Genomic DNA, 112,122 nt, shown 5'->3' with positions numbered 1-112,122 from the left:
AGGTAGGCGGTGAGTTCGGCGGGGTCGACGAGGCGCCACGAGATCAGTTCCTCCTCCTGCAGCCTGATCGAGGCCAACTGGGCCTCGTCGAGCACTCCCCCGTCGTAGAGGTACGCGACGAGCGGCGGGCGGCCGGGGCCGATCGTCCAGTCCACGGCGAGGAGGCGGCCGAGCGGAACGTCGATCCCGATCTCCTCGGCGCTCTCCCGGCGGGCTGCGGTGCGCGGCGACTCCCCCTCGTCCGACTCGATGGTGCCGCCCGGCAGGGCCCAGCCCTCACGGTAGTTGGGCTCGACGAGCAGGACCCGGCCCTCGGCGTCCCGGTAGAGGGCGGCCGCGCCGGCCAGCACCCGGGGCAGGCTCGCGATGTACGTGGCGAAGTCATCCGTGGTGGTCACCCGGCCACCCTACCCAGGGGGCCTGCGGCCGGCCGCCGGCCCCTGTTCGCCGACGGTGCCGCCGGCCATGGCGCGGACCGCGTCCCGGACACCGTGCAGGGGATGGTGGCGGGCGGGTCCCGCGCCGGGGTCCTCGCGGAGCTCCTTGAGCAGGGCCCAGCACAGGAGCAGCATGACGACGACGAAGGGCAGCGCGACCAGGATGGTGGCGGTCTGCAGGGACTTCAGGCCGCCCGCGAGGAGCAGCACGGCGGCCACGGCGGCCATCAGCACGCCCCAGGTGACGACGAGCCAGGTGGGCGGGTGGAGGGAGCCGCGGCTGGTGAGCGACCCCATGACGAGGGAGGCGGAGTCGGCGCTGGTGACGAAGTAGGTCATGACGAGGGCCATCGCGACCCACGAGGTGACCGCGGACAGCGGCAGGGCGTCCAGCATCGCGAAGAGGGAGGCCTCGGTGCCGTCCTTGAGCTCGGCGGCGAGGTCGACTGCGCCGGTCGAGTCGAGGCGGATGGCGGTGCCGCCCATCACGCAGAACCAGACGACGGTGGCCCCGCTGGGTACGAGCAGCACGCCGATGAGGAATTCACGGATGGTGCGGCCCCGTGAGATGCGGGCGATGAAGGTGCCGACGAACGGGGCCCAGGAGAGCCACCACGCCCAGTAGAAGATGGTCCACGCGCCGAGCCAGGCGCTGTCGGTGAAGGCGCCGGTGCGGCTGGCCATGGGCAGCAGCTCGCTCAGGTATCCGCCGACGCTGGAGGGGATCACGTCGAGGATGTGGACGGTGGGGCCGAGCAGGAACACGAAGGCCATCAGGGCGGTGGCGAGCACGATGTTGCCGGTGCTCAGCCACTTGACGCCCTTGTGCAGGCCGGAGAAGGCGGAGAACACGAACGTCGCCGAGAGCGAGCAGATGATGATCAGCTCGACGGTGGTGGAGTCCTCGATCCCGGTGGTGAGGCTGAGGCCCTTGGACACCTGGAGCGCGCCGAGGCCGAGGCTGGTGGCGGTGCCGAAGACGGTGGCGAAGACGGCGAGCAGGTCGATGGCCCGGCCGGGGCCGCCGTCGGCCCGTTCCCGGCCGATCAGGGGGACGAAGGCGGAGCTGAGGCGGTTGCCGCGGCCCTTGCGGAAGGTCGCGTAGGCGAGGGCGAGTCCCGCGATGCCGTAGATGGCCCATGGGGTGAGGGTCCAGTGGAAGAAGGAGTACTCCATGGCCGCGAGGGCGGCCGCGCCCGTGCGGGGGGCCGCTCCGGAGGCGGGCGGCGGCGCCAGGTAGTGGGTGAGCGGCTCGCCCACGCCGTAGAACATCAGGCCGATACCCATGCCGGCGCTGAACATCATCGCGATCCAGGACAGGTTGGTGAACTCGGGCACGGAGTCGTCCGCGCCGAGGCGGATCCGGCCGAAGCGGCTGACCGCGAGGACGACGCACAGGACGAGGAAGACGTCGGCGGCGATCACGAACAGCCAGGCGAAGTTGTTCAGGACCCAGGCCAGCGCCGCGGTGGAGGCGGTGTCGAAGGAGTCCCCGCCGAGTGCGGCCCAGGCGACGACGGCCAGCACGGCGATCACGCCGAGGGTGACGACGGTGTGGTCGGGCGCGCCGTCCACCGGGCTGCCTGGGCCCCCTACGGGGGTGTCCGGACGTGGCTGTTCCAGTGATTCGGCGCTCATGCGGCCACACTATGCGGGCGTATATCCCTATTTAGGGGCATGGCGCGCCGGGTGTGGCCCAGGCCACTCATGGGCATAGGAGGATCCTCCGGATAAGCTCATGGCGGCGCGACTGCACTGTTCGATAGCAAGGGAATAGCAAGGTGACGGACGGAGCAGTAACTGAGGCCGCGCGCGTGCTCATCGCCGCGGACAAATTCAAGGGCTCGCTCACGGCCGTGCAGGTCGCGGAGCGGGTGACGGCCGGCCTTCGCAGGGCCGTACCGGGCGTGGAGATCGAGACCCTCCCCGTCGCGGACGGCGGCGACGGCACGGTAGCCGCCGCCGTGGCGGCCGGTTTCGAGCGCCGGGAGGTACGGGTCACCGGCCCCCTGGGCGAGCAGGTCACGGCCGCCTTCGCGCTGCGCGGGAGCACCGCGGTGGTCGAGATGGCGGAGGCCTCCGGCCTCCAGCTGCTGCCGGCGGGCACCTTCGCCCCGCTGACGGCGACCACGTACGGCTCGGGCGAGGTCCTCAAGGCCGCGCTGGACGCGGGCGCCCGCTCGATCGTCTTCGGCGTCGGCGGCAGCGCCACCACGGACGGCGGCGCCGGCATGCTGGCGGCCCTCGGTGCGGTCTTCCTGGACGCGGACGGCGAGCCCGTCGGTCCGGGCGGCGGCGCGCTGGCCGATCTCGCCTCGGCCGACCTGTCGGGCGTGGACCCGCGCTTCGCGGAGGTCGACCTCGTCCTGGCCAGCGACGTGGACAACCCGCTGACCGGCCCGAAGGGCTGCGCGGCCGTCTACGGCCCGCAGAAGGGCGCCTCGCCCGAGGACGTGGCGACGCTCGACGCGGCGCTGGCGCACTACGCGCAGGTGCTGGAGAAGTCGATCGGTCCGAAGGCGACCGAGCTTGCCGCCTCCCCGGGCGCGGGCGGGGCGGGCGGTATCGGCTACGGCGCGCTGCTGCTGGGCGCGAGCTTCCGTCCCGGCATCGAGCTGATGCTGGAGGTACTGGGCTTCGCGCCGGCGCTGGAGCGGGCCACGCTCGTCATCACCGGCGAGGGCTCGCTGGACGAGCAGACCCTGCACGGCAAGGCCCCCGCGGGCGTCGCTGCGGCGGCGCGCGCCGCCGGCAAGCCGGTGGTGGCGGTCTGCGGCCGACTGCTGCTGGGCCAGGAGGCCCTGCAGGCGGCGGGCATCCGCAAGGCGTACCCGCTGACGGACCTGGAGCCCGACCCGGCCAGGTCCATCCCGAACGCGGGCCCCCTCCTGGAGCAGGTCGCGGCCAACATCGCCGCCGACGTCCTCTGACCCACCCGGCCCGGAGGCCCCGCCGGGAGGCCCGGCCCCCGCCCGGAGGCCGGGCCTTCGCCGCTCCAGGGGCCGGAGCGGACGGCTGCGCATCCATCCGGGTGCGCGCGCCGTGCCGGTCCGGTAACACCTACGGGCATGGACTCCTTGCTGACGCAACGCCTCGTGCTCGTGCCCCTCGACCGTGACCTCGCCCGGCGTATCGCGGCCGGCGAGCCCGGCCCGGCCGCGCGCTGGGCCCCCGGACGCGGCGGACCGTGCGGGCGCCGAACGCTTCCTGCGGACGCCGGCGGCCGGCGGTCCCGGGCCCTTCGGGGCAGTACGAGATGCGGACCGGGGCGGGCGGCGCGGCGATCGGCGGCGCCGGGTTCCACGGCCCGCCGGATGCCGGGGGCCGGCTGCGCGTCGGGTACGGGCTGGTCGAGACGGAGCGGGGCAGGGGCTACGCCACTGCCGGATCATGCCCGCGCACCCGGTGCGAGCGGCGCGGAGGGCGACGCCGACCGGGAGAAGGCGGCTTCGCAGCGGGTCATGGCCGCGGCCGGGATGCGGCTGGTGGGGCAGGACGGACGGCTGCGGTACTACGCGGTCGGCTGGGGGGCACGAGGTCATGACGGCGAGCGGCACCGGCCGGTCCCGCGGCCCGGCCACGCCCAAACTCCTGGACAGTGTTAGAAAGGGCTCATGACCGGACGTTTTGGTCGACACCCGACCGGGAGGGGTTCGCGCATGTCCGCGCGCCTGTCCCGGGGGGCTCACAGTGTGGCCGGTCAGGTCTTCGCCCTCCAGGCGGTCATCGTGGTGCTGCTGATCAGCGCCGCCGCGCTGGCCCTGGTGCTCCAGGCCCGTTACGACAGCCAGCGCGACGCCCGCAACCGCTCGCTCGCCGCAGCGGAGGCCTTCGCGCACGCCCCCGGCCTTCCGGAGGCGCTGATGTCCCGGGATCCGACGGCCGCGCTCCAGCCGCTGGCCGAGGCGGCCCGCAGGGCCTCGGGCCTGGACTTCATCGCGGTGATGGACGTCCGGGGGGTCCGCTACACCGACTCGCGGCCCGAGCTGATCGGCCAGCGGGCCTCGGACGTCTCCCGGGCCGTCGCAGGGGAGTCCTTCACGGAGGTCTTCGAGGGCCAGCCGAGCGACGCCGTACGGGCCGTGGTCCCCGTGCGGAACGCGGACGGTGCCGTCATCGGCCTGGTCGGCACCGGCATAGAGGTGAAGAACGTCTCCGACGCGGTGGAGGGGCAGCTCCCCCTCCTCGTCGGCGCAACGGCGAGCGGTCTGCTGCTCGGCACCGCCGGCGCCGCCCTGGTCAGCCGGCGGCTGCTGCACCAGACCCGGGGGCTGGGCGCGGCCGAGATGACCCGGATGAACGAACACCACGAGGCCGTTCTGCACGCCGTGCGCGAGGGCGTGCTCATCATCGGCAACGACCAGCGGCTCATCCTGGCCAACGACGAGGCCCGCAGGCTCCTCGACCTGCCGCAGGACGCCGAGGAGCGCGCTGTCGGCGACCTCGGTCTCGACCCCCGCACCACCGAGCTCCTCGCTTCGGGCCGTGTCGTGACCGACCACGTGCACCTGGCGGGCGACCGGCTGCTCGCGGTCAACGTACGGCCCACGATGGCGTACGCGGGGCGGCCGGCGGGCCGCGTGGTGACCCTGCGCGACACCACCGAGCTCGCCTCGCTCTCCGGCCGGGCCGAGGTCGCCCGCAGCCGCCTCCAGCTGCTCTACGACGCGGGCGTGCGGATCGGCACCACGCTGGACGTGGGGCGGACCGCCGAGGAGCTGTCGGAGGTGGCCGTACCGCGCTTCGCCGACTTCGTGACGGTGGAGCTGCTGGAGCCCGTGCTGCGCGGCGACGAGCCCTCCGTGGGCGGTGTGTACACCGAGATGCGCCGGGCTGCCATCTCGGGCGTGCGCACCGACTCGCCGCTCCAGCCGGTGGGCGACCTCATCCGGTTCGAAGTGCCGACCGCTCCGATGGCCGCGGCACTGGACGCCGGTCACGCGGTGCTCGCAGCCGACCTGAACGCGGCCATGGGCTGGCGGGCCCAGGACTCACAGGGCACCCGCGTGGCCCTCGAGTACGGCCTGCACTCGCTGATCTCGGTACCGCTCCAGGCCCGCGGGGTGGTCCTGGGCATGGCCAACTTCTGGCGCGCCGACACCCCGGAGCCCTTCGACGAGGAGGACCTGTCCTTCGCGGAGGAGCTGGGTGCGCGGGCGGCCGTCTCCATCGACAACGCCCGCCGGTTCACCCGGGAGCACGCGATGGCCGTGACCCTCCAGCGCAGCCTCCTGCCCCGGGTGCTGCCCGACCAGAGCGCCGTGGACGTGGCCTACCGCTACCTGCCCGCAACGGCCGGGGTGGGGGGCGACTGGTTCGACGTCATCCAGCTCCCGGGGGCCCGCGTGGCGCTGGTCGTGGGCGACGTCGTCGGGCACGGGGTGCACGCCGCGGCCACCATGGGGCGGCTGCGGACCGCGGTGCACAACTTCTCCACCCTGGATCTGCCGCCCGACGAGCTGCTCGGACACCTGGACGAGCTGATCAACCGGATCGACCAGGACGAGGCCGGGGGCGGGGACTCGGACGGCGGGAACGGCGGCGCAGACGCGGACGGGGAAGGCGGCGGGGCGGGCGGGGAGGAAGCGGGGCCCGACGGGCCGCCCGAGCGCCCCTCCGGCGTCACCGGCGCCACCTGTCTCTACGCGGTCTACGACCCGGTCTCCGGACGCTGCCGGATGGCGAGCGCCGGGCACCCCGGGCCCGCGCTGGTCCGCCCCGACGGCCGGGTGGAGTTCCCCGAGCTGCCCACCGGACTCCCGCTCGGCGTGGGCGGGATGCCCTTCGAGGCGGTCGAGTTCCAGCTGCCCGAGGGAAGCAGGCTCGCCCTGTTCACGGACGGCCTGGTGGAGGACCGCGACCGCGACTTCGACACCGGTCTGCAACTGCTCGCCGACGCGCTGTCGCGGCCCGGCCGCAGCCCCGACCAGGCCGCCTCGGACGTGCTCACGACGATGCTGTTCCCGGTGCCGAGCGACGACATCGCGCTGCTGATCGCGGACACCCGGCGGCTGGAGGCGGACCGGATCGCCGAATGGGAGGTGCCCGTCGAGCACTCGGCGGTGTCCCGGGTGCGCAACGCCGGCTCGGCGCAGCTCGTCGAGTGGGGCCTCGGGGACATCGCCTTCGCCGCCGAGTTGATCCTCAGCGAGCTGGTCACCAACGCGATCCGCTACGGGAGCGCACCCGTCGGGGTACGCCTGCTGCGCGACCGCAGCCTGATCTGCGAGGTCTCCGACGGCAGCAGCACCTCCCCGCACCTGCGGTACGCGGCCACCACCGACGAGGGCGGGCGCGGGCTGTTCCTCGTCGCGCAGTACGCCGAACGGTGGGGCACCCGCTACACGGACCGCGGGAAGGTCATCTGGGCCGAACTGCCGCTGACCGGCGGCGCGGAGCCGCAGCCGCCGGCGCCGCTGGACCTGGACGCGCTGGAGGACCTGGCCTGGTGACGCGGCGGGCCGCCGGGGGTCGGCCCGGGAGCCGTTGTCGGCGGGCGGGTCACAGCGGCCGGGAGCGGGCCAGCAGCATCGCCACGTCGTCCTGCTGGGCGCGCGGGAGCAGCCGCCGCAGGATCTGGTCGCACAGCGCCTCCAATGGCTGCTCCACCCCGTGCAGGGCCTGTCCCAGCTGTGCCATGCCCTGGTCGAGGTCGCGGTCCCGGGCCTCGATGAGTCCGTCGGTGTAGAGGACGAGCAGGCTGCCCGGGGGCAGGTGCACCTCCTCGGTGCGGAAGTCCCTTCCGCCGGCGCCGAGGGGGGTACCGGGCGGGCCGTGGAGGAAGGACACCGCCCCGTCGGGGGCGACGACGGCGGGCGGCGGATGGCCGGCGCGGGCGATCACGCAGGCGCCCGATGCCGCGTGGTGGACGGCGTACACGCAGGTCGCCATCTCGTCCTCGCCGAGGTCGGCGACCACGGCGTCGAGGGAGCGGAGCAGCTGTGCGGGGGGTACGCCGTGGCGCGCGAGGGTCCGTACGGCCGTGCGCAGCTGGCCCATGACGGCCGCCGCGTGGATTCCGTGGCCCATGACGTCCCCGATGACCAGCCCGGTCCGGCCGCCGGGGAGCGGGATGGCGTCGAACCAGTCCCCGCCGACGTCGTGGTCGCTGGCGGGGAGGTAGCGGCCGGTGAGTTCGAGGCCGGGGACCTCGGGCAGGACGCTGTTGGTGAGGCTGCGCTGGAGGGTCAGGGCGGCCTGGCGCTGGCGGGTGTACATGCGGGCGTTGTCGATGTTGAGGGCGGCCCGGGCGACGAGTTCGTCGACCAGTACGCAGTCCTGCTCGTCGAAGGGCTCACGCTCGCGCGTCCGGGTAACGGTGACGGCTCCCAGCACGGTGCCGCGGGCGACGAGCGGGACCAGGCGGGCCGAGCCCAGGGTGGCCAGGTAGGCCCGCAGGGCGTCGGCACGCGGGGAGGTGATCAGTGCCGGGATGTCGGAGACGTACAGGTTCATGGGCCGGCCCTCGGTGATGACCTGCTCGTAGACGGTGCCGGCGGGGATCTGGAAGGTCTGGCCGGCGGTGAGTTTCGCGGTGGGGGCGGTCGGGTCGGGGAAGTGGGCCGCCAGCCGGCGCAGGACCCCGCGGGCGGATGCCGCGGGCGCCGCGCCCTCGTCGGGGCCGAGGACGGATTCGAGGAGCTGTACGTCGGCGGAGTCCGAGAGCTGCGGTACCAGCAGCTCCACGATCTCCTGGGCGGTCTGGCGCAGGTCCAGGGTCGTGCCGATGCGGGTGCCCGCTTCCGCGAGCAGGGCGAAGCGGTTCTGGGCCAGCTCGGCCTCGGCCTGGGCCTGCTGGCTCTCGGTGATGTCGATGAGGGAGGCGATCAGGCCGAGGGGCCTTCCGGAGCCGTCCAGGAGCGGGGCGTAGGAGCAGGACCAGGTCCGGTCGTGCTCGGGGTCGGCGGGGGTTCGCCCGGTGCGGCGGACGTCGACGACGGCGGTGCCCCGGTCGAGGACCTGGCGCATCGTCGCCTCGAGGGCGGCCGCGTTGACGCCGGGGACCACTTCGGTGAGCCGTTTGCCGAGGTGCTCTGCGGCGGAGACGCCGTTCATCCGGGCGAGCGCGTCGTTGACCCGGAGGAAGCGCAGGTCAAGGCCGAGGGTGGCGAGGCCGATGGGGGACTGGGTGAACAGGCTCTGGAGGGCGGCGAGGGAGTCGCGCATGTGGAGGACCTCGGAGGTCTCCACGGCGATGAGCAGGGCGCCCGTCCGTCCGGAGGCGTCGACGGCGGGGACGATCCACATCTCCATCACGACGCGGTGCCCGTCGCGGTGGCGCACGGGGAGGGTGCCGACGACGGTCTCGCCCGCCTGGACGCGCCGGGTCAGCTGGTCGGCGAGCCCGTGGTTGGCCTCGGGGACCAATACGGAGGTTCCGGGGCGGCCGATGATGTCCTCGGGGCGGTGTCCGAGCAGGTCCTGGGCGGCCAGGGACCACTCCGCGATGCGCCCGTCGGCGTCCTCGCGCCACAGGGCGATCGGCAGCAGTTCGCGGAGCACGCCGGCGTAGCCGACAACCGCCGCCGGCGGGTCCGGCACCTCGCTCGTCGACTGGTAAGTGTCCACACCGACCTCACCCCGGGGGCCTGATTCCTACCGATTCACCCTATCCGAGGCATCGGCGCCGGGCCCTGTATCCGCCGGAAGGGCGAGTAGGACCAGTACCTCCGCCGGGGCGGCGCGAAACCCGTCGACCGGGCCGTCCGGTGGCCGACGCCGAAGCGCACCCCGGCTGCCCGGGCCGCCCCGCCCGCTCGGTACCGGACGGCCGGTCAGCCGTGCACCAGCAGATCCCGGGCACCGCCGCTGATGACCGCGGTCACCGGGATCCCCGCACGGTCGATCAGGCCCGCCGCGACGGCCGCCCGGCGTCCGCTGGCGCACACCACCCAGATCTCCCGGTCCCGGGGCAGCTCGCCGATCCTGCGGGGAAGTTCGGCCAGGGGCACGGCGAGGGAGCCGGGGATGCCGCCCTCGGGGCGGTCCGGTCGGACGTCGAGCACCCGTCTGCCGTCGAGGCGTCCGGCCAGCGCGGCCGCGTCCGCGGTACGGAAGGTGCGCAGCGGCCGGCCGGCGGCGGCCCAGGCGTCGACGCCTCCCTCCAGGTACCCGGCGACGTCGTCGTATCCGATCCGCAGGAGCTGGGTCACCGCCTCGCGGGCGGCGTCCCCGGCCGGTTCCGGCAGGACGAGGACCAGGCGCGTCCCGAAGGGCACGACCTCGCCGACCAGGCTCGCGAAGCGCTCGTCGAGCTCGTCGCAGATCGAGTCGGGCAGGTGGCCGGCGGCGAAGGCCGCCCGGTCCCGGCCGTCGACGATCTGCGCGCCGCCGCCGGCGAGCCCCTCCACCATGTGCGGGGTGAGCGGGCGGAGGGCCGGCGGGCCGCCGAGGACGCGCGGCCCGTGCCGGTTGAGGGGCGCCATGTGGCGGTAGTAGGCGGGGTACGGGGGCAGGCCCGACATCCGCCCCCTGACGAACTCCTCCTCGTCCTGGGCGGTCAGCACGGGGTTGGTGCGCCGCTCCGTGCCGACCGTGCTGGTCCGCTCCCCCGACACCGGTCCGGCCGCGCAGGAGCTGCCCGCGCCGTGCGTCGGCAGCACGCGGGTGCCGTCCGGGAGCAGGGCGAGCCGGCGCAGGGTCCGGTACTGGGCCCGGGCGAGTTCCTCGGTGCGGTCGCTGCCGGACAGGTCGGTGCGGCCGGCGTTGCCGACGAGGAGGCTGCCTCCGGTGAAGACGGCCGAGGGGGCGGGGCCTGCGTCGTCGAAGACGAGGTAGGAGGTGTGTTCGGCGGTGTGTCCGGGTGTTTCCACGGCCCGTACGGTGGCTTCGCCGACGGAGATCTCGTCGTCCTGCGCCATGGGCAGGTGGTCGAAGGCGTAGGGGGCGCGGGCCGGGCCGGCGATGGTGGCGCCGGTCGCCGCGCGGACCTCCAGCGCGCCGGAGACGTAGTCGTTGTGCACGTGCGTCTCCAGGACGTACCGGATCCGGACCCCCTTGGCTGCACAGGAGCCCATGAGCCCCCAGACGTCCCGCTGCGGGTCGACGAGGGCGGCCTCGTCGCCGCTGACGAGCAGGTAGCTGGTGTCCCCGAGCGACGGGGTGGCGATGACCTCGATCGTCGCCTCGGAACCGTTCATACGACCACCACCTCCACGGAGGCCACGGGGTTGCAGCCGTAGCCACGGGCGTTCCACGGGGCCTGCGGCGGCTGTGTGTCTCCGCGGGCGTCGGTCGCGCGGGACAGCAGCCGGTAGGGTCCCGGCTGCCCCGGGGTCCACCGGTAGGACCAGCCGGTCCAGGCGTACGGGCCGGCCGGTGGGTCGAGGACGGCCTCCTGCCAGCCCCGGAGGTGCTCCGGGTCGCGGCCGTCGTCCTCGGGTTCGGCCCGTACCTCGACCCTGCGCACCGGCACCCCGTCGCCCGACCAGGCGCGGCCGCGGACCAGGGTCTCGTGGCCCCGGCGCAGGTCCTCGTCCGGGGCGGGCTCGGTGATGAGCGACTTGACGCGCAGGGCCGTCACGGGTCCTTCGGGGGTGCCGCGCGGGGCGAGGTAGAGGTACTCCTCGGCCTGGAAGAAGCCGGTGAAGGGGGCGGTCACGGCCCGTGCGCCGACCAGCCACTTCACGTCCGCGACGGCGTACCGGCCGGGGACCACCAGGCGGACCGGCGCTCCGTGCTCGGGTGTGAGGGGCTCGTCGTTCATGCGGGTGGCGAGGAGGGTGTCGGGGTGGCGGGCCACGGCGAGGGGGAGGCTGCGTTCGAAGGGCGTCCGGTGGCCGCGCACAGAGCCGGCGTCGGCTCCGGTGAAGACGACCTCGACGGCCTCCGGGTCGATTCCCGCGCGGTCCGCGAGGACCCGGAAGGGCACGCCCGCGAAGTGCGCGCAGCCCACCGCCCTCTGGTCCCAGGGCAGGCCGGGCGGGGCCGGGCGCATCAGACCTCGGCCGTTCCCGGCGCATTCCACGACGGCGTCCAGCTCGCGGTGTTCCAGTGCGAGCAGCTCTTCGCGGCCGATGGAGAAGGCGGTGGCCACGGCGCCGCCCACCTGGAGCCGCCACCGGCCCGGGTCGGCCGGTGGAATGTCGAAGTGGTCGCGCACGAAGAAGGCCGCGGTGGGCGTGACGGGCTCGGCGAGCGCGGCCGAGGGGGTCTGTGCGTTGTACGGGTCGGCAGTGACCGTCTCGGGTGCCCAGACGGTGGCGCCGGGCCCGCGGGCGACCCGGAAATCCGGCGCTGCGGTCATGGCCACACCTCCCGTCGGCCTCGTACGGAGCGCGACGCGAATTTCTTCCAGCCTACGTCCCGAAAACTCTTGACTCAGGGCGAATTGGGAGGAAACTCACTAATACACCGGATCACCGGATAGAGCCGCACCTCCCTCAGGAGACGTCCTGGGGCCCGAGTGACTTCGATCCAGGCTCTGGCCAGGCCCCCGGCAGTACCTGTCGACCACGGGAGCCATCGGCGACGGCGGATGGCTCATGGCACCGAAGGACTGCCGGGGACTGTCATGTCGCCGGGCGGCCGGAATCGTCTTCCGGATCAGGCGAGCTCGCGCCGGCGGGTCACGTCGGCCGTGTCCAGGACCGCCGCGATCCCCTGGGCGAGGCACGGGATCCGGTGGGCCGGGATGCCGGCGATGTTGATGCGCCCGGAGGTCGTCCCGTAGATGGCGTACTGCCTGCGCAGCCGGAGCATCTGGTTCGGGCTCAGCGGCAGCATCGAGAACATGCCCTTCTGCCGGGCCAGCGAGCGGGCCTGTTCCGTGCGGCCGAGCGCCGCGAGGTGGGCGGTCAGGTCCGCCCGGTTGGCCTTGATCCGCCCGCGCATGACGTCCAGCTCCGCCCGCCAGGAGGCCCGCAGCCCCTCGTCCTGGAGAATCGCGGTCACGACGGCGGCGCCGTGCTCGGGCGGCATGGAGTACAGGGTCCGGGCGGCGTTCTGCAGGGCCGTCTCGGCGTGCCGCACGGCCCGCCCCGAGGCGCCGAGCACGATGGCGCAGCCGACGCGGTCGCTGTAGAGGCCGAAGTTCTTCGAGCAGCTCACGGCGACGAGCATCTCGGGCACCCGGGCCGCCAGCATCCGCGTGGCCAGCAGGTCGGCCTCCAGGCCGTCGCCGAGCCCGTGGTAGGCGAGGTCCACGAAGGGCACCCAACCGCCGCGCACGGCCGACTCGGCCAGCGCCTCCCAGTCGTCCAGCAGGGGGTCGACGCCCGTGGGGTTGTGGCAGCACCCCTGGAGCAGGACGACGTCGTCGCGCCCCGCGTCGGCCAGCTCCCGCATCACTGCGGCCGTGTCGAAGCCGCCCTCGGCGTCCCGCCACCCGTAGGTGCGGACCTTGAGTCCGGCGGCCTCCAGGATGGGGCGGTGGTTGACGTAGGCCGGGTCGCTGATCCACACCGTGGCACCCGGGCGGGTGCGGAAGACAAGGTCGGCGAGCAGCCGCAGCGCGCCGGAGCCCGCGACGGTCTGGACGGCGGCGGCCCGCTCCGCGGGCCCGTCCGGGCCCAGGACCAGGTCCAGCAGGGACTGGTTGAAGGCGGCGTTGCCGGAGAGCCCGCGGTACTCCTTGGACTCGGAGCGCTGCGCCAGCCGGATCTCGGCCTCGCGGACGGCTGCCATGACCGGGGTGGTGCCGGCCTGGTCCCGGTAGACGCCGAGGACCAGGTTGAGGCGTTCGGGCCGCTCGTCGCCACCGAACTCGTACGTCAGGTCCCACAGCGGGTCGGTGGGCAGCGTGGGGAGGAGCTCAAGCATCTGCGGGGACCTCGGGTCGGGGGCGGCGGTTGGCGAGGACGACGCCGACGGTGATCAGGGGGACGCCGACGAGGACGGCGGCGGTCGGTGATTCGCCGAGCAGGGGGATGGCGAGCAGGACCACGGCGACCGGGCTCAGGCTGCCGACGACGGAGCTGCGTTCGGCGCCGAGGCGGCGGATGGCGAAGGCGTACAGCAGGCCGGCGCACAACCCCACTCCGAGGCCCTGCACGACCAGGAAGAGGGCGATGTCGGCGCCCGCGGCGTGGGCGATCCCGGTGGGCAGGACGCCGGCCACGACGAGCAGTCCGATGATCGCGAACGAGGGCAGGCACAGCAGGCCGATCGATCCGATCGGATCGAGGTCCACCTCGCGCAGCCCCACGGTGTAGAGGGCCCACAGGCCGCTGGCCACGAGGAGGATGCCGGAGCCGGCCAGGACGTCGGTGTCCACGGGGACGACGTAGCGCCAGACGAGGGCGACCACGCCGGCCGCGATCAGGGCGAGGCCGGCCGCCTGCGTGCCCCGGGGTACGCCGTGACCTCGGCGGATCATGATCAGGGAGACGAAGAGCGGGACCATGCCGGGGACGATGGAGCCGACGAAGGCCGCGGAGGTCAGGGCTCCGCCGTGCATCGCGGCCAGGAAGAAGGGCACCCCGGCACCACAGACGATCTTCAGGGCGGGGCCCGGCCGCACCGCGGCGATGGCGCGGCGGCGCCGCCACAGGGCGGGGAGGAGGACGACGAGGGGAAGGCCGAACCGCAGCAGGGCCGCGTCCGCGGGCAGCAGCGTGGAACTGCTCAGGGCCCGGGCGCTGAGCGCGAACGCCGCCCAGATCGACACCGTCACCAGCAGCGCCGTCATGCCCCGGGCCTGGGGGGAGAGCCCGCGCGGGCCGGGGTGTCCGGCGCGCGGGCCCGCCGCATCGGGAGGCAGGGTCGCCCGGGTGGTGTGCGTCGCGACCAAGGAAATGACTCCAGCCTCTGGATCACGGGCCGGTCCGGCCTGTTCGAGGGCAACGGTAGGGCTTCGGCCGGGGCAGCCGATTGCCAGTTCTGCCGCTCGGACATACGTTTGGGGCAGAATCTGCCAAGGAGTGGCCATGGACGCAGTCGATCTGCAGATCATCCGGGAATTGCAGACGGACGGGCGCCTTTCCAACCAGGAACTGGCCGACCGCGTCCGGCTGTCCCCCTCGCCCTGCCTGCGCCGGGTGCGGCGGCTGGAGGAGGCGGGTTTGATCCGCGGCTACACGGCCATGGTCGACCAGGTCGCCTACGGGCTGCCCGTCACCGTCTTCGTCCGGATCCGCCTGGAGCGGCACACGGCGGAGGCCGTGCGGCTCTTCGAGGAGCACGTGGCGGTCATCGAGCACATCCAGGACTGCTACCTCATGGCGGGAAGCAGCGACTACCTGCTCCGGGTCGTCATCGAGGACCTCGAGGCGTACGAGGCCCTGGTGCGCCACCGGATCCATGCCATCCCCGGCATCGCCTCGATCGAGTCGAGCTTCGCCTACGGCAGCGTGAAGCAGTCCAGGACCTATCCGAAGCCCGCGCCGGGCGCCTCCCGGCGCCCGCGCTGACCCGACTCGCCCCGCAGGCCTACCGGGACGCTTCGACCGCGGCTTCGAAGGCGGCGAGGGCGGCTTCGTCGAAGAGGACGAACCGCACCTCCTGCACCTCGGTGCGGGCGGCCCGGACGGTCCGTACCGCGATCCTCGCCCCGTCGTCCATGGGCCAGCCGTAGACACCGGTGGAGATGGCCGGGAAGGCGACCGTGCGGGCGCCCAGCTCGTCGGCGACGCGCAGCGACTCGCGGTAGCAGGAGGCGAGCAGCTCCGACCGGTCCTCCTCGCGCGACCAGACGGGGCCCACCGTGTGGATGACGTGGTCGGCGGCCAGCCGGCCGGCGGTGGTGGCCACGGCCCGGCCCGTCGGGAGGCCCTTGCCGTAGTGCCCGCGGCGCAGGTCCTCGCAGGCCGCGAGGATCTCCGGGCCGCCCTTGCGGTGGATGGCGCCGTCGACTCCGCCGCCGCCGAGCAGCGAGGAGTTCGCGGCGTTGACGATGGCGTCGGCCTTCTCCGCGGTGATGTCACCGCGGACCAGGGTGATGCGGACCATCGGAAGTCCCTTCGCAGGTGAGCTGGGGCGGGCGGCTTCAGCCGGCCTTGCGCAGGTGGCGCCAGACCGCCTTGGCGGCGTTGTGGCCGGACATTCCGTGGACGCCCGGCCCCGGCGGGGTCGCGGAGGAGCAGATGAAGACGGCCGGGTGGGCCGTCGTGTAAGGGGAGAGGCTGAGCCTGGGGCGCAGCAGGAGCTGGAGGCCCGAGGCGGCTCCGCAGGCGATGTCGCCGCCGACGTAGTTGGGGTTTCGGGCGGCGAGCTGGGGCGGGCCGGCGGTGGCGCGGGCCAGGACCAGGTCGCGGAAGCCCGGTGCGAAGCGCTCCAGTTGGCGCTCGACGGCCTCGGTGAGGTCGCCGTCCCAGCCCGCGGGGACGTGCCCGTACGCCCAGAAGACGTGCTTGCCCTCGGGGGCCCTGCCGGGGTCGGCAAGGCTGGGCTGCGCCGTGATGAGGAACGGCGTGCGGGGGGCCCGGCCGCCCGAGGCGAGCTGCAGGGCGGCGTCGATGTCGCGCGTGCGCGGGCCGATCTGGACGGTCCCGGCCCGGCGCGGCTCCTCGGCCGTCCACGGGACCGGGCCGTCCAGGGCGTAGTCGATCTTGAATACGGAGGCGCCGTACCGGTAGCCGTCGTACGCGCGCCCCAGGCGGGCGATCCGGGCCAGCGCGGTCGGCGAGGTGTCGAAGACGTAGGCGCGGGCGGGCGGGAGGTCGTCGAGCCGCTTGACCTCGAAGCCTGTGTGGATGGACCCGCCGAGGTCGCGCAGGTAGGAGGCGAGGGCGTCGGAGACGGACTGGGAGCCGCCGCGGGCCATCGGCCATCCGCCCGCATGGGCGGCGAGGGCGAAGACCAGGCCGACGGCGCCGGTCCCGATCCCGCCGAGCGGTGCGATGACGTGGGCCACCAGCCCCGCGAACAGCGCCCGCGCCCGTTCGTCCTGGAAGCGGCGCAGCAGCCAGGTCGAGGGCGGCAGGCCGGCCAGCCCGAAGCGGGCGAGGGTCACCGGGTCGCGGGGCAGCGCGGTGTTCGGCAGGGACATGAAGTCCCGGGCCAGGGTGTCCCATCGACCGAGGAACGGCCCCACCAGGCGCCGGTAGGCACCTGCGTCCCGCGGCCCGAAGGACGCCGCCGTCTCCGCGACGGAGCGCGACAGGACGGCGGCCGTTCCGTCGTCGAAGGGGTGCGCCATGGGCAGCGGGGCGTGCAGCCATTCCAGCCCGTACCGCTTCAGCGGCATGGTGGCGAAGACCGGTGATCCGGCGCCGAGCGGGTGCACCGCCGAGCAGGGGTCGTGCCGGAAGCCGGGGAGGGTGAGCTCCTCGGTCCGGGCTCCGCCGCCGACCGTGTCGGCGGCTTCGAAGACGGCCACCGAGAAGCCGCGCCGGGCCAGTTCGACGGCGGCGGTGAGCCCGTTCGGCCCCGCCCCCACCACGACCACATCGAAAATCGACGGCACTTGCGACTCCTTCGTTTCCGGCGGCGGCGCCTGCGCCCCCAGGATATGGCGACGTGCACGCGGTACCGGACCCCTTATCGGCCCCGGAGCAGTTCCCGGATGCGTACGGTGGTGGCCTCGTCCCGGCCGACGGCGAACGGCAGGGCGTTGTCGCGGTCCACCCGGAAGGGGACCCCGTCGACGGTGCTCTGCGCGCCGCCGGCCTCGGCGACCAGCAGCAGCCCGGCCGCGTGGTCCCAGGCCGAGGGCCAGGTGAAGGCGAGGGCGTCCATCTCCCCGCGGGCCACCTTCAGGTACTCCAGGCCGGCCGAGCCGCAGGGCCTGGCGGCGACGCCGGGGACGTCCAGCCGCGCCAGGGTGCGCTTGTTCTCGTCGCTGGTGTAGAGCGGGTGGGCGATGGCGACGCGCAGGTCGGCGCCCGGATCGGGTGAACCGCTGCGGATCCGGTGGCCGTTGACGTACGCGCCCTGACCTCGTACAGCGGTCGCGAGCTCTTCCAGTGCCGGGGCGAAGGTCCAGGAGGCGAGGACCTCTCCGCGCTGTGCCAGTGCGACCAGGGTGCAGAAGGCCGGGTCCCCGTTCACGAACTGGCGGGTTCCGTCGACGGGGTCGACGATCCACACCGGGGCGTCGGCGCGCAGCGCCTCGTACACGGTGGGGTCGGCGTGGACGGCTTCCTCGCCGACCACGACCGAGCCGGGCAGCAGTCGCGTCAGTGAGGCCGTGAGGTGTTCCTCGGCCTTGCGGTCGGCGACGGTCACCAGGTCGTGGGGGCCGCTCTTCTCGAGGACCTCGTGCTCGGCGAGCTGCCTGAATCTCGGCATGATCTCGATCGCCGCCGCCTTGCGGACGGCTTCTTCCACATCGGGCAGGCCCTGGGCCAGGAACTCATCGATCATGCCTCCAGCAAAGCACGCCCGGCCGGCAAACCCCACCGCCGGTACCGGACACGGAGGTGGACGCCGGGCGCTCGATCTCCCTCGGCGCGTGGCGGAGCGTCGGAAGGGGGGTGCGCGGCGGTGGTCCGCCCCGGAGTCCGGTGGGCTGCCGGGTCGGGCGTTCGCCAGGTCGCCGTCACGATGCTCCGCGTCCCCCAAGGAGCCGGCCCGGGCCGTGCGGCCGGGCCGGCGGGCGGGTCAGGCGTTCACGGCGGGGATGATCCGCGTGCCGTAGGCGTCGATCGTGGACTCCTTCGCGTCGTGCATGTCGTAGACCGCGAACTGGTCGACGCCCAGGTCGCGCAGGGCCTGCAGCTTCTCGATGTGCGCCTCGGCCGGGCCCAGCAGGCAGAAGCGCTCCACGATGTCGTCGGGGACGAAGTCGGTGGACGGGTTGCCGGCGCGGCCGTGGTGGCTGTAGTCGTAGCCGTGGCGGGCCTTGACGTATTCGGTCAGCTCCTCCGGGACCATGCCGGAGTGCTCGCCGTAGCGGGAGACGAGGTCGGCCACGTGGTTGCCGACCATGCCGCCGAACCAGCGGCACTGGTCCCGGGCGTGGGCCAGGTCCTCGCCCACGTACGCGGGTGCCGCCACGCAGATCGTGATCGCGGACGGGTCCCGGCCCGCCTCCGCGGCGGCCTGCCGTACCGCCTTGATCATCCACTCGGTGAGGTAGGGGTCGGCGAGCTGGAGGATGAACCCGTCGGCCTTCTGCCCGGCCAGGGCCAGTGCCTTCGGGCCGTACGCGGCCATCCAGACGGGGAGTCTGCCGTCCTTGATCCAGGGGATGCGGATCGGATTTCCGTCGACGGACGCCTCGCGGCCCTCGGCGAGGTCGCGGATGACGTCGATGGCCTCGCCGAGCCGGGCCAGGGTGTTGGGCGCCCGGCCGGCGACGCGCATCGCCGAGTCGCCGCGGCCGATCCCGCAGACGGTGCGGTTGCCGTACATGTCGTTGAGGGTGGCGAAGGTGGAGGCGGTGACCTCCCAGGTGCGGGTGCCCGGATTGGTCACCATCGGGCCGACGTGCAGTTTCTGCGTGTTGGCCAGGATCTGGCTGTAGATGACGAACGGCTCCTGCCACAGCACGGCGGAGTCGAAGGTCCAGCCGTAGCGGAAGCCGTTGCGCTCGGCGCGCTTCATGAGGCTGATGACCTGGGAGGCGGGCGGGTCGGTCTGCAGGACGAGGCCGAAGTCCATCGGGCGGCTCCTTGACGCTCTTTACAGGTACTGGCAGGTGGAGCGGTGGACGAAGGCCCCGTGGCCGGCCCGGCCGGTGTACTCCCGCCGGTCGATGACGAGTTCGCCGCGCGAGAGCACGGTGTCGACGCGTCCGGTGATCCGCTTGCCCTCGTACGCCGAGTAGTCCACGTTCATGTGGTGTGTCTCGGCGGAGATGACCTGCTCGGCGTGCGGATCGTAGAGGACGATGTCGGCGTCGGCCCCGGGTGCGATGGTCCCCTTCTTCGGGTAGAGGCCGAACATCCGGGCGGGCGTGGCGCAGGCGATCTCGATCCACCGGCGGCGGCTGATGTGGCCGTCCACCACGGCCTGGTGCAGCAGGTCCATGCGGTTCTCCACGCCGGGCAGGCCGTTCGGGATCTTCGAGAAGTCTCCCCGGCCGAGCTCCTTCTGGCCCCGGAAGCAGAAGGGGCAGTGGTCGGTGGAGACCACCTGGAGGTCGTTCGTGCGCAGCCCCCGCCACAGCGCCGCCTGGTGCTCGCGGGGTCGCAGCGGCGTGGAACAGACGTACTTGGCGCCCTGGAAGTCCGGCTTCGCCAGGTTGTCGGTGGACAGGAACAGGTACTGCGGGCAGGTCTCCCCGAACACCGGGAGCCCCTTGTCACGGGCGGCCGCGAGCTCCGCCACCGCCTCCTCCGCCGAGACGTGCACCACGTACAGCGGGGATCCGGCGACCCGGGCGAGCTGGATGGCGCGATGGGTCGCCTCCGCCTCCAGGAGCACCTTGCGGACCTCGCCGTGGTGGCGGGGATCGGTCTCGCCGCGGGCCAGGGCCTGTTCGACGAGGACGTCGATGGCGATGCCGTTCTCGGCGTGCATCATGATCAGTCCGCCGTTGGAGGCGCCGCGCTGCATCGCGCGCAGGATCTGCCCGTCGTCGCTGTAGAAGACGCCGGGGTAGGCCATGAACAGCTTGAAGGAGGTGACGCCCTCCCCCACCAGGAGGTCCATCTCCTTCAGGGTGCCCTCGTTGACGTCCGAGAGGATCATGTGGAAGGCGTAGTCGACGGCGCAGTTGCCGTCGGCCTTGGCGTACCAGGTGTCGAGCCCTTCGCGCAGGGAGTGGCCCACGCTCTGCACGGCGAAGTCGACGATGGTCGTGGTGCCGCCCCAGGCGGCGGCTCTGGTGCCGGTCTCGAAGGTGTCCGAGGCGGAGGTCCCGCCGAAGGGGAGCTCCATGTGGGTGTGCGCGTCGACGCCGCCCGGGATGACGTACTTCCCGGTGGCGTCGATCGTGCGTTCGGCGGTCCAGGCCCCGGCGGCCGCGGAGCCGTGCGCGGCCAGCGCCGCGACACGGCCGTCCTCGATCAGCACGTCCGCGTGGAGTTCGTCGGCGGCGGTGACGACCAGGCCGCCGCTGATGAGAGTGCGGTTGCTCATGGGAGGTTCCCCCTACTCGACACGGTTCACTTGGTGGAGTGCCTGTTCGAGGATCTCGGCACCCTCTTCCGCCTCGGCGACGGTGAGGGACAGCGGCGGCGCGATGCGCAGCACGCTGGTGTTGTGGCCGCCGCCCTTGCCGAGCAGGAGGCCGCCTTCGCGGGCGGCCTCCAGGACGGCGGCGGCTGCGTCGGGATCGGCCTCGTCGGTGCCGGGCCTGGTCAGTTCGATGCCGGCCATCAGTCCCCGGCCGCGGACCTCCCGTACGGCGGGAACGGTGGCGGCGATGCCGCGCAGCCGTTCCAGGAGCAGGCCGCCGACGCGGCGGGCGTTGCCCTGGAGGTCGTGTTCCAGCAGGTAGCCGAGGTTGGCGACGCCGGCCGCCATCGTGACGGGCGAGCCGCCGAAGGTGGAGATGGAGTTGGAGTCCAGGCAGTTCATCACCTCGGGGCGGGCGACGACCCCGCCGATGGACATGCCGTTGCCGATGCCCTTGGCGAAGGTGAGGATGTCCGGCGGGCCGTTCCGGCCGTGGGCCTGCCAGCCCCAGAAGTGGTCTCCGGTACGGCCCCAGCCGGTCTGCACCTCGTCGCTGATCCACAGGATGCCGTGGCGGTCGAGCACCTCGCGGAAGGCGCCGTACAGGCCGTCGGGCGGGGAGGTGAAGCCGCCGACGCCCTGGACCGGTTCGGCGATGAGGGCGGCCACTCCCCCGCGGGCCTGCCCGAGTACGTCCTCGAGGTCGGCGACGGCCGCGGCGGTGAAGGCGGTGTCGTCGAGGTGGGCGAAGGGGCCGCGGGTGCGGACGGCGCCGTGGACGTAGTAGGTCTGCAGGGGCGAGAGGCTGGTCGGCGACCAGCCGCGGTTGCCGGTGACGGAGACGGTGGAGAAGGACCGGCCGTGGTAGCTGTTGCGCATCGCCAGGATCTGGTTCGAGCGGCGGTACGTCGTCGCGAGCAGCAGGGCGGTGTCGTTGGCCTCGGTGCCGGAGGTGGTGAAGAAGACGCGGGCGTCGGGGATGCCGGACAGGGCCGCGACCCGCTCGGCCAGCTCGATCATCGGCCGGTTGAGGTACAGGGTGGAGGAGTGGATGATCCGTCCGGCCTGTTCGGCGACGGCCTTGGTGACCTCGGGCAGGGCGTGGGCGGTCATCGTGGTGAGGATGCCGCCGAAGAAGTCGAGGTAGCGGTTGCCGTCGGCGTCCCAGACGTGGCGCCCCTCGCCGTGGGTGAGCTCGATGGGGTTCTTGTAGTAGAGCGCGAGCCAGTCGGGCAGGACGGTGCGGTGGCGGTTGTGGAGCGGGGTGGGGTTGGTCACGGCTGTACGAGCCCTCCGTAGGCGTCGGGGCGGCGGTCGCGGTAGAAGGCCCACTGGTCGCGGACCTCCTTGATCAGGTCGAAGTCGAGGTCGCGGACGAGGAGTTCCTCCTCCTTGTCGCTGGCGACGTCGCCGACGAACCGGCCGCGCGGGTCGACGAAGTAGCTCGTGCCGTAGAAGTCGTTGTCGCCGTACTCCTCCTGGCCGACGCGGTTGATCGCCGCGACGAAGTACTCGTTGGCGACGGCCGCGGCGGGCTGTTCCAGCTGCCAGAGGTAGGCGGAGAGGCCGCGGTGGGTGGCGGAGGGGTTGTAGACCAGCTGGGCGCCGGCCAGGCCGAGCTGGCGCCAGCCCTCGGGGAAGTGGCGGTCGTAGCAGATGTAGACGCCGACCCTGCCGACGGCGGTGTCGAAGACGGGCCAGCCGAGGTTGCCCGGGCGGAAGTAGTACTTCTCCCAGAAGCCCTTGACCTGCGGGATGTGGTGCTTGCGGTACTTGCCGAGGTAGGTGCCGTCGGCGTCGATGACGGCGGCGGTGTTGTAGTAGAAGCCCGCGCTCTCCAGCTCGAAGACCGGGACGACGACGACCATGCCGGTCTCGCGGGCGAGGCCCTGCATGCGGCGGACGGTCGGGCCGTCGGGGACGGCCTCGGCCCAGCGGTAGTGCTCGGGCTCCTGGACCTGGCAGAAGTAGGGGGCGTTGAACACTTCCTGGAAGCCGATGATCTTCGCGCCCTCGGCGGCGGCCCGCCGGGCGTACTCCTCGTGCTTGGCGATCATCGACTCGGTGTCTCCGGTCCAGGTGGCCTGGACCAGCGCGGCGCGGACGACTTGGGCCATGAGCTGCTCCTTGCGACGGGAACGCCGGTTCTACGCACGTAGACGGAGTGCGTAGGGAGTAGAACGTAGGCCTCGTCACAGCGTGGGGCAAGACCGCCGTGCACGGTTGGAGTAGTCGATCACGTTACGTCGCGCCGCGGTCGTTTGCGGTCAGCGGGCGGGACTTTGACGGCAAGAACCGGGGGGTGTCCGCAAGGCGGCACGGCACTCGGGCCGCCTTGCGGACGAGCTCCCGCCGCGGGCGGTTCGTCCTCCCCGGTGGATCGGCACGCGGCGCCGGATGCGGGGCGTCGCAGGGCGGAGGAGCGTCCCTCGTGCCGCGCGTGTCCGGGCGTTCCGACGACGCGGCGAGCGCCGCGTCCGGCGTCGCGCGCCCGGGGACGACGGGACAGCCCCTCAGGTTGCGACGATGCCGGCCACGCGGAGGGCGTGGAGGAGGTCGCGCCGGCGGGCGCCGGGGAGCAGACCGGCCGCCCGGAGCAGGCGCGGGGCGAGCCATCGCGGGTCGTGCCGGGCCAGGGCGGCGGCCTCTTCGGCGGTGCGGACCCGCACGAAGGCGCCGAGCAGGGCGTCGGCCTCGCGGTTGCGGCCGGCCGCGCCGAGGGCGAGGGCCGCGTCCGCGACCTCGGCACAGGGGCGGGCCACGCCCTGGCGCAGCAGGGTGTCGCGGTCGGCCTCCCGGCCGGCGTCGCCGAGGGCGGCGGCCGCCGCCGCGAGTCGTTCGGGCGGCAGCGAGGCCGCCTCCCACAGCAGGGTGGTCCAGTCGGCCGCGAGGCCCGCGCGGGCCAGTTCGGCGGCCAGCTCGGGCAGCTGCCCGGCGGGCCAGGCCGCGGCCTGGCACAGAAGGGCGTGCGCCTCGCCGGTACGGCCCTGCGCGCGCAGGGCGAGCAGCTCGGAGGCGACGGCCCGCGGCCTGCCGGTCGGCTGCGCGGGGGCGGGCGCGGCCTGCTGTACGGTCGCCCGCTCGGGCCGCGGCTCGGGCTCGGGCTTCGGCCTGCCGAACCGGGCGCCGCGCGGGACGGAAGGGCTTGGCGCGCTCCCCGGCCCTCCCGTGGTCTCGGCGTCCGGGTGGCCCGGCGGCGGGGTGAAGACCGGGGCCTGGGGAGCCGCCGCCCCGGCGTACCGGGCGCCCCCGGCCCGCCGCGCCCCGCGCAGCCACCGCCCCTCGGCCCGCCCGACGGGCGGCAGCACCGCCGCCTGCGCCGAGCGCTCGTCGCTCCCTCCCGCCGCGGTCGGAGCCCCGGAGCCGGCGCCCGTCCCGTCCGGGGCCTGCGGCCGAGCGCCCACCGGGGCAGCGGTCTGCCCTGGCGAAACGTCCCCGCCCGCTGCCGCACGCCGGTCCCCCGCGTGCGCCGCGGTCCCCGCACCCGGAACACCGGAGCCCGCGCCCACCCCCTCCGGGGCCTGCGGCCGAGCGCCCGCCGGGGCGCCGGTCCGGGCGGGTGAAACGGCCCGGGGCGGATGTGCGGCATCTGCGCCCGCCGCCGGCGTCGCGGGCAGAGGGTCCGTTCGGGTCCCGGGCCGGGGCGGGTGGGGGGATCCCCGGTGGGGGCCGGTCGGCGAGGGGGTGGCCTCCGCCTCCAGGCCGGCCAGGCGGGCCGCCAGGTCTTCGTGGCGGGCCGCGGCGCGGGCCATGTCGTCCTGGGCCCAGGACAGTTCGCGGGTCAGGACATCGGCCTCGGACCGGTCGGCGCTCCCGCCGAGGCGGGCGGTCAGGCCCCGCAGGGCGGCCTCCGAACCGGCCCGCTGGGCGGCGGCCGCCGCGAGCAGGGTCCGTAGTTCTTCCTCGCCCCCCGGCAGCCGGTCCCACACGGTGACGGCCGCCGCGCGCAGCCGCGCCGCGTACACGGTCTCCCGCGCCGCGAGCTCCGCGCCCCCCGCCCCCGCCAGGTCCCCCAGCAGCGACTCCATCACATCCCACGGGGGTATCGCCGCCCCGTCAAGACAGGCCCGCATGCCCTCCGGATCCCGGCGCAGGAACTCCCCGTACCAGCCTGCCCCGGCATCCAGCCTCTGTGTCAATCCCCGCAGATATCCGGAGAGTTGACTGATCGCCAGTGAAGTCGCGGTCTCCATGACCGCATTGGACCCCACCCGTGTTACGGGCGGGCTACGGGAGTCTCAAAGCTTGACGGCGATCGCGGTGTGCGGCCGCTTCCCCCGCCGCACCAGGGCGGCGGGCACGTCCACCGCCCAGAACTGCCAGGTGTACTTGCGTGACATGAGCCTGCGCACCCGGCGCAGGCCCTCCTCGTCGAGCAGCCGGGCCTGCCCCTCGACCACGGCCGCGCCTTCCTCCAGGCGGCCGCGCACGTCGCACGGGGCGACCGTGACCCGGCCGTCGTTGCGGATGCGCTTGACCTTCCACGAGTCGCTGCGCGTCCACACGTACAGCTCACCCCCGTCGGCGACCGCCCACACCGGCGTCGCCACGGGCGTGCCGTCCTTGCGGAAGGTGGTGAGGCTGACGTACCGCGCGCTGCCGAGCTCCTGGAGACCCATACCCGGACCCTAACGCGGCCGGCCGGCAGCCCGGCCCGCCGCCCGCTACTTCGGCATCAGGACGGTGTCGATGATGTAGACCGTGGCGTTGGCGGTCTCCACCTCGCCGCAGACCACGTTGGAGGTGCCGTTGACCTTGTACTCCTCCCCCAGGCCGTCCGTGGTCAGCTCACCCTTCTGCAGCGTCTCGAAGGTGCCGCTCTCCAGCTGCCTCGGGGTGAGCTTCTGGCCGACCACGTGGTAGGTGAGGATCTTGGTCAGCGCGGCCTTGTCGGCGAGGACCTTGTCGAGGTCGGCCTTCGGGATCTTCGCGAAGGCGTCGTCGGTCGGTGCGAAGACGGTGATGTCCTTGGCGTTGTTGAGGGTGTCGGCCAGGCCGGCCTTCTTGACCGCGGCGACCAGGGTGGACAGGGCCGGATTGTTGGAGGCCGCGGTGGCGACCGGATCCTTGGCCATGCCCTCGAAGGAGCCCGCTCCCTGCTTGGGCACGCCGGCACAGGCCGGGCCGAAGGGCCCGTCGGCCGTCACGGCGCCGTCGGCGGCCGCCGGGGCGCCGGCCGCCCGGTCCTGGGCCGAACCGGCGGCGGGGGCGGCCCCGGCGTCGCCACCGGAGTCGGAGCAGGCCGCGAGCGAGAACGGCAGGACGGCGGCCGCTGCCACGGCGATCGCGGTACGGCGGATGCGGGTGGCCCTGCGCGTGGCGGTGCGGGTGTGGTTCATGATCGGTTGCTCCTTGGACTTCGGTGATCGGATGGGGGGACGCCGGCGAAGCCGCTGTGCCCGCTGTCGAAGGCGGTCGGGGCCGCGAGGTCGCCGTGCGGCCTCGTTCGGGGCGCATGCGGGAGGTGCAGCCGCCATCCGGCGGCGTCCGCCCCGGGGGACGGCCGGCGCCGTGTCGAGGCGGCAGAGGTCGCGGTCCGGCGGGATGGGCCGGTCGGTCCCGGCCGCACCGGGGCGCAGCCCGACGGGACCGGGCGGTCCCGGCCGCACCCGGGCGGGCCGCGCCGGGGCGGGCCGGCGGGAGCGGAGGGCCGGCAGGCCACCGGCGGCGGGAGTGAAGGGCCGGCCCGCTCAGGGCGGCGGCGAAGAGCGGTGGCCGCGGGTCGGGCGAGGGTGGTGCGCAGGGTGCTCACACCTTGGCTTCGGCGTGGTCCGCCCGGCGGATGGGTGCTTCACCCCATCGGGTGAGAGCGGGACGTCACCCCTCAGCGGCCGTGCGGCCCGCCCGGCTCCACGGCTCCCGTACGGTCCCGCCCGTCCGCTCCCCGCACGGGACCCGGCCGGTCGCCCGGCAGTGTGCAGGCCGCCAGGAGCAGCCCTCCGGCGAGGAGGGCGCCGACGGCTGCGAATCCGAGTCGTTTGGCTGCGTTCGTGGCTGACACGCCTTCACGCCTGCCCCGCGTGCGGCAAGTCCCACCGCGGATTGGGCCGTTCGGCCTCGGCTCCCGCCCGAACGGCGCCGCGGGCGGGCCTCACGGCCGCCACTGCGGCCCGGGCCTCAGGCGGGTACGGCGGCGCAGCGCCTGAGCACCTCGTCGAGCGAGAGCCCGAGCGCTTCGGCCAGTGCGGCAACCGTGAAGAAGGCGGGGGTGGGCGCCCGGCCGGTCTCGATCTTTCGCAGGGTCTCGGCCGAGAGCCCGGCCCCGGCCGCGACCTCGACCATGCTGCGGGCGCCGCGGGCCTCGCGCAGCAGGGCGCCCAGACGCTCGCCGCGCTCACGCTCTTCGGGGGTGAGGGGGGTACGGACCATGCGTCCATCGTACCCGGACGGCCAATAGTTATCCCGTTATAGTTATACCGGTATAGTTATTGGCATGGTGAAACTGAAGACAGCACCCGAGATCGAGAAGATGCGCGCCGCGGGCCGGGTCGTCGCCCACGCCCTGGCCGCCGTACGGAAGGCCTCGCACGTGGGAGTGGCCCTGTCGGACCTGGACCGGGTGGCCCGCGAGGTGCTCCGCGGGGCCGGGGCGACCTCGCCCTTCCTCGGCTACCGGCCGAGCTTCGCGCCGGTGCCCTTCCCGGCGGTGGTGTGCGCCTCCGTGAACGACGCGATCGTGCACGGCATCCCCGACGACTACCGGTTGCGCGACGGCGACCTCGTCAGCATCGACTGCGGGGCGGAGCTCGGCGGCTGGGCCGGGGACGCGGCGGTCAGCTTCACCGTCGGCCGCGCCCGGCCCGAGGACCGGCGGCTGATCGAGACGTCCGAGGCGGCCCTCGCGGCCGGCATCGCCGCCGCCGCGCCCGGCAACAGGATCGGGGACATCGCCCACGCCGTCGGCACGGTCTGCCGCTCCGCCGGATACGGCGTCCCCGACGGCTTCGGCGGCCACGGCATCGGGCGCAGCATGCACGAGGACCCGGGCGTGCCCAACGAGGGCCCGCCGGGGCGCGGGATGAGGCTGCGCCCCGGCATGGTCCTCGCCATCGAGCCGATGCTGATCGCGGGTGGTACGGACGACTACCGGTGCGACGGCGACGGCTGGACCCTGCGTACCGTCGACGGCACCCGCGCCGCCCACTCGGAGCACACGGTCGCGATCACCGCACGCGGCCCGCGGATCCTCACCGCGCCCTGACCTCCCCCGGCCGGTCCTACGGCGCGCCGTGCGGGCGTACGACCATGGCCGAGCCGCCGCCGCGCCGGGAGGTCTCGGCCGCCGCCAGCCATCGGCCGTCGGGCAGCCGCTGGACCCCGGTGGCGGCGCCGATCTCCGGGTTCTGCCGGAAGCCGTGGCCCAGGGCCTCCAGCTCGGCCCGCAGCGGGCTGTTCCACAGGCTCGGTTCCAGCTCGGTGGTGGTCTGGTTGCGCTGGCTGGCCCGCGGTGCGGCGATCGCGTCGACCAGTGGCAGACCCCGGTCCAGGTGGCCGGTCAGGGTCTGCAGGACGGTGGTGATGATGGTGGCTCCGCCGGGCGAGCCGACCGCCAGCACCGGCCGGCCGTCGTCCAGCACGATCGTCGGCGACATGGACGAGCGCGGCCGCTTTCCGGGGCCGGGCAGGTTCGGGTCGGGGACCCCGGGCGCCGCCGGGGCGAAGGAGAAGTCGGTGAGCTCATTGTTGAGCAGGAAGCCGCGGCCGGGGACGGTGATCGCGCTGCCGCCGGTGGACTCGATGGTCAGGGTGTAGGAGACGACGTTGCCCCAGCGGTCGGCGACCGTCAGGTGGGTGGTGTTCTCTCCCTCGTACGTGGTCGGGGCGGCCTGTCCGGTGGTGGCGCAGGGCTCCGGGTGGCGCGGGTCTCCGGGGGCCAGCGGGCTGGTCAGGGCCCGGTCCGGCTCGATCAGACAGGCGCGGGAGTCGGCGAAGCGCTGCGAGAGCAGTTGGCGCGTCGGGACGTCCTCGGCGGCCGGGTCGCCGACCCAGCGGCCGCGGTCGGCGAAGGAGATCCGGGAGGCCTCGATGAAGCGGTGCAGGTACTGGGCCTCGGACAGCTTCGAGAGGTCGGTCCGTTCCAGGATGTTCAGCGCCTCGCCGACGGTGGTGCCGCCGGAGGACGAGGGCGCCATGCTGTAGACGTCCAGGCCCCGGTAGTTCACCCGGGTGGGGTCCTGCCGCTTGGTGCCGTACGCGCTCAGGTCCCGGGCGGTCAGGTCGCCGGGCCGGACCTTGCGGGGGGCCGCGGGGTCCACCGGGGGCCGGCGGACGGTGCGGACGATGTCGTCGGCGATGGGGCCCCGGTAGAGGGCGCCGGTTCCCTTGCGGGCGAGTTCGGCGTAGGTGTCGGCGAGGTCGGGATTCTTGAAGGTGGAGCCGACGACCGGCAGGGAGCCGCCGGGCAGGAAGAGCTTCGAGGTGTCCGGGAAGTCCCTGAACCGGGCCTCGTTGAGCTCGGTCTGGGCCCGGAAGGTGGCGTCGACGGTGAAGCCGTCGCGGGCCAGTTTCTCGGCGGGCTGCAGGAGTCGGCGCAGCGGGCGGCTGCCCCAGGCGTCGAGGGCGCTCTTCCAGGTGGCGGGGGTGCCGGGGACGCCGACGCCGAGGCCGCTGGTCTGGCCCTCGGCGAAGGGGATGGGCCGGCCGTTCTCCTGGAACAGGGTGGCGGTGGCCGTGGCCGGGGCGGTCTCCCGGCCGTCGATGGTGTGCACCCGTTGTGCGCGGGCGTCGTAGTAGACGAAGTAGCCGCCGCCTCCGATACCGGCCGAGTAGGGCTCGGTGACGCCGAGCGCGGCGGCGGTGGCGACGGCCGCGTCGACGGCGTTGCCGCCGGAGCGCAGCACGGCGATCCCGGCGGCCGACGCGTCGGCGTCGACGCTGGCGACGGCTCCGCCGTAGCCGGCGGCGACGGGTACCTTCGGCGGCGGGGCCGGGGTCGCGGCGGCGGAGGGCGGGGCGGCTCCGGTCGCCACGAGTGCGGCGACGACGGTCAGCATCGGTAACGTGCGGGCGACGGCGGGACGGTGCATCCGGACCTCCAGTGGCAGCGTGGGCCGAGCCTAGCGCCGGGCCCGCCGCCCCGTCAGGGCGCCGGTCCCGGGCGCGTCGCCGGAGGGCGGACCGGGCGGTGTTCTCACGCGCCGGATGGCCTAGCATCCCGCGCATGAACGACGACGTGCGCAACATCGTGCTCGGGGTGATAGCCACCGCCCTCAGCGGCGGGTTCGGCTGGTTCTCCCGGACCTACCTCTGGCGGCGCGCGCTCCGCCGCAAGCAGGCGTTCTTCGGTCTGCCGACCGGCGCCGACTGCCTGTTCGTGGTCAACCGGCAGATGGGGGGAAAGGATTCCTCCCTGCACCGCAACGATGCCTTCGCCCTGCTGGAGATCTCCGCTCTGATCAAGGACTGCGGGGCGAACGTGCAGATCGTCACGCACGACACGGCCCGTCAGGGCTTCGGCGACCGGGCCGAGTTCTGCGTCGGCGGGCCCTCCTCCAACGCCCGGACGACGGCGCACCTGGCGTCGATGCTGCCGGGCATCACCGTCAACACCGAGACGGAGCAGCACGAGGACCGGGGCGCGATCCAGGTGGACGGCGAGACCTACCGGTGGCGCAAGGGGCTGGAGGAGTACGTGCTGCTGGCCCGGCTGGCGGGCGGCGAGGGCGGCCGGCCGGTGTTCCTGCTGTCCGGGCAGACCGCGGTCAGCAACCAGGCCGCCGCCCGGTACCTGAACCGGCATCACACGCAGCTGGCGCGCAAGTACGGGGCGGACTCGTTCTGCCTGGTGCTGAAGGTCGTCAACTCCGACGCCTACGGGCCGGACGTGACGGAGCTGGTCGCGGACGTCACGCGGCCGGCCCGGACACCCGCAGCGGCAGCCGTGTGATCCCGTTGATGAAGTTCGACACCAGGCGCTTCGGCTGACCGGTGAGTTCGGGTGGGGGCATGGCCGCGCACCACTCCTGGTAGAGGGTGCGCAGCTGGAGGCGGGCGAAGTGCGCGCCCAGGCAGACGTGCGGGCCGTCCCCGAAGGACACGTGCGGGTTGGGTGTGCGGCCGAGGTCCAGGCGGCCGGGGTCGGTGAAGACACGCTCGTCGTGGTTGGCGGAGGCGTGGAAGACGACGACCTTGTCGCCGGCCCGGACCGGCTGCCCGGCCAGTTCGTGGTCGACGGCGGCGGTGCGGCGGAAGCTGAGGACCGGCGGGTGGACGCGCAGGAGTTCCTCGACAGCGCTTTCCGCAGGGGCCCTGCCCTGCGCGAGCCGGCGGTGTTCGTCGGGGGCGTGGGCGAGGGCGAGGAGGCCGCCGGGGGCGGCACTGCGCACGGTGTCGTTGCCCGCGACGGTGAGCAGGAAGAAGAACATCTCCAGTTCGGCGGGATCGAGCCCGGCCGTGGCGAGGGCGGTCATCACGTCGTCGCCGGGGTGCCGGCGTTTGTGGGCGGCGAGTGCGCGGGCGTAGGCGAACATCTCGCCGAGCAGGGCCGGCGAGCGCGGGTTGAGCGGCTTGCCGTCGGGGCCGAGGAGCGGTGCGGGGGCGTCCTCGGGGTCCTGGTAGCCGATGACCCGTACGGTCCATTCCAGCAGCAGCGCCCGGTCGGCGGGCGGGACGCCGAGCAGGTCGGTGAGGTTGAGCAGCGCGTACTCGTCGGTGACGGTGCGGACGATGTCTGCGGCGCCGTCCTCGGCGGCGTCCCGGGCGGCGGCCAGCAGCGTGCGGGCCCGCTCGCGCACCCGCCCGGCGAAGGCGTCGACGCGGGCGGGGGTGAAGGCGCGGGCGACGAGGCGGCGCAGCCTGCCGTGTTCGGGGGGATCCTGGTTGAGCATGGTGCGGCGCAGGAAGGGCAGGTCGGCCGGGTCGGGATCGCGGATCTGGGTGGCGCCCAGCCAGGAGGAGTACGTCCGGTGGTCGCGCAGGACCCGGACGACGTCGGCGTGCCGGGTGACGGCCCAGAACCCGGGGCCGGCCGGCCAGCCCGCGATCTCGGTCTCCGGCTGCCAGGCGACGGGATGCCGGTCGCGCAGCAGCCGGTAGCGCTCGTGGGGGACGCCTGCGGCGTAGATGCGGGGGTCGAAGACGTCGGGGACGTCCGCGGCGTGGTCCATGGGGCCACCGTGGCGGGTGGGCGGCCCCGCCCGCAAGGGCGCACCGCGGGCGGACGCCCGCCGCCGTCAGCGCCGCGGGTCGCAGTCGGCGGCGGGGAGGGCGGTGTCGGTGCCCTGGATCGCGACCGGGGTGACGGTGTCCGGCACGACGGAGATGCCGAAGGTGCACACCAGCTGCTTGCGGGCCAGGTCGGACAGGCCGGCCACGGGGAAGGGCACGCTGACCGTGATCCCCTCCTCCTGCGAGTACCTGCTCACCGCCATCCTCTCCGCGCCGGCGTCGGACGCGGGTACCTGGGGCAGGGCCGTGGTGAGTCCGGCCGCCGATGCCGGACCGGTGGGGCCGTCCAGCAGGATCCGCAGGAGCGGCACGGGCGCGAGCATGTAGTCGGTGCCGATCGAGAAGGGGACCGGGACGACCCGGTCGCCGTCCTTGGAGACGAAGTAGAGGGTGGCGGCGTTCTTGCTGCCGGGCACCTTCACGCTGGCGGCGTGCCCGCTCTCGATCACCCCGGTGCGTTTGATCCCGCAGCCGGCGAGCAGCAGGGCACAGCCCGCCAGTGCGGCGGTGGCCGCCATGGCGCGGCGTCCCGTCTTCCGCCCTGTCATACGTGGGCCTCCAGCGGCATGTCGAGGGTGAAGAGGGCGCCGCCGGCGGGTCGGTTGCCCGCCCGGAGGGTGCCGCCGTGCAGGCGGACGTTCTCCAGGGTGATGGCGAGTCCGAGGCCGCTGCCGGCGGAGCGGGTTCTGGCCGCGTCGGCCTTGAAGAAGCGGTCGAAGATGTGGGGCAGCACGTCGGGGGCGATGCCGGGGCCGCTGTCGGCGACGTCGACGAGGAGCCGTTCGCCGTCCTTGCCGGGTGCGGTGCGCACGGTGACGTGCACGGGGGCGCCGCCGTGCCGCAGGGCGTTGCCGACGAGGTTGGCGAGGACCACGTCGAAGCGGCGCGGGTCGAGGCGGGCGCGTACCCCGTGGGGCAGTGCGGTGACGACGCGGTCGTCGTCCCAGTGGCGGCGTTCGAGGGTCTTGCGCACGGCTTCGGCTATGTCCACGTCGTCGAGGTTGAGCTCGGCGGCCCGGGCGTCGAAGCGGGAGATCTCCATGAGGTCCTCGACGAGGACGGCGAGTTTGCCGGTCTCGGCGCTGACCAGGCGCAGGGCCTTGGCGGTGTCGGCGTCGAGGCGGGCCGCGTCCTCGTCGAGGACCTCGGTGACGGCGAGCATCCCGGCGAGCGGGGTGCGCAGTTCGTGGGAGACGTCGGAGGCGAAGCGGCGGGCCCGGACCTCGGCGTCCTGGAGTTCGCGCACGGACTGCTCCAGGGCGCGGGCGGTCTCGTTGAAGGTGCGGGCGAGTCCGGCGAGTTCGTCGGCGCCCCGGACCTCGATGCGGGTGTCGAGGCGGCCGCGTCCGAGCTTCTGGGCGGCGCGACGCATGTCACGGACCGGCCGCAGCACGCTGCGGGCGGCCAGCAGGGCAGGGACGACGGCAATGGCCAGGCCCGGGACGGCGCCCTGCTGAGCGGCCTCGACCATGGCTTCGACGGTCTGCTTCTCGGTGGAGAGCGGGACGCTGGCGTAGAAGACGACCCCGGTGGACTCGGTGTACCCGTTGTGCTCGAAGACGGCGGGGACGCCGATCGTGAGCCAGGGGTTGCCGCGCTGGTCCTCGACGCGCTGGAAGGCGGCGTACTGGTTGTTGCGGACGCGGTCGCGCAGGCTGTCGGTGATCACGGTGGACGTGGGCGTGCCCGGGTTGGTGGAGACGCGTAGGCCGCCGTACTCGCCGAAGACGATCCACGGGTGGGGTTTGCCGCGCTTGCCCAGTTCGATGACGATGCGCTGGAGTTCCTGCTGCTCCAGGGGCAGTCGGAGCTCCTGCTGCTCGACCTGGTCGCGCAGGGTGCTCACGGCGGTGTCCTGGGTCTGTTTGAGGATGGCGTTGCGGGCCTGCTGGTAGGTCAGGGCCGCGGTGGTTCCCGCGCTGATCGCGGCGACCAGGAGGAAGGCGGCTATCAGCCGGGTGCGCAGCCCCAGGGGTGCTATGCGTCGCACCGCGGCCTACAGGGGGCCGAAGCGGTAGCCGAAGCCGCGCACGGTCTGTATGTAACGGGGGCTGGCGGCGGGGTCCTCTATCTTGTGGCGCAGACGGCGGACGCAGGCGTCCACGAGCCGGGCGTCGGCGTGGTAGCTGTGGTCCCAGACGTACTCGAGGAGCTGCTGGCGGGAGAAGACCTGTTCGGGCGAGGCCGACAGGTGCAGCAGGAGTTTGATCTCGCTGGGGGCCAGGGCGACGCGTTCGCCGTTCTTTGCGACGGTCAGTCCGGCGCGGTCGATGGCGAGTTCGCCGTGCGTCTCGATTCCGGGGCGGGATCCCACCGGGTCGCTGAGCCGGCGCAGCACGGCCTTGATGCGGGCTTCGATGACCTCGGTGCGGGCGGGTTTGACGATGTAGTCGTCGGCGCCCGCCTCCAGGCCGATGACGATGTCGAAGTCGTCGCCGCGTGCGGTGAGCATGATGATCGGCACTTCGCTGGTCTGGCGGATCCGGTGGCAGACCTGCACGCCGTTGATGCCGGGCAGCATCAGGTCGAGCAGCACGAGTTCGGGGTGGAAGGTCGCCATCAGGGCGAGTCCTTCCTCCCCGGTCTCGGCGGCCTGTACGTCGTGGCCGCGGCGGCGCAGGCCGAGGCCCACCCCTTCGCGGATGGAAGGGTCGTCCTCGATCAGCAGTACGCGTGGCATCCGGTCAGTATCCCAAGGCGTTCTTCGGCTCCCCTGCGGCTACCGGCCGGTCCTGCGCCGCAGGGAGGCCGGCAGGTCGGTGATCTCGGCCAGGCGCAGCGGCCGGGCAAGGAGGACGACGACCAGGGCGAGGGCCGCGGTTCCCGCTCCGACCGCGGCGAAGTCGCCGAAGCGCTCGGCGGCGCGGGCCGCCGCGTACGCCGCCGCGGCCGCGGGCGCGCATGCCGCGAGCAGCCGCAGGTGGGTGCGTACGGCGGTGGCGCGCCGTTCACTGCGGCTGCCCGTGCGCGGGCCGAGCCTGCGGGAGAGTGCGTACCCGGTGGCGGCGGCGCCCGCGAGGAAGGCGACGGAGGAGGCGGCGGCCATGCCGGTGACCGCCCAGCGCGGGGACAGCAGGAAATAGGCGGCGGCCGACAGTCCGGCGTTGAGGAAGACGATGACGAGGTTCAGGAAGAAGGGGGTACGGGTGTCGGACAGGGCGTAGAAGCCGCGGGAGAGCACGTACTGCGCGGAGAAGGCGACCAGGCCCGGGGCGAAGGCCGTGAGCATGCCCGCCATGACCTCGATGTCGGCGGCGCCGGTGCGCCCGTGGCCGAAGACGCCGCCCATCACCCAGGGGGCGAGGGCGGCCATGAGGGCGGCGGCGGGGACGACGAGGGCGGCGCTGGAGCGCAGGGCGTAGGAGATGTCGCGGCGGACGGTGCCGAGGGCGCCGTCGGCGGCGGCGGAGCTCATCCGGGGCATCAGGGCGGTGACGAGGGAGACGGTGATGATGCCCTGCGGGACGATCCACAGCTGGTAGGCGTTGCTGTAGGCGGTGTAGCCGGCGCCGCCCGCGAGTCCGGCCTCGACCGCCCGCTGTCCGGTGGCGGTGGAGAGCCGGGTGACGACCCAGTAGGCGATCTGGTTGGTGAGGACGAGCAGGACGAGCCACCCCGCGTTGCGCAGGGGGCGGCCGAGGCCGCTGCCGCGCCAGTCGAAGCGGGGGCGCCAGCGGAAGCGGGCGGCGCGGAGCGAGGGGACCAGGGCGAGGGCCTGGACGGCGATGCCGGTGGTCGTGCCGAGGCCCAGGAGCCGGGTCTCGGCCGCGGTCAGGCCGCCGGCGGCGCCCTGGGAGACGTACAGGAACAGCCCGAAGACGGCGATGACGACGACGTTGTTGAGGACGGGGGTCCACATCATGGCGCCGAACCGGCCGCGGGAGTTGAGCACTTGGCCGAGGAGGGTGAACAGCCCGTAGAAGAGGATCTGGGGCAGGCAGTACCGGGCCAGGGCCACGGTGGTGCTCTCCTGGGGGCCGGTGTAGCCGGTGTACGCCGAGACGATGAGCGGGGCGGCGAGGACGGCGGCGGCGGTGAGGGCGACGAGCACGGCGGTGCAGGCGGTGAGCAGCCGGTCGGTGTAGGCGGCGCCGCCGTCTGCGTGTTCCTTGGCGGCCCGGACGAGTTCGGGCACGAAGACGGCGTTGAGCGCCCCGCCGACGAGCAGGATGTAGATGATGTTCGGGACGGTGTTGGCGACGGCGTAGCCGTCGCCGAGCAGTCCCGTGCCCAGGGCGGCGACGACGACGGCGGAGCGGATGAAGCCGGTGGCACGGGAGACGATCGAACCGGCCGCCATGAGCGCGCCGCTGCGCAGCACCGAGGTCTTCTCGGGTGCCGCGCTGTCGGCGGGGAGACCGGCCTCTCTGGTGTCGGTGGCCGTCACCGGCGGGTCAGGTAGGCCTGGAAGGCCTTGTAGAGCGCCGCGTTGGCGACTCCGTCCATCGGGATCTCCCATTCGCCGAGCGTTTCGACGACCTGTCCGCCGGTGCCGAGCTTCCAGCGCAGCAGCCCGAAGGAACGTTCGTCGGGGTCGAGGGTGGAGGGTACCCCGCGCATGTCGTACTCCTCGGCTCCGAGGGCGTGTGCGTCGCGCATCATGCGCCACTGCAGGGCGTTGCTGGGCCGTACTTCGCGCCGGTGGTCGGCGGAGGCGCCGGTCTGGTACCAGACCCTGCTGCCGGTGCTGATCATGGTGTGGGCGGCGAGGATCTCGCCGCGGTGGACCGCCAGGTAGAGCCGCATCCGGCCGGGCTGCTCCTCGTTCAGGACGCGGTACTGCTGCTGGTAGTACGCGAGGGAGCGGCCGAGCCGGAAACCGTCGCGCTCCTCGGTGATCCGCAGCAGCCGGTAGAACTCGGGCAGGTCGGCGGAGGTGCCGAGGACCGTCTCCACGCCGGCCTTGCCGGCCTTGCGCACGTTGCGCCGCCACTCCTGGTTCAGGCCCGACCACAGGTCGTCGAGGCTGCGTCCGGCGAGCGGCACCCGGAAGACGTGGCGGGGCTGGGCGTCACCGTCGTCCTCGCCGCCGCAGCGCTTCCAGCCGCGGGTGCGCAGCCGGTCGGCGAGGGCGGCGCCCACGGGGTCGACCTCGGTGGCCAGGACGTCGGATATCCGGCGGCCCGTTCCGGTGCCGGCTTTCGCCGTGGCCGCGTCCCAGCGGCGGTAGGCGGGGCTGGGGCCGATCCGGACGGCGAAGGCGCCGGCGGCGCGCAGGTGGCGCACGAGCGGGTCCAGCCAGCGGTCGATGCGCGGGTCGGACCAGTCGGCGACGGGCCCTTCGGGCAGGTAGGCGAAGCTTTTTCGGGTGCCGGGGAATTGCCGATGGAGAACGAGTGCGGCCCCTTCGATCTCGCTGCCCGGACAGTGCCATCCGACCATTTCCGAGCGCCAAAGGTCCTTAACACGGCCCCATGACGGGTGCTGGAGAAAGCTCGCCGCCGGGGTCCTGGAGAGGAAGGACTGGTATTCGGGGACGGACAGCGTGCGCACTTGGAGCTCATGGTCCTGGTCCTGCCGGGTGGGGGTAACGAGCAGTGCGCACACGGCTGACGGCCTTCCTGATCGTCCTGAGGGGTCGTTCACAGGACTCTCACAGCCACCCGTGACCGAAGTGCGCAACGAATGTGACCGGATGATGACCGTTTCGCTGCGGTCCACGTCACAAGAAAATGGGCGATCTTTTCTGCGATTTGTGCAACCTAAAGTCGTCCCGTTCTCATCCTCTTTTGCGAACGTTCCTCACCGCCACGACTCGAAGGGGCCCTTCGTTGAGCCGCACACGCCGCACCGCCATTGCGGGCACCGCACTCCTGGCCGCCGCGCTGACCGCCTGCTCGGGCGGGAGTGACGGCGGAAGCGACGGCAAGGGCAAGGACGAGTCGAAGCCGAAGGCGCCCATGGCGGTCTCGGTGAACCTCACGGGCGATCAGGTCAAGGCGGGCCAGCCGGTGACGGTGACGGTCGCCGAGGGCAAGCTCGCCGCGGTGAAGGTGACCGACGCCAAGGGAGCGGAGCTGCCGGGGAAGATAGCCGACGACGGCAGGACCTGGACCTCGGAGCGCAACGCCCCGGCCGGCGCGGAGTACAAGGTCGAGGCGCAGAACACCGACAGCCAGAGCGCGACCACGCAGTTCAGGACCAGTGCCGCCGACAAGGTGAACAAGGTCTCGATCAACATCCCCAAGGGCAGCACGGTGGGCGTGGCGATGCCCGTGTCGCTCGTCTTCGACAACCCGGTGACGAACAAGGCCGAGGTGGAGAAGCAGCTCAAGGTGACCACGTCGGACAACACCGAGGGCTCCTGGGGCTGGATCAAGGACCACTCCGGCAACGACCGTGTCGACTGGCGCCCCAAGGACTACTGGAAGTCCGGCACCGACGTGAAGGTCGAGATGAACCTGAACGGCGTGGACTCGGGCAAGGGCGGCGGGATGTTCGCCCGGGACTACAACACCGAGTTCAAGATCGGCAAGGACCGCCGGGTCCAGGTCAGCCTCGACACCAAGAAGCTGACGGTGACGGAGAACGGCCAGGTGCAGAAGACGATCCCGATCTCGGCCGGCACCCCGGGCGGCAAGAAGGCCTCCTGGTCCGGGAAGATGGTGATCATGTCGAAGGAGGGCACCATCCGGATGGATTCCCAGACGGTGGGCCTGGACAACGCCTACGACAAGATGGTCGATTACTCGATGCGGCTCACCTGGTCCGGCATGTACGCGCACGCAGCGCCGTGGAACGAGGCCAACTTCGGCCGGAGCAACAGCAGTTCCGGCTGTGTGGGGATGAGCGACGCCAACGCCAAGGAGTTCTTCGCCCAGTCCCAGATCGGTGACGCCTTCGAGGTGGTCGGCGAGGGCTCCAAGGGCAACGCGGACATCGGCAACGGCTACGGCGAGTGGAACCTCTCCTGGGACCAGTGGAAGGCCAAGAGCGCCCTGTCGGCCGCCCCGCAGAACGGCTGACCTGCGGACCTCTCCTCCTGACTCTCGTTCAATTGTTACCACCACGTAACTTACCGACGGGTTACCTTCGGTAAGCCGCTCCCGTTACCGTCGGGTCACTTTCACGACTCCCGGTGCACGCGAGGAGCGACCGATGGAACGCACCCCCACCGCCGCAGCCGTGGCGGCACTCCTGGCGGCGACCGCCCTGGGCCTGGCCCCCCACCAGGCCCAGGCGGCTCCCGCGCCCACCGCGGCCGCCACCGCCGCCCCGCAGACCGCCGCTGCGGACCTGCGCTTTCACGACATCCCCGGCTCGGGCGGCATCACCCTCAAGGGCAACGTCTTCACCCCGGCCGGAGCCCAGAGCGGCCGGAAGTATCCGCTGATCGTGCTGCCCACCAGCTGGGGCATGCCGCAGATCGAATACATCGCCCAGGCCAAGAAGCTCGCCGACTCCGGCTATGTCGTGGTCAGTTACACCTCCCGCGGCTTCTGGCTCTCCGGCGGGCAGATCGAGGTGGCCGGGCCGCCGGACATCGCCGACGTCTCCGCCGTCATCGACTGGGCCCTCGCGCACACCCCCGCAGACGCGGACCGCATCGGCCTGGGCGGGGTCTCGTACGGCGCCGGCATCAGCCTGCTGGCCTCCGCGCACGACCCGCGCGTCAAGGCCGTGGTCGCGATGAGCGGCTGGGCCGACCTCATCGAATCCATCTACTCGGGCCGCACCCAGCACCTCCAGGCCGCCGGGCTGCTCGGTGCCGCCGGCTACCTCACGGGCCGCCCAGGCCCCGAACTCCAGTCCATTCTGGGCGACTTCCTCGGCTCACGGCTGGACCGCGAGCAGCAGATGATCGAGTGGGGCAGGAAGCGGTCGGCCGCCGAGCAGGTGGACCGGATCAACGCCAACGGCGCCGCGATCATGCTCGGCAACGCATGGGGCGACACGGTCTTCCCGCCCAACCAGTACGCGAAGTTCTACGAGCGCCTGACCGGCCCCAAGCGGCTGGAGTTCCGCCCGGGAGACCACGCCACCGCCGAGGGCACCGGCCTGCTCGGCCTGCCCAACGACACCTGGACCAACACCCACCGCTGGTTCGACCGCTACCTCAAGGGCGAGCACAACGGCATCGACACCGAGGCCCCGGTGCAGATCAAGTCCCGCAGCGACAGCGGCTACGAAGGTTACGCCGACTGGGCCTCGGTCGGCTCCGGCGGCACCGAGAAGCTCGCGCTCTCCGACAGCGAGCACCTCTTCGCGAACGTCGACTCCGGGGCCAACGGCGGCATCGTGCTCCTTTCCAGCGTCTTCGACCAGTTCTTCAAGGCGCCCCCGGTCGCCTCGATCCCGCTGCTCCCCCGCTCCTTCGCGGCGGTCTGGCAGTCGAAGCGCTACGAGGAGGCCCGCCGGATCCGCGGCACCGTCCGCCTGCACACCACCGTCACGCCCACCAAGGGTGACGGCACTTTCGTCGCGTACCTCTACGACGTCGGCCCGCTCGGCATCGGCAAGCTGGTCAGCAACGCCCCGTACACCTTCCACGGCAAGTCCCCGGGCCGGGCCTTCGGCGTGGACCTGGAGCTCTTCTCGACCGCCTACGACGTCCCCGCGGGCCACCGGCTCGCCCTCGTCGTGGACACCGTCGACCCGCTCTACGCCGAGCACAACCCCACCGGCGCGCAGCTGACCTTCTCCTCGCCGCCGGGCGACCCCGGTTATGTCTCGGTGCCGCTGCGCGAGCAGTGACCCACGGCGGCCGGGCCGGGGCACCCCCGCTCCGGACCCTCAGTGCTTGAGGATCTTGGAGAGGAAGTCCTTGGCCCGGTCGCTCTCGGGGGCGGTGAAGAACTCCTCCGGGGTGCGGTCCTCGACGATCCGGCCGTCGGCCATGAACAGCACGCGGTTGGCCGCGGAGCGGGCGAAGCCCATCTCGTGGGTGACCACGACCATGGTCATCCCGTCCCGGGCGAGCTGCCGCATGACCTCCAGCACCTCGTTGATCATCTCCGGGTCCAGTGCGGAGGTCGGCTCGTCGAAGAGCAGGGCCTTCGGGTCCATGGCGAGTGCGCGGGCGATGGCCACGCGCTGCTGCTGGCCGCCGGAGAGCTGGGCGGGGAACTTGTCGGCCTGGTCGGCGAGGCCGACGCGGTCCAGGAGCTCGCGGGAGCGCCGGTCCGCCTCACCCCGCGTGCGCCCGCGGACCTTGACCTGCGCGAGCGAGACGTTGGCCAGGACGGTCTTGTGCGCGAAGAGGTTGAAGGACTGGAAGACCATCCCCACCTCGGCGCGCAGCCGGGCCAGGTCCTTCCCCTCGGCCGGCAGCGGCTCCCCGTCGATCAGGATCGTGCCCGACTCGACGCTCTCCAGCCGGTTGATCGCCCGGCACAGGGTCGACTTCCCGGAGCCGGAGGGCCCGATGACCACCACCACCTCCCCGCGGCCGACGGTCAGGCTGATGTCCCGCAGCACGTGCAGCGGTCCGAAGTGCTTGTTGACGTCCCGCAGCTCGATCAACGGATCGACGGCCATGCGCTGCCCTGCCCACTCGGTGTCGGATGCCGGTCAGCGCAAACTATCCAGCATGGAAGGGCACTTCGCCGCGACACGCCGCCCGCCGCCGTCAGCCGCGGCGGGCGCCGGGAACGCATCAGCCCTCGGAGGCCTCGGCGTACGCCTGGCTGAGCTCGGGGGAACCGGTCATCGCCCAGGACACCCCCGACTCGATCACGTTCAGCTCCCGGCCCGAGGCCAGGCGGATCACCGGCTGGCCGTTGGGCCACACCTGCCAGGCGGCTCCCGGGACGGTCCGGACGATCACGGTACCGAGGTAGAAGCCCGCGTCGTTGCCGAGCCAGGGCACCACCTCGGGGTCCCGCCGCCAGCGGGGCATCAACTGGTCGAGGGCCTCCAACGAGGCCGGGCTCCCGTCGAGTTCGAGCCCCGCCGCCCGTGCGTGGACCCGCAGCATCTCGCACTCCGAGAACAACTCGGCGACACCCTCGGGGTCGTCCACGAGGGCGGCGGCAAGCCCCGCACCCTGTTCCGTTTCACGCCGGTTCAGCCAGTTGTCAAGGAAAGGGATGTTCATACCGCCCAGCGTCGCACCAGGATCCTCCGCTGGCCACAGGGCGCGCCTGCAAAGGGCCCGTCGGCCTACCGGTCGAGATCGAGGTCGACGACGACCGGGGCGTGGTCGGAGGCGCCCTTGCCCTTGCGCTCCTCGCGGTCGACGTAGGCGTCGGTGACGGCCTTGGTGAAGGGCTCGTTGCCGTAGACCAGGTCGATGCGCATGCCCTTGTTCTTGGGGAAGGCGAGCATCCGGTAGTCCCAGAACGTGTACGGGCGGTCGTACTTCAGCGCGCGCGGGAAGACGTCCGAGAGGCCGGCGGCGCGCAGCGCCTCCAGGGCGGCTCGCTCGGCCGGGGTGACGTGGGTGAGGCCCGCGAAGACGGCCGGGTCGTATACGTCCTCGTCGGTCGGGGCCACGTTGAAGTCGCCGAGCACGGCGAAGGGGCGCGGGCCGGCCGCGTCCTCGGCGACGGCCGCGGCCAGGGAGCGGAACCAGTCCAGCTTGTAGCCGTAGTGGTCGTGCTCGACCTCGCGGCCGTTGGGCACGTACACCGACCAGACCCGGACCCCGCCGCAGGTGGCGGAGATCGCCCGGGGCTCCTGGACGCCCTCGTAGTCGGGGCCGCCGGGCAGCCCCGTGACCACGTCGTCCAGGCCGACCTTGGAGAGCAGGGCCACGCCGTTCCAGCGGCCGGTGGCGTTGACGGCCGCCTCGTAGCCCAGCTCGCGCAGCTGCTCGTGCGGGAACTGCTCCGCCGAGCACTTGGTCTCCTGGATGCACACGACATCGGTGCCGGAGCTCTCCAGCCAGGCCAGCAGGCGCGGCAGCCGGGCGGTGATGGAGTTGACGTTGTAGGTGGCGATACGCATACCCGCCAACCTACCGCCCGGCACCGACAGCGACCCTGCGACCGTCACGGCCCGGCCCCGCCCTGCCGTCACAGCTCGGCGCTGTCCCCCGCGGTGAGCCGTCCGTGGTCGGTGCCGCCCAGTTTGTCCAGGGCGAAGTCGTAGATCGGCCGGGCGATGTCGGCGAGGTAGGCGTCGTGGATGTCGAGGGCCCGGCGCGGCGCCACCTCGCGGAGGTAGTCGATCACCTCGGAGACCTTGTTCCAGGGTGCGTGCACCGGCACCATCAGGGTCTCCACCGGGACCCCGGGCACGGTCAGCGCGTCACCGGGGTGGAAGAGGGATCCGTCGACGAGGTAGCCGACGTTCGTGACCCGCGGGATGTCCGGGTGGATCACTGCGTGCAGTTCGCCGTGGACCTGCACCTCGAAACCGGCCGCGGTGAAGGTGTCGCCGTGGCCGACGGTGTGCACCCTCCCCGGGTAGGCCGGGGCGAGCCGCTCGGCGACGCTGCGCAGGGTCCACAGCCCGGCCGCCGGATTCGCGTCGAGGGCGGCCCGCAGTCGGCCCTCGTCGAAATGGTCGGGGTGTTCGTGCGTGACCAGCAGGGCGTCCGCCCCCAGGCCCGCGTCCGGTTCGCTGAAGGCGCCCGGGTCGATGACGAGCGTGTGCCCGTCCTTCTCCAACTGGACGCAGGAGTGCAGCCGCTTGGTGAGCTTCATGATCCCAGGCTAGTGCCGCGCCCGCCGGGTCACGGGGTGGTCGTGGAGACCACGTAGACCTTGGGGTGCTCGGGGTCGGTGAGGTCTACCGTGATGTCCCTGCTGGGGCGCGGGTCGGCCTGTTCCAGGCTGGTCCCGTACCAGGTGGCGTGCGGGCTCCAGCTCCAGCCCGCGACGTCGGAGTCGTGGGGCGAGATGGCGACGTCACCGGGGACCAGCTCGGCGCGGCTGCTGCCGACGGAGGCGAGGAAGGCGTCCAGGTCGGCCGGGGTCACCGCGAACTGCGTGAAGAGCCGGCTGGTGCGCCAATTGTTGGTCTCGAGGAACCCGACCTTCCAGGCCTTCGCCGGGATCGGTACCTCGTAGATGCTGCGCTGCACCTTGGAGGGCCACCCGGGGCGCACCTTGGACGCGCCGACCTTGGCGGCCTTGTCGCGCCCGCTCTCGCGGCTCTGCTGAGTGGAGATCGCGAGGTAGCCCGCGGGTACGCCGATCAGCAGGACGATGATGATCGCGGTGATCCAGCGGCGCTTGACGACGTGCCGGCGGTCCTCGGGGGTGGGCAGGGGCGTGCCGCCCCCGTCGGGGGCGGAGGCCTGGTGGGGCAGGGTGGGCGGGTTCACGACTGGTCCTGGTCCTCGGGTGCGGCGGTCTCGCGCCTGCGGCCCAGCTGGCCCAGCTGCGCGTAGCGCTCGTGGCGCTCGACCCGTCGGCGGGTGGCGCGGCGGAAGCGCCGGGCGACGAGCCGGGCGAGGTCGGCGGCGCCGACCATGCCCGCGTCGGGGCCGAGCTGGGCCTTGGCGATGCGGGCCTCGGGGCGGTAGCCGCGGCCGGTGAGGTGGCGGCGGAAGGCGTCCCGGGCGGGGCCGATCAGCAGGTCGTCGGCAGCGCTGACGCCTCCGCCGATCACGAAGCAGGACGGGTCGAGGGCGGCGGCGAGGTTGGCGATGCCGACGCCGAGCCACTGGCCGATGTCCTGGAGCAGCTCGACGCACATGGCGTCGCCCTCGCGGGCCAGCTCGGTGATCAGCGGCCCGGTGATCTCGGAGACGTTCCCGCCGACCCTGGCGATGATGTTGTACGCGACCGGGGAGTCGGCGGCGGCCAGCTCGCGGGCCTCGCGCACCAGGGCGTTGCCGGAGCTGTACTGCTCCCAGCAGCCCCGGTTGCCGCAGGGGCAGCGGTGCCCGCCGGGGACGACCTGCATGTGGCCGAACTCGCCGGCGACCCCGTACCGGCCGCGCTTGACCTGGCCGCCCTCGAGGATGGCACCGCCGATCCCGGTGCCGAGCGTGATCATGACGAGGTGGTCCTCGCCCCGTCCGGCACCGAAGCGCCATTCGGCCCAGGCCGCGGTGTTGGCGTCGTTGTCGACCATGACCGGGACCGCCAGCCGGGACTGCAGGGCGTCGCGCAGGGGCTCGTCGCGCCAGGCCAGGTGGGGCGCGAACAGGACCCGGGAGCGGTCGGCGTCGACCCAGCCGGCCGCACCGATGCCGACGGCGTGCACGTCGTGCCGGTCGGAGAGGTCCAGCACCAGCTCGACGATGGTGTCCTCGACGACCTTGGGGCTCTTCGACTTGTCCGGGGTCTCGGTGCGGATCTTCTCGAGGATGACGCCGTCGGCGTCGACGACACCGGCCATCACCTTCGTGCCGCCGATGTCGATGCCGACGGTCGGGACGCGCGGGGCGGTCAGGTGCGACCGCCGCTCACGGGTGCCGATGGTGCGCAGGACGGTGCCTCGCGCCGACCCCCGGTGGGTGAGCGTGAAGTCCCGGTACGTGCTCATCGAGTCGTGTCGTCCCTCGTGGGTGCGGTGGTGCGGGAAGCCTGGTCGGCCGGGCCCGCCGGACCGGTGCGGCCGGCTCCGCGGGCCGGGGCGTCCGTGGGGCCCGGTCCCGATTCTGCCACCCGCTCCAGCTCGTGGCTCAGTTCGTCGAGCTCGGAGCCGCCCGCCATCTGGCGGGTGAGCTCGTCCAGGGTGATCGAGTCGCGGGTGTGACTGCCCGCCATGGTGCCGCGCTTGAGCAGCACGAAGCGGTCCCCGACCAGGTACGCGTGGTGCGGGTTGTGGGTGATCAGGACCACACCGAGGCCGGCGTCGCGGGCCGCCGCGACGTACTTGAGGACCACGCCGGACTGCTTGACTCCGAGGGCCGCGGTCGGCTCGTCGAGGACGAGGACCTTCGCCCCGAAGTACACGGCGCGGGCGATGGCCACGCACTGCCGCTCCCCGCCGGACAGGGTGCCGATGGGCTGGTCCACGTCGCGCAGGTCGATGCCCATGCGCAGCAGTTCGCCGCGGGTGGTGCAGCGCATGGACTCCACGTCGAGGCGGCGCAGGGGGCCGCGGCCCTTCGTCGGCTCGGAGCCGAGGAAGAAGTTGCGCCAGACGGGCATGAGCGGGACCACGGCGAGGTCCTGGTACACGGTCGCGATGCCGTGGTCGAGGGCCGCGCGCGGGTTGGCGAGGACGGTCTCCTCGCCCTCGATCTCGAAGGTGCCGGCATCGTGCCGGTGCAGCCCCGCGATGATCTTGATGAGGGTGGACTTGCCCGCACCGTTGTCGCCGAGGACGCAGGTGATCTCGCCGGCGGAGACCTCCAGGGAGACGTCCTGCAGGGCGCGGATGTTGCCGTAGTACTTGCTGACGCCGGTCAGCTTCACCAGGGCGGCCGTCGCGTCCGGGGTCGTGGGGGTGCTGTCGGTGGTCACTTGCTCGCCTCCGCCCGCTTGCGGACCCATGCGTTGAGCAGCGTGGCCAGCAGGAGCATCGCGCCGAGGAAGAACTTGAACCAGTCCGGGTTCCACTGGGCGTACACGATGCCGTTGCTGGTCATGCCGAAGATGAAGGCGCCGACCGCCGAGCCGATGGCGGAGCCGTAGCCGCCGGTCATCAGACAGCCGCCGATGACCGCGGCGATGATGTAGAGGAACTCGTTGCCGACGCCCTCGCCCGACTGGACCACGTCGAAGGAGAAGAGGATGTGCTGGCCGGAGATCCATGCGCACAGGGCGACGCCCATGTAGAGGCCGATACGGGTCTTCACGACGGGCACGCCGACCGCGCGGGCCGCGTCGGCCCCGCCGCCCACGGCGAAGATCCAGTTGCCGGCGCGGGTGCGCAGCAGGATCCACGTGGCGACGGCGACCAGGGCCAGCCACCACAAGACGGTGATCTGGAGGGTGACCGAGCCGATCTCCCACTTCGAGGCGAAGAGGGCGCGGGCGGAGGGGAAGCCCTCCATGTCGGCGATGGACTTGGTGGAGACCGTGCCGCTGACGAGCTTGGTGAAGCCGAGGTTCAGGCCGGTCAGCATCAGGAAGGTGCCGAGCGTGATGATGAAGCTGGGCAGCCTGGTGCGGGTCAGCATGAAGCCGTTGAAGAACCCGATCGCCAGGGTGACCAGCAGGGACACCAGGACGCCGACCCAGACGTTCGCCGTCATCTGGTAGCTGAACATCGAACTCACCAACGCCGAGGTCGTGACCATGACACCGGCGGAGAGATCGAACTCGCCGCCGATCATCAGCATGGCCACGGGGACCGCCATGATCCCGATGGTGGAGGCCGAGTACAGGATCGTGCTGAGGCTGGAGGCCTGCAGGAAGGTGGGGGCGGCGATGGAGAAGAAGACGAAGACGGCGACGGCGCCGACCACCGCGCCCAGCTCGGGGCGCCCGAGCAGCTTGCGTACGAGGGAGGTCGGCGCGAGCCGTTCGTCGACGGCGGTGGCGGCGGTCATCGGCTGCCCCGCTTGATGTACTCCTCCAGCTCGGCGGCCTCGGCGGCGGTGACGATCTGCGGTCCGGTGAGCACGGGGCGGCCGCCGCCGAGCACGTCCGCGTTGTAGCGGTAGAGCCACAGCAGGTCGATGGCCTGGTATCCCTGCAGGTAGGGCTGCTGGTCCACGGCGAAGCCGAGGGCGCCGGACTTGAGGTCGCGGGCCACGGAGTCGTTGAGGTCGAAGGTGTCGACCTCGGCCTCGCTCCCGGCGGCCTCCTTGGCCTTGACGGCGGTGGGGGCGAAGGGCGCGCCGAGGGTGAGGATCGCGTCGACGGACGGGTCCGCCTGGAGTTTGGCCTGGACGGCCGCCTGCACGGAGGGCATGTTCGTGCCTTCGACGTACAGGTTCTCCATCGTCCCGGAGAAGGTCTTCTTGGCACCGGCGCAGCGCTGCTCGTGGCCGACGTTGCCCTGCTCGTGCAGGACGCAGACGGTCTTCTTGCGGCCGCGCTTGTTCAGCTCGGTACCGACCGCCTCGCCGGCGATCGTCTCGTCCTGGCCGATGTGGGTGAGCGCCCCGTAGGCGGCGGACTGGGCGGATCCGGAGTTGACCGTGATCACCGGGATGCCGGCCTTGACGGCCTTGCCGACGACGTCCTTGAGGGCATCGGGCTTGGCGAGGCTGACGACGATCCCGTCCACCTTCTGGTCGATGGCGTTCTGCACGAACTGCGCCTGCTGTTGGGCCTGGTCGTCGTGGGCGTAGACGAAGTTGATGTTGTCCTTGGCCGCGGCCTCCTTGGCGCCCTTCTGGACGATGTCCCAGAAGGTGTCGCCGTCGCCGGCGTGGGTCACCATCGCGAAGGTCCAGCGCGGGGTGGACACGGCGGGCCGGCCCGCCTCGGCGGCCTTCGCCCGCTCCTCGGCGCGCTTGCCGCCCGTACTGCTGCAACCCGCGAGCGAGGCCCCCAGTACCGCCGCGAGCACGGCGCCCACGACGCGTACCCCTGTCCGAACCCTAGCCACGTCGCCGCGCCCTTCCCTCGTCCGTCTCGTCCGCCATCGCGTCCGTCATCATTCGGTCATTCCGGTTTCAGCCGCCCAGTATCCGCCACAGTGGACCATGAAGGGCCATCGGGGCATGCACCCGCAGATCGACACGGCGGGATCGCCGATCAGAGCGCGAAACCCTCAAGATCGCCGCGAGCGGATTGACAGGTTCCCCCGACGGGGCCAGGTTGAGTCCATGCGCATCGGGCTCATCGGAACCGGCCGGATCGGCTCGTTCCACGCGGCGGCGCTCGCCCGCCACCCGGAGGCGGGCTCGCTCCTGCTCGCCGACTCCGATCCCGCGCGGGCGGCACGCCTCGCCGACCGGCTCGGTGCCACGGCCGCGCCCTCCGTGGAGCAGGTCTTCACCTGGGGCGTGGACGCGGTGGTCGTGGCCTCGTCCACCGACGGCCACGCGGAGCTGGTCGTCCGGGCGATCCGCGGCGGGCTCCCGGTGTTCTGCGAGAAGCCGATCGCCCCCGACCTGAACCGCACGCTGTCCGTCCTGCGCGAGGTGTCGGCCCTGGGCGGGCTGCTCCAGGTGGGCTTCATGCGCCGCTTCGACGCGGGCTATCTCACGGCCCGGGAGCTGGTCCGCTCCGGCGCCCTGGGCCGGCTGCACACCGTACGGACGACGACGGCCGATCCGGCACCGCCGGCCGCCGACTACCTGGCGGCCTCGGGCGGCCTGTACCGGGACTGCATGGTGCACGACTTCGACATGGTGCGGTGGGTGACCGGGCGCGAGGTGGTGGAGGTGTACGCGGCAGGGTCGGACGCAGGCCCGCCGCAGTTCCGGCAGACGGGGGACGTGGACACGGCCGCGGCGGTCCTCACGCTCGACGACGGCACCCTGGTCACGGCCACCGGCACCCGGTGCAACGGCGCCGGCTACGACGTGCGGATGGAGCTGGCCGGGGAGCGGGACCAGGTCTCCGCCGGGCTGGACGACCGGACGCCGATCGCCTCGACCGAACCGAACGGGCCACCGCCGGCGAGCAAGCCGTGGACCGGCTTCCTGGAACGCTTCGGCCCCGCGTACGAGGCCGAGCTGAACGCCTTCGTGCACCTGGTGCGCGGCGTGGGCGAGAACCCCTGCGACGGGCGGGAGGCGCTGGCCGCGCTGCGGGTCGCGGAGGCCTGCGAGCTGTCGCGGCGCGAGCGGCGCCGGGTCCGGCTGGAGGAGCTCCCGGACCTGCCGGAGCGGTGACCGCATCGGGGAGCAGGGCATCCGGTCACCCTACGGCGGCGATCCCCGGCTGGCTGCGGCGCTTTCCGGCCAGGCTCGGGGCGCTTAGGCGGGGGCAGCGGTGAGCGCGTGCCGCCCCCAGGCGGTACCGGCCAGAACCAGGACGACACCGGCGTATCCGAGGGGGCCCAGGTGCTCCCCGCCGACGGCGATGCCCGCGACGGCCGCCCACAGCGGCTCGGTGCCGAGCAGCAGGCTGACCCGGGAGGGCGAGGTGCGGCGCACGGCCCACATCTGCACGAAGAAGGCGAAGAGCGTGCAGAAGACGGAGAGGAACGCCAGCCCCGCCCACTGGGCGGGCCCGAAGTCCGCCGCGGCGGCCCAGGGGGCCGCGCCGGTCCCCGGTACGGCGGCCAGCAGGGCGAAGACGAGAACGGCCCCGCCGAGCTGCACGGTGGTCAGCGACAGCGGGTCGGCACCGCGGACGCCCTCGGACCGGGCCATCAGCAGCACGTGCAGGGTCCGGGCGAGGGCGGCGCCGAGGATGAGCAGGTCACCGAGGCCGGGCGCGGTGAATCCGGCGCCCTGGGTGAGCAGCACGACGCCGAGGACGGAGGCTGCGGCGGCCCCGAGGAACCCGGCGGAGGGCGCCTTCCGCTTCATGGCGGCGTCGGCGAGCGGGGTGAAGATCATGGTCAGGCTGATGATCAGCCCGGCGTTGGTGGCGGAGGTGTGGACGACCCCGTAGGTCTCCAGCAGGAAGATCCCGCCGAGCACGAGCCCCAGCAGGCCGGCGCCCCGCAGCTGGGCGGGGGTGAGCGCGCGCAGCCGCGCCCACCCGGCGACGACCAGCACGGGCAGGACGAGCGCGAACCGCAGCACGAGCACGGCGATCACGGTGTGCGCGGTGGTGATCCCCTTGGCGGCGAGGTAGCTCGCCCCCCACACGACGGCGACGGCCAGGACGGGCAGATCGGCGAGCCAGGCGCGGCGGGGTGCGGCTTGCAGGGTGGGCGAGGCGACGGCCACGGAAGGTCTCCAGTGTTGCTCGGGAGGTGGAGACAGCGGCGGCTCGCACGGTTGCGGGGCACACCGTACCGGAGCCGATCATGCGGGGCGACCCGTTTCCGGGCCTCGCGTCCCTGACCCGTACAGTCGGGCGCATGGCTGATCTCTACGCCGTGGACCTGGCGTTCGACCTGCTCGACAGCACGCCCGACACCGTGCTCGCGGAGGTGCGCCGCCACCTGACGGGGGACGGCCTGCTCTCGCCCCGCGGCCCTGCGTGGCACGTCGGCGGGATGCTGGTGGGCGAGTTCGGACCGGCGGAGCGCGACGGCTGGGCCTTGACGGTCCGTCAGGAAATCCACGCGGACCAGCTGCCGGCCCTGGAGGACCTCCTCCTGCTTCTGACCCCGCACATCCGCCCGCCGGGCCCGGTCGGCCGCATCCGCCACCACGAGCACGAGGCCCCGGACCTCCTGGTCCTGCGCGAGGGCCGCGTGGTCCAACTGGCCCTGGACCGGCGGTAGCGGCATGGCCGTTGCGCGGGACGAAGAGGATCCGGCGGCAGACGGCTTCCGGCGGGTGCACGCCGCACCGGACGGGTGCGACGGCCCGCGGGCGGGCCTCGCCGACGTCGACGGCAGTCCGCACCACTTGCGGAGCGACGACCACGGCCGCGGCGACCCGGCCGACGAGCACCTCGCACGGCGGCGAACGAGGCCGCGGCGGCTCTGGAACGCGAGCAGTGGGCGATCTTCGTCAGATGGAACCGGCGCCACGAAACCGGGGAGGCCGGTCCGGAGAGCCATCCGGGCCACGGCGGCGTCGACGCCCGCCACGACGAGCCACCCGTCTCCTCGCCGCGCCGGCGGCCGCCCGCCGATGCACGTCGCCCGGTGGGCGAACTCGGGTTCGATCCGGTCGACCGCCACCGCGCGGACGGGCTCGACCCCTGGCTCCGGTGGCGTCCGGCCAGGTGAGGCCGTGGGCGGTCAGGAGCCGACGGTGCCGAAGGAAGCGCGGCCCGTCGGCCGGTAGGTGTGGACGGCCGTCCCGGCGGACGTCGTGCGGGAGGCCGTCAGCTCGTAGGCGGTCGGCAGCCCGCCGGTGGGGAACAGCCGGCGCCCGGCCCCCAGCACCACGGGGAAGACCAGCAGATTGATCTCGTCGACGAGGTCCCGGGCGAGGAGCCACTGCGCGAGCTGCCCGCTGCCGTGCACCTGGAGTTCCCCGTCCCCGCCCAGCGCGTCCTTGACCCGGACGATCTCGCTCTGCAGGTTCTCCCCGTCGAGCACGGTCGCCGGCCCCCAGGCCGGCTCTTTCAGGGTGGTCGAGGCCACGTACTTGGGCAGCCGGTTCAGCCCGCCCGCCACGGGGTCGGCGGGATCGTCGTGCTCCGGCCAGTAGCCGGCGAAGATCTCGTACGTCCGCCGCCCGAGCAGGAGCGCCCCGGCCCGGGCGAACACCTCGGTGACGAACTCCCCCATCCCCTCGTCGACGTACGGCGCGGCCCACCCGCCGTACTCGAACCCGTCACTGCGGTCCTCGTCGGGCCCGCCGGGCGCCTGCATCACGCCGTCCAGCGTCACGAAGGTGGTCAGTGTCAGCTCGGCCATGCCTCTGCGCTCCTCGCTCGATGGTCCTCGGGGTTCAGACTCCCGCCCCCGCCGGAACTCATCGCGCCGCCACGCACGGCACCCGCGCGTTTCGCCGCCGTCCGAGCCGGAAACGCGGGGTCGGATTCCTGCCAGCGGCGGGGGGTCGGGCGCTATTTGATTGAACCCGCAATCAATCAGCGATGCAGGAGGACGAACACATGGACGCGAATGCGGTGGCACTGGTGACCGGGGGCAGCCGGGGGATCGGGGCGGCGGTCGCGGTGCGGCTCGCCGAGGACGGGGCGGACGTCGCGATCACGTACGTCAGCGATGCGGAGGCCGCCGGGCGCGTGGTGAAGGCGGTGGAGGCGCTCGGGCGGCGGGCGGTCGCCCTGCGGGCCGACGCCGGGGACGCCGGGCAGGTGGCGAACGCCGTCGGGGAGACCGTGCGGCGCTTCGGGCGGCTCGACGTGCTGGTCAACAACGCCGGGGTCGGGGCGGTCGGACCGATGGAGGCGGTGGAGCCGGGCGACGTCGACCGGGTGCTCGGCGTCAACGTGCGGGGCGCGTTCCTCGCGGCGCAGGCCGCCGCCGCGCGCATGCGGGAGGGCGGCCGGATCATCACCATCGGCAGCTGCATGGCCCAGCGGGTGCCCGGGCCGGGCGGAGTGCTGTACGCGATGAGCAAGGCCGCGACCGTCGGGCTGACGAAGGCGCTGGCGCGCGAGCTCGGCGGGCGCGGGATCACCGCGAACGTGGTGCATCCGGGGCCCGTCGACACCGACATGAACCCGGCCGACGGACCGTACGCGGGCCCGCAGGCGGCGCTGACGGCGGTCGGGCGGTTCGGGAGGGCGGAGGAGGTCGCGGACGTGGTGGCCTTCCTGGCCGGCCCGCGGGCGGGCTACGTCACGGGCGCGGAGTTCGCGGTGGACGGCGGCCACGCGGCGTAGCCCTCACCGGCCGGGGGGCGGACGGGGGCGCCTGCGCCCTCAGGAGGTGCGCCGTCTGCCCCCGGCGGGCGAGGAGGCCCGGCGCCCGCGGGCGACGCGGTGACTCGCGGTGCCCCCCGGCCGGCCCGGGTCGGCCCGCACTGCCGGCCGGTGAGGTGGGGCGGACCCGCGCGGTGCGGCCAGGCCCGGGAGCGGGGCGGCCGCAGGGCGCAGGCCGGCCGCGCGTCGGGCCCGCCTCTCCCCCGGCGTACCGGGCACCCCCATCGGGCGCGTCGGGGTCCGGGCCGGTTCGCGCCGGCATCCCGTCCGGCGGCGGCCTTCCCGTCGGACGGGGTCCGACGTCGGGCGCCTATGCTCGTCTTGATCGACATGACGAACGGACGGGGGCAGGGGTGGACTTCACCGATCGGCGGGGCCGGTGCGTGGTGCTCGACGAGGTCACCGACAGCAACTGGCGGGACGTCGCCGACGTCGCGCCCGCCGACGACCAGCGTCGGTTCGTCGCCGCCCTCGGCGCCCGCTACCTGCTTCTCTCGATGCGCGGCGGCGTGTGGAACTCGCTCGCCGTCCGGGCCGACGACACGGTGGTCGGGCACGTGATGTGGGCATACGACGAGGAGGGCGGCGCCCACTGGATCGGCGGCATGATCGTCGACGCCGCCGAACAGGGCAGGGGCGTGGGCCGGGCCGCGGTGCGGGCCCTGGTCGGGCGGCTCGGCGCGCTGCCGTCCTGCCGGGAGATCCGGCTCTCGTACCACCCGGACAACGCTCCCGCCGCCCGCCTCTACGCCGGGCTCGGGTTCGTGCCCACCGGCGACTTCGAGGACGAGGAGGTCGTGGCGGTGCTGGCCGTCTGACCGCAGGCCGTCCACCCCCTCAGGGGCGCACCGTCGAGCGGTGCGCCCCGGAGGGGTGTGCAGGCCCCGGAGGTGTCGGCCCCCGGGGCGGTCGGGGGTACGGGGTCAGCCGCCCAGTTCCTGGTGGCGGGCGGTCAGCGCGGCCGCGCCGGCCTCCGTCAGCGAGCCGAAGAGGCGCAGGCGGGAGAAGCCGCCGTCCGGGTAGATGTCGATCCGTACGTGGGTGCCCACCGCCGGGGTGTCCAGTACGAAGCGGTGGTTGGTGTCGGGCTGCAGGCGGGTCCGCGGCAGGAACTCCGTCCACTCGCCCTCCTCGCCCGTCCTGACCGACAGCGAAGCCCAGCCGGCCGAGTTCCCCTTGAGGTACGCGGTGTCGATCTCGACGGCGCGGATCTCGGACTCGGTGACGAGCTGGTAGCGGATCCAGTCGTTGCCGTTGTCACGGCGGCGGGCGGTCTCCCAGCCGTCGTCCATCTTGCGGGAGCGGCCCGGGTTGATGGTGTTGGTCGGCGGGGAGTAGAAGCGGTTGGAGGCGTCCTGCACGGAACCGCCGTTCTCCAGCGCCACCACGTCGAAGGAGCCCAGCGCCGCGAGCCACTTCGGGTCGGGCAGGACCTCGCCGTAGACGCGCAGGCGGGCGATGCCGCCGTCGGGGTGCTGGTTGACGCGCAGGTGCGTGAAGCGCTGCTCGGCGTCGACCTCGAAGCCGTTGGCGGCGTGGCCGCCGACCGCCGTGCGGGGCACGACGGTCGTCCACTTCACGTCGTCGCCCTGGAGCTCCTCCGGGGTCGGCGCGAGGGCGCCCTCCCAGTTGGTGGCCTCGATGGAGACGGCCTGCGGCATGTTGCCGCGGAAGTGGGCGGTGTCGACGACGATGCCGCGGATGACCCCCGGCGCGCCCAGGCGCACCAGCGCCCAGTCGTGGTCCTCGGGGGTCGGCCAGGGCTGGGTGGCGGAGACGCCGCGGCGGCGGCGGGTCTCCCAGCCGTCCATGACCTTGCCCTTGTGGCCGAAGTCCTCGGGGTCGAAGTGAGCGGCCTCGGAGATCAGCAGGTTCTCGCGCTGGGCGAAGAACTCGTCGTTGGCGGCGATGACACCGGCGCCCAGCTCACGGGCGGCGAGGTTCGCGTACTGGGTGAAGGGGAATTCCGCGGTGCGGTAGTCCGCGTACGGGTCGCCGCCTCCGTACGGGTTCGCGTTGCCGGTGAAGGATTCAATCGCCACTGGTCAGTTCTGCCTTTCGAGGAGGAGGCCCGTGGGCTCGGTCGGGGTGCCGTGGTCGGCGATCTGCGTGCCGCGCAGCCAGGTGGACTTCACGACGCCGTGCAGGGTCTTGCCCGCGTATGCCGTGACCCGGTTGCGGTGGTGGAGTTCGGCCGGGTCCACAGTGAACGTTTCTTCGGGGGCGAGCACGGCGAAGTCGGCGTCCCGGCCGGCCTCGATCGCGCCCTTCCGGGAGAGACCCGCGAGCTGCGCCGGGGCCGCGGACATCCAGCGGACGACGTCCTCCAGGGTCCGGCCGCGGCGGCGCGCCTCGGTCCAGACGGCGGGCAGGCCCAACTGGAGGGAGGAGATGCCGCCCCACGCGGTGGAGAAGTCGCTGGTCTTCAGGTCAGCGGTGGAGGGCGAGTGGTCGGAGACGATGCAGTCGATGGTGCCGTCGGCGAGCGCGTCCCACAGGAGGTCCTGGTTGGCGGCCTCGCGGATGGGCGGGCAGCACTTGAACTCGCTGGCTCCGTCCGGCACTTCCTCGGCCGTCAGGGTGAGGTAGTGCGGGCAGGACTCGACGGTGATGCGGACGCCCTCGGCCTTGGCGGCGGCGATCAGCGGCAGCGCGTCCGAGGAGGACAGGTGCAGGACGTGGACGCGCGCGTTCAGCCGCTTCGCCTGGGCGATCAGGTTGCCGATGGCGGTGTTCTCCGCGTCGCGCGGCCGGGAGGCGAGGAAGTCGGCGTACTTGGGGCCCGGGACGACGGGGGCGGCGTCGAGGTGGTGAGGGTCCTCGGCGTGCACGATCAGCAGGCCGCCGAAGCCGGTGATTTCGGCGAGGGAGGTGGCCAGCTGGTCCTGGTCGAGCTCGGGGAACTCGTCCACGCCGGAGGGCGACAGGAAGCACTTGAAGCCGTAGACGCCGGCGTCGTGCAGGGGGGCCAGGTCCTTGACGTTGTCCGGGAGGGCGCCGCCCCAGAAGCCGACGTCGACGTGCGCCTTGGCGCGGGCGACCTCCTGCTTGACGCGCAGGTTGTCGACCGTGGTGGTCGGCGGGAGGGAGTTGAGCGGCATGTCGAGGATCGTGGTGATGCCTCCGGCGGCGGCGGCGCGGGTGGCCGTCCAGAAGCCCTCCCACTCGGTGCGGCCGGGGTCGTTCACGTGGACGTGGGTGTCGACCAGGCCGGGGAGCAGGACGTCGTCGCCGAAGTCCTCCAGCCGGGCTCCGGCCGGTACCTCGGCGTCGTGCGGCAGCACGGCCGTGATCCTCCCGCCGGCGACGGCGACCGAGGCGGCGCGCGTCCCCTCGGGGGTGATGACGCGCGTCGAGCGCAGTACCAGTTCCACAGCCACGTCGGCCACCGGAACCTCCCCATCTACTTCCACAGAGCGAAATTCAACGTTCTGTTGACGGAGTCTTCCCGGCGATCCGGGAGCAGTCAAGAGCGCCCGGACGGACCGCTGACACACCGGGACCACAGTTGGAGGTTTCCACAGGATGGAATTAAGATTTCGCTATTCAGAATGTAGCTACCACCACCGGGAGTCGGGCGGATAACTTCCCGAGGACGTCCACCACCAGGACAAACCACCTCTGACCGGCGGCGACGGCCCCACCCCAGCACTGGGGCCGACGCCGACCGCCGGGTAGGCTGCTCCCTTGCCTGCCAGCACCGAAAGGACCGCGCCGTGCCGACGTCCAGCGCCAGCACCACCGACGCTTCCTCAAAGACCCCTGCCGCAAGCGGTGGCGTCCAGTCCCTTGAGCGCGCCTTCGATCTGCTCGAACGCATGGCCGACGCCGGGGGTGAGGTCGGCCTCAGCGAACTCTCGGCCGCCAGCGGTCTGCCCCTGCCCACCATCCACCGCCTGATGCGCACGCTGGTGGCGTGCGGGTACGTACGCCAGCAGCCCAACCGACGGTACTCCCTCGGCCCCCGCCTGATCCGCCTCGGCGAGTCCGCGTCGCGCCTGCTGGGGACCTGGGCCCGCCCCTACCTCGCCCGTCTGGTCGAGGAGACCGGCGAGACGGCGAACATGGCCCTGCTCGACGGCGACGAGATCGTCTACGTCGCCCAGGTGCCGTCCAAGCACTCGATGCGCATGTTCACCGAGGTCGGCCGCCGGGTGCTGCCGCACTCCACCGGCGTGGGCAAGGCGCTGCTCGCCCACACCCCCGCCGACGAGGTACGGGCGCTGCTGGCCCGCACCGGGATGCCTGCGGCGACCGAGAAGACCATCACCACGCCCGAGGGCTTCCTGGAGGCGCTGGAGCAGGTCCGCCGGGCCGGCTACGCGGTCGACGACAACGAGCAGGAGATAGGAGTCCGCTGCCTGGCCGTGTCGGTGCCGAACTCGCCGACCGCCGCCGCGATCTCCATCTCCGGCCCGGCCGGCCGCGTCACGGAAGCCGTGACCGAGTCCTTCGTCCCGATCCTCCAGAACGTCGCCGCCGAGCTGTCGGTGGCCCTGGCCAACCAGAGCCCGGCGTAGGCCTGCCGCCCGGACGTATTGCGGGGAAAGCCCCGGCCGCCCTCCGAGAGGCGGCCGGGGCTTTCCCGTACGAGGTCCCGTGCGCGGTCGCGGGGCACCGTACGCCGGTTCAGGGCGCGGCGACGGGGTCCTGGTGCCCGGCCGTCAGCCGGCCGTCGGCCATGGTCGCCGTACGGTCCATCCGCTCCAGGTGGGCGTGGTCGTGGGTGACCAGAACGGTCGCGGTGGAACGCTCGCGCGTCAGGGTGACCAGCAGGTCCAGCACGGCGGCGCCGCGCTCGTGGTCGAGGGCGCTGGTCGGCTCGTCGACCAGGAGCACGGCGGGCTCGTTCATCAGCGCGCGGGCTATGTTGATCCGCTGGCGCTGGCCGCCCGAGAGCTGGTGGGGGCGCTTGTCGGCCTTGTCGGCGAGGCCCACCGCGTCGAGCAGCTCCAGCGCCCGCCGGCGCAGGGCCTTCGGGGGCCGGCCCGCCACGTGCGCCATGACCTGGAGCTGCTCGGCGGCCGTCAGCGAAGCCAGCAGGTTCGGCTGCTGGAAGACGATCCCGATCTTCTCCCGGCGCAGGGCGGACTTCTCGGCGGGGCCGAGGCATGCGGTGTCCTGCCCGGCCACGACGACGCGGCCGCGGTCCGGGGTGACGAGGGTCGCGGCGACCGCGAGCAGGGAGGACTTGCCGGAGCCGGAGGGTCCGATCACCGCCGTGAGGGTGCTGGCGGGCACGTCCAGGCCGACCGAGTCGAGGGCGGTGAGCCGGCTCTCGCCGTCGGGGTAGGTGAGCGTGACGTCGTGGACGAGGAGGGTCATCGGGCGCTCCCGAGGGCGGTCAGCGGGTCGACGGAGGTGATCCGCCGGATGGACAGGGCCGCGCCCAGCGCTCCGAGCGCGATCATGATCGCGGCGGGCACGAGCACCGTGGCGGCGTCGAGGACGAAGGGCACGTCGCCGCCGCTGATCAGCGCGCCGAATCCGGAGGCGAGCGCCGTGCCCAGCCCGGTGCCGAGGGCGAGCATCACCACGGCCTGGCCGAGGGCGTCCCGCAGGAGGTAGGGGGTGGAGGCGCCCAGCGCCTTCAGGACGGCGATGTCGCCGCTGCGCTGGATGGTCCACACCGTGAAGAAGGCGCCTATGACCAGGGCCGAGATGGCGAAGAGGAAACCGCGCATCAGCTGCAGCGAGCCGTTCTCCGCCTGGTAGGAGCCGATGGCGCCCAGGGCCTCGTCGACGGTCTGCGCCCTGGTGTCCGCCGCCCGGTCGGCGGCGGCGAGGTCCAGGCCGCTGCCGGAGACGGCGACGACGGTGGCGAGGGTCTCGGGGGAGGTCCCGGGGTTGCCGATGCGCTGCCAGTCGCCCAGGTCCATCCAGACGACCGGGGTGTGGCTGTAGGCGTCGGTGCCGGCGACGGCGGCCACCGTCAGTTCGAGCGGGCCGATCCTGAGCCTGGCTCCGGCGGTGAGGCCGCCGAGCTCCGCCGCCGCCTTTTCGGCGAGGACTACCCGGCCCTGGGTGAGGCCCGCGTCCCGCGGCGCGAGCCCGCCCGCGGGGTCCACGCCGAAGACCGAGACCGCGGCGGTGCGCTCACCCGAGACGGCGTTGGTGGTGCGGATGCCGAGGGGCTCGGCCGTCCGCACGCCGGGCTGCTCCCGCCAGGCCAGCCAGGCGGACTCGGGCACCTGGGAGTTGGTGAAGGACACCTTCCGGTCGCCGGCGGGCGCCGCGAAGGCCAGGTGCGAGACGGGCAGGCCGGTGACGGCCGAGATGTTCTCCCGGGCCAGGCCGGCGGTGAGCCCGGACAGCAGGCCGACCAGCAGCGTGATCAGCAACACGACCGAGCCCATGAGGGCGAAGCGGCCCTTGGCGAACCGTAGATCTCTCCATGCGACGAACATGTCCCCCACCTTGGTCTTCCGCGTGGACACAAGGCATCGCGCCACAGTAGTGATCCTCGTATCGAAGGGCGCACCCGGACATCGAACTTTCGGTTGACCGCGGCCGGCCGCGACCGACTTACGCTGGTTCGGACATGACTGCTGCCGCTCCCCCCGTCCCCCCCGGCGCCTGTGCGCGCCCGGCCGTGCCCGCGACCGCGCCCGCCGCCCGGCCCCTCACGCCGGTGTCGAAGGTGCTGAAGATGTGCCTGCACGCCCTGTTCCTCGGGCTGCTCGCGCTGGCCGCCGGCCGGGCCGTCGCCGACTCCGCTCCCCGGGCCGGCTGGGTGGTCGCCGCCTGCGCGCTGCTCGCCGCCGTGTACGCGGCCGGCGTGCGGGCGCCCGCCGTGCACAGCTCGCCGCGGGCGGGCGCGGTGTGGCTGGCCGCGCTCGGGGCGGTCTGGGCGGGCCTGCTGCTGGTCGCCCCCGACGGGCTGTGGATCGCCTTCCCGCTGTACTTCCTGGAACTGCACCTGCTGCGGCTGCGCTGGGGGGTCGCAGCCGTTGCGGTGACCGCCTGCGCCGCCATCGGCGGCTTCCTCGCGCACAGCGGCGCGGCGACCCCGGGGGCCTTCCTGGGGCCGCTGCTGGGCGGCGCCGTCGCGGTGGCGACCGTACTGGGCTACCAGGCGCTGTACCGCGAGAGCGAACGGCGCCGGGAGCTGATCGAGGAGCTCATCACGACCCGGGCCGAGCTGGCGGCGGCCGAACGCGGCGCCGGGATCCTGGCCGAGCGGGAGCGTCTGGCCCGGGAGATCCACGACACCCTCGCACAGGGCCTGTCCTCCATCCAGCTGCTGCTGCGGGCGGCCGAGCGGGCTCTGCCGGAGGGGGACCCGGCCCTGCCGCACATCGCGCAGGCCCGGGGGGCCGCCCAGGACAACCTCGCCGAGGCGCGCCGCTTCGTACGCGCCCTCACGCCGCCGGACCTGGAACACGGCTCGCTCGCCGCGGCGCTGGAACGGCTGTGCGCGGGGGTCCCGGGGCCGCGCGTGCGGTTCTCCCTGAGCGGCCGGCCCCGGGTGCTCCCGACCCCCTACGAGGTGGCGCTGCTGCGGATCGCCCAGTCGGCGCTGGCCAACGTGGTGCGGCACGCCCGGGCCGGGCGTGCGGAGATCACTCTGACCTTCATGGACGCCTCGGTGACGCTGGACATCGTCGACGACGGACACGGCTTCGACCCGTCCTCGGCCGCCTCCGGCTCGGGCGACGGCGGCTTCGGGCTGCCCGCCATGCGCTCGCGCGCCGAGACCCTGGGCGGGCTGTTCACGGTGGAGTCCGCCCCCGGGCAGGGCACCGCCGTGGCCGTCACCCTGCCGCTGGCCCTGGACCATCCGGAACGCACGGACCCCGTGGAGGCCCTGTGACCGTCCGTCTTCTGCTCGCCGACGACCACCCCGTGGTCCGGGCGGGCCTGCGCGCGGTGCTGGACACCGAGGCCGACTTCGCGGTGGTGGCCGAGGCGGCGACCGCCGAGCGGGCGGTGGAGCTGGCCGCCCGCGAACCGGTGGACGTGGTGCTGATGGACCTCCAGTTCGGGCCGGGTATGCACGGCTCCGAGGCGACGGCCCTGATCACGGCCCGTCCGGGCGCCCCCCGGGTGCTGGTGCTGACCACGTACGACACGGACGCGGACATCCTGGCGGCGGTGGAGGCGGGCGCCTCCGGCTACCTGCTCAAGGACGCCCCGCCGGAGGAGCTGGCGGCGGCCGTGCGTACGGCCGCGGCGGGCCAGTCGGCGCTGGCCCCGGCGGTGGCGCTGCGCCTCATGGACCGGATGCGGACGCCGGCGGAGGCGCTGACGAAACGGGAGCTGGAGGTGCTCCAGCTGGTGGCGGACGGCCTGTCGAACCAGCAGATCTCCAAACAGCTCTTCCTCAGCCAGGCCACGGTCAAGTCGCACCTGGTGCACGTCTACGCGAAGCTCGGCGTCGAATCCCGCACGGCGGCGGTCGCGGCGGCAGCCACCCGCCGCCTGATCCGCACGCCATAGGGCGTTGCGGCCCCTCGGTGCCCGGGTGGGCGTGGACGGTGGGCAGGTGGGCAGGCGCCCCTCGGCAGCCCGCACCGCCGGACGGAGGGAGAGGCGCATGAGCCCCCTGGTCCCCCAGGACCCCGAGACGCTGAAACTGCACCTTGCCCGCGAGGTGCGGGCCTTGCGGGAAGCCGCCCGGCACGGCGCCGGGGTGCGGCTGGACGAGGGGCCCGCACCCGCTTCCGGCGTGCTCGCGCGGGACGAGGGCGCGGAGCCCTGCTCCTGCGGTTCCCCAGGACCGGGGCACGGCTGCCGCGACGCGGGCGGGGGGCACGACCCGTGGGCGTGCGTCTGCGCGACCCTGCCCGCCATTCCGCTGTCGGCCGCGCTGTTCACCCCCGTGCGCGACGAGGCCGGGGTGACGGTCGACTTCACGGTCAAGGCGGGCAACCACGTGCGCGCGGCCGAGTGGCTGGAGGCCCCCGACCGCCAGATCGGCCGGCGGCTGCTCGAAGTGCAGCCAGGCGCGGCGGTCGGCGGGCTCGTCGGGGCCCTTGATTCCGTACTCGGCACCGGGCGCGCCCTGAAGGCGTACGCCCTCGACTACACGGAGCAGCGCAGCGACGGCCTCCACCGCACGAAGCTGCTCTACGACGCCTCCTCCTGCGGCGGGGAAGTACTGGCGACGTGGCGGGCTGCCCACAGCCGGGGGGAGCTGCTCTCCCTCGACGCCCAGTACATCGCGTCCATGGGCTGGGGCACGTGGGACCTGCTGTCCGGCGAGGTGGTCTGGTCGGAGGGGCTGTCGTCGATCTTCCGCACCGACCCGGCGCGCCCCCTGGAGCTCATGGAGCTGTGCGACACGGTCCTGCTGGAGGACGTACCGCGCTTCGCGAAGTTCCTGGTGGCGTTGGTGGACGGGGAGGAGCCGTCGGGGACGGAGATCCGCTTCAGCGTGCTCGGCGAGGTCCGTACCCTGCACCTCGTGGGGCATCCGGTGATCGCGACCGACGGGCTGCCCTGGTCGGTGCACGTCATCGCCCGCGATCTGACGTCGCAGGTCCGCAGCCGCCAGAGGCTCGCCGCGACGCGCCGGCAGTCCGACCGGCTGCGGGAGGAGGCGGCCGCGGAGCGGCGGGTCGCCTCCGCCCTGCGGGAGGCGCTGCTGCCGACGGTCTCCGCCGAACTGGCCGAGGCGGGTCTGTCCGTCGCGGCCGCCTACGTCCCGGCGGAGGCGGACGCCGCCGTGGGCGGGGACTGGTACAAGTGCCGGCTGCTGCCGGACGGCCGGATCCTGCTGGCCATCGGCGACGCCTGCGGCCACGGCCTGGGCGCGGTGGCCCGGATGGCGCAGCAGCGGCACGCGCTCGCGGGCCTCGCGCACGCCCCGGGGACCCACGCGGGCCAGTTGACCACCTGGCTCAACGAGCTCCTGTGCGCCGATCCCTCCGCCGAGACGGCGACCGCGATCATCGGGCACATCGACGCGCGGCGCCGGTTCCGCTGGGCGTGCGCGGGCCACCCGGCGCCCCTGCTGCTGCGGGACGGCGCCCCCTCGGTGATGGGCACGGAGCACCGAGGGCCGCTGTTCGGGCTGCTGCCGGGGCACGCCTACGAGACCGCGACCACCGACCTGCGACCGGGTGACCTCCTGCTGCTCTATACCGACGGCATGGTGGAGCGCCGCGGCGAGGACATCGCCGACAGCGTCGAGACCCTGGGCAAGGTGCTGGCGCGGTGCCACGGGCTCGGCCCGCAGGACACCCTCGACCGCATCCTGGACGCGTACGCGTCGGACGCGCACGAGGACGACACCTGCCTGGTGGCCCTGGGCGTCGGCTGACGGTCCGGGGCCGGATCCGGCCTACGCCACCCAGTGCGGGCGGTCCACCGACGGGGCGAGGGGGACGCCGCCGTGGAAGGCGGCCGCGAGGCGGCGTACGCCCTCGTCCAAGCGGTCGGCGGGGAGGGTGTACGGGATGCGGAGGCGGTGTTCGAAGGTGCCGGGGTCGACGCCGAAGCGGGCGCCGCGGCCGATGTGCACGCCGGCGGCCGCGGCCCGTTCGGCCAGGGCCGAGCTGACCGGCTCGCCGAGGTCGACCCAGAGCGACAGGCCGCCCGGCGGTATCCGCCAGGACCATTCCGGGGTGTGCCGCTGGAGCGAGTCCGCCAGGGCCGCGCGCCGGACGCGCAGCTGCTCGAGCCGTGCGGGCAGGGTGCGGTCCATGCCGTCCAGCAGCGGGAGCGCGACGAGCTGGTCGAGCACCGAGCCGGTCATGTCGGCGGAGACCCGCAGGGACGTCAGCTCGGCGATCATCTTCGCAGTGGCCCGTACCCAGCCGACGCGCAGTCCACCCCAGTGGGTCTTGCTCAGCGAGCCGATGGTCACCACGTGCTCCGCGCCGCCCGGCGGGGCCAGCGAGGCCAGGGGCCGGGGGGCCGGAACGTCGAGGGCGATGTCGGCGATGGTCTCGTCGACCACCAGCCAGGTGCCGGTGCGCCGGGTCGCCGCGAGCAGGCGCAGCCGCTGATCCTCGGGCATGAGCGCGCCCGTCGGGTTGTGGAAGTCGGGGATCGTGTACGCCAGCCTCGGCACGGTCTGGCGCAGTGTGGACTCGGCGATCTCCATGTCCCAGCCGGTTTCGGAGACGGCGATGGAACCGGTGCGCAGCCGGGCGTGGCGCAGGGCGTCCAGGGCGTTGGCGTAGGTGGGGTTCTCGGTGACGACCCGGTCCCCGGCGCGGCAGAGCAGGCTGACGACCAGGGTGAAGGCCTGTTGGGCGCCGGAGGTGACGAGGATCTGCTCGGGTCGGGTGGGCAGGCCGCGCCGGGTGAAGCGATCGGCGACGGCCGTGCGCAGGTCGGGCAGGCCGAAGGGGTGGTAGCCGGGGGTTCGGGCGGCGTCGGGCAGCCGGGGCGCGGCCCGGGCGAGGGCGTCGGCGAGGGCGCCTTCGGGGGCGCCCATGGCGGCGATGGCCAGGTCGATGCCGGGCTCGCCGTCGGCGCTGCAGCCGCCGGCGCCGACCAGGGCGTGGGCCCCGACGGGGCGGTGGCCATCGGGGAGTTCGGTCCAGGTGCCGGAGCCTCGCCGGCTGCGCACGTAGCCGCTCTCGCGGAGCAGGTCGTAGGCGCCGGTGACAGTGGCCCGGCTGGCGCCGACGGCTTCGGCGAGCTCGCGTTCGGCCGGCAGGCGCACGTGCAGTGCGATGCGGCCGTCGAGGATCAGCGTGCGGACGGCTTCGGCGAGCGACCGGTAGCCGGGACGGGCGCGCACGTCCGCGGGGAGCAGAGCCGCGAGCTGGCGGCTGCCGATGGTCCTGTCCGCTGTCCGGACCACTCGCCCGTTCGCCATGCCAACCTCCCCTGATTGGCTCTGACGGCCAGGCCAATCGAGGGTCCAGACTCGCGGTATTGGCCCCCGATTGGCAAGGAGACGCCGAGATGCTGACCGACCGTGACGAACGTGCCCTGCTGGCCGCCGCCGAGAACCGGGTCTCCCGGCCGCTGAGGATCGGGGCGGCGCCGGCCTGCGTACGGCGCACCTTCGCGCGGGGGCCGCAGGATGGCACGCAGGAGCGAGAATCGGTGGCATGTCAGCCAACACGCACTCCGATTCACCCGTGATCGCGGGACTTCTGCTGGCCGCCGGCGGTGGCCGCCGGCTCGGCGGCCGGCCGAAGGCCCTGCTGTCCTACCGGGGCCGCCCGCTGGTGGAGAACGCCGTACGGGTGCTGCGGGAGGCCGGCTGCGGCCCGGTGCACGTGGTGCTCGGCGCCTCGGCGGCCGAGGTCCGCGAGCGCGCCGACCTGTCGGGCTGCGTGGTCGTGGACAACCCGGAGTGGGCGGAGGGCATGGGTTCCTCGCTGAGGGTGGGCCTGGCCTCCCTGGCGGGTACGGGTGCCCGCGCCGCCCTGGTCTGCCTGGTGGACCAGCCGGGCATCGGCCCGGCGGCCGTGGCCCGGGTCCGGGAGGCCTACCGCTCCCCCGCGAGCCTGGCGGCGGCGGCGTACGACGGGGAGCGCGGGCACCCGGTGCTGTTCGGGGCCGACCGCTGGGCGGACATCGCGGCGACGGCGAGGGGCGACAAGGGTGCCCGGGTGCATCTGGCGCGCCACGCCGGAGAGCTCGTACTGGTGGAGTGCTCCGACGTCGCGGAGGCCTTCGACATCGACACGCCGCCCGACCTGGCACGACTCCTCTGAGCACCGCGTGACGACAGTGGCACTGAGGGCCACCGGGAAGCGGAATCTGTCGACTCAGAGAATCTCGACGTCAACAAACCATTGAACTTCCACCATAAGGAAATTACTATCCACTGGTCAGAAGCGCCCTGAACCCACAGACGGCGCCCGCGACCGTATTTCGGAGCTCTCCACCCCCGGCGGCACTGCGTGCCGCCTCGCGCGAGCATTCCCCGCGGCCGCCAGGCACCGCCGCTGAAGGAGTGACAGTTATGTCCGCACCAGCGCCGTCCCCGCTGGCCATCGTCGATGCCGAGCCCCTGCCGCGGCAGGACGAAGTCCTCACCGAAGCGGCCCTCGCGTTCGTGGCCGAGCTCCACCGGCGGTTCGCCCCGCGCCGCGCCGAGCTCCTCGCCCGCCGCGGCGAGCGCCGTGCCGAGATCGCCCGGACCTCCACCCTCGACTTCCTCCCGGAGACCGCACAGGTCCGCGAGGGCGACTGGAAGGTGGCCCCGGCGCCGGCCGCGCTGAACGACCGCCGTGTGGAGATCACCGGTCCGACGGACCGGAAGATGACCATCAACGCCCTGAACTCGGGCGCCAAGGTCTGGCTCGCCGACTTCGAGGACGCCTCGGCTCCCACCTGGGAGAACGTCGTCCTCGGCCAGCTCAACCTGATCGACGCCTACGAGCGCCGCATCGACTTCACCGACGCCCGCACCGGCAAGGCCTACGCCCTGAAGCCGGCCGAGGAGCTCGCGACCGTCGTCATGCGGCCGCGCGGCTGGCACCTGCAGGAGCGCCACCTGCAGTTCGAGGGCGGACCGGCGTCCGGCTCGCTCGTCGACTTCGGCCTGTACTTCTTCCACAACGCCAAGCGCCTGATCGACCTGGGGAAGGGCCCGTACTTCTACCTGCCGAAGACGGAGTCGCACCTGGAGGCCCGCCTCTGGAACGACATCTTCGTCTTCTCCCAGGACTACGTCGGCATCCCGCAGGGCACCGTCCGCGCGACCGTCCTGATCGAGACGATCACCGCCGCGTACGAGATGGACGAGATCCTCTACGAACTGCGCGACCACGCGGCGGGCCTGAACGCGGGCCGCTGGGACTACCTCTTCTCCATCGTGAAGAACTTCCGCGACGGCGGCGAGAAGTTCGTCCTGCCGGACCGCAACGCGGTGACGATGACCGCCCCGTTCATGCGGGCCTACACCGAACTGCTCGTGCGCACCTGCCACAAGCGCGGCGCGCACGCCATCGGCGGCATGGCGGCCTTCATCCCGTCCCGCAAGGACGCCGAGGCCAACAAGATCGCCTTCGCGAAGGTCAAGGCCGACAAGGACCGCGAGGCGGGCGACGGCTTCGACGGCTCCTGGGTCGCCCACCCCGACCTGGTCCCGATCGCGATGGCCTCCTTCGACGCCGTCCTCGGCGACAGGCCCAACCAGAAGGACCGGCTGCGCGAGGACGTCTCGGTGGCCCCGGGCGAGCTCATCGCGATCGACTCGCTGGACGCGAAGCCCACGTACGAGGGCCTGCGCAACGCGGTCCAGGTCGGCATCCGCTACATCGAGGCCTGGCTGCGCGGCCTCGGCGCCGTCGGCATCTTCGGCCTGATGGAGGACGCGGCCACCGCCGAGATCTCCCGCTCGCAGATCTGGCAGTGGATCAACGCCGGTGTCGTCTTCGAGAACGGCGAGACGGCCACCGCCGAGCTGACCCGCAAGCTGGCGGCGGAGGAACTGACCGCCCTGCGCGCCGAGGTCGGCGAGGAGGCGTTCGCGACCGGGAAGTGGCAGCAGGCCCACGACCTCTTCCTGAAGGTCTCCCTGGACGCGGACTACGCGGACTTCCTCACGCTCCCCGCGTACGACCAGCTGGTCGGCTGAGACCCCGGATCCGGATCCGGCCGAAACGCACAGCGGCCCGAACCGGCCGGCTCCGCCCCCGCAGCCCACGGCTGCGGGGGCGGAGCCGTGTCCTTCCCTCTGCCGTCCCCGCCGGTTCAGTGGTCACGGGGGGCTCAGCGCTTGCGCTTCAGGCGCAGCCGGGCCGTCTCGATGAGCGCGCGGGCGTGGTCCGGTGGCCGCTGGTTGGGGATCCAGCCCCGGTCGAGGGCGGCTTCGAGGGGTTCCAGCCGCGCGAGGGCCTCCGCCGCCGCGTCGTGCTCCAGCAGCACGGCTCCCAGCAGGAGGCACGCCTCCAGAGTCTCCGGGGCCCCCGCGCCGAGCAGGTCGGTACGTCCGGCCACCACGGCGCGCAGCAGCGGGGCCGCCTCCTCGCCCCGGCCGCAGGAGGAGAGGCACAGCGCGAGGTCGTAACCGGCCCGGTGGTACTCCGGGGAGTAGTCCCCGTGGGTGTCCGCGCGCGCCTCCGCTATCCGCCGCAGCGGCACCAGCGCCTCGGTGAGGCGGCCCAGGTGCCACAGCCGACTGGCCCACGCCCGCAGCGACATGATCGCCTCGTCGTTGTACGGGCCGAGCACCGCGACCCGTTGTTCGGCGAGCTCCTCGCTCAGCTTCAGCGCCTCGGCGACGTCCCCCAGCGCCCACAGGCAGTCCGCCTCCACCCGGCGGGCCCGCAGGGTCGCGTCCGCGTTCGGGCCGTTCACCAGCACCCTGCGGCGTACGACCTCCCGGCTGGAGGCGAGCCCCGCCTCGGGCCGGTTCGACAGCCAGTTGCTCTCGGCGTCCCGCAGCATCCGGTCGGTCTCGGCGTCGTGGGTGGCGAGCCGCTGCCTGGCCCACCGGGTCCCGCGGGCCTCCAGCGGGAACACGTCCAGGACCACGGCGGCCAGCTCGGCGGAGGCCGGCCGGTCGCCCGGGCGCTTCTCCAGCAGCGCGGACACCAGGAGGTCCAGCGCCGCCGGCAGGTCGGGGCGCAGCGCGGACAGCCGCTCGGGCCGCTCCTCCAGGTGGGCCCGGCGATAGTCCTCCCGGTCGGCGCACGGGCCGAAAGGGCGTACACCGGTGAGCAGTTCGTAGGCGAGGCACCCGAGGGAGTAGAGGTCGCCCAGGTAGGTGACCGGCCCCCCGTTCCACTGTTCCGGGGGCATGTAGGGGGCGCTGCCGATGGCCTGGCCTGGGGCCGTGAGCTGGGTGAAGGGCTCCGGCCCCAGGAGCTTGGCGATGCCGAAGTCGCAGACCTTGACGGAACCGTCCCCGGTGAGGAGGACGTTGGACGGCTTGATGTCCCGGTGCACCGTCTGGGCGGCGTGCACGTCGGCGATGCCCTGGACGATCCCGCGCAGGAGGGGCGCCGCCCAGCGCCAGGTGCGGTCGGCGACGAACCGGACCGCGAGTTCCCGGTCGAGGCCGCGGCCCGCGACGTACTCCATGGCCAGGTAGTCGATGTCGCCGTCGGAGCCGGATCCGAGCAGGCGCACGGTGTAGGGGCTCACGACGCGTTCCAGGGCCCGTGCCTCGTGCCGGAACCGGGCGCGTGCGTCGGGTGAGTCCAGGGACTGCGCGAGGATCGTCTTCACGGCGAGGCCGCTGCCGTCCCTGAGGTCGGTGGCCTGCCAGACCTCGCCCATGCCGCCGCGCCCGAGCAGCCGGTCCAGCCGGTAGCGGCGGTCGAGCACCGTGCCGTCCAACGGGCGTCCGGGCACCGTCACACCCGGCCGATCACGGTGTGGACGAGCGGCCGGACGTGCGGGGGCCGGCCGACCACCTGGTAGGCGGGGGCGACGCAGAGGCTGAGCGGCTCCCGCTCGTCGGCCCGGGGCCACACCTCCTGCAGGCGCGGGTCCGGTACGTGGCCGAGGCGCAGCTCGAAGTTCCACCGGTGGACGCCGCCCAGCTCCGCGATGCGCGCGCGCAGTTCGGCCGTCTGCCGGTGCAGGTCCGTCACCGGGCCCAGGGGCACCTGCGGGCCCAGCACGCCGGCCGCCGTGCGGTGCCAGTCCTCCTCGGCCGCCGGTTGCTCGCCCAGTACGGTGCGGAACAGGGCGGCGCAGAGCCGCACATGGGTCTCCGCCCGGTGGTGGGGCTGCCCCGCGGCGGCTTCGGCGGCGGAGCGGCAGTGGCCGATGATCCGGTCCCGCAGGGCGGCGTAGGCCTGCGAGGTCTCGTGGTGGGCGCTCTCCAGTTCCGTGGTCCGGTCGGCGCGCAGGCCGTGCACCACCTCGTACAGCTTGTCGATACGGTCCTTGGCCTCCTGCCGTTCGGCGCGCAGGGAAATCACCTCCGCCCGCAGGGCCTTCACCTCCTGGAAGACACGCCACGGCATGCGTGCACCGTCCGGGGCGGGGGCCGGCACCGGGGGCGCCGGGGACGGCACGGGGGGTGTGCCGCCGGGCCACGGGCCCGGTGACGCGGGCAGTCCTCGGTCCGGTCGTCCTGGGCTCTCCATCGCGCGTACCTCTTTCCTGCTGCCTGCTGCCTACTGCTCGGGGACTCCGGCGAACTCGACGACCATTTCGCGGCGTTCTCCGGTGCGGGGGTTGACCGCGGCCACACCGATCTCGGTTCCGCCGAAGGTGAAGTACAGGTCCACCCCGCGGTCGTCCACCTCCTCCTCGCCGACGGACTCGGAGATGTCGACGACGACGGTTCCGAGACGCCGGGCGCCTGGCGTGTTGACCGTGAGGTCCTTCACCTCGGGTACGGCGTACAGCGCGACCTTCACCTCCGGCTGGTCGGTGGTGAGCGGGACGAGGGTGTAGGTCCGTTCGCTGCCGACCTGTACGGACTCCCCCATGAAGACGAGCGGGTCGAGGACGCCGTCGCGGAAGGCGCCCTGCCCCTTGACCTTGATGATGGTGAGCGCGCGTACGGCTTCCGACTCCCGGAAGACGGCGCCGAACCTGCGCCGCTCGGAGACCTCGACGGCGTAGGTGTTGGACGCGCGCCGTGAGTGCACGACCTCGGGGCGGCAGGCGTAGTGCACGGCGCCGCCGAGCACGGCGCGGGAGGGGTTCGGCGGGATCATCAGCTGGACCCCCGCCGGGAACTCCCCGTCGAGGTGCGCGCCGAGCCGGCTCTGCACGTAGTGGGACTGGGCGAAGCCGCCGACGAGGATCACGCGCAGGCCGTCGGCGGCGACGGCGGGGTCGGCGAGCAGCTCGCGGATCTGGGTGTCCACCAGCTTCACCAGGGGTTCGGTCGTGCCGTGGAACAGCCCCCGCATCACGTCGGGTTCGATGACGATGTGGTCGTCGACCCCCTGCTGTTCCGCGGCGAGGCGCTCCGTGCCGCCGTGGGGGTCGATGATCCGGCTGGCCTTCAGCGAGATCGGGATGCTGACCGGGCTGTCGCTGTCCCCGCGGAAGTGGGTCTTCATCCGTTCGAAGTCGTCCATCAGTTCCAGGAGCTGGGCCGGGGCCGCCTCCAGGGCCTTGAACGCCGCCTGCCCCAGGCGCGGGGCGAGCACCTGGACCTGGAAGCGGCGGTTGATGTAGTTCGAGCCGAGCTTGCCGCCGCAGGGGCGGCGCAGCTGCTCCAGAGTCCCGTCCGGCGTGCAGCGGTAGGCGGCGATGTCGACGGTGCCGCCCCCGCAGTCGACGACGAGGGTGGCCGTGGAGCCGAGGCCGCCGATTCCGGCGGCGCCGTCCTGGGCGCAGTAGACGGTCGCGGCCTCCGGTTCCGTGACGAGGATCAGCCGGTCGCGGTCGTCGGCGGGGAATCCGGCCAGACGTGCCGCGTCGCGCATGAGGTTGCGCTGCTCGGGCTCCCAGATGGCGGGAACGGTCAGGCACCAGCGGATGTCGGACTCCATGAAGCCGCCGCCGACGATCCGGTCGAGGGCGGCGCCGCGCAGGCGGCGCAGGTAGGCCGCGATCAGTGGTACGGCCTGTTCCGGAGTGCCGACGAGCCCGGCCCCGGGGCCCTGGGCGTCCTCCCGGCCCTCGGGGCTGAGCCACATCTTGAAGCCGTGTTCGAGCCGGCCGGGTTCGCCCGCGGCGCCGGCGCGCCGGGCGGCGTACCCCCAGTCGCGGTCCTCGCCGGCGGGGTCCAGGAAGAGGGCGGAGAGGTTCTTCGGGTAGGTCAGGGGCGCGTCGTCCCACTGGTCCGGATAGTCGATCTGGCGCTGGTCGGGCCCTTCCGCTCCGGCCGGGAGCACCGCCCAGGCGAACCCCGAGCCGTGCGTCCCGAAGTCGATGGCAGCCACAACCCTGTACTTCATGCGTGCCGTCCCCCTCGTCCTTCCCGGTGCCTGCGCCCGCCCGGAAGGCTGGTCGTTGTCACACAGGGTGCACGAGTTGCGGACCACCCGTCAGCTGTTCCGCGTGAATGGGGAGTTGACGGGCTCCGGAGCCGCTCGACCCGAACGACCGATCGGTTGTTACTGGTTCGTAACATGACTGTACCTAGCGGTAACAAGCGGCCCCGTGTCACCTTTCCGATGCCACCGGCCGGCGGTACCCCCACTTCCCAGCCACACCGAACGGCAACGCAGTCGTTGCCGCCTTCGGCGTGGCCGAGCGCAGGAGTTCCGCAGTGAACGGATTCCGCAACGTCAGCAAGGACCGGGACGCCAGTCGGGTGCGACGACTGGCCTGTGCCGCCGCGACCGTGCCGCTCGCCGCCGGCGCGCTGCTGGCCGGCGGCGCCGGGGCCGCCGCGGCGGCCCCCGGGACCGGGCCCACGGCCGTGGTGTCCGTGGGCGACAGCTACATCTCGGGCGAGGCCGGGCGCTGGAAGGGCAACAGCCTGACCAACACCGGGAACCGCAACGGCACCGACCGGGGCTGGGTCGGCGGCAGCACCTACGATCCCGCCAGGGTGTACGGGACCACGGCCGGCGGCTGCCACCGGTCGGACTCGGCCGAGGTGCGCAGCGCCGGGGCGATCGCCGACGTCGCGGTGAACCTGGCCTGTTCCGGCGCGACGTCCGACAACGTGTTCCGCGCGTCCAACGGCGGTGTGGCCTTCAGGGGAGAGGCCCCGCAGGCCGACCAGCTCGCCGCGGTGGCCGCGAGCCACGACGTCAAGGTGATCGCCCTGTCCGTCGGCGGCAACGACCTTGGCTTCGCCGACATCATCAAGAGCTGCGCGTACGACTTCATCATCTGGAACTCCTACTGCCACGACGACCAGCAGTACGCGGTCGACCAGAAGATCGACGCGGTCATGGGCAAGGTCGGCAAGTCCGTGGACGAGGTCCGGGCCGTCATGCGCACGGCCGGATACGCCGACTCCTCCTACCGGATCGTGCTCCAGTCCTACCCGTCACCGATCCCGCGCGGCGCGGAGAACCGGTACACCCAGAGCGACTGGAGCCGGCTCAACACGGGCGGCTGCCCCTTCTGGAACCGGGACTCGGACTGGGCCCGCGACTCGCTCGTGCCGCAGATCGCCGGTCGTCTCAAGGGCGTCGCAGCGGCCAAGGGCGTGCAGTTCCTGGACCTGCGGGACATGCTCCAGGGACGCGAGGTGTGCGCCAGGGCCAGCAAGCAGGTGTCCTCCACGGTACCGGCCTCGGGCGGGACCAGTGAGTGGGCGCGCTGGATCGACAACAACGAGTCCCAGGGCCTGATCCAGGAGTCCATGCACCCCAACCACTACGGCCAGCTGGCCGCCGGCCGGTGCCTGGCCCTGGCGGTGGCGCAGCCCGCGGGGTCCGCTTCCAGCTGCAAGAACACCGCGGGGAGCGATCACACGGGGATGTTCCTGACGCCGGCTCCGTAGCGGCGAAAACCGGATGGTCGACAGCGGTGCGGGCTGGCATGCTCTCGCGCATGGCAGCCCGCACCGCACGTCCCAGTCTCTACATCTCCGTCGACATCGAGGCCGACGGACCCATTCCCGGACCGTATTCGATGATCAGTTTCGGGGCCGCGGTCGCCGGCCGGCAGGAGGGGGACGCGTATACGGCCGCGGATCCGGAGAAGCGGACCTTCTACCGTGAGTTGCGGCCGATCAGTGACGCGTACGTGCCCGAGGCCCTGGCCGTCAGCGGGCTGGACCGCGACCGCCTGGTCCGGGAGGGCGCCCATCCGGCGGCGGCGATGGCCGAGTTCCGCGCCTGGGTGCGCAAGGTGTCCGCGGACGCCCAGCCGGTGATGTGCGGCTACCCGGCGTCCTTCGACTGGACGTTCCTGTATTGGTACCTGATGCGGTTCGGCGGGGACAGCCCCTTCGGCCACTCCGGATGCCTCGACATGAAGACCCTCTACGCGACGAAGGCGCGGGTGCCGCTGCGGGCCGCGGTCAAGGGGCGCATGCCCCGCGAACTGCTCTCCCGCCGGCGCCACACGCACCACGCACTCGACGACGCGATCGAGCAGGCGGAGCTGATGAGCAACCTGATGCTCTGGCGGCCCTGACCCGCGCGCCGTCACCGCACGTACGGGCGCACGGCGGTTCGCCCGTACCGGAGCGGCGGTGCGCCCGCCACACCCGCAGGGGGTGGCGCGCGCACCGTCCGTGCTCCTGCTCGGTGCCGGTCAGTGGACCGGCACCGGTTCGGGTGCGGCGCCCGAGGCAGCGCCCTTCCTGGCGCCGAGGTGGTTGAAGGCCAGGTTCAGCACGATGGCCACCACGCAGCCCGTGCTGATGCCGGAGTCGAGGACGACCAGCAGGTCCTTCGGGAAGGCGTGGTAGAACTCCGGTGCGGCGATCGGGATCAGGCCGATGCCGACGGAAGCGGCGACGATCAGGGCGTTCTCGCCCTTCTCCATGGCCGCGCCGGCCAGGGTCTGGATACCGCTGGCGGCCACCGAGCCGAAGAGGACGATGCCGGCGCCGCCGAGGACGGGCAGCGGGACCACCCCGATGACGGAGGCCGCCATCGGACACAGGCCCAGAAGGATCAGGATGCCGCCGCCCGCGGCGACGACGAAGCGGCTGCGCACCTTGGTCATGGCCACCAGGCCGATGTTCTGGGCGAAGGCGCTGCACATGAACCCGTTGAAGAGCGGGCTGACGGCACTGCCGAGGGTGTCGGCGCGCAGGCCTCCCGCGATGGCCTTCTCGTCCGCCGGCCGTCCGACGATCTTGCCCAGGGCGAGGATGTCGGCGGTGGACTCGGTCATGCAGACGAGCATGACGATGCACATCGAGACGATCGCGGCGACCTGGAAGTGCGGCGCGCCGAAGTGGAACGGGGTGGGGAAGCCCACCACCGAGGCGTTCCTGACGGCGTCGAAGCTGGTCATTCCCAGCGGAAGGGCGATCAGGGTGCCCGCGACGAGGCCGAGCAGGATGGAGATCTGCTGGAGGAAGCCGCGCAGGAACTTGCGCATGAGCAGGACGATCACCAGGGTGACGGCGGCCATGCCGATGTTCCTGACCGAGCCGTAGTCGGCGGCGGTGCGGTTGCCGCCCTGCGACCAGTTGAAGGCCACGGGCAGGAGCGAGACGCCGATCAGGGTGATGACGGTGCCCGTGACGACGGGCGGGAAGAAGCGGACGAGCTTGCCGAAGTAGGGGGCGGCGAGAAAGCCGATGGCCCCCGCGACGATGATCGCGCCGAAGATGACGGGCAGGGCGTCCGCGCCCTCCCCCTTCCCTATGGCGATCATCGGAGTCACACCGGCGAAGGAGACGCCGTTGACGAAGGGGAGTTTGGCGCCGACCTTCCAGAAACCGAGGGTCTGCAGGAGGGTGGCGAGCCCTGCGGTGAAGAGCGAGGCACCCATCAGGAAGGCGGTCTCGGTGGCGGAGAGGCCGACCGCGGGGCCGACGATCATGGGCGGGGCCACGACACCCGCGTACATCGCGGCCACGTGCTGCAGGCCGCTCGTGAACATCTTCAGCGGAGGGAGGGTCTCGTCGACCGGGTGCTTCTCCTCCGGTACTGCGACTGCGTCTTTGCGAAACCTGGGCGGCTGGGCCACGGCTTCCTCCGGTCGGGTAACACGTCGGCAGGGACGTGGGTGTCATGGAGGTGGTGCGAAAGCGGTGCGAGTCGAGCGCGCGTGTGAAGTTGTGGGTGGAGCCGGTGGAGGCGCTACTTGCCCCAAGGGGTGCAGAAACGATTCGCCCGATCGCCGCCTCCGCGATGTGCTGTGGCGCTGGTGGCACGAGTCACCGCTCCCGGGAGCGCCTTCGGATTACCTCGGGCGCCTCCCGGGAACGGCTGCCACGGACCCCGCTCGGGTCCGCGGCGGCCGGCCGGGGGCCGTCCCCCCCGGCCGGACTCCGGGGGATCAGGCCTGCGCGATCCGCGCGAGGCGCTGGGCCTCTTCCCGCGTGGACACCGCGATGGCGTCCTCGTCGGCGAAGAGCAGCCGGTTGTTCTCGACGATCTGCTTGCCGTTGACGAACGAGGCCGTCACCGGGGCGGCCGCACCGAAGACCAGAGCGGTCACCGGGTCGGCGATCGAGGAGTGCAGGAAGGTGTTCAGGTTCCACAGGACCAGGTCGGCGCACTTGCCGACCTCGAGCGAACCGATGTTGTCGGCACGGCCGAGGACCTGGGCGCCGCCGTAGGTGCCCAGGCGCAGGGCCTGGCGCGCGTTGAGGGCACGCTCGCGGTGGACCGGGTTCAGGCGGTTGATCAGCAGCGCGTTGCGCAGCTCGGTGTGCAGCTCACCGGACTCGTTGGAGGCGGTGCCGTCCACGCCGAGGCCGACCGGGACGCCGGCGGCGAGCATGTCCGGGACGCGGGCGATGCCGGCGGCCAGACGGGCGTTGGAGGACGGGCAGTGCGCGACACCGGTCCTGGTGCGGGCGAACGCGGCGATGTCGGAGTCGTTCATGTGGACGCTGTGCGCCATCCACACGTCCTCGCCGAGCCAGCCGGTCGACTCGAAGTAGTCGGTCGGGCCCATGCCGAAGAGCTCGTGGCAGAACTTCTCCTCCTCGACGGTCTCGCTGCCGTGCGTGTGCATGCGCACGCCGAGGCGGCGGGCCAGCTCGGCGCCCTGCTTGAGCAGTTCGGTGGAGACGGAGAAGGGGGAGCAGGGGGCGACGGCGACCTGGGTCATCGAGTCGAAGGACGCGTCGTGGAACTTCTTGACGGTCGCCTCGGTGTCGGCGAGCGCACCCTCGAGGGTCTCGACGGCGTGGTCCGGCGGCAGGCCGCCGTCCTTCTCGCTGCGGTCCATGGAGCCGCGGGCGAGGGTGAAGCGGACGCCCATCTCGGACGCCGCCCGGATGATCGAGCCGGACAGGTCGCCGGAGCCCTTGGGGAAGACGTAGTGGTGGTCCATCGCGGTGGTGACACCGCCCTTGGCCATCGCGGCGAGGGAGCCCTGCGCGGCCGTGTACGTCATCTGCTCGTCGATGCGCGCCCACGTCGGGTACAGCGCGACGAGCCAGTTGAAGAGGTTGTGGTCGGTGGCCAGGCCACGCGTGATCCACTGGTAGAAGTGGTGGTGCGTGTTGACCAGACCGGGGGTCACGAGGTGCCCGGTGCCGTCGATGCGGCGGACTACGTTGTCGAGGTTCTCGGGGGCCTTGCCCGCACCGATGAACTCGATCCTGTTGCCTGCCACGACGATGTGGCCCGAGGCGTACTCGGTGTCATGGGCGTCGACGGTCGCGATCGCACAGTTCTCGATGACGATGCGCGGGGCGGCGCTGTCATGGGCTGCCGATGCTGCCATGGGACTTCCTCGTGCTTTCAGTGGCGGTGCGGGCACGGCAGGACCCAGGGGATTTGAGTGCCGGAGCCGGGGCCTTGGCAGCTGACAGTACTGCCGCCCCATGTGGTGCGTCCGGGTGCCGATTCAGGAAGTTGGGTCGTGTCGCGCGGTCCCGGAGCCACTGCGGGGCCCCGGGACGCGCGTGCCGCGCTCTAGAGGTTGGTCATGTCCACCGGGATGCGCGCGTCGGCGCCGTCCCGCAGGATCGTGGCCTCGATCAGACCGTACGGACGGTCCGCGGCGAAGTACACCTCGTTGTCGTTCTTGAGGCCGAAGGGCTCGAGGTCGACGAGGAAGTGGTGCTTGTTCGGGAGCGAGAAGCGGACCTCGTCGATCTCCGAACGGTGGTTGATGATGCGCGAACCCATCTGGTAGAGGGTCTGCTGCAGCGAGAGGGAGTAGGTCTCCGCGAAGGCCTGCAGCATGTGCTTGCGGGTCTCGGCGTAGGACTTCTCCCAGTTGGGCATCCGCTGCTCGTCGTCCGACCAGTTGAAGCGCCAGCGGCTCGACACCTGGGTGGCCAGGATGCGGTCGTACGCCTCCTGCAGGGTCGTGTACTTGTCCTTCACGTATCCCCAGAACTCGGAGTTCGTGGAGTTCATGACGACCAGGTCCTTGAGGCCGGAGATGACCTCCCAGTTCCGGCCGTCGTACGTGATCTGGGTGACGCGGGTCTCCTGGCCCTGGCGGACGAAGGAGTGCTTGACCTCGTCGGCCCCGATGAACTTGGAGTTGGCGTCGGACGTGGCGATCCGGTCCCAGGCGTACTCCTCGATCCGGATGCGCGCGCGCTGGATCGGCTCCTGGCTGCCCACGAACCAGCGGGCCAGGTGGATGCCGAACTGCTCGGCGGACTCGATGCCGTACTCCTTGGCGAACGCGTACACCGTGTTCTTGGTGGTGTCCGTCGGCAGGACGTTGGCGTTCGAGCCGGAGTAGTGGACGTCGTCCATGTCGCCGGAGAGGGCGACCGAGACGTTCAGGTCCTTGATGTGGTGGGTGTCGCCGTCCCGCGTGATCTTGACGACGCGGTTCTCTGCCTTGCCGTACTGGTTCTGGCCCAGAATCGTGGCCATGCTAGCTCCCTCGGTAAACGGAGTAGCCGAACGGGTTGAGCAGCAGCGGTACGTGGTAGTGCTCGCCCGGGTTCACCGCGAACGTGATGGTGACCTCGGGGAAGAACGTAGCGCTGTCCCTTACGCGGGGGGCGTCCTGCTGCGCCTCGGCTTGCTTCTTTGCGCTGTGCTTGTTCGAAAAGTACGTCTCGGTCTCGAAGTCGAGACGTACGTGGGTGGTGCCCTCCGGCAGCGCCGGCAGGTCCTTGCAGCGCCCGTCCGCATCGGTGGCGGATCCGCCCAGGGCCGACCACTCGCCGTCGAGTCCCGTGCGGGCCGACAGGGAGATGGCGACGCCCTCGGCGGGCCTGCCGATGCTGGTGTCCAGGATGTGCGTGGACACCGACGCGGTGGTCTCGGTGCTCATGGTCGGACTCACTCTCCTTCTACGAGGCGGGTCAGGCGGATCCGGTTGATCTTGACGAGCTCGCCGCGGGCGATTTCCCGCTCCTGCTCCGGCGAGTTGCCGATCCGGACCCTGACCGAGTCCCGCATGAACTCACCGGTCGCACCGGTGGCGCAGATGAGGAAGACGTGGCCGAACTTCTCCTGGTAGGCCAGGTTCAGTTCGAGGAGCTCGTTCTTCAGCTCCTCGGAGGCACCGGCCATGCCGCGCTGCTCGCGGGCGGAGGTCGGGTCTCCGGGCTTCGGCCGGCCGATCGGCGCGTGACCGCCCATCGCCTCGGCGAGGTCCTCCGCGGTGAGCTCCGCCATGGCGGCCTCGTTCGCGGCGAACAGGGACTCGGCGGTGGCGAAGGGGCGCCGGGCGAGCATCCTGCTCCCCCACGCCGAGCTGGCGCACACCTCGTGCAGCTCGGCCGCGGCCGCACTGTCGTCCAAGGTGTTGATCCGGGTGAGACCCGGGGTCGGACTCGAAGTCACGGTAGGCCTCCGTGGCCTGTTGTTGCTTTGACGGGCTGCGCATAGCTAACGCTCTCCACAACACGGCGTCAACACTTTGTTGAAACTTCCCGTACACAAAAGCCGCCGCCCGGGTGAATTGGGCGGCGGCTCGTCACCGTGAGTAAGAATCCGTTCACGCTTGGCTGTTCTTGTTGGGGTTTTCCCTGTTCAAGTAGTTGTAGACCGTGAAGCGGCTCACGCCCAGCGCGCCCGCGACCGTTTCCACGCCGTGCCGCACGGAGAAGGCGCCCCGCGCCTCCAGTATCCGCACGACGTCCTGCTTGGACTTCCGGTCGAGCTGGGACAACGGTACGCCGTGCCGGCGCTCCAGCGCGGCCAGGATGTGGTCCAGCGAGTCCGAGAGCTGGGGCAGGCGCACGGCGAGCAGCTCCCGGCCCTCCCAGGTGAGCACGACGTCGTCGGGCGTGGCCAGGGCAGGGTCCATCAGCTCGCCGCCCATGGCGTCCACGAGCGGCTTGACCGCCGTGATGAACGGGTGGTCGCGGGGCTCGGTCATGGCGTCTCCTCGCCGATCACGTTGACCTGGAGGGTGACGCGCGTGGCCCCGGCCTCCAGGGAGTCGCGCAGCAGCGCACTCACGGCGGACAGCACCCGGTCGGCCTCACCCTCCGCGGTGTTGCCGAAGGGGCCGACGTCCACCGCCTCCAGCTGGGCCTTCTGGATGACCTCGCGGGCCGCCACGGCATGGTCGGGGGCCTCTTCGAGGTCGAAGGGCTCGGTCGTGAACTCCACTCTCAATCGCACGCCGTCAAGCTACCGCGCGGTCTCGATTTTTCGTCAGTCCGCACTTGACATCCGCGCGGAAGCCCATGCAATCTTCCATCAGACAGAAAATAACTTCCGCAATACGGAAGGAGCGCACACCCCTCATGGGATACACGGACCAGCGCTTCGATGTGAACCTGTCGATCCTCTTCACGGAACTCCCGCTCCTGGAGCGCCCCGCGGCCGCCGCCGCGGCGGGCTTCACGGCGGTCGAGCTGTGGTGGCCCTGGATCGAGACCCCCACCCCCGCACAGGAGGAGCTCGACGCCCTCAGGAAAGCTCTTGAGGACGCCGGCACCCAGCTGGTGGGCCTGAACTTCTACGCCGGCCGGCTGCCGGGACCGGACCGCGGTGCGGTCTCGGTTCCCGGTGAGGAGTCGGAGCGTTTCAACGCCAACATCAACGTGGCCGCCGACTTCGCGGCCTCGGTCGGCTGCAAGGCGCTGAACGCCCTGTACGGCAACCGCGTCGAAGGCGTGGACCCGGCCGTCCAGGACGAGCTGGCGCTGAAGAACCTGGTCGTGGCGGCCCAGGCCGCGGACCGCGTCGGCGCGATCCTCCTGATCGAGACCCTCAACAAGCCCGAGTCGCCGCTCTACCCGCTGGTGAGCGCCCCGGCCGCCGTCGAGGTGGTGGACAGGGTGAACGAGGCCACCGGCCTCGGCAACGCCAAGTTCCTGCTCGACCTGTACCACCTGGCGATGAACGATGAGGACCTCTCCGAGGTCATCGAAAAGTACGCCGCCAAGACCGGGCACGTCCAGATCGCGGACAAGCCCGGCCGAGGTGCCCCCGGCACCGGCGAGCTGCCCCTCGAGGAGCTGCTCGACCAGCTGAAGAAGGCCGGGTACGAGGGCTACGTGGGCCTCGAGTACAAGGCCGCCGACGCTGCCGCCTCCTTCGCCTGGCTGCCGGCCGAGGCCCGCGCCGCCAAGTAGAGGACGAAGTCCGGGCGATCAGCCAGAGACCTCACGCACTTTTCGTACGAAGCATTAAGAGAAGGACCCTCATCATGAGCAACCTCCCCAAGATCGCCTGGATCGGTCTCGGAATCATGGGCTCCCCCATGGCCGAGAACCTGCTGAAGGCCGGCTACTCGGTCACCGGCTTCACCCTGGAGCAGGACAAGCTGGACCGCCTGGCGGCCGCCGGCGGCACCGCGGCCGGCTCGATCGCCGAGGCCGTCGAGGACGCCGACGTGATCATCACGATGGTCCCCGCCTCCCCGCAGGTCGAGGCCATCAACTACGGCCCCGAGGGCATCCTCGAGAACGCGAAGTCCGGCGCGCTGATCGTCGACATGTCGTCGATCACCCCGCAGACCTCCGTGGACCTGGCGAAGAACGCCGCCGAGAAGGGCATCCGCGTCATCGACGCCCCGGTGTCCGGCGGCGAGGCCGGCGCCATCGAGGCCGTCCTGTCGATCATGGTGGGTGGCGAGCAGGCCGACTTCGACGCGGCCCTCCCGATCCTCGAGGCCCTCGGCAAGACCATCGTCCTGTGCGGCCCGCACGGCTCCGGCCAGACGGTGAAGGCCGCCAACCAGCTCATCGTCGCGGTGAACATCCAGGCGTGCGCCGAGGCCGTCGTCTTCCTCGAGAAGTCGGGCGTGGACCTCCGGGCCGCCCTCGACGTGCTCAACGGCGGTCTGGCCGGCTCCACGGTCCTGACCCGCAAGAAGGACAACTTCCTGAACCGCGACTTCAAGCCCGGCTTCCGGATCGACCTGCACCACAAGGACATGGGCATCGTCACCGACGCCGCCCGCAACGTCGGTGCGGCCCTCCCGGTCGGCGCGGTCGTCGCCCAGCTGGTCGCCTCGCTGCGCGCCCAGGGTGACGGCGGCCTGGACCACTCGGCCCTGCTGCGCGCCGTCGAGCGCCTCTCCGGCGCCCAGGTCTGAGGCCCCCGGGCCCCACGGGGCCCGAACCGCCCCCTCACGCAGGGGGCACCGAGTCTCCGGATGGTGCCGGTGCTGACACCTGTCCTGTCGCGCCCAAGCGCCGGCACCGTCCGGTCATCTCTCCCCACAACTTCGTTCAACAAACTGTTGACGTTTAGTTCTCGCCGAATTTAGGCTGTTCCGCATGACGGAAGACGCTTTCCGTCAGCAGTTACCCGTACGGAAGGTCACCATGTCGAAGCGCACGCTGACGACCGAGTCCGGCGCCCCGGTCGCCGACAATCAGAACTCCGCCACCGCCGGCGTCGGTGGCCCGCTCCTGATCCAGGACCAGCAGCTCCTTGAGAAGCTCGCCCGCTTCAACCGTGAGCGCATCCCGGAGCGTGTGGTGCACGCCCGCGGCTCGGCCGCGTACGGCTACTTCGAGGTGACCGACGACGTCACCGCGTACACCAGCGCCGCATTCCTGAACACGGTCGGCAAGAAGACCGAGACCTTCCTGCGGTTCTCCACCGTCGCCGACTCCCTCGGCGGCGCGGACGCGGTGCGCGACCCCCGCGGCTTCGCCCTGAAGTTCTACACCGAAGAGGGCAACTACGACCTCGTCGGCAACAACACCCCGGTGTTCTTCATCAAGGACCCGATCAAGTTCCCCGACTTCATCCACTCCCAGAAGCGCGACCCCTTCACGGGCAAGCAGGAGCCGGACAACGTCTGGGACTTCTGGGCGCACGCCCCCGAGGCAACGCACCAGATCACCTGGCTGATGGGTGACCGCGGCATCCCGGCGTCGTACCGTCACATGAACGGCTACGGCTCCCACACCTACCAGTGGACGAACGAGCAGGGCGAGGCCTTCTTCGTCAAGTACCACTTCAAGACGAACCAGGGCATCCGCTGCCTCTCCAGCGAGCAGGCCGCCGAGCTCGTCGGCAAGGACGCGAACTCGCACCAGACCGACCTTCTCCAGGCGATCGAGCGCGGCGTGAACCCGAGCTGGACCCTGTACGTCCAGATCATGCCGGCCGCCGAGGCCGCGGACTACCGCTTCAACCCGTTCGACCTCACCAAGGTGTGGCCGCACGCCGACTACCCGCTGCAGCGCGTGGGCCGCCTGGTCCTCGACCGCAACCCGGACAACGTCTTCGCCGAGGTCGAGCAGTCCGCCTTCTCCCCGAACAACTTCGTCCCGGGCATCACCGCCTCGCCGGACAAGATGCTCCAGGGCCGCCTGTTCGCCTACGCGGACGCCCAGCGCTACCGCCTCGGGGTGAACCACACCCAGCTGCCGGTCAACGCCCCGAAGGCGACGAAGGCGGACAACTACGGCCGCGACGGCGTGATGGCGCTGCGCAACGGCTCGCGCCACGACAAGAACTACGAGCCCAACTCGTACCAGGGCCCGGCGGAAACCGGTCTGGCGCTCGGTGCCCCGAAGGCCGTCTCCGGCTACACGGGCACCCACGAGGCCCCGGCCCACACGAAGGACGACGACTTCTTCCAGGCCGGTGAGCTCTACCGCCTGATGTCGGAGGCCGAGAAGCAGCGTCTGGTGGCGAACATCGCCGGCGGCCTGTCGCAGGTCACCCTCGAGGACGTCATCGAGAAGAACCTGGCTCACTTCCACGCCGCCGACGCCGACTACGGCCGTCGCGTCGAGGAGGCCGTGCGCGCCCTGCGCGACGCCTGAGCCGATATGGATGTACCGGGGGCCTGACGGGAGGTCAGGCCCCGGGTGCTGAGCCCGACCCGTGGACCCGGATGAGGGGTGGTACGCGGCGAGGGCAGGACGAGGACCGTGGCAGGCGTGCGAGCCAGTGCGGTGGTAATGGGTTCCGAGGCCCGTCTCTTGACCTGAGGGAGACGGTGCCGGAGTTCTCGTCGCCCGCCCGCCACGGTCCCAGCCACTCCTCTTCTTACAGGGGCCGCGCACAGAGCCCCCTGCGGTAAGAGGAGACCTCCTCCCCACACACTCCGCCCGGCGGTGCGAACGTCCTGTCGCGCCAGCCTCGCACCGTCGGGCGGTAACAACCAGAGCGCCGAGTCACGGACGGTCCCGTGACTCGGCGCTTTGTCGTGCCGCCCTCACCGGCCCGCCGGCCTCACCGGGAGGTCGTCGCCCGGTCGGTGGCCGGCGCCGCGCGGTCGAACGCGAGCCTTCCGAGGAAGGACTGCCCTCCTCCCAGGAGGAGCAGGCGGGCCGGCGGGGCCGGGAGAATCGTCGACGCTGCGCCGGCAGCGTCCCGTGGACCCGCGCTCCGACCCGTCCCATCAGCTCGTCCTCGGCGCGCTGCGAGGCCACCGCCGCGTCCTGCGCGAGCTGGCTGACACCGAAAGGAACCGCCGTCTTGCGCAGCGCCGCGGCCATCCCCTCGTGCGCAACCGCGAAGCCGAGCCGCAGGCCGGCGAGGCCGTACGCCGTGGAGGACGTACGCAGGACGGGCGACGTGGGGGGCGCCACGACCTCGGCCAGCGCCGCTTCAAGGCCCACCCCAGCCGAGTCGATCCGGCCGGCCAGGCGGGTCCCGGCGGTGGCGACCACGGCCGCCTCTGGATGCCTGCGCCGCTGCGGCCATCCCGCCTTTGCCGGCCCCGCGGGAGCGGCAGTGCCCCGGCCGGTGTCCTGCGTCGCGGCGGCTCCGCAGCGGGCGGCGAGGGCCGACGCCCGTGAAGGCGCCCCGGACGGACGCGGGCGCGGCGTCCCCGGCGGCCCGGACGGGCGCCGTCCGTGGCAGGGCGGAACGCGGAGCGACCCCCGCCCTCCTCACGGAGGTACGGGGGTCGCCTACGGCCGGAGCCGGGGATCAGACCTGCAGGGCCTTGATCGCGGTGGGAGCGTGACCGGGCTCGGTCGCGAGCTCCTCGAACTCGGTGACGTCGCTCATGTCGACGGTCTTGCTCATCGAGATGTTGGTGACGCGCTCCAGGATGGCCTCGACGACGACCGGGACCTGGAACTCCTGGGCCAGCTTCTTGGCCTGCTCGAAGGCGGCGCCCAGCTCGTTCGGGTCGGTGACGCGGATGGCCTTGACGCCCAGGCCCTCGGCGACCTTGACGTGGTCGACGCCGTAGACGCCGATCTCCGGGGTGTTGATGTTCTCGAATTCGAGGTTGACCTCGAAGTTGATGCCGAGGCCCCCCTGCGCCTGACGGATCAGCCCCAGGTAGGCGTTGTTCACGAGGACATGGACGTAGGGGACCTTGTGCTGGGCGGCGACCGCCAGCTCCTCGATCATGAACTGGAAGTCGTAGTCGCCCGAGAGCGCGACGATCGGGGTCTCCGGGTCCGCGGTGGCGGCACCGATGGCGGCCGGGATGGTCCAGCCGAGCGGGCCGGCCTGGCCGCAGTTGATCCAGTGGCGCGGCTTGTAGACGTGCAGCATCTGCGCGCCGGCGATCTGGGAGAGGCCGATGGTGGTGACGTAGCGGGTCTCGGGACCGAACGCCTTGTTCATCTCCTCGTAGACGCGCTGCGGCTTCATGGGGATGTTGTCGAAGTGCGTGCGGCGCTGGAGGGTGGCCTTGCGCTCCTGGGCGGAGGCGGCCCAGGCGGAGAAGTCCGGCAGCCTGCCCTGGGCCTTGAGCTCCTTGGCGACCTCGATGAAGAGCTCCAGCGCGGCCTTGGCGTCGGAGGCGATGCCGAAGTCCGGGGCGAAGATCTTGCCGATCTGGGTGGGCTCGATGTCGACGTGGACGAACTTGCGGTCGCCCAGGTACGCGTCCAGGTTGTAACCGGTGTGGCGGTTGGCCCAGCGGTTGCCGATGCCGATGACGACGTCCGACTCCAGGAAGGTCGCGTTGCCGTAGCGGTGCGAGGTCTGGACGCCGACCATGCCGGCCGCCAGTTCGTGGTCGTCCGGGATGACGCCCCAGCCCATGAGGGTGGAGATGACCGGAATGTTGGTCAGTTCCGCGAACTCGACCAGCAGGTCGGAAGCGTCGGCGTTGATGATGCCGCCGCCGGCGACGATCAGCGGACGCTCGGACTCCAGCAGGAAGCCCAGGGCCTTCTCGGCCTGGGCGCGGTTGGCCTGCGGCTTGTAGACCGGCAGCGGCTGGTAGGTCGCCGGGTCGAACTCGATCTCGGTCAGCTGGACGTCGATCGGCAGGTCGATGAGGACCGGGCCGGGGCGGCCGGAGCGCATGAGGTGGAACGCCTGCTGGAAGACGCCGGGGACCTGCGCGGCCTCCAGGACCGTCGTGGCCGCCTTGGTGACGGGCTTGGCGATCGAGGCGATGTCGACGGCCTGGAAGTCCTCCTTGTGGAGCTTCGAGACCGGAGCCTGACCGGTGATGCACAGGATCGGGATGGAGTCGGCGATGGCGGAGTACAGGCCGGTGATCATGTCGGTGCCGGCCGGGCCCGAGGTACCGATGCAGACGCCGATGTTGCCCGCCTTGGCGCGCGTGTACCCCTCGGCCATGTGCGAGGCGCCCTCGACGTGGCGGGCGAGCGTGTGGTTGATGCCGCCCACGTTCTTCAGCTCGCGGTAGAAGGGGTTGATCGCAGCACCGGGGACACCGAACGCTTGTTCGACACCCTCGAGCTTGAGGATCTCAACTGCAGCAGCGGCGGCTGTCATACGAGGCATCAGGTTCTCCTGCGGGTCTGGCGGTCAGGCTTTTCCGTCATCCGGAAGTTTTGTTCTGCTATACGGAACAAGCTAAGCGGCGTCTTCTTCGGCGTCAAGGCGGTAAGGAACCCCGGAAGCCACCAAAAGCCGCATCTCGCGCGACGACTTGTACAAATCACCGATCCGACGGCGGGAACGGGGCGGAAAAGGCGCGGACGCTCGCCCGGGGGGCCGCCGGTGGTGGAGCATGGACCCACGCACGGCGACGGAGGGGGTCAGGTGTCATGGCGGAAGCGGTACCGGTGCGCTGCCCGGCATGCCTGCGCGAGAACGGCTATACCGCGCCGGTCTTCCCCTGCGCCTGCGGGAGCCCGGTCAATCCCCCGCTGGACCTGTCCGCGCCACCGCTGCTGCTGACCCATCGCACCTGGTCGGACAGTTGGGTGACGGTGCGCTGCACGGCGTGCGGCCGGGAGAGCGAGTGGCCGCATCCCGAGCTGGGCTGCGGATCGTGCGGCACGGTGGTGCGCCTTCCGGTGCACCCTCTGGAGCGGCCGGAGGCCGGTGCGGGGACCAGCTCCACGGCGGGCTCCGGATCCACCACGGACCCCACGGCTCCGGGCTCCACGGCGCCGGGCCCTGCGGCTCCTGGCACAGCGGTGACGGGTCGTGCGGCGCCCCCGCCGGATCCGCTCGGCGAGGTCGTCGGCGGGACCGCGGCCGGCGGCCCGGCGGCCCGCCCCGGGCCGGACCCGGCGCACCTGCCGTTGTCGGCGGCGGTGCCCCGGCCCGCGTTCCGGCCGGTGACCATCCGTACGGCCCGGGACGCGGTGGCCACCGCCGCGCTGTACCTGCGCTGGCTCGGCTTCCAGGACGTACGGCAGCCCGACGGGCGCCCCATCCCCTCGGCGGCGGTGGACCTGCGGGCTCCGGGGCTGGTGGCCCAGGTGGACCCGACCACCGCGCCGGCCGGGCTGCGGGCGGTGGAGTGCGTCTGGCTGAACGGGCTCACTGCTTCCGCGACCAGCGTCTACTTCTCGCTCGCCGGGTACACGGCGGACGCCCGCAGCCGTGCGGACGACCTCGGGATACCGCTGTTCGTCATGGACCTCACCGGGATGCCGCAGCCGGTCAACGACCCGGCGGACGCGCTGGTCGGATCCGGCGCGTAGCGGCCACCCCTTAGGCTCGGGACGTTACCCGCCGACTGTCGAGGAGAGTCCCGTGAGCCTGTACGACATCCCGCTGACCACCCTGTCCGACGAGCCCACCAGCCTGGCCGCGCACAAGGGCAAGGCGATCCTCCTGGTGAACACCGCGTCGCAGTGCGGCCTCACCCCCCAGTACTCGGGACTGGCCCGCCTGCAGTTCAAGTACGAGGAGAAGGGCTTCACGGTCATCGGCGTGCCCTGCAACCAGTTCGGCGGGCAGGAGCCCGGCAATGCCGAGGACATCCAGACCTTCTGCGCGGCCGGTTTCGGCGTCACCTTCCCGATGCTGGAGAAGTCCGAGGTCAACGGCGAGAACCGGCACCCGCTCTACCAGGAGCTGGTGAAGACCCCCGACGCGGACGGCGAGGCGGGGGACATCCAGTGGAACTTCGAGAAGTTCCTGATCTCCCCCGCCGGTGAGGTCGTGGCGCGCTTCCGCCCGCGTACCGAGCCGGAGGCCGCCGAGGTCATCGCCGCGATCGAGGCACACCTGCCGGCGTAGGCGCGTACGCAGGCACGCGCGCAGGCGCTTGCACGTGCAGGGCGCCCGCGCAGGGCCCGGGGGCGCCGCACCGCCCCGCCGCCCGACCGGTCCACCGCCCCGCCGCCCGACGGGTCAGGTCCCCCGCCCCACAGGTCCATCGCCCCGCCGCCCGACGGCTGCCGGCCGCCGGGGTCCGGCTCAGCCCAGGTCCGCCTCGCGGTACTCCGCCGCCGAGCCTGCCGCCGTGAGGTCCCGCAGCTCCACCCGCCGGATCTTGCCGGACACGGTCTTCGGCAGTTCGCCGAACTCGATGCACCGGATCCTCTTGTACGGGGACAGCACGGCGCGGGAGTGCTCGAACAGCACCCGGGCGGTCTCCGGGCCGGGCTCCCACCCGCCCGCGAGGGTGACGTAGGCCTTGGGGACCGCCAGCCGCAGCTCGTCCGGGGCGGGGACGACGGCGGCCTCGGCGACCGCCTCGTGCTCCAGCAGGGCGCTCTCCAGCTCGAACGGGCTGATCTTGTAGTCGGAGGCCTTGAAGACGTCGTCGGAGCGCCCGACGTAGGTGAGGTACCCGTCGGCGTCGCGGGCGGCGATGTCGCCGGTCCGGTAGAGCCCGTCCGCCATGGCCTCGGCGGTGCGCTCGGGGTCGTCCCGGTAGCCGGTCATCACGCCGGCGGGCCGTACGCGCAGGTCCACGCACAGTTCGCCCTCGTCCGGGGACTCCTTGCCGGTGACCGGGTCCAGCAGGACGATCTCGTAGCCGGGCGCCGGACGGCCCATGGAGCCGGGCTTGACGGGGACCCCGGGGAAGTTGCCGACCTGGAGGGTGGTCTCGGTCTGGCCGAAGCCGTCGCGGATGGTGATGCCCCAGGCCTCGCGCACCTTCTCGATGACCTCGGGGTTGAGCGGCTCGCCGGCGGCGACGGCCTCCCGCGGGGGCCTGGCCAGCCGGGTGAGGTCGGACTGGATCAGCATCCGCCACACAGTGGGCGGGGCGCAGAAGGTGGTCACGCCGTGCCGGTCCATCTCCGCCATCAGGCGTTCGGGGTCGAAGCGGGTGTAGTTGTGGACGAGGACGGTCGCGCCGGCGTTCCAGGGGGCGAAGAGGTTGGACCAGGCGTGCTTGGCCCAGCCGGGCGAGGCGATGTTGAGGTGCACGTCGCCGGGGCGCAGTCCGAGCCAGTACATGGTGGAGAGGTGCCCGATGGGGTACGAGGCGTGGGTGTGTTCGACGAGCTTGGGGCGGTCGGTGGTGCCGGAGGTGAAGTAGAGCATCAGGGGGTCGGCGGCGAGGGTCTCCCCATCGGGGACGAACCCGCCCCCGGCGTCCGCTGCGTCGGCCGCGATGAGCCGCAGCCAACCCGCGGGGACCTGGTCCTCGCCGCCGGCGGCGATCCGGGTGTAGCCGCCCGGGACCTCGTCGAACTTGGCCGTGTCCTCGGCGCGGGCGACGACGTGCCGCACGTGGCCGCGCTCGACCCGGTCGCGCAGGTCGGCCGGGCCGAGAAGCGGGGTCGCGGGGATGACGACGGCGCGCAGCTTCATCGCGCCGAGCATCACCTCCCACAGCTCGCGCTGGTTGCCGAGCATGACGAGGATCCGGTCGCCGGGCGCGACGCCCCGGGCGCGCAGCCAGTCGGCGGTCGCGTCGGACCGGGCGGCGAGCCGGGCGAAGGAGAGGGCCTCGACGGAGCCGTCCTCCTCGACGATGCGCAGGGCGTCGGCGTCGTTGCCGGCGGCGATGTGGTCGAACCAGTCGAGGGCCCAGTTGAAGCGGTGGGGGCGGGGCCAGGTGAATCCGGTGTGGGCGGCTTCGTAGTCGCCGCGTCGCTCCAGCAGGAAGTCCCGCGCGGCGAGGAACTGGGCAACGGCGCTGTTCCGGGCACTTTCGGTCGTCATGGCAGGTATCGTGCCGCCTCCGGTGTACGGACCACCAGGGCGGCGTCAGCCGTGAGTTGACCGTTTGCTGCGCCTCGGCCGCGGCTCAGCCGCGGATCGGCGCGAACCGTACGGACGGGGCGGGCCGGTCGCTCCCCTCGGGCAGACCGCCCATGTCGGCGATCAGCTTCTCCCCCTCGGCGACGATCTCCTCCTCGGTCGTCTTCGACACCCGGCCGAACAGTTCGACGGTGAGCACCGCGCCTTCCAGCCTCCACAGGCCGGCGAGGAACCCGTCGACGAGCAGGGTGCAGTGGGCCTGGTTCCCCGTCCAGCTGCGCCCCTTGACGTCCGGGGCGACCACCCGGGTCCGGTCGGCGTGCGACAGCAGGAGGTTGTCGAACTCCGGGAGGAAACGGGGCGGCGCCGGGGTGGCGGCGTGCGGCCGGGGGGCGTCGGGCAGGTCGAAGAGCTCCACGCCGTTCTCGTCGCGGAAGACGAGCAGCCCCGGCCGCAGCCGCTCGAAGGCCTCGCGCAGCCGGGTCAGCCCGGCCCAGGTCTGCATGTCCTTGACGGAGGCGGGCCCGAACGCGGCGAGGTAGCGCAGTACCACGTCGTCCACGGGCTGCGCCGCGCCGGCGGGCTCGCCGAGCCAGTTCTCGACGGTGGTGAGCCGTACCTGCCCGCTGCGGCCCCACACTCCGCGGGGCGTCACCTGGACCAGCGGCAGCCGGCAGCGCGCCGCGACGGACAGGGACTGCGGGTCGGCGTCGGGCCACTCCTCCAGCAGGTCCTCCCGGATCTCGGCCATGGTGCGCGGCGCACTGTCGACGAGGGCGCGGGTCCGGTCGGCCAGCCGGTCCAGGTCCACTCCCGCGAGGCCCTTGCGGAAGTAGTCGACCTCGCGGTCGCGGGCGGGCTGGACGAGGGGGCGCAGGGTGAGGGCGTCGTACGCGGTGTGGGTGTGGATGGTGGAGCGCATGGTGACCATTCGGACCACCTCGCGGGACTCCATCAGGCCGGCCAGTTCGGCGGGGTCGAAGCCGGCCAGGCGGGCGTGCAGCTGGAAGTAGGGCGGCTTGACGTTCTGCGCCTGCAGCCCGAGGAGGTGGGCGACGGCGTCCCGCGCGGGCATCTCGGCGCGGCTCAGCAGCAGCTGGCGGGCGAGCGTGGCACGGTTCAGCGCGCGGGTGTCGAGTACGGGATGTGTCGTCCTGGAGGCCATGACAGCAAGCTATCCGCCCTTGCGGACACCTACTGTCCGCAACTCGGCTCCGCAGGCCGGCCGGACCCCCCTGTCCGACCGGCTGCAAATGCCCCGCGAGTGCGCTCCCCGAAGCGACCGGCGGGGTGCTCGCCGCCGTCACAGGCCGGCGAAGGTCAGGGCCGTCGCGATGACCGAGCGGGCGACGGTCGCCGCGAACTCCGGGTTGTGGTCCTGGTCGAGGAGGGTGTCGCCCGGGGTGTGGTACTGCCGCGTCCCGGTGCCGGGGTCTCCGTCGGGCGTGGAGAACAGGTCCTCGGAGACGGCGACGGCCGCCCAGCCCCGCTCGTGGAAGCTCGCGTGGTCGCTGCGGCCCGCCGCCGGGTCGGCAGGGCCGGTGAGCTGCTGGACAACCACACCGGAGTCGATGACCGGCACCGTACGGGCGACGCGTTCGCCCAGCGCGTCGGACGCGCTCACGACCGGGCCCGGCACCAGCGATCCGGCGTGGATCTCGACGACGGGGCTGCTCCCCTGCTGCCGGCCCGCGATCATGTCCATCTGGAAGACCCCGGCGATGCGGTCGCCCGCCGCCGCGGCGGCCCGTGCGTAGAACTTGCTCCCGACCAGGCCCTGTTCCTCGGCGTTGAACAGCACGAAGCGCACGTTCCGGGTGGGCTCCCGGCCGGCGTCGAGCAGCCCTCTCAGGCACTCCGCCGCGGCCATGACGGCTGCCGTTCCGCTGCCGTCGTCGTCGGCTCCCGGCGCCGGGTCCACCGCTGGATCGTAGGGGCGCGGATCGCCGTCCGCGTCGACGAAGTCGCCGTTCGCCGCAGTGGAGTCCATGTGGGCGGTGATGAGTACGGTCGAGTCCGCGCCGGGGACGCTGTGCTCGGCCTCCACGTTCAGCAGCCGGTGCTCGCGCCACCGGAACGGGTGCAGTCGGACGGTCAGGCCGAGGTCCTCGAACCGGTGCGCCAGCGCCTCGACGACCCGCGCGTTGTCCTCGGCCGACGCGTCCCGGCTGCGCACCTTCAGCGGTCCGCCCTCCGCCAGCGGCTCGATGCCGGAGATGCGCGCCACGTGCCGGCTCAGCACCTCGGACGTCACGGCCTCACGGACCGCGGCGATCGTCTCCGGGGAGGGGAGGCCGTCCCCGGACGCCGCCGCCGTGAGGCGTCCGGGCGGGGCCTCGGTGCGGAAGCCGAGGAGCGCCGGGTCCGGTAGCAGCCGTTCGGTGTGTCCCGGCTTCGCGCCCGGCAGGTGCACCTCCTCCACGGGGGCCCCGGCGGGCGCGGCGAGGTAGACGCCCCCGGGCGCGGGCCCCAGCGAAGCGACCGGCAGGGCCGAGGTCGTCGCCGCCAGCTCGTCGGCGACGTAGCCGAAGACGGCCGTGGCGCGCAGCGCCGCCTCGACGTCCGGGCGAGATCCGGGCGGGGCGCCGGCGAACGCCTCGAAGGCTTCGACGGCCGGGAGCGGGCGGTTGTCGCGGAGGAGGAAGGCCGCCGTGTCCTCCACGCTTCCCCGCAAGTCGGTGGTGAATCCCCCCTGTTGGAGCGCTGTGACACCGCTCGTGCTCGCCATGGCGAGCACGAGCCGCGCGGAGGCGACATGCACCGGGACGACCTCCGCGGCGTTCGCGATCACCGCCAGGTCGGACAGCTCCCGCCCCTCGGGCAGCTCGATCCGCGTCCAGAAGACGGGACGGTTCTCCCAGGCCGCCAGGGCGAACACCGGGTGGGCCGCCGTGCGCATGCCCGCTTCCCGGGCGAACGCGCGCTCCTGGGGGTCCTCGCCGACGAAGACGCACGTGACGGGAGCCGAGCCGGGCGCCTGGACGCTCGCGACCGCCTCGTCGAAGGGGCTCCGGCTGCCCTTCGGCCCCCAGCGCACGAGGGCGTCGTCCGTGAAGCGGCCGGGGAACACCTGGTGCAGGGCTGCCGCCACGGTGGCCGGTGCCAGCGTTCCGGGGTCGGAGAGGATGCCCTTCGGGACCTCGCCGAGGGAGTCGAGGACGGCCATGACGCGCGGCCGGGGCCGGAGCGTCAGCGAGTCGTCGGCCGCCAGCAGGGCATCGGCCAGAGTGCCCCCCATGTCGAAGAAGAACACAGGCATCTGAAGTCCTCCGTGACCCGGGAGCCCGGGGGGCCGACGGCCACGCGCCCGGCCAACGGCCGGGCACGCTGCTCCGAGAACAGGCTCCCGACCCCTCCATCGTCGTCTTGCGGTGGCAGCCCCGCATCCCCGCATCCACGGCGGATGCCGTTGAACGGGGCACAGTTGAACCGGACACGGCTGTGGGAGCACCGTGCATCCCTCCGGGCTGCCCGGTTGCCGCCGGTGTCACCTGATGTGACGTTTGAGGGGAGCGCCGCGAGGGGGACGCGCGCGAACGGGAGGGGAAGCAGGAGGGGGGCCCAACCAGAAGCGCCACGAAGGGTCGTGTCATCAGTCATGTCACAACTCGAAAGCTTCCGCTATCACTTCACCGACGACCCGCAGGCGGACGGCGGGCCTCCAGGGCCCGAGTCGGTGCGCGGAGTGGGCGCCCCGGAGGGCGTCGAAGGGCCCCGCGGTTTCAACTCGGCGGAATCTGCCGCACGGTTCTACCTGGCCGAGAAGCTCGCCGTGCAGGAGTCACCGGCGCTGCGCGAGGCCGTCCGCGAGGACCGGCCCGAGCGGGTGCCCGATCTCGTCCTGAGCATGGAGCGCCGTCAGGCCGGTACGGGCACCACTCTGGTCCGCTTCGAGCAGACCCGGCAGGCGATCCCCGTCTTCGGCGCCGAGGTGCTGGTCGAGATCGACGAGGACCAGCGGCTGGTGTCGATGGACGGCAGGCTCGGCGAGGTGGCGGGCGTCGCCCCCGTGCCGGAGCTGTCGGGTACGGAGGCTCTGGAGCGGGTCAAGTCGGCGACCGGGAGCACGGTCGACGCCGCGGAGCTGCCGCCGCCCACCTTGACGTACATCAGCCGCGACGATCAATGGCACCTGGCCTGGCACCTGCGCGAGGTGCCGGCCCAACTGCCGGAGAACCGCCGTCAGGCCGGCCAGCGCGGCCACGGCCTCGGCGCGTCGCCGCGCGAGGCATTCCCGCTCACCGGATACCTCGTCGACGCGCACTCCGGCGAGATCCTCAAGTCCTACGGGATGTCCCCCACGATCACCGTACCGATCAGGCTGGAGGGCGAGGACGAGGTCAGCGCCCGGCAGCGGTTCCACGGCAGCCGACAGAACGGCTCCTTCCTCCTGCACGACCAGTGGCGGCAGATCGCCACCTACGACATGGACTTCGCGGACATCGACACCGCCCCGCCGCCGACCGCGGCGATCGGCTCGCCGCAGGCCGACTTCGGCGCCGGCCACCGGGCCGGGGTCTCGGCGCACGTCAATGCCGAGCGGGTGGAGAAGTACTACCGCGACCAGCTCTTCCGCAACGGCATCGACGACGCCGACATGGACCTGGTCTCCCTGGTCAACTGCACCTACCGCGAGGACGGACCGGGGCCCGAGTGGTTCAACGCCGTCTGGTTCAAGGGGCGGATGTGGTACGGCCAGGTGTCCGAGGGAGGCCGGCTGGTCAGCCTGGCCCGGCATCTCGACATCATCGGGCACGAGATGACCCACGGGGTGATCGAGACCTCCAGCAACCTGATCTACCAGGACCAGTCCGGCGCCCTGAACGAGTCGCTGTCGGACACGATGGGCGTCATCATCTCCAACTGGTACCAGGCGCCGGACCGCCACGACGTCGGCACCTGGAGCTGGGAGCTCGGGGCCGGGATGGGCGGCAACGGGAAACCGCTGCGCGACCTGAGCGATCCCACCCGGACCGGCGACCCCGACCACATGGACGACTATCTGGACACGACGCACGACAGCGGCGGGGTGCACACCAACAGCAACATCCACAACAAGGCGATGTTCAACCTGCTCACCTCGGTGGACGCGGCGGGCCGGCCGATCCTCAAGGTCGAGGAGTGGGCGCTGCTGATCTACCTCGCCCTGGTGCGGCTGCTGACCACGTCTGACTTCTCGGACATGCGACGCGCCCTGCGGGACGTCACCAGCACGTACCTCGTCGGCAACACCGCGCTGGAGTCCGCCGCCCGGGCTGCGATCGACGAGGCCTACGAGAAGGTGGGCATCCCCGCCTGAGCGTCCGCACCTGAGCCCCTGGGCCGGGCCGGTACGTCCGCTCGTCCGATGATGACGGTGTCCTGGACGCGCCGACCCGGCCGCCGTGCGCCCACAGGTGTGGGCGTGGCCTTCCCGGGGAGGCGCACCGTGGGAAGGCGGTGAGCGGTCATGGCGCGGGTGGAGGTGGACGGGGGCGAGGTCGTGGTGCGGCTGGGGGTGCGCGAGGGCCTGGCGGCGCGGCGGCGGAAGGTGCGCGTACCCGTGTCGGCGCTGCGTGGGGTGCGCATCGAGAGGAGCTGGTGGCGCGTACTGCGCGGCCGACCCGGTTCGGGCAGGTGGTCCCCGGGGCGGTGCAGCGGGGTCCGGGACAGGCCGTCCGGGGAGGACTTCGTCGCGGTGAAGGCCGAGAGCCCCGTGCTCTGCCTGGAGCTGGCCGAAGGGGCGCCCTTCGGCCGGGTCGCCGTCTCCGTCGACGATCCGGAGCGGACCGAGCGCGAGGTGCGCGCGGCCATGGCGTCCGGGGATGCCGGCAGCCGCCCGCGCGGAGAGTGATGCCACATCCACCATGGATCACTCGGGCAAAGTCCGGGAGCGAGGTGGCCGCCCCTGCTGCGCCGGCCGCCGAGGGTCACGACCGGGCGGGCCGGCCCCTGGTTCGGGCAGCGCCGGACGGGTAGCCCCAGGGTAGGGACCGGTACGCACGGAAGGAGTGTGAACGGTCATGGGCGGCGAGACGGGCAGCAAGCAGGAGCGGATCCGCGGGCGGTCGCCGGATCCGGACCGGATGAAGACGGGCGGCAGGCCGCGCACCCCCGACGAGATCGCGCACGAGCGGGGCCGGGAGGACGCGACGATGCGGGACGTGATGCGGGACCTGGACGAGCGGGACCTCGACGACATGCGGGACGACCGCTGACCCGCCCCACCCCCGGCGCCACCGCCGGATGGGCCGCCGCCCGGGCAGGCCATGGCCGGGCGGGGCACCGTCCTGGCTCCGCGCCGGCGAGACCAACCATGGCCGGTTGAGCCGGACGGCCGCCGCCGGGCGGAGCCGGGAGACGCCGCCGGGCGGACCGCCGCCGGGCCGCGGCCGGGCGTGCCTGCCTGGCAGAACCGCGTTGGGCACCCCCGGGCGGCTGCCGCGTCGGCCCTGGGACCGCCGCGGCGAGAGCGCGCGGGGTCAGCCGGCCGGCTGCCGCCGTCCGGAGCGACCCGGCCGGGGAGCCAGAAGGCTGCCGCCGGGCGGAACCGGGAGACGCCGCCGGGCGGACAGGTGGCCACCGGGCAAGCCCCGGCGAGACCGTGGCGGTCGGCCGGCCCGGCCGCCGCTGGCGGGACCGTGGCCGGGCGGGCGCCGCCGGGCAGGTCGTGTGCGGTCGGCTCCGCCGGGAGGCTTCAGCAGATGCGCGGCAGCTGCTCGCCGATCGGGAGGTCGACCACGCGGGTGCCGCCGAGGGCGGTACGGGCGACGACCAGGCCCGGGTGGGCGTCCACGGCCTCGCCGACGACCGTCGCGCCGCGGCCCAGCGGATGGGCGCGCATCGCGTCCAGTACGGCCTCGGCGTGTTCCCGCGGCACGAAGGCCACCAGCTTGCCCTCGTTCGCCACGTACAGCGGGTCGAGGCCGAGGATCGCGCAGGCGTTCGCGACGGCCGCGGGGACCGGGACGCTGCGCTCGTGGATCACGACGCCGGTGCCCGAGGCGGCCGCGATCTCGTTCAGGGAGGCGGCGAGGCCGCCCCGGGTGGGATCACGCAGGACGTGTAGGTCGGGGGTGACGGCGAGCATGCTCTGGACGAGACCGCCGAGGGCGGCGCAGTCGCTCTCGACGTCCACGCCGAACTCCAGGCCCTCCCGGACACTCATGATCGCCACCCCGTGGAGGCCGATCTCGCCGCTGACGATCACGACGTCGCCCGGTACGACCCGCTGCGGACGCAGGTCCACGCCGTCGGGGATGATCCCGATGCCGGCGGTGTTGACGTAGACGCCGTCGCCGTGGCCCGCCTCGACGACCTTGGTGTCGCCGGTGGCGATCTCCACGCCCGCCGCCCGTGCGGCGGCGCCCATGGCCTCGGCCACACGCGCCACGACCGACATCTCGACGCCCTCCTCCAGGATGAACCCGCAGGACAGGTACGCCGCGCGTGCTCCGCTCATCGCCAGGTCGTTGACGGTGCCGTTGACCGCCAGGTCGCCGATACCGCCGCCCGGGAAGAACAGCGGGCGCACCACGTAGGAGTCGGTGGAGAAGGCCAGCCGGACGCCCCCGAGGCGGACGGCCGCCGAGTCGCCCAGCTGGGCCAGCACGTCGCCGCCGAAGGCGGGGGCGAAGAGGTGCTGGACCAGCTCGGCGGAGAGTGCGCCGCCGCCGCCGTGGCCCATCACCACGCGCGGGCGGTCGCGCAGCGGGGCCGGGCAGGTCCAGCCCGTGATGTCGAGGGTGGTACCGGCGTCAGACAACGGGGCTCGCCTCCAGCGGGGTGGTCGCGGCGGCGGGAACGGTCCCCAGTTCGAGCCGCCGGTAGAGGTAGTACGCGGCGCAGGCCCCCTCGCTGGAGACCATCGTGGCGCCGAGCGGGCTACGCGGGGTGCACAGGGTGCCGAAGGCCTCGCACTCGTGCGGTTTGAGCAGTCCCTGGAGCACCTCGCCGCTGCGGCACTCGGCCGGCTCCCGGGTGTTGATGCCGCTGACCGAGAAGCGGTGTTCGGCGTCGAAGTCGCGGTAGCGCTCGGACAGCCGCCACCCGCTGTCGGGGATCACGCCGATACCGCGCCAGGCCCGGTCGGTGACCTCGAAGACGTCCTCCAGCATGGCCAGGGCCGCCGGGTTGCCCTCCGGGCGGACGGCGCGCGCGTAGGCGTTGTCGACGGTGTGCTCGCCGCGTTCCAGTTGCCGCACGGCCCGGCGTACGCCCTCCAGGATGTCCAACGGCTCGAATCCCGTCACCACGATGGGTACGCGGTGGCGCTCGGCCAGCTCCGGGTACTCACTCACGCCCATGACGCTGCACACGTGCCCGGCGGCGAGGAAGCCCTGGACGCGGCAACTCGGCGACCGCATGATCGCCTCGATCGCCGGGGGCACCCGGACGTGGGACACCAGCAGGCTGAAGTTGTGGATGCCGAGCTTCTTCGCCTGGTGGACCGTCATGGCGTTGGGCGGGGCGGTGGTCTCGAAGCCGATGCCGAAGAACACCACCTGGCGCTGCGGGTTCTCCTGGGCCACGCGCAGGGCGTCGAGCGGGGAGTAGACGACGCGTACGTCGCCGCCCTCGCTGCGCACCTGGAACAGGTCGCGGCCGGTGCCGGGCACCCGGAGCATGTCCCCGAAGGAGCAGAAGATCACGTCGGGGCGGGAGGCGATCTCCAGGGCCTTGTCGATGACCTCGAGCGGGGTGACGCACACCGGACAACCCGGGCCGTGAATCAACTCCACCTGATCCGGTAGGAGTTGATCGATTCCGTGCCGGATGATGGTGTGGGTCTGGCCGCCGCAGACCTCCATGAGGGCCCAGGGGCGGGTCACGGTGGCGTGGATGTCGTCGAGCAGCCGGCGCGCGAGGTCGGGATCCTGGAACTCTTCGATGTACTTCACGGCCGGCCTTCTTCCTGAACGCGCTGGGGTGCGGTGGTCTCGCCGGCGAACGGCCCGTCGGCGAAGGGCCAGGGCGAGTCGGCGCCGGACTGGGCGGCCGCCTGCTCCCACGGGTCGCCGAACTCCTCCTGGAGCATTCCGAGTTCCTCGAAGAGCGCCAGAGTCTGCCGGGCCGACTCCTCGTCGAGGCGCTGGAGGGCGAATCCCACGTGGACGATGGCGTACTCGCCCACCTGGAGGTCCGGCAGGTACTCCAGGCACACCTCCTTCTGCACGCCGCCGAAGTCGACGGTAGCCATGCGGGTGCCGTCCTTCTCCCCGATGTCAAGCACTCTGCCGGGTACCGCCAGGCACATGGGCTTCTCCTTGCTGTGGGTGGTACGGGTGGTGCGGGTGCTGCTCCGGGGTGGCGGCCGCCGCCACCATGAGCTGGCCGAGGGACAGGCCGCCGTCGTTCGGGGGGACCCGGCTGTGGCGCAGGACGGTGAACCCGCAGGCCCGCAGGGTGCGGGCGCAGGCGGAGGACAGCAGGGTGTTGGCGAAGACGCCGCCGGTCAGCGCGACGGTGTCCAGGCCGTGCTGTTCGCGTGCCAGTGCGCAGAGCCGGGCGACGAGGGCGGTGACGGCGGTGTGGAAGCCCGCGGCGATCCGCCCCGGGTCGGTCCCCGCGCGTACGTCGGCCACCACGGCCGCCAGCAGCGGCGCCGGGTCGGCGACCACCGGTCCGGCGGCGGGGTGCCGCGGGGCGCGCAGCCCGAAGGCGTAGTCGGGGCCGGCCGCGCCCGCGCCGAGGGCGGCGGCCTCGAGCTCGATGGCGGCCTGCGCCTCGTAGCCGGCATGGTGGCAGACGCCCGCGAGCGAGGAGACGGCGTCGAAGAGCCGCCCCATGCTGGAGGTCGGGACGCAGTTCAGGCCGCGCTCCAGCTGGCGTTCCAGTACGCGCAGTTCGTCCGGGGGGCAGGCGGCGACGCACGGCAGGTCCGGGGTGCGGGCCAGGCCGGCGGCCCGCAGATGGGCCAGGGCCATCCGGTACGGGCGGTGCACGGCCGCGTCACCGCCGGGCAGCGGGACGTAGCCGAGGTGGGCGAAGCGGGTGTAGCCCGCGTAGTCGGCGAGGAGGACCTCGCCGCCCCACACGGCGCCGTCGTCGCCGTAGCCGGTGCCGTCGAAGGCGACTCCGATCACCGGGTGCTCGCCGTCGAGGCCGTGCTCCGCGAGGGCGGAGGCGATGTGCGCGTGGTGGTGCTGCACGCGGACCAGCGGCCGGGATCCGGCGGTGCGCCGCGCCCACCGGGCGGAGCGGTAGCCCGGGTGCCGGTCGGCCGCGAGGAGTGCGGGGGTGACGCCGGTGATGGACTCCAGCTGCTGCTCGGCGCGTTCGAGGGCGTACTGGGTGGCGAGGTCGTCCATGTCGCCGATGTGGGCGGACAGCCAGGCCCGGCGTCCTTCACCGAGGCAGAAGGTGTTCTTCAGGTCGCCGCCGGCGGCGAGGGTCGCGGGAACGGGCAGGGGCAGCGTCATCGGGAGGGGGGCGTAGCCGCGGGCGCGTCGTACGGTCAGTGTCTCGCCGTCGCAGACGCGCACCACGGAGTCGTCGCACGGCACGTGGATGGGGCGGTCGTGGGTGAGCCAGGCGTCGGCGAGGCCGGCGAGCCGCTCCAGGGCCTCGTCGTCGTCGGTGACGATGGGCTCCCCGGCGAGGTTCCCGCTGGTCATGACGAGCAGGCGGGGGCCCGGCGGGTCACCGGGCAGGCCGAGCAGCAGGTGGTGGACCGGGGTGTACGGGAGCATCACGCCGAGGTCGGGACAGCGCGGGGCGACCCCTTCGGCGAGTACGCCGGGCGCGCCCCCGGGGTCCGCGGCGGCGCGGCGGCGCAGCAGCACGATGGGCCGCACACCGCCCTCGAGGAGGGCGCGCTCCTCGGGGCCGATGCGGGCGTACCGCCCGGCGTCGCGGATGTCCCGGGCCATCAGGGCGAAGGGCTTGTCGCCGCGGGCCTTGCGGCGGCGCAGTTCGGCGACGGCGCCGGCGTGCGTGGCGTCGCAGGCGAGGTGGTAGCCGCCGAGGCCCTTGACGGCGAGGATCGCCCCGGCCGCCAGGAGCCGGCGGGCCCCGGCGATCGGGTCCTCGTCCGGGGCAGCGCAGGGGGGCCGCCCGGTGAGCAGGGTCAGCCGGGGGCCGCAGGCCGGGCAGGCGACCGGCTGGGCGTGGAAGCGGCGGTCGGCGGGATCGCCGTACTCGTGGGCGCAGTCGGGGCACATGGGGAAGCGGGCCATGGTGGTGTGGTCGCGGTCGTAGGGCAGCCCGGTGACGATGGTGAACCGCGGCCCGCAGTGGGTGCAGGTGATGAACGGGTGCCGGTGGCGCCGGTCGGCCGGGTCCGCGAGCTCGGCGAGGCAGTCGGCGCAGGTGGCCACGTCCGGGGAGACGAGCGTCCGGGCGGGTCCGCCGGTCCGGGAGGCGATGATGGTGAATCCGCAGCCGCCCGCGACGGGCACCTCGTGGTGGTCCACCGCGTCGACGACGGCCAGCGGGGGTGCGTCCGCCGCGAGGTGCTCGCAGAACCGGGAGACGGCGGCCGGCGCGCCCTCGACCTCGGCGACGACGCCCTCGGGGGTGTTGGTGACGTGCCCGGCGAGGCCGAGCCCGGTCGCGCGCGTGTAGAGGTAGGGGCGGAAGCCGACGCCCTGGACCACGCCGCGGACGGTGACGCGGCGGCGCTGGACCGCCCCCATCAGCGGGGCTGCGCGGCGGGCTGGACGTGCGGGTGCAGGTGGCCGCGGTCCGGACCGCGGTCGCGGTCGCGGTCGCGGTCGCGGTCGGGGCGGTGATTGCCGTCGGGGCCGTGGGAGTGGCCGGGGCCGTGGTGGTGGTGATGGTGGCCGGACCCGTGCTCGTCATCGTGGCCGTGGCCGTGGCCGTGCGGGTGTCCGGGATCGTGGCTCTGCGCATGCTGCCGGCCGGCCATCACCGGGGTGTGGGTTCCGGTCCCGTCGCCGGCCGCCAGCGCCCGGTCCAGCAGGAGGCCGATGCCCTCGCCCCTGCGGGCCGAGGTCATGACGATCTCCACTCCGGGGTTGACGCGTTCGACGTTGGCGCGGAAGGCGGCCTCGTCGAACTCGACGGCCTGCGCGATGTCGGTCTTGGTGACGACCACCAGCTGCGCCAGCCCGAAGGCGGTCGGGTACTTCAGCGGCTTGTCCTCGCCCTCGGTCACCGAGGCAAGCACCACCCGCAGCGACTCCCCCAGGTCGTAGCTCGCCGGGCAGACCAGGTTGCCCACGTTCTCGACGAAGAGGATCCGGGTGTCCTCGGGCAGCCAGCCGTCCAGGTGACGGCCGAGCATCCCGGCCTCCAGGTGGCACAGCCCGTCCGTGAGCACCTGCTTGACGGGGGCGCCCGAACGGGCCAGCCGCAGCGCGTCGTTCTCGGTGGCAAGGTCCGCGGTGAGTGCGGCGACCGGCACCGATCGTTCGCGTGCCAGGAGCAGTTCGCGCTCCAGGAGCTCCGTCTTGCCGCTGCCGGGGCTGGAGAGCAGGTTGACCACCGTCGTACCGCGGGCGGTGAGTCCGGTGCGCAGGGCCCGGGCGGCATCGTCGTTCTTGGCGAGCACCGCCTGCCGCAGATCGACCACTCGGCACATGGTTCAGGCCTCCTCGGGAATCGGTTCGCGGGTTCGGGCACCGGCGGGGCCGTCCTCCCAGCGGACGCTGAGGATCTCCAGCTCGCGGCCCGACAGCAGTTCCACGTCCGTGGCCCTGCCGCATCCGGGACAGCACAGCTCGGGGGGCATCCCCACGGCCCAGGTGCCGGGGCAGCTCGCGCAGCGGGCGCGGGCGGCCACGGATTCGGTGGTGAGCTCGGCGCCGTCGAGAACCGTTCCGGCACAGGCCAGTTCGAAGCAGAACGCCAGCGCGTCGGGTACCACCCCCGCCAGCTCGCCCACCCGGAGCCGTACGGACGTGACGGCGTGCGCGCCGGCCACCCCGGCGGCTTCTTCCACCTGGCCCACGACGGCCATGGCAATCGACATCTCGTGCATCGGACTCCGTCCTGCCGGGGCTCATTAGACCGGCGGGGCGGAGGTGCGGCGGGCGGGCACGCCGGTGCGCCGCACCCCCGTACGCCGTTCGGCGGGGGGCGCGGCGGCAGCGTCGTCACATCCTGCGCATGCGCAGGTAACGCCTGAGGTCGGGAAAGACCTGGACCACGACGACGGTGACGAGGGCAGCGGCAGCGGCTCCGCCGATGACGGCCTTCTTCATGGGGTTCTCCTCAGTTCGCGGCGGGGTGCGCCCGCTTCGTCGGGGGCCGGGGGGTCGAGCAGGTCGAGGGCCATGCGGACGGCCTCCGGTACGGCGGCGGCCACGGGTGCGCTCAGTCCGATGCCCTCCTCGACGCAGGCCGGCTCGCAGCCGAGGACCAGCGTGCGCCGCGGAGCGGTGGCGCCGGTCCCGGCGCACAGGGTGTCCAGGAGGGCGAGGACGGTGTCGGGCGACATGTGGTGGCCGTCGAGCACGGGTCCTTCACCGGGCATCGCGTCCGGCCCGGCCGGGGTCTGTGCACCGGCTTCCGCCTGCGCCTCGATGAGGTAGAGCGTGCCCGGTTCGCCGCCGCGGGCGGTGGCGTCGACCAGTACGAGCGTGTCGTAGCCGTCGAGGAGCTGGTAGGCGAGGTGGACCCCGCGCACGCCGAAGTCCACCACCTCGACCCCGTCGGGCAGCGGGCGTGCGGCCAGGGCCCGGACGGTCTCCACGCCGAAGCCGTCGTCGCCGAGGAAGACGTTGCCGATGCCCGCGATCAGGACCTTGGGGTTCACGCGTCCTCCAGCAGGGCGACCTCGTCGGGCTGGAAGTAGAGGAAGCGGCCCTGTTCCCGGCGGATGTCCGCGCCGGGGTCGTCCTCCACGGTGACGGCGAGGTGCACTCCCCCGTCGACGTCGTGCAGGACGGCCTCGACCAGCGCGGTGCGGCCGTGGAGGAAAAGGTCCTGGGCATCGGTGCGGCGCGGTCCCGGGCGGAGCAGGACGCGGCTGCCGGGGCCTACGGGGGCGCCGTCGACGGTGACACGGTCCCGGGCCGGGTCGGCGGTGTCCGCGCCGGCCGGGTCCCACCAGGGGGTGTCCGGCCTGAACACCGCTTCCTCGTCGGGCACTTCGTAGATCTGCTCCGGCCCTTCCGAGCCGGTGACCTCCCGCAGGGAGCGCACCGCGCCGTGCAGCCGTTCCAGTACCTCGGGGGGCAGGGAGTCGGCGAGGTCGATGACGGCGGCCGCCCGGGCGTCGGTGCCGCGCGCCTCGCGCTTCTCCTGGTCGGTCAGCGCCGCCGTGCGCAGGGCGAGGATCTCGTCGATCTCGGTGGCGTCGTACATGGCGCCCGCGCTCTCGGGGGCGATGGCCGGGTGGTCCTCCAGGATGATCGGTGAGGACAGGACCACGTCGGCGCGGCCCGCTTCGCCGGCGAGCACCGGCCAGGTGTTGCGGTTCTCGCAGGCGGCGACGGCCTCCCGGGCCCATTCGGGCGGGTCGGTCATCGACAGGAAGGACCCGGAGTCGAGGCCCAGCAGGAGGTGCGCGGCGACCAGCGAGCGGGGCAGGGCCGCCTCCCGGTCGGCGCCGGATCCGACCGCGGGGGTCCACGGGCTGGTGTTCTCCACGACGGCCGTGAGTCGGAAGACCCGGTAGGCGCCGTCGAGTTCCACGGCCCGCAGCCGCAGGACGCCCTCGATCCCCTCGGTACGCCGCACCAGGCGGCCCGCCGTCCGCCCGTCGGTGCCGAGGACGTCCTCGACATCGTCCCGCGGGGGCCGGGCGAACGGCACGGTGACGCCGTCACCAGTCAACTCGGCTACGGGCACGACGAGTTCGACGCGTTCCTCGGCGCCCTCGTCCCAGGGGACGAGGACCCGGTCGGCGAGGTGCAGCTCGTCGACGTCGGCGAAGCCGCCGCCGTCCAGCGCCTGCTGGACGGTACGCCGCTGCGCGTGCAGGAAGCGCAGCTCCAGGGCGAGCTTCGCGTCGCCCTTCGGCTCCATCAGGATCTCGGTCCGCTGGAAGGCGTGCTCGCCGTGGGCCGGGCCCCATGCCGGGGGTACGAGGACCCCGAACTGCCATCGCATCCGGTTCTTGGCGGCGGAGGCCCGGTACGGGTAGAGCACGTACCCCTCGAGGAGGACGGCGTCGGCCACCTGCCGGGCGGCGGCGAAGCGGGCGTCCGCGGTGGTGGTCGCGGTCACGGGGCCGTCCTCTCGGTGAGGCGCGGACGCAGCGCACCCAGCCGGACGGCCCCGGGCGGGGGCGGCTGCGCGGGGTCGGCCGAGTCCAGCAGGGCGCGTACGGTCGCCTCCCAGGAGGCGAGCGCGTGGCGGGAGCGGTAGGCGAGCAGCTCGGCCATCATGTCCGCGGGCAAGCGGAGCCAGCCGCAGCCGGGGAAGTGCTGCTCGACCATCTCGCGCCAGACGGCAACGGGCATCCGGTACGCGGCTTCGCGGTCCCAGGGGACCGGCTCGACCCGGAAGCCGGCGTCGCCGGTGAAGGCGGTGCCCGAGAACAGCATCAGCAGGGGTACTTCGCCGTCCTGGAGGGCTTCGAAATACCGGGTCGCGGCGATGTCCATGTCGTAGGTGCAGGGCACGACCAGGTCCGTCTCGGTCTCCCCGGTGAAGCCGGGCACCATCACCGGCACCTGGGCGAACTGCACGGGCTGGAGTGTGGTTCCCCACCGGGAGCGTTCGCCGAACAGGTCGGCGAGGCCCTCGGCCTCGGCGGGGCCGTAGCCGCGCCGGGCCGGTTCGATGCGGATCTGGCAGCGCAGGGCGAGGGCGTGCACGCGGGTGTCGGGGTCGGCGGTGACGCGCAGCCGGAACACGAGGGTGGGGCCGGCGGCATACGGGTCGGCCCGGACCCCGGTGCAGGTGAAGCCGAAGCCCGTCATGTCCGGTCCCCCGCGGGGGCTGCGGGTGCCACGGGCCTGGCCCGCCGTTCGACGTCGTCGAAGAAGGCGCCGAGCGCGGCCCGGGCCTCGGCTCCTCCGTCGAAGCCCTGCCACAGCATCCGCATCCGGCCGACGAGTTCGTAGCACGCGTCGATCGGCACGAGGTAGCAGCCGGAGCGGCCTTCCCAGCGGTGCACGAGCAGGGCTTCCGTGTCGGGTTCGAGCAGGGCGGCCAGCGGGCCGCCGTCGAGGACCTGCTGCCAGGTCCGGGGATCGAGTTCGCTTTCGGTCGCTCCGGCCGGGCTGGGGTAGAGCGCGACCAGCCGGTCCAGTGCGGCGTTGCGGAAGAAGAAGGCGACGCCGACGGGGATCTGGAGCCGTTCCCACACCCCGGGGTCGAGCCGGTGGTCCGGGTCGGCCAGGTAGCGGTCGGGGACGGCCCGGTAGCGGCCGGTCCGGGTGCCGGGCCGGTCGAACAGCAGCGAGCAGGCGGTGCAGGCGCAGACCAGCGTCCGCTTCTCGGTCTCCACCAGGTGGCGGTGCCCCTCCGGGGACACCGCCACCCCGCACAGCTCGCAGGTCTCGGGCTTCGGCGGGCGCGGGCCGGCGAACCGGCGCAGCCCGCGCGGGCCCCCCGTACGCAGGGCGGGCCCGCTCACGGAACCCGCGCCGGGTCGTGCGGCCGGGTGCCGATCTGCAGGAGCGCGGGCTGCGGGGCCGGTGCGGGCTCCATGTCCACGCTCGTCACCTCGGGGGCGAAGCAGGTCAGGGCGTCCTCGAGCGCCCGCCGGGCGGTTTCCGCCCCGCCGGGGCCGCAGCCGCAGCCGGTGGGTGCGGCCGCGGGGCGCAGCCGCAGGACTCCGGTGGCCTCGTCGAAGCCGAGCAGCTCCACCGGGTCGGCCGCGCCGGCCAGGGCGCGGGCGATCCGGGTGTGCACGTCCTCGGGGTGCAGGCCGTGCAGCGAGAGCAGGCTCGCCACGAGCTCGTCGTCCGCGGCCGCGGCCAGCGGACCGTCCCCCAGCTTCTGCGCGATCCGGGCGAGCCCGGCACCGTAGAACTCCATGAGCACCCGCACCAGTTCCTCGGCGGCCTCGCACGCCTGGCGGTCGCCGGTGGCGGCCAGCCCGTCGAGGACCTCCTCGACGCGGCGGCCCGCCTCGCGGGCGTCGACGGCCGCGCTCATCCGCCCAGTCCGCTCAGGCCGGTGGGGACGTGCATCGTCTTCACGGTTTTGCCGCCGCCGACGTACATGTGGACGCCGCAGGGCAGGCAGGGGTCGAAGCTGCGCACGGCGCGCATGATGTCGATGCCCTTGAAGTTCTCCGGGGTGTTCTCCTCGAAGATCGGGGTGTTCTGCACGGCGTCCTCGTACGGTCCGGGCGTGCCGAACGTGTCACGGGTGCTGGCGTTCCACGGTGTCGGCGGGTACGGGTGGTAGTTGGCGATCTTGCCGTCGCGGATCACCATGTGGTGCGAGAGGACGCCTCGTACGGCCTCGGTGAAGCCGACGCCGATGGACTCGTCCGGCACCTCGAACTTCTCCCAGGTCTGGGTGCGTCCGGCGCGGACCTCGGCGAGGCCCATCTCGGCGCAGTGCAGGGCGATGGCGGCCGCGTACGCCTGGAAGTACGTGCGGGCGCGGTTGCGCTCCAGCGCGTTGCTCCACTTCGGGATCTTCCACTCGAAGCGGGTCTCGGGCTTGGTCATCGTGCGGGGCAGGTTGATGACGACGCTGTGCCCGGTGGCCTTGACGTAGCCGACGTCGACGAGGCCGGAGAGGGCCGTGGACCACAGTCGGGCGATGGGGCCGCCGCCGGTGTCGAGGGCGAGGTGGTCCTTGCCGTCGAACCAGCGGGGCGACATGACCCAGCTGTACTTGTCGTCGAAGTTGCGCTTCTGCGGGGCCGGGATGGTGTGCTGGTTCCACGGGTGGCGGGGGTCGACCGGGTTGCCGAGCGGGTCGTGCGTGACGAACTGCTCCTTGCCCTCCCAGTCGTCGTAGTACGAGCTGCCGAGCAGGATGCGGATGCCCAGGTTGATCTGCGTCAGGTCGTTGGTGACCAGCTTGCCGTCGACGACGACGCCCGGGGTGACGAACATCTTCCGTCCCCAGTCGGTCATGTTGGCGTAGGTGAAGTCGCAGTGCTCGGGGTCGTTGAGCGCGCCCCAGCAGCCCAGCAGCACCCGGCGGCGGCCGACCTCCTCGTAGCCGGGCAGGGCTTCGTAGAAGAAGTCGAAGAGGTCGTCGTGGAGCGGGACGACGCGCTTCATGAACTCGACGTACCGCATGAGGCGGCTCATGTAGTCCGTGAAGAGCTGGACGGAGGCGACGGTGCCGACGCCGCCCGGGTAGAGGGTGGAGGGGTGCACATGGCGCCCCTCCATCAGACAGAACATCTCGCGCGTGTACCGGCTGACCTGGAGGGCCTCGCGGTAGAACTCGCCCTCGATGGGGTTGAGGGAGCGCATGATGTCGGCGATGGTGCGGTAGCCGTGGTCCCCCGCGTGCGGGGCCTCGGTGCGCTCGGCCAGCTCCAGGACGCCGGGGTTGGTCTCGCGGACCATCTTCTCGCAGTAGTCGACCCCTACCAGGTTCTCCTGGAAGATGTTGTGGTCGAACATGTACTCCGCGGACTCGCCCAGGTTGATGATCCACTCGCCGAGGTGCGGCGGCTTCACCCCGTAGGCCATGTTCTGCGCGTAGACGGAACAGGTGGCGTGGTTGTCGCCGCAGATCCCGCAGATGCGGCTGGTGATGAAGTGCGCGTCGCGGGGGTCCTTTCCGCGCATGAAGACGCTGTAGCCGCGGAAGACCGACGAGGTGCTGTAGCACTCCGCGACGCGCTTCTGCTTGAAGTCGATCTTCGTGTGGATGCCGAGGCTGCCGACGATCCGGGTGATCGGATCCCAGGCCATCTCCACCAGGCCGCTGCCGTCACCGGCCGCCTTCGTGTTCGGTGCCATCGTTTCTGCCGTGACCCTTCTTCGTGCGTGCGGGGCGTTCTGGGCGTTGTCTGCCGGGGGGGGCGGGAGGAACGGGGCCGTCACCAGGGCGGGCGGTAGCCCGTGGTCAGGCTCCGGCCGGTGCGGCGCCACTTCGGCTCCTCGTCCACGGTGTGGGCGGTGACCGAGCGGAGCTTGCGGACCAGCGCCCCGTACGCCCCGCTCGCGGTGGCGGAGACCTTCGCGCCGGGGGGCTCGTCCATGAAGGGCATGAACTTGTCGGGGAACCCGGGCATGGTGCAGGCGATGCAGATGCCTCCGACGTTGGGGCAGCCGCCGATGCCGTTCATCCAGCCGCGCTTGGGGACGTTGCACTTCACGACGGGACCCCAGCAGCCCAGCTTGACCAGGCACTTCGGGGAGTCGTAGGTGTGGGCGAACTGGCCCTGCTCGTAGTAGCCGGCGCGGTCGCAGCCCTCGTGCACGGTCGCGCCGAACAGCCAGGTGGGGCGCAGCTTGTCGTCGAGGGGGATCATCGGGGCCGATCCCGCCGCCTGGTAGAGCAGGTAGGTCAGGGTCTCGGAGAAGTTGTCCGGCTGGATCGGACAGCCGGGCACGCACACGATGGGGATGCCGGCCTGCGACTTCCAGTCCCAGCCCAGGTAGTCGGGCACGCCCATGGCACCGGTCGGGTTGCCCTCCATCGCGTGGATTCCGCCGTACGTGGCGCAGGTGCCGATGGCGACGACGGCGAGGGCCTTGGGGGCCAGCCGGTCGATCCACTCGCTGGTGGTGATGGGCTGGCCGGTCGCCGGATCGTCGCCGAATCCGCACCAGTAGCCCTCGGGCTTGATCGACTCGTTGGGGATCGAGCCCTCGACGACGAGGACGAACGGGTCGATCTCGCCGCGCTCGCCCTTGAAGAACCACTCGATGAACGTGTCCGCGCCCCCGACGGGGCCGCATTCGAAGTCGATCAGGGGCCAGTGCACGGCGATCTTGGGGAGACCCGGCAGGGTGCCGGTGACGATCTCCTCGATGCTCGGCTGCATCGCCGCCGTCAGGGACACGGAGTCGCCGTCGCAGCTCAGACCCGCGTTGATCCAGAGGATGTGGATCACGGGGTCTTCGACCGGGTCCTTCGTCACTGCGGCCATGCGCTGCCTCCTCGGGGAGGGGATCAGGGTGTGAGAGGGGTGGGGCGGGGAGGCCGGATGCCTCGGCTCCACGTTTCTTGCTAACAGCTGCCGGGGCCGGGCGCCTCGTCTGGTGCGGCCAGTCCAGTGACGCCGCGGCGGTCGGCGGCCGGGCGGACGAGATGCGGCCCGGTCGCGCTCGGGCGTTCCTTGCGGACGAAGGCGCGGCGCAGGGCGTGGTAGGGAGCGTGCGGGTCGGAGAAGGTCCGCCGCATCCGCGCCAGCTCGGCCTCCCGGTGGTCGGCCAGCGGGCGCCGTGCCTCGTCGCGCTCGCGTGCGGCCTTCTTCGCGGCGATCCGGGACACGGTGGCCGGGAGGGCGGCGAGACGGACCGCGAGGCGCTGCGTCTCGCGGGGGAAGTCCTCGGGCGCGCAGGGGACCGTACGGTCGGCCAGGCCGATGCGCTGCGCGGCGGCGGCCCCCAGCGGCAGGGCCTCGGCGGTGAGCCGGTCCGCAAGGGTGGCCCCGACGCGTCGGGGCAGGGTGTACGTCCAGTACTCGGAGCCGTACAGCCCCATCAGGCGGTAGTGGGGGTTCAGGACGACGCCTGAGCGGCACCAGACCTCGTCGGCGGCGAGGGCGAGCATGGCCCCGCCGGCGGCGGCGTTGCCCCCGAGGGCGCTGACCACGAGGCGGTCGGTGGTCGTCAGCACCGCCTCGACCAGGTCGTCCATGGCGTTGATGTTGGCCCAGGACTCCTCGGCGGGGTCCGCGGCGGCCTCGATGACGCCCAAGTGGATGCCGTTGGAGAAGAAGTCGCGGCATCCGCCCAGGACCAGGACGGAGGTGGGGCGGGTGCAGGCCGTCCGGTACGCGTCGAGCAGGCGGCGGCAGTGCGCGGTGCTCATGGCGCCGCCGGGGAAGGAGAACGTCAGGAAGCCTGCCTGCCCCTCCTCGTGGTAGCCGATGTCGGACCAGGCGGGGCGGTAGGGGCCGGCGTCGGGCGGTGGGGGCAGTTCCGGCAGCGGGGGCAGCCGGTCGAGCCGGTCAGCGAGGGCGAGCGTCGCGGGCAGCCGGGGCGTGGCGGGGCGGCCCGGCACCCGGGGCGCGCGCAGCTCGGGGATCCACACGGCCCCGTCGGCCGTGGCCCGGCAGACCGCGCCGGCCCGGGTGGCGAGGAGTTCGCCGGGGCGGCCGCGCAGGCCGTCCTCGCGGTGGCCGCCGTGCAGGTACCAGTCGGCGCCGAGCAGGTGGTCGCGTACGCCGGGCTGCGAGTCGGCGGCGCGCAGGACGCGCAGGACGCGCTCGGTGCCGTCCGCCGCCCAGTCGATCCGCCGGTCGTCCTGGCGCACGAGCGGGCGGGCCCGGCCGCCGGTCTGGGGACGCGGGACGTACGCGCCGGAGGCGAAGCGCTCCACGGCGAGCAGGACGGCCTCCAGCGCCGCGTCGGCGATCTCGCCGCGGTAGAGGTCGCTCTTGCCGACGGGGGGCACCGGGCAGTCGGCGGCGGCCCACACGTCCCCGGCGTCCATCTCGGCGTTGGCCTGGAGGACCGTGACCCCCCAACGGGTCTCGCCGTCCTGGACGGCGTGGTCGAGGGAGGAGGGGCCGCGGTCCCCGACCGGTCCCGGGTGGACGACGAGGCAGGGGTACGCGGCCCAGACGTCTTCCGGAATGGCGGTGCGGAGCATCGGCGCGAGGACGAGGTCGGGGTCGTGGCGCCGCACGGTGTCGGCCAGCGGGACGTCGGGCAGGGCCAGTTCGACCGCCACCCGGTGGCCGTGGTCGCGCAGCTCGGCGTGGACTCGCTGGGTGAGGCTGTTGAACGCGCTCGCGACGAGCAGGACGTACACGTGGTCTCCCGGCGGCGGCCCGAAGGCACCGCGTCCCGGTGCCCGGCCTGATCGGCGGCTGGTGACCGGAGCACGACCGGCCGCCTGCGATGTTCGTCCCCGTGGGGCGGGGGGTGGCCGAAGCGGAGCGGTGATGTCACCCGAAAGCGCCGGGGGGCACGGCCGCTCGGCCCATGCCCGTGCCCTGGCCGGGCTGTGCGGGGCCCCTGCGCGGGGAGCGGGACGGGGCGGGCCGGGCGGGCCCCTTCGCAGGGAGCGGGACGGGGCGGGATCCGGGCTCGGTGCGGGCCCCTTCGCAGGGAGCGGGACGGGGCGGGATCCGGGCTCGCGTTCGGGTCGGTCGCGGGGCCGCGCAGGGGTGTCTCCTCGGCTCGGCGCGCCCGCCGTCACGGCTGTGAGCCGTGGTCGCGCACTCGTCCTGCGGGGACACCCCTCCCCGTCCCCGCGCCACAGGCGCGAGCCCGGTTCCGCAAGGCAACCCCGGCCGGGGCGGCCCGGCCCGCCGGGCGGGATCCGGGCCGGTGCGGGCAGGTCGCGGGGCCGCGCAGGGGTGTCTCCTCGGCTCGGCGCGCCCGCCGTCACGGCTGTGAGCCGTGGTCGCGCACTCGTCCTGCGGGGACACCCCTC

At 72.8% G+C, this 112,122-nt stretch carries 98 protein-coding genes and 1 pseudogene (1 of these 99 cut by a window edge); 27 read left to right on the top strand and 72 right to left on the bottom strand.

Annotated features, from left to right (window positions below; genetic code table 11):
• A protein-coding gene (locus tag ACZ6JS_RS18465) for an NUDIX domain-containing protein (protein WP_469299124.1) crosses the window boundary here: on the bottom strand, nt 1-398 show its 5' portion. It extends 103 nt beyond the left edge of the window; only the first 398 of its 501 coding nucleotides appear in the window; it begins with the start codon at nt 396-398; the stop codon falls past the left edge of the window.
• Nucleotides 399-407: 9 nt separating this feature from the next.
• On the bottom strand, nt 408-2,075 hold the full coding sequence (locus tag ACZ6JS_RS18460; protein WP_469299122.1) for a BCCT family transporter: 1,668 nt from the start codon (nt 2,073-2,075) through the stop codon (nt 408-410).
• A gap of 143 nt (nt 2,076-2,218) precedes the next feature.
• Here ACZ6JS_RS18460 and ACZ6JS_RS18455 point away from each other — a divergent pair, with 143 nt between their 5' ends.
• Nucleotides 2,219-3,367, top strand: a complete 1,149-nt coding sequence (locus ACZ6JS_RS18455) for a glycerate kinase (RefSeq protein ID WP_469299120.1) — start codon at nt 2,219-2,221, stop codon at nt 3,365-3,367.
• A gap of 729 nt (nt 3,368-4,096) precedes the next feature.
• A complete protein-coding gene (locus ACZ6JS_RS18450; protein ID WP_469299119.1) occupies nt 4,097-6,889 on the top strand; it encodes a SpoIIE family protein phosphatase in 2,793 nt (930 codons plus the stop codon).
• Between the two features lie 49 nt (nt 6,890-6,938).
• Here ACZ6JS_RS18450 and ACZ6JS_RS18445 read toward each other — a convergent pair whose 3' ends face one another.
• The 5 genes from ACZ6JS_RS18445 to ACZ6JS_RS18425 all read right to left on the bottom strand — a co-directional run bounded on the left by ACZ6JS_RS18445 (nt 6,939) and on the right by ACZ6JS_RS18425 (nt 14,166).
• Nucleotides 6,939-9,005 (bottom strand): SpoIIE family protein phosphatase, encoded by a 2,067-nt coding sequence (locus ACZ6JS_RS18445; protein ID WP_469299117.1) that lies wholly within the window; start codon nt 9,003-9,005, stop codon nt 6,939-6,941.
• 206 nt (nt 9,006-9,211) lie between these two features.
• The gene (locus tag ACZ6JS_RS18440) at nt 9,212-10,576 is read right to left on the bottom strand and encodes an MBL fold metallo-hydrolase (RefSeq protein WP_469299115.1); all 1,365 of its coding nucleotides are present in this window, start codon (nt 10,574-10,576) and stop codon (nt 9,212-9,214) included.
• Nucleotides 10,573-11,682, bottom strand: a complete 1,110-nt coding sequence (locus ACZ6JS_RS18435; protein ID WP_469299113.1) for a sulfite oxidase — start codon at nt 11,680-11,682, stop codon at nt 10,573-10,575. Before ACZ6JS_RS18435 ends, ACZ6JS_RS18440 begins: the two co-directional genes overlap by 4 nt.
• Nucleotides 11,683-11,981: 299 nt before the next feature.
• Nucleotides 11,982-13,196: an amino acid aminotransferase gene (locus ACZ6JS_RS18430; RefSeq protein WP_469299111.1), complete on the bottom strand. Its 1,215-nt coding sequence runs from the start codon at nt 13,194-13,196 to the stop codon at nt 11,982-11,984.
• Nucleotides 13,189-14,166: a DMT family transporter gene (locus ACZ6JS_RS18425; RefSeq protein WP_469299109.1), complete on the bottom strand. Its 978-nt coding sequence runs from the start codon at nt 14,164-14,166 to the stop codon at nt 13,189-13,191. Before ACZ6JS_RS18425 ends, ACZ6JS_RS18430 begins: the two co-directional genes overlap by 8 nt.
• 136 nt (nt 14,167-14,302) lie before the next feature.
• Here ACZ6JS_RS18425 and ACZ6JS_RS18420 point away from each other — a divergent pair, with 136 nt between their 5' ends.
• Nucleotides 14,303-14,785: an Lrp/AsnC family transcriptional regulator gene (locus ACZ6JS_RS18420; protein WP_469299107.1), complete on the top strand. Its 483-nt coding sequence runs from the start codon at nt 14,303-14,305 to the stop codon at nt 14,783-14,785.
• A gap of 19 nt (nt 14,786-14,804) precedes the next feature.
• On the opposite strand, the gene ACZ6JS_RS18415 is transcribed toward ACZ6JS_RS18420, so the two are convergent.
• From ACZ6JS_RS18415 to ACZ6JS_RS18360, 12 genes are all read right to left on the bottom strand, one after another.
• On the bottom strand, nt 14,805-15,323 hold the full coding sequence (locus ACZ6JS_RS18415; protein WP_469299105.1) for an O-acetyl-ADP-ribose deacetylase: 519 nt from the start codon (nt 15,321-15,323) through the stop codon (nt 14,805-14,807).
• 37 nt (nt 15,324-15,360) lie between these two features.
• Entirely contained in the window at nt 15,361-16,779 is a 1,419-nt protein-coding gene (locus tag ACZ6JS_RS18410; protein ID WP_469299104.1) for a phytoene desaturase family protein, read from the bottom strand.
• Nucleotides 16,780-16,853: 74 nt separating this feature from the next.
• Entirely contained in the window at nt 16,854-17,678 is an 825-nt protein-coding gene (locus tag ACZ6JS_RS18405; RefSeq protein WP_469299102.1) for an inositol monophosphatase family protein, read from the bottom strand.
• Between the two features lie 237 nt (nt 17,679-17,915).
• Nucleotides 17,916-18,917: a TIGR03842 family LLM class F420-dependent oxidoreductase gene (locus tag ACZ6JS_RS18400; protein ID WP_469299100.1), complete on the bottom strand. Its 1,002-nt coding sequence runs from the start codon at nt 18,915-18,917 to the stop codon at nt 17,916-17,918.
• Between the two features lie 21 nt (nt 18,918-18,938).
• Nucleotides 18,939-20,339 (bottom strand): dihydropyrimidinase, encoded by a 1,401-nt coding sequence (gene hydA / locus ACZ6JS_RS18395; RefSeq protein WP_469299099.1) that lies wholly within the window; start codon nt 20,337-20,339, stop codon nt 18,939-18,941.
• Between the two features lie 12 nt (nt 20,340-20,351).
• Entirely contained in the window at nt 20,352-21,656 is a 1,305-nt protein-coding gene (locus tag ACZ6JS_RS18390; RefSeq protein ID WP_469299097.1) for an aspartate aminotransferase family protein, read from the bottom strand.
• A complete protein-coding gene (locus ACZ6JS_RS18385; RefSeq protein WP_469299095.1) occupies nt 21,653-22,495 on the bottom strand; it encodes a nitrilase-related carbon-nitrogen hydrolase in 843 nt (280 codons plus the stop codon). The genes ACZ6JS_RS18390 and ACZ6JS_RS18385 overlap by 4 nt, the downstream gene beginning before the upstream one ends.
• A 396-nt stretch (nt 22,496-22,891) precedes the next feature.
• Nucleotides 22,892-24,517, bottom strand: a complete 1,626-nt coding sequence (locus ACZ6JS_RS18380; RefSeq protein WP_469299093.1) for a hypothetical protein — start codon at nt 24,515-24,517, stop codon at nt 22,892-22,894.
• A gap of 99 nt (nt 24,518-24,616) precedes the next feature.
• Nucleotides 24,617-24,997 carry a PPOX class F420-dependent oxidoreductase gene (locus ACZ6JS_RS18375; RefSeq protein WP_469299091.1) on the bottom strand — a complete coding sequence of 127 codons (381 nt, stop codon included), beginning with the start codon at nt 24,995-24,997 and terminating at the stop codon, nt 24,617-24,619.
• 45 nt (nt 24,998-25,042) lie between these two features.
• Entirely contained in the window at nt 25,043-25,717 is a 675-nt protein-coding gene (locus tag ACZ6JS_RS18370) for a fasciclin domain-containing protein (protein ID WP_469299089.1), read from the bottom strand.
• 485 nt (nt 25,718-26,202) lie between these two features.
• Nucleotides 26,203-26,379, bottom strand: coding sequence for a hypothetical protein (locus ACZ6JS_RS18365; protein ID WP_469299088.1), 177 nt, complete (start codon nt 26,377-26,379; stop codon nt 26,203-26,205).
• A 116-nt stretch (nt 26,380-26,495) separates the two neighbouring features.
• Nucleotides 26,496-26,747: a helix-turn-helix domain-containing protein gene (locus tag ACZ6JS_RS18360; protein ID WP_469299086.1), complete on the bottom strand. Its 252-nt coding sequence runs from the start codon at nt 26,745-26,747 to the stop codon at nt 26,496-26,498.
• A gap of 64 nt (nt 26,748-26,811) precedes the next feature.
• Here ACZ6JS_RS18360 and map point away from each other — a divergent pair, with 64 nt between their 5' ends.
• Nucleotides 26,812-27,579, top strand: a complete 768-nt coding sequence (map, locus tag ACZ6JS_RS18355; protein ID WP_469299085.1) for a type I methionyl aminopeptidase — start codon at nt 26,812-26,814, stop codon at nt 27,577-27,579.
• 16 nt (nt 27,580-27,595) lie between these two features.
• Here map and ggt read toward each other — a convergent pair whose 3' ends face one another.
• Nucleotides 27,596-29,371, bottom strand: a complete 1,776-nt coding sequence (gene ggt / locus ACZ6JS_RS18350; protein WP_469299402.1) for a gamma-glutamyltransferase — start codon at nt 29,369-29,371, stop codon at nt 27,596-27,598.
• A gap of 167 nt (nt 29,372-29,538) precedes the next feature.
• Between ggt and ACZ6JS_RS18345 the strand changes: the two genes are divergently transcribed.
• Nucleotides 29,539-30,264 carry a hypothetical protein gene (locus ACZ6JS_RS18345; protein WP_469299083.1) on the top strand — a complete coding sequence of 242 codons (726 nt, stop codon included), beginning with the start codon at nt 29,539-29,541 and terminating at the stop codon, nt 30,262-30,264.
• Here ACZ6JS_RS18345 and ACZ6JS_RS18340 read toward each other — a convergent pair.
• The 6 genes from ACZ6JS_RS18340 to ACZ6JS_RS18315 all read right to left on the bottom strand — a co-directional run bounded on the left by ACZ6JS_RS18340 (nt 30,224) and on the right by ACZ6JS_RS18315 (nt 37,037).
• Nucleotides 30,224-31,483 (bottom strand): cytochrome P450, encoded by a 1,260-nt coding sequence (locus ACZ6JS_RS18340; RefSeq protein WP_469299081.1) that lies wholly within the window; start codon nt 31,481-31,483, stop codon nt 30,224-30,226. The genes ACZ6JS_RS18345 and ACZ6JS_RS18340 overlap by 41 nt on opposite strands.
• 66 nt (nt 31,484-31,549) lie before the next feature.
• Nucleotides 31,550-32,092, bottom strand: a complete 543-nt coding sequence (locus tag ACZ6JS_RS18335) for a hypothetical protein (protein ID WP_469299079.1) — start codon at nt 32,090-32,092, stop codon at nt 31,550-31,552.
• The gene (locus ACZ6JS_RS18330; RefSeq protein ID WP_469299077.1) at nt 32,089-33,534 is read right to left on the bottom strand and encodes an ATP-binding protein; all 1,446 of its coding nucleotides are present in this window, start codon (nt 33,532-33,534) and stop codon (nt 32,089-32,091) included. Before ACZ6JS_RS18330 ends, ACZ6JS_RS18335 begins: the two co-directional genes overlap by 4 nt.
• Before the next feature lie 6 nt (nt 33,535-33,540).
• Nucleotides 33,541-34,224: a response regulator gene (locus tag ACZ6JS_RS18325; RefSeq protein ID WP_469299075.1), complete on the bottom strand. Its 684-nt coding sequence runs from the start codon at nt 34,222-34,224 to the stop codon at nt 33,541-33,543.
• A 39-nt stretch (nt 34,225-34,263) separates the two neighbouring features.
• The gene (gene murJ, locus ACZ6JS_RS18320) at nt 34,264-35,931 is read right to left on the bottom strand and encodes a murein biosynthesis integral membrane protein MurJ (RefSeq protein WP_469299074.1); all 1,668 of its coding nucleotides are present in this window, start codon (nt 35,929-35,931) and stop codon (nt 34,264-34,266) included.
• Complete coding sequence (locus ACZ6JS_RS18315; RefSeq protein WP_469299072.1) at nt 35,928-37,037, bottom strand: lipid II:glycine glycyltransferase FemX; 1,110 nt, start codon at nt 37,035-37,037, stop codon at nt 35,928-35,930. Before ACZ6JS_RS18315 ends, murJ begins: the two co-directional genes overlap by 4 nt.
• Before the next feature lie 278 nt (nt 37,038-37,315).
• Here ACZ6JS_RS18315 and ACZ6JS_RS18310 point away from each other — a divergent pair, with 278 nt between their 5' ends.
• The gene (locus tag ACZ6JS_RS18310) at nt 37,316-38,509 is read left to right on the top strand and encodes a L,D-transpeptidase (RefSeq protein ID WP_469299070.1); all 1,194 of its coding nucleotides are present in this window, start codon (nt 37,316-37,318) and stop codon (nt 38,507-38,509) included.
• Nucleotides 38,510-38,642: 133 nt separating this feature from the next.
• Entirely contained in the window at nt 38,643-40,238 is a 1,596-nt protein-coding gene (locus tag ACZ6JS_RS18305; RefSeq protein ID WP_469299069.1) for a CocE/NonD family hydrolase, read from the top strand.
• A gap of 39 nt (nt 40,239-40,277) precedes the next feature.
• Here the strand turns inward: ACZ6JS_RS18305 and ACZ6JS_RS18300 are convergent, their stop codons facing one another.
• From ACZ6JS_RS18300 to ACZ6JS_RS18260, 9 genes are all read right to left on the bottom strand, one after another.
• Complete coding sequence (locus ACZ6JS_RS18300) at nt 40,278-41,021, bottom strand: amino acid ABC transporter ATP-binding protein (protein ID WP_469299067.1); 744 nt, start codon at nt 41,019-41,021, stop codon at nt 40,278-40,280.
• Between the two features lie 118 nt (nt 41,022-41,139).
• Nucleotides 41,140-41,580: a DUF6278 family protein gene (locus ACZ6JS_RS18295; RefSeq protein WP_469299065.1), complete on the bottom strand. Its 441-nt coding sequence runs from the start codon at nt 41,578-41,580 to the stop codon at nt 41,140-41,142.
• A 65-nt stretch (nt 41,581-41,645) separates the two neighbouring features.
• Nucleotides 41,646-42,431, bottom strand: coding sequence for an exodeoxyribonuclease III (locus tag ACZ6JS_RS18290; RefSeq protein WP_381834546.1), 786 nt, complete (start codon nt 42,429-42,431; stop codon nt 41,646-41,648).
• Between the two features lie 68 nt (nt 42,432-42,499).
• Nucleotides 42,500-43,132 carry an MBL fold metallo-hydrolase gene (locus tag ACZ6JS_RS18285; RefSeq protein WP_469299062.1) on the bottom strand — a complete coding sequence of 211 codons (633 nt, stop codon included), beginning with the start codon at nt 43,130-43,132 and terminating at the stop codon, nt 42,500-42,502.
• A 29-nt stretch (nt 43,133-43,161) separates the two neighbouring features.
• Entirely contained in the window at nt 43,162-43,755 is a 594-nt protein-coding gene (locus tag ACZ6JS_RS18280; protein WP_469299061.1) for a hypothetical protein, read from the bottom strand.
• The gene (locus ACZ6JS_RS18275; protein WP_469299059.1) at nt 43,752-44,924 is read right to left on the bottom strand and encodes an ROK family glucokinase; all 1,173 of its coding nucleotides are present in this window, start codon (nt 44,922-44,924) and stop codon (nt 43,752-43,754) included. The genes ACZ6JS_RS18280 and ACZ6JS_RS18275 overlap by 4 nt, the downstream gene beginning before the upstream one ends.
• Complete coding sequence (locus ACZ6JS_RS18270; RefSeq protein WP_469299058.1) at nt 44,921-45,880, bottom strand: ATP-binding cassette domain-containing protein; 960 nt, start codon at nt 45,878-45,880, stop codon at nt 44,921-44,923. The genes ACZ6JS_RS18275 and ACZ6JS_RS18270 overlap by 4 nt, the downstream gene beginning before the upstream one ends.
• Nucleotides 45,847-46,881: an ABC transporter permease gene (locus ACZ6JS_RS18265; protein WP_469299056.1), complete on the bottom strand. Its 1,035-nt coding sequence runs from the start codon at nt 46,879-46,881 to the stop codon at nt 45,847-45,849. The genes ACZ6JS_RS18270 and ACZ6JS_RS18265 overlap by 34 nt, the downstream gene beginning before the upstream one ends.
• The gene (locus ACZ6JS_RS18260) at nt 46,878-47,888 is read right to left on the bottom strand and encodes a sugar ABC transporter substrate-binding protein (protein WP_469299054.1); all 1,011 of its coding nucleotides are present in this window, start codon (nt 47,886-47,888) and stop codon (nt 46,878-46,880) included. Before ACZ6JS_RS18260 ends, ACZ6JS_RS18265 begins: the two co-directional genes overlap by 4 nt.
• 220 nt (nt 47,889-48,108) lie before the next feature.
• Between ACZ6JS_RS18260 and ACZ6JS_RS18255 the strand changes: the two genes are divergently transcribed.
• Nucleotides 48,109-49,122, top strand: coding sequence for a Gfo/Idh/MocA family protein (locus ACZ6JS_RS18255; protein WP_469299053.1), 1,014 nt, complete (start codon nt 48,109-48,111; stop codon nt 49,120-49,122).
• A gap of 84 nt (nt 49,123-49,206) precedes the next feature.
• Here the strand turns inward: ACZ6JS_RS18255 and ACZ6JS_RS18250 are convergent, their stop codons facing one another.
• Entirely contained in the window at nt 49,207-50,130 is a 924-nt protein-coding gene (locus tag ACZ6JS_RS18250; protein ID WP_469299051.1) for a DMT family transporter, read from the bottom strand.
• Between the two features lie 134 nt (nt 50,131-50,264).
• On the opposite strand from ACZ6JS_RS18250, the gene ACZ6JS_RS18245 reads away from it, so the two are divergent.
• The gene (locus ACZ6JS_RS18245; protein ID WP_469299050.1) at nt 50,265-50,633 is read left to right on the top strand and encodes a hypothetical protein; all 369 of its coding nucleotides are present in this window, start codon (nt 50,265-50,267) and stop codon (nt 50,631-50,633) included.
• A gap of 465 nt (nt 50,634-51,098) precedes the next feature.
• Here ACZ6JS_RS18245 and ACZ6JS_RS18240 read toward each other — a convergent pair whose 3' ends face one another.
• Complete coding sequence (locus ACZ6JS_RS18240; protein ID WP_469299048.1) at nt 51,099-51,722, bottom strand: dihydrofolate reductase family protein; 624 nt, start codon at nt 51,720-51,722, stop codon at nt 51,099-51,101.
• A gap of 200 nt (nt 51,723-51,922) precedes the next feature.
• Between ACZ6JS_RS18240 and ACZ6JS_RS18235 the strand changes: the two genes are divergently transcribed.
• Entirely contained in the window at nt 51,923-52,657 is a 735-nt protein-coding gene (locus ACZ6JS_RS18235; RefSeq protein WP_469299046.1) for an SDR family oxidoreductase, read from the top strand.
• A gap of 392 nt (nt 52,658-53,049) precedes the next feature.
• Nucleotides 53,050-53,514 (top strand): GNAT family N-acetyltransferase, encoded by a 465-nt coding sequence (locus tag ACZ6JS_RS18230; RefSeq protein WP_469299044.1) that lies wholly within the window; start codon nt 53,050-53,052, stop codon nt 53,512-53,514.
• A 105-nt stretch (nt 53,515-53,619) separates the two neighbouring features.
• On the opposite strand, the gene alc is transcribed toward ACZ6JS_RS18230, so the two are convergent.
• Both alc and allB read right to left on the bottom strand, forming a co-directional pair.
• Entirely contained in the window at nt 53,620-54,738 is a 1,119-nt protein-coding gene (alc, locus tag ACZ6JS_RS18225; RefSeq protein WP_469299042.1) for an allantoicase, read from the bottom strand.
• Between the two features lie 3 nt (nt 54,739-54,741).
• Nucleotides 54,742-56,076 carry an allantoinase AllB gene (gene allB, locus ACZ6JS_RS18220; RefSeq protein ID WP_469299401.1) on the bottom strand — a complete coding sequence of 445 codons (1,335 nt, stop codon included), beginning with the start codon at nt 56,074-56,076 and terminating at the stop codon, nt 54,742-54,744.
• A 336-nt stretch (nt 56,077-56,412) separates the two neighbouring features.
• Here allB and ACZ6JS_RS18215 point away from each other — a divergent pair, with 336 nt between their 5' ends.
• The gene (locus ACZ6JS_RS18215) at nt 56,413-57,216 is read left to right on the top strand and encodes an IclR family transcriptional regulator (RefSeq protein WP_030852090.1); all 804 of its coding nucleotides are present in this window, start codon (nt 56,413-56,415) and stop codon (nt 57,214-57,216) included.
• 109 nt (nt 57,217-57,325) lie between these two features.
• On the opposite strand, the gene ACZ6JS_RS18210 is transcribed toward ACZ6JS_RS18215, so the two are convergent.
• Together ACZ6JS_RS18210 and ACZ6JS_RS18205 are read right to left on the bottom strand one after the other, a co-directional pair.
• Nucleotides 57,326-58,021, bottom strand: coding sequence for an ABC transporter ATP-binding protein (locus tag ACZ6JS_RS18210; RefSeq protein ID WP_469299040.1), 696 nt, complete (start codon nt 58,019-58,021; stop codon nt 57,326-57,328).
• Complete coding sequence (locus tag ACZ6JS_RS18205; protein WP_469299038.1) at nt 58,018-59,103, bottom strand: ABC transporter permease; 1,086 nt, start codon at nt 59,101-59,103, stop codon at nt 58,018-58,020. The genes ACZ6JS_RS18210 and ACZ6JS_RS18205 overlap by 4 nt, the downstream gene beginning before the upstream one ends.
• Nucleotides 59,104-59,345: 242 nt before the next feature.
• Here ACZ6JS_RS18205 and ACZ6JS_RS18200 point away from each other — a divergent pair, with 242 nt between their 5' ends.
• The 3 genes from ACZ6JS_RS18200 to ACZ6JS_RS18190 all read left to right on the top strand — a co-directional run bounded on the left by ACZ6JS_RS18200 (nt 59,346) and on the right by ACZ6JS_RS18190 (nt 62,960).
• Nucleotides 59,346-60,509, top strand: a complete 1,164-nt coding sequence (locus ACZ6JS_RS18200; RefSeq protein ID WP_469299399.1) for a sensor histidine kinase — start codon at nt 59,346-59,348, stop codon at nt 60,507-60,509.
• The gene (locus ACZ6JS_RS18195; RefSeq protein ID WP_469299037.1) at nt 60,506-61,135 is read left to right on the top strand and encodes a response regulator; all 630 of its coding nucleotides are present in this window, start codon (nt 60,506-60,508) and stop codon (nt 61,133-61,135) included. Before ACZ6JS_RS18200 ends, ACZ6JS_RS18195 begins: the two co-directional genes overlap by 4 nt.
• A gap of 97 nt (nt 61,136-61,232) precedes the next feature.
• On the top strand, nt 61,233-62,960 hold the full coding sequence (locus ACZ6JS_RS18190; protein WP_469299035.1) for a PP2C family protein-serine/threonine phosphatase: 1,728 nt from the start codon (nt 61,233-61,235) through the stop codon (nt 62,958-62,960).
• Between the two features lie 21 nt (nt 62,961-62,981).
• Here the strand turns inward: ACZ6JS_RS18190 and yczR are convergent, their stop codons facing one another.
• Nucleotides 62,982-64,469 carry a MocR-like transcription factor YczR gene (yczR, locus tag ACZ6JS_RS18185; RefSeq protein WP_469299033.1) on the bottom strand — a complete coding sequence of 496 codons (1,488 nt, stop codon included), beginning with the start codon at nt 64,467-64,469 and terminating at the stop codon, nt 62,982-62,984.
• Nucleotides 64,470-64,707: 238 nt separating this feature from the next.
• Between yczR and ACZ6JS_RS18180 the strand changes: the two genes are divergently transcribed.
• Together ACZ6JS_RS18180 and aceB are read left to right on the top strand one after the other, a co-directional pair.
• On the top strand, nt 64,708-65,319 hold the full coding sequence (locus ACZ6JS_RS18180) for a nucleotidyltransferase family protein (protein ID WP_469299031.1): 612 nt from the start codon (nt 64,708-64,710) through the stop codon (nt 65,317-65,319).
• Between the two features lie 251 nt (nt 65,320-65,570).
• On the top strand, nt 65,571-67,190 hold the full coding sequence (gene aceB, locus ACZ6JS_RS18175) for a malate synthase A (protein ID WP_469299029.1): 1,620 nt from the start codon (nt 65,571-65,573) through the stop codon (nt 67,188-67,190).
• Between the two features lie 134 nt (nt 67,191-67,324).
• Here the strand turns inward: aceB and ACZ6JS_RS18170 are convergent, their stop codons facing one another.
• The 3 genes from ACZ6JS_RS18170 to ACZ6JS_RS18160 all read right to left on the bottom strand — a co-directional run bounded on the left by ACZ6JS_RS18170 (nt 67,325) and on the right by ACZ6JS_RS18160 (nt 71,427).
• The gene (locus ACZ6JS_RS18170; RefSeq protein WP_469299028.1) at nt 67,325-68,911 is read right to left on the bottom strand and encodes a serine/threonine-protein kinase; all 1,587 of its coding nucleotides are present in this window, start codon (nt 68,909-68,911) and stop codon (nt 67,325-67,327) included.
• A gap of 2 nt (nt 68,912-68,913) precedes the next feature.
• Nucleotides 68,914-69,531, bottom strand: coding sequence for a hypothetical protein (locus tag ACZ6JS_RS18165; protein ID WP_469299027.1), 618 nt, complete (start codon nt 69,529-69,531; stop codon nt 68,914-68,916).
• Nucleotides 69,532-69,684: 153 nt separating this feature from the next.
• Nucleotides 69,685-71,427: an Hsp70 family protein gene (locus ACZ6JS_RS18160; protein ID WP_469299025.1), complete on the bottom strand. Its 1,743-nt coding sequence runs from the start codon at nt 71,425-71,427 to the stop codon at nt 69,685-69,687.
• 314 nt (nt 71,428-71,741) lie between these two features.
• Here ACZ6JS_RS18160 and ACZ6JS_RS18155 point away from each other — a divergent pair, with 314 nt between their 5' ends.
• Together ACZ6JS_RS18155 and ACZ6JS_RS18150 are read left to right on the top strand one after the other, a co-directional pair.
• Nucleotides 71,742-72,932, top strand: coding sequence for a GDSL-type esterase/lipase family protein (locus tag ACZ6JS_RS18155; RefSeq protein ID WP_469299023.1), 1,191 nt, complete (start codon nt 71,742-71,744; stop codon nt 72,930-72,932).
• 50 nt (nt 72,933-72,982) lie between these two features.
• Complete coding sequence (locus ACZ6JS_RS18150) at nt 72,983-73,570, top strand: 3'-5' exonuclease (protein WP_469299021.1); 588 nt, start codon at nt 72,983-72,985, stop codon at nt 73,568-73,570.
• Between the two features lie 120 nt (nt 73,571-73,690).
• Here the strand turns inward: ACZ6JS_RS18150 and ACZ6JS_RS18145 are convergent, their stop codons facing one another.
• From ACZ6JS_RS18145 to ACZ6JS_RS18115, 7 genes are all read right to left on the bottom strand, one after another.
• A complete protein-coding gene (locus ACZ6JS_RS18145) occupies nt 73,691-75,082 on the bottom strand; it encodes a nucleobase:cation symporter-2 family protein (protein ID WP_469299019.1) in 1,392 nt (463 codons plus the stop codon).
• 312 nt (nt 75,083-75,394) lie between these two features.
• Entirely contained in the window at nt 75,395-76,795 is a 1,401-nt protein-coding gene (locus ACZ6JS_RS18140) for an 8-oxoguanine deaminase (protein ID WP_469299017.1), read from the bottom strand.
• Nucleotides 76,796-76,986: 191 nt separating this feature from the next.
• On the bottom strand, nt 76,987-77,910 hold the full coding sequence (pucL, locus tag ACZ6JS_RS18135) for a factor-independent urate hydroxylase (protein ID WP_469299016.1): 924 nt from the start codon (nt 77,908-77,910) through the stop codon (nt 76,987-76,989).
• 1 nt (nt 77,911) lies between these two features.
• A complete protein-coding gene (uraH, locus tag ACZ6JS_RS18130; protein ID WP_469299015.1) occupies nt 77,912-78,316 on the bottom strand; it encodes a hydroxyisourate hydrolase in 405 nt (134 codons plus the stop codon).
• 8 nt (nt 78,317-78,324) lie between these two features.
• Nucleotides 78,325-78,831, bottom strand: coding sequence for a 2-oxo-4-hydroxy-4-carboxy-5-ureidoimidazoline decarboxylase (uraD, locus tag ACZ6JS_RS18125; RefSeq protein WP_469299013.1), 507 nt, complete (start codon nt 78,829-78,831; stop codon nt 78,325-78,327).
• Nucleotides 78,832-78,985: 154 nt separating this feature from the next.
• Nucleotides 78,986-79,369 (bottom strand): helix-turn-helix domain-containing protein, encoded by a 384-nt coding sequence (locus tag ACZ6JS_RS18120; RefSeq protein ID WP_469299011.1) that lies wholly within the window; start codon nt 79,367-79,369, stop codon nt 78,986-78,988.
• Nucleotides 79,366-79,617 (bottom strand): thiamine-binding protein, encoded by a 252-nt coding sequence (locus ACZ6JS_RS18115; RefSeq protein ID WP_381824159.1) that lies wholly within the window; start codon nt 79,615-79,617, stop codon nt 79,366-79,368. Before ACZ6JS_RS18115 ends, ACZ6JS_RS18120 begins: the two co-directional genes overlap by 4 nt.
• A 125-nt stretch (nt 79,618-79,742) precedes the next feature.
• Between ACZ6JS_RS18115 and ACZ6JS_RS18110 the strand changes: the two genes are divergently transcribed.
• From ACZ6JS_RS18110 to ACZ6JS_RS18100, 3 genes are all read left to right on the top strand, one after another.
• Nucleotides 79,743-80,576: a TIM barrel protein gene (locus ACZ6JS_RS18110; protein WP_469299009.1), complete on the top strand. Its 834-nt coding sequence runs from the start codon at nt 79,743-79,745 to the stop codon at nt 80,574-80,576.
• Nucleotides 80,577-80,650: 74 nt separating this feature from the next.
• A complete protein-coding gene (locus ACZ6JS_RS18105) occupies nt 80,651-81,541 on the top strand; it encodes a 2-hydroxy-3-oxopropionate reductase (protein WP_469299008.1) in 891 nt (296 codons plus the stop codon).
• A 232-nt stretch (nt 81,542-81,773) separates the two neighbouring features.
• Complete coding sequence (locus ACZ6JS_RS18100; RefSeq protein ID WP_030961149.1) at nt 81,774-83,231, top strand: catalase; 1,458 nt, start codon at nt 81,774-81,776, stop codon at nt 83,229-83,231.
• Between the two features lie 558 nt (nt 83,232-83,789).
• Here the strand turns inward: ACZ6JS_RS18100 and ACZ6JS_RS18095 are convergent.
• Nucleotides 83,790-83,993, bottom strand: a pseudogene (locus ACZ6JS_RS18095) (aminotransferase class I/II-fold pyridoxal phosphate-dependent enzyme); the annotation flags it as partial.
• Between the two features lie 352 nt (nt 83,994-84,345).
• Nucleotides 84,346-86,124, bottom strand: coding sequence for a glyoxylate carboligase (gcl, locus tag ACZ6JS_RS18090; RefSeq protein WP_469299397.1), 1,779 nt, complete (start codon nt 86,122-86,124; stop codon nt 84,346-84,348).
• Nucleotides 86,125-86,399: 275 nt separating this feature from the next.
• Between gcl and ACZ6JS_RS18085 the strand changes: the two genes are divergently transcribed.
• Together ACZ6JS_RS18085 and ACZ6JS_RS18080 are read left to right on the top strand one after the other, a co-directional pair.
• On the top strand, nt 86,400-87,287 hold the full coding sequence (locus tag ACZ6JS_RS18085) for a hypothetical protein (protein WP_469299006.1): 888 nt from the start codon (nt 86,400-86,402) through the stop codon (nt 87,285-87,287).
• Between the two features lie 52 nt (nt 87,288-87,339).
• Complete coding sequence (locus tag ACZ6JS_RS18080; RefSeq protein ID WP_060177668.1) at nt 87,340-87,828, top strand: glutathione peroxidase; 489 nt, start codon at nt 87,340-87,342, stop codon at nt 87,826-87,828.
• Nucleotides 87,829-88,008: 180 nt separating this feature from the next.
• On the opposite strand, the gene ACZ6JS_RS18075 is transcribed toward ACZ6JS_RS18080, so the two are convergent.
• The 3 genes from ACZ6JS_RS18075 to ACZ6JS_RS18065 all read right to left on the bottom strand — a co-directional run bounded on the left by ACZ6JS_RS18075 (nt 88,009) and on the right by ACZ6JS_RS18065 (nt 93,010).
• On the bottom strand, nt 88,009-89,712 hold the full coding sequence (locus tag ACZ6JS_RS18075) for an AMP-binding protein (protein WP_469299004.1): 1,704 nt from the start codon (nt 89,710-89,712) through the stop codon (nt 88,009-88,011).
• Nucleotides 89,713-89,797: 85 nt separating this feature from the next.
• Nucleotides 89,798-90,916, bottom strand: coding sequence for a winged helix DNA-binding domain-containing protein (locus tag ACZ6JS_RS18070; RefSeq protein WP_469299003.1), 1,119 nt, complete (start codon nt 90,914-90,916; stop codon nt 89,798-89,800).
• A 138-nt stretch (nt 90,917-91,054) separates the two neighbouring features.
• Nucleotides 91,055-93,010, bottom strand: coding sequence for a M20/M25/M40 family metallo-hydrolase (locus ACZ6JS_RS18065; protein ID WP_469299001.1), 1,956 nt, complete (start codon nt 93,008-93,010; stop codon nt 91,055-91,057).
• A 339-nt stretch (nt 93,011-93,349) separates the two neighbouring features.
• Here ACZ6JS_RS18065 and ACZ6JS_RS18060 point away from each other — a divergent pair, with 339 nt between their 5' ends.
• The 3 genes from ACZ6JS_RS18060 to ACZ6JS_RS18050 all read left to right on the top strand — a co-directional run bounded on the left by ACZ6JS_RS18060 (nt 93,350) and on the right by ACZ6JS_RS18050 (nt 95,948).
• Nucleotides 93,350-95,050: a M4 family metallopeptidase gene (locus ACZ6JS_RS18060; protein ID WP_469298999.1), complete on the top strand. Its 1,701-nt coding sequence runs from the start codon at nt 93,350-93,352 to the stop codon at nt 95,048-95,050.
• A 150-nt stretch (nt 95,051-95,200) separates the two neighbouring features.
• Nucleotides 95,201-95,584, top strand: a complete 384-nt coding sequence (locus ACZ6JS_RS18055; RefSeq protein WP_469298997.1) for a hypothetical protein — start codon at nt 95,201-95,203, stop codon at nt 95,582-95,584.
• A 169-nt stretch (nt 95,585-95,753) separates the two neighbouring features.
• A complete protein-coding gene (locus ACZ6JS_RS18050; protein WP_469298995.1) occupies nt 95,754-95,948 on the top strand; it encodes a hypothetical protein in 195 nt (64 codons plus the stop codon).
• 479 nt (nt 95,949-96,427) lie between these two features.
• On the opposite strand, the gene hypE is transcribed toward ACZ6JS_RS18050, so the two are convergent.
• The 15 genes from hypE to ACZ6JS_RS17975 form a co-directional block, all read right to left on the bottom strand.
• Nucleotides 96,428-97,417 carry a hydrogenase expression/formation protein HypE gene (gene hypE, locus ACZ6JS_RS18045; protein WP_469299396.1) on the bottom strand — a complete coding sequence of 330 codons (990 nt, stop codon included), beginning with the start codon at nt 97,415-97,417 and terminating at the stop codon, nt 96,428-96,430.
• A gap of 70 nt (nt 97,418-97,487) precedes the next feature.
• On the bottom strand, nt 97,488-98,630 hold the full coding sequence (gene hypD / locus ACZ6JS_RS18040; RefSeq protein ID WP_469298993.1) for a hydrogenase formation protein HypD: 1,143 nt from the start codon (nt 98,628-98,630) through the stop codon (nt 97,488-97,490).
• Nucleotides 98,627-98,986 carry a HypC/HybG/HupF family hydrogenase formation chaperone gene (locus tag ACZ6JS_RS18035; protein WP_469298992.1) on the bottom strand — a complete coding sequence of 120 codons (360 nt, stop codon included), beginning with the start codon at nt 98,984-98,986 and terminating at the stop codon, nt 98,627-98,629. The genes hypD and ACZ6JS_RS18035 overlap by 4 nt, the downstream gene beginning before the upstream one ends.
• On the bottom strand, nt 98,955-101,366 hold the full coding sequence (gene hypF / locus ACZ6JS_RS18030) for a carbamoyltransferase HypF (RefSeq protein WP_469298991.1): 2,412 nt from the start codon (nt 101,364-101,366) through the stop codon (nt 98,955-98,957). Before hypF ends, ACZ6JS_RS18035 begins: the two co-directional genes overlap by 32 nt.
• A complete protein-coding gene (hypB, locus tag ACZ6JS_RS18025) occupies nt 101,366-102,274 on the bottom strand; it encodes a hydrogenase nickel incorporation protein HypB (protein ID WP_469298990.1) in 909 nt (302 codons plus the stop codon). The genes hypF and hypB overlap by 1 nt, the downstream gene beginning before the upstream one ends.
• 3 nt (nt 102,275-102,277) lie before the next feature.
• Nucleotides 102,278-102,673 (bottom strand): hydrogenase maturation nickel metallochaperone HypA/HybF, encoded by a 396-nt coding sequence (locus ACZ6JS_RS18020; protein ID WP_469298988.1) that lies wholly within the window; start codon nt 102,671-102,673, stop codon nt 102,278-102,280.
• Between the two features lie 115 nt (nt 102,674-102,788).
• The gene (locus ACZ6JS_RS18015; protein WP_469298986.1) at nt 102,789-102,896 is read right to left on the bottom strand and encodes a DUF6893 family small protein; all 108 of its coding nucleotides are present in this window, start codon (nt 102,894-102,896) and stop codon (nt 102,789-102,791) included.
• The gene (locus ACZ6JS_RS18010; protein WP_469298984.1) at nt 102,893-103,450 is read right to left on the bottom strand and encodes a hydrogenase maturation protease; all 558 of its coding nucleotides are present in this window, start codon (nt 103,448-103,450) and stop codon (nt 102,893-102,895) included. Before ACZ6JS_RS18010 ends, ACZ6JS_RS18015 begins: the two co-directional genes overlap by 4 nt.
• Nucleotides 103,447-104,865: a hypothetical protein gene (locus tag ACZ6JS_RS18005; protein WP_469298983.1), complete on the bottom strand. Its 1,419-nt coding sequence runs from the start codon at nt 104,863-104,865 to the stop codon at nt 103,447-103,449. The genes ACZ6JS_RS18010 and ACZ6JS_RS18005 overlap by 4 nt, the downstream gene beginning before the upstream one ends.
• Nucleotides 104,862-105,563: a DUF6084 family protein gene (locus ACZ6JS_RS18000; RefSeq protein ID WP_469298981.1), complete on the bottom strand. Its 702-nt coding sequence runs from the start codon at nt 105,561-105,563 to the stop codon at nt 104,862-104,864. Before ACZ6JS_RS18000 ends, ACZ6JS_RS18005 begins: the two co-directional genes overlap by 4 nt.
• The gene (locus ACZ6JS_RS17995) at nt 105,560-106,222 is read right to left on the bottom strand and encodes a DUF5947 family protein (protein WP_469298980.1); all 663 of its coding nucleotides are present in this window, start codon (nt 106,220-106,222) and stop codon (nt 105,560-105,562) included. The genes ACZ6JS_RS18000 and ACZ6JS_RS17995 overlap by 4 nt, the downstream gene beginning before the upstream one ends.
• Nucleotides 106,219-106,746 carry a hypothetical protein gene (locus ACZ6JS_RS17990; protein ID WP_469298978.1) on the bottom strand — a complete coding sequence of 176 codons (528 nt, stop codon included), beginning with the start codon at nt 106,744-106,746 and terminating at the stop codon, nt 106,219-106,221. Before ACZ6JS_RS17990 ends, ACZ6JS_RS17995 begins: the two co-directional genes overlap by 4 nt.
• The gene (locus ACZ6JS_RS17985; protein WP_469298976.1) at nt 106,743-108,527 is read right to left on the bottom strand and encodes a nickel-dependent hydrogenase large subunit; all 1,785 of its coding nucleotides are present in this window, start codon (nt 108,525-108,527) and stop codon (nt 106,743-106,745) included. The genes ACZ6JS_RS17990 and ACZ6JS_RS17985 overlap by 4 nt, the downstream gene beginning before the upstream one ends.
• An 80-nt stretch (nt 108,528-108,607) precedes the next feature.
• On the bottom strand, nt 108,608-109,663 hold the full coding sequence (locus ACZ6JS_RS17980; protein WP_469298974.1) for an NADH-quinone oxidoreductase subunit B family protein: 1,056 nt from the start codon (nt 109,661-109,663) through the stop codon (nt 108,608-108,610).
• A gap of 80 nt (nt 109,664-109,743) precedes the next feature.
• Nucleotides 109,744-111,495, bottom strand: a complete 1,752-nt coding sequence (locus tag ACZ6JS_RS17975) for an enoyl-CoA hydratase-related protein (RefSeq protein ID WP_469298972.1) — start codon at nt 111,493-111,495, stop codon at nt 109,744-109,746.
• Nucleotides 111,496-112,122: the final 627 nt, after the last annotated feature.

The organism is Streptomyces sp. NPDC046349, assembly GCF_055587885.1.
Note: the sequence above shows the minus strand (reverse complement) of the source record. Positions and strands in the feature narration are given on the sequence as shown.

What these genes read in the sequence shown, in the direction of transcription:
- ACZ6JS_RS18460 (WP_469299122.1), bottom strand. Translation starts at nt 2,075, where the DNA reads ATGAGCGCCGAATCACTGGAACAGCCACGTCCGGACACCCCCGTAGGG.
- ACZ6JS_RS18450 (WP_469299119.1), top strand. Translation starts at nt 4,097, where the DNA reads ATGTCCGCGCGCCTGTCCCGGGGGGCTCACAGTGTGGCCGGTCAGGTC.
- ACZ6JS_RS18440 (WP_469299115.1), bottom strand. Translation starts at nt 10,576, where the DNA reads ATGAACGGTTCCGAGGCGACGATCGAGGTCATCGCCACCCCGTCGCTC.
- ACZ6JS_RS18435 (WP_469299113.1), bottom strand. Translation starts at nt 11,682, where the DNA reads ATGACCGCAGCGCCGGATTTCCGGGTCGCCCGCGGGCCCGGCGCCACC.
- ACZ6JS_RS18430 (WP_469299111.1), bottom strand. Translation starts at nt 13,196, where the DNA reads ATGCTTGAGCTCCTCCCCACGCTGCCCACCGACCCGCTGTGGGACCTG.
- ACZ6JS_RS18420 (WP_469299107.1), top strand. Translation starts at nt 14,303, where the DNA reads ATGGACGCAGTCGATCTGCAGATCATCCGGGAATTGCAGACGGACGGG.
- ACZ6JS_RS18415 (WP_469299105.1), bottom strand. Translation starts at nt 15,323, where the DNA reads ATGGTCCGCATCACCCTGGTCCGCGGTGACATCACCGCGGAGAAGGCC.
- ACZ6JS_RS18405 (WP_469299102.1), bottom strand. Translation starts at nt 17,678, where the DNA reads ATGATCGATGAGTTCCTGGCCCAGGGCCTGCCCGATGTGGAAGAAGCC.
- ACZ6JS_RS18400 (WP_469299100.1), bottom strand. Translation starts at nt 18,917, where the DNA reads ATGGACTTCGGCCTCGTCCTGCAGACCGACCCGCCCGCCTCCCAGGTC.
- hydA (WP_469299099.1), bottom strand. Translation starts at nt 20,339, where the DNA reads ATGAGCAACCGCACTCTCATCAGCGGCGGCCTGGTCGTCACCGCCGCC.
- ACZ6JS_RS18385 (WP_469299095.1), bottom strand. Translation starts at nt 22,495, where the DNA reads ATGGCCCAAGTCGTCCGCGCCGCGCTGGTCCAGGCCACCTGGACCGGA.
- ACZ6JS_RS18375 (WP_469299091.1), bottom strand. Translation starts at nt 24,997, where the DNA reads ATGGGTCTCCAGGAGCTCGGCAGCGCGCGGTACGTCAGCCTCACCACC.
- ACZ6JS_RS18370 (WP_469299089.1), bottom strand. Translation starts at nt 25,717, where the DNA reads ATGAACCACACCCGCACCGCCACGCGCAGGGCCACCCGCATCCGCCGT.
- ACZ6JS_RS18360 (WP_469299086.1), bottom strand. Translation starts at nt 26,747, where the DNA reads ATGGTCCGTACCCCCCTCACCCCCGAAGAGCGTGAGCGCGGCGAGCGT.
- map (WP_469299085.1), top strand. Translation starts at nt 26,812, where the DNA reads ATGGTGAAACTGAAGACAGCACCCGAGATCGAGAAGATGCGCGCCGCG.
- ggt (WP_469299402.1), bottom strand. Translation starts at nt 29,371, where the DNA reads ATGCTGACCGTCGTCGCCGCACTCGTGGCGACCGGAGCCGCCCCGCCC.
- ACZ6JS_RS18345 (WP_469299083.1), top strand. Translation starts at nt 29,539, where the DNA reads ATGAACGACGACGTGCGCAACATCGTGCTCGGGGTGATAGCCACCGCC.
- ACZ6JS_RS18340 (WP_469299081.1), bottom strand. Translation starts at nt 31,483, where the DNA reads ATGGACCACGCCGCGGACGTCCCCGACGTCTTCGACCCCCGCATCTAC.
- ACZ6JS_RS18335 (WP_469299079.1), bottom strand. Translation starts at nt 32,092, where the DNA reads ATGACAGGGCGGAAGACGGGACGCCGCGCCATGGCGGCCACCGCCGCA.
- ACZ6JS_RS18325 (WP_469299075.1), bottom strand. Translation starts at nt 34,224, where the DNA reads ATGCCACGCGTACTGCTGATCGAGGACGACCCTTCCATCCGCGAAGGG.
- ACZ6JS_RS18305 (WP_469299069.1), top strand. Translation starts at nt 38,643, where the DNA reads ATGGAACGCACCCCCACCGCCGCAGCCGTGGCGGCACTCCTGGCGGCG.
- ACZ6JS_RS18300 (WP_469299067.1), bottom strand. Translation starts at nt 41,021, where the DNA reads ATGGCCGTCGATCCGTTGATCGAGCTGCGGGACGTCAACAAGCACTTC.
- ACZ6JS_RS18295 (WP_469299065.1), bottom strand. Translation starts at nt 41,580, where the DNA reads ATGAACATCCCTTTCCTTGACAACTGGCTGAACCGGCGTGAAACGGAA.
- ACZ6JS_RS18290 (WP_381834546.1), bottom strand. Translation starts at nt 42,431, where the DNA reads ATGCGTATCGCCACCTACAACGTCAACTCCATCACCGCCCGGCTGCCG.
- ACZ6JS_RS18285 (WP_469299062.1), bottom strand. Translation starts at nt 43,132, where the DNA reads ATGAAGCTCACCAAGCGGCTGCACTCCTGCGTCCAGTTGGAGAAGGAC.
- ACZ6JS_RS18275 (WP_469299059.1), bottom strand. Translation starts at nt 44,924, where the DNA reads ATGAGCACGTACCGGGACTTCACGCTCACCCACCGGGGGTCGGCGCGA.
- ACZ6JS_RS18270 (WP_469299058.1), bottom strand. Translation starts at nt 45,880, where the DNA reads ATGGGTCCGCAAGCGGGCGGAGGCGAGCAAGTGACCACCGACAGCACC.
- ACZ6JS_RS18265 (WP_469299056.1), bottom strand. Translation starts at nt 46,881, where the DNA reads ATGACCGCCGCCACCGCCGTCGACGAACGGCTCGCGCCGACCTCCCTC.
- ACZ6JS_RS18255 (WP_469299053.1), top strand. Translation starts at nt 48,109, where the DNA reads ATGCGCATCGGGCTCATCGGAACCGGCCGGATCGGCTCGTTCCACGCG.
- ACZ6JS_RS18245 (WP_469299050.1), top strand. Translation starts at nt 50,265, where the DNA reads ATGGCTGATCTCTACGCCGTGGACCTGGCGTTCGACCTGCTCGACAGC.
- ACZ6JS_RS18240 (WP_469299048.1), bottom strand. Translation starts at nt 51,722, where the DNA reads ATGGCCGAGCTGACACTGACCACCTTCGTGACGCTGGACGGCGTGATG.
- ACZ6JS_RS18235 (WP_469299046.1), top strand. Translation starts at nt 51,923, where the DNA reads ATGGACGCGAATGCGGTGGCACTGGTGACCGGGGGCAGCCGGGGGATC.
- ACZ6JS_RS18210 (WP_469299040.1), bottom strand. Translation starts at nt 58,021, where the DNA reads ATGACCCTCCTCGTCCACGACGTCACGCTCACCTACCCCGACGGCGAG.
- ACZ6JS_RS18205 (WP_469299038.1), bottom strand. Translation starts at nt 59,103, where the DNA reads ATGTTCGTCGCATGGAGAGATCTACGGTTCGCCAAGGGCCGCTTCGCC.
- ACZ6JS_RS18200 (WP_469299399.1), top strand. Translation starts at nt 59,346, where the DNA reads ATGTGCCTGCACGCCCTGTTCCTCGGGCTGCTCGCGCTGGCCGCCGGC.
- ACZ6JS_RS18190 (WP_469299035.1), top strand. Translation starts at nt 61,233, where the DNA reads ATGAGCCCCCTGGTCCCCCAGGACCCCGAGACGCTGAAACTGCACCTT.
- yczR (WP_469299033.1), bottom strand. Translation starts at nt 64,469, where the DNA reads ATGGCGAACGGGCGAGTGGTCCGGACAGCGGACAGGACCATCGGCAGC.
- ACZ6JS_RS18180 (WP_469299031.1), top strand. Translation starts at nt 64,708, where the DNA reads ATGTCAGCCAACACGCACTCCGATTCACCCGTGATCGCGGGACTTCTG.
- aceB (WP_469299029.1), top strand. Translation starts at nt 65,571, where the DNA reads ATGTCCGCACCAGCGCCGTCCCCGCTGGCCATCGTCGATGCCGAGCCC.
- ACZ6JS_RS18165 (WP_469299027.1), bottom strand. Translation starts at nt 69,531, where the DNA reads ATGCCGTGGCGTGTCTTCCAGGAGGTGAAGGCCCTGCGGGCGGAGGTG.
- ACZ6JS_RS18160 (WP_469299025.1), bottom strand. Translation starts at nt 71,427, where the DNA reads ATGAAGTACAGGGTTGTGGCTGCCATCGACTTCGGGACGCACGGCTCG.
- ACZ6JS_RS18150 (WP_469299021.1), top strand. Translation starts at nt 72,983, where the DNA reads ATGGCAGCCCGCACCGCACGTCCCAGTCTCTACATCTCCGTCGACATC.
- ACZ6JS_RS18140 (WP_469299017.1), bottom strand. Translation starts at nt 76,795, where the DNA reads ATGGCAGCATCGGCAGCCCATGACAGCGCCGCCCCGCGCATCGTCATC.
- pucL (WP_469299016.1), bottom strand. Translation starts at nt 77,910, where the DNA reads ATGGCCACGATTCTGGGCCAGAACCAGTACGGCAAGGCAGAGAACCGC.
- uraH (WP_469299015.1), bottom strand. Translation starts at nt 78,316, where the DNA reads ATGAGCACCGAGACCACCGCGTCGGTGTCCACGCACATCCTGGACACC.
- ACZ6JS_RS18120 (WP_469299011.1), bottom strand. Translation starts at nt 79,369, where the DNA reads ATGACCGAGCCCCGCGACCACCCGTTCATCACGGCGGTCAAGCCGCTC.
- ACZ6JS_RS18110 (WP_469299009.1), top strand. Translation starts at nt 79,743, where the DNA reads ATGGGATACACGGACCAGCGCTTCGATGTGAACCTGTCGATCCTCTTC.
- ACZ6JS_RS18105 (WP_469299008.1), top strand. Translation starts at nt 80,651, where the DNA reads ATGAGCAACCTCCCCAAGATCGCCTGGATCGGTCTCGGAATCATGGGC.
- ACZ6JS_RS18100 (WP_030961149.1), top strand. Translation starts at nt 81,774, where the DNA reads ATGTCGAAGCGCACGCTGACGACCGAGTCCGGCGCCCCGGTCGCCGAC.
- gcl (WP_469299397.1), bottom strand. Translation starts at nt 86,124, where the DNA reads ATGACAGCCGCCGCTGCTGCAGTTGAGATCCTCAAGCTCGAGGGTGTC.
- ACZ6JS_RS18085 (WP_469299006.1), top strand. Translation starts at nt 86,400, where the DNA reads ATGGCGGAAGCGGTACCGGTGCGCTGCCCGGCATGCCTGCGCGAGAAC.
- ACZ6JS_RS18075 (WP_469299004.1), bottom strand. Translation starts at nt 89,712, where the DNA reads ATGACGACCGAAAGTGCCCGGAACAGCGCCGTTGCCCAGTTCCTCGCC.
- ACZ6JS_RS18070 (WP_469299003.1), bottom strand. Translation starts at nt 90,916, where the DNA reads ATGGCCTCCAGGACGACACATCCCGTACTCGACACCCGCGCGCTGAAC.
- ACZ6JS_RS18065 (WP_469299001.1), bottom strand. Translation starts at nt 93,010, where the DNA reads ATGCCTGTGTTCTTCTTCGACATGGGGGGCACTCTGGCCGATGCCCTG.
- ACZ6JS_RS18060 (WP_469298999.1), top strand. Translation starts at nt 93,350, where the DNA reads ATGTCACAACTCGAAAGCTTCCGCTATCACTTCACCGACGACCCGCAG.
- ACZ6JS_RS18055 (WP_469298997.1), top strand. Translation starts at nt 95,201, where the DNA reads ATGGCGCGGGTGGAGGTGGACGGGGGCGAGGTCGTGGTGCGGCTGGGG.
- ACZ6JS_RS18050 (WP_469298995.1), top strand. Translation starts at nt 95,754, where the DNA reads ATGGGCGGCGAGACGGGCAGCAAGCAGGAGCGGATCCGCGGGCGGTCG.
- hypE (WP_469299396.1), bottom strand. Translation starts at nt 97,417, where the DNA reads ATGGGCCACGGCGGCGGCGGCGCACTCTCCGCCGAGCTGGTCCAGCAC.
- ACZ6JS_RS18035 (WP_469298992.1), bottom strand. Translation starts at nt 98,986, where the DNA reads ATGTGCCTGGCGGTACCCGGCAGAGTGCTTGACATCGGGGAGAAGGAC.
- hypF (WP_469298991.1), bottom strand. Translation starts at nt 101,366, where the DNA reads ATGGGGGCGGTCCAGCGCCGCCGCGTCACCGTCCGCGGCGTGGTCCAG.
- hypB (WP_469298990.1), bottom strand. Translation starts at nt 102,274, where the DNA reads ATGTGCCGAGTGGTCGATCTGCGGCAGGCGGTGCTCGCCAAGAACGAC.
- ACZ6JS_RS18020 (WP_469298988.1), bottom strand. Translation starts at nt 102,673, where the DNA reads ATGCACGAGATGTCGATTGCCATGGCCGTCGTGGGCCAGGTGGAAGAA.
- ACZ6JS_RS18015 (WP_469298986.1), bottom strand. Translation starts at nt 102,896, where the DNA reads ATGAAGAAGGCCGTCATCGGCGGAGCCGCTGCCGCTGCCCTCGTCACC.
- ACZ6JS_RS18000 (WP_469298981.1), bottom strand. Translation starts at nt 105,563, where the DNA reads ATGACGGGCTTCGGCTTCACCTGCACCGGGGTCCGGGCCGACCCGTAT.
- ACZ6JS_RS17990 (WP_469298978.1), bottom strand. Translation starts at nt 106,746, where the DNA reads ATGAGCGCGGCCGTCGACGCCCGCGAGGCGGGCCGCCGCGTCGAGGAG.
- ACZ6JS_RS17985 (WP_469298976.1), bottom strand. Translation starts at nt 108,527, where the DNA reads ATGGCACCGAACACGAAGGCGGCCGGTGACGGCAGCGGCCTGGTGGAG.
- ACZ6JS_RS17980 (WP_469298974.1), bottom strand. Translation starts at nt 109,663, where the DNA reads ATGGCCGCAGTGACGAAGGACCCGGTCGAAGACCCCGTGATCCACATC.